78 protein-coding genes and 5 pseudogenes (1 of these 83 running past the window's edge) are annotated in these 103874 nt (G+C 72.5%); 46 read left to right on the top strand and 37 right to left on the bottom strand.

From position 1 onward, the window contains the following. The first annotated feature begins 667 nt into the window (after positions 1–667). The 3 genes from ACQP09_RS33590 to ACQP09_RS33580 all read left to right on the top strand — a co-directional run bounded on the left by ACQP09_RS33590 (position 668) and on the right by ACQP09_RS33580 (position 4190). On the top strand, positions 668–3190 hold the full coding sequence (locus tag ACQP09_RS33590; RefSeq protein ID WP_433394864.1) for a Helicase associated domain protein: 2523 nt from the start codon (positions 668–670) through the stop codon (positions 3188–3190). Beyond that, on the top strand, positions 3190–3480 hold the full coding sequence (locus ACQP09_RS33585; protein WP_433394865.1) for a hypothetical protein: 291 nt from the start codon (positions 3190–3192) through the stop codon (positions 3478–3480). Before ACQP09_RS33590 ends, ACQP09_RS33585 begins: the two co-directional genes overlap by 1 nt. A gap of 455 nt (positions 3481–3935) precedes the next feature. Beyond that, on the top strand, positions 3936–4190 hold the full coding sequence (locus tag ACQP09_RS33580; RefSeq protein ID WP_229900745.1) for a hypothetical protein: 255 nt from the start codon (positions 3936–3938) through the stop codon (positions 4188–4190). A gap of 47 nt (positions 4191–4237) precedes the next feature. Here ACQP09_RS33580 and ACQP09_RS33575 read toward each other — a convergent pair. After that, a pseudogene (locus ACQP09_RS33575) lies at positions 4238–4460 on the bottom strand (hypothetical protein). Positions 4461–4507: 47 nt separating this feature from the next. Continuing rightward, entirely contained in the window at positions 4508–6130 is a 1623-nt protein-coding gene (locus ACQP09_RS33570; protein WP_433394867.1) for a replication-relaxation family protein, read from the bottom strand. A gap of 678 nt (positions 6131–6808) precedes the next feature. Here ACQP09_RS33570 and ACQP09_RS33565 point away from each other — a divergent pair. Further along, the gene (locus ACQP09_RS33565) at positions 6809–7258 is read left to right on the top strand and encodes a hypothetical protein (protein ID WP_433394868.1); all 450 of its coding nucleotides are present in this window, start codon (positions 6809–6811) and stop codon (positions 7256–7258) included. 93 nt (positions 7259–7351) lie between these two features. After that, entirely contained in the window at positions 7352–7519 is a 168-nt protein-coding gene (locus ACQP09_RS33560) for a hypothetical protein (protein ID WP_433394869.1), read from the top strand. A gap of 205 nt (positions 7520–7724) precedes the next feature. Here ACQP09_RS33560 and mobF read toward each other — a convergent pair whose 3' ends face one another. Further along, positions 7725–9695, bottom strand: a complete 1971-nt coding sequence (mobF, locus tag ACQP09_RS33555) for a MobF family relaxase (protein WP_433394871.1) — start codon at positions 9693–9695, stop codon at positions 7725–7727. Positions 9696–9989: 294 nt separating this feature from the next. Here mobF and ACQP09_RS33550 point away from each other — a divergent pair, with 294 nt between their 5' ends. Then, positions 9990–10505 (top strand): hypothetical protein, encoded by a 516-nt coding sequence (locus ACQP09_RS33550; RefSeq protein WP_433394873.1) that lies wholly within the window; start codon positions 9990–9992, stop codon positions 10503–10505. A 133-nt stretch (positions 10506–10638) separates the two neighbouring features. Here the strand turns inward: ACQP09_RS33550 and ACQP09_RS33545 are convergent. The 5 genes and pseudogenes from ACQP09_RS33545 to ACQP09_RS33525 form a co-directional block, all read right to left on the bottom strand. Then, a pseudogene (locus ACQP09_RS33545) lies at positions 10639–10738 on the bottom strand (IS5/IS1182 family transposase); the annotation flags it as partial. Positions 10739–10953: 215 nt separating this feature from the next. Further along, positions 10954–11514, bottom strand: a complete 561-nt coding sequence (gene tpg, locus ACQP09_RS33540; protein WP_433394875.1) for a telomere-protecting terminal protein Tpg — start codon at positions 11512–11514, stop codon at positions 10954–10956. 10 nt (positions 11515–11524) lie between these two features. Next, complete coding sequence (gene tap, locus ACQP09_RS33535) at positions 11525–13783, bottom strand: telomere-associated protein Tap (RefSeq protein ID WP_433394877.1); 2259 nt, start codon at positions 13781–13783, stop codon at positions 11525–11527. A gap of 468 nt (positions 13784–14251) precedes the next feature. Beyond that, the gene (locus tag ACQP09_RS33530; protein ID WP_433394878.1) at positions 14252–15448 is read right to left on the bottom strand and encodes a glycoside hydrolase family 64 protein; all 1197 of its coding nucleotides are present in this window, start codon (positions 15446–15448) and stop codon (positions 14252–14254) included. Between the two features lie 375 nt (positions 15449–15823). After that, positions 15824–16717 (bottom strand): annotated as a pseudogene (locus tag ACQP09_RS33525) (family 16 glycoside hydrolase); the annotation flags it as partial. A 408-nt stretch (positions 16718–17125) separates the two neighbouring features. Between ACQP09_RS33525 and ACQP09_RS33520 the strand changes: the two are divergent. After that, entirely contained in the window at positions 17126–17956 is an 831-nt protein-coding gene (locus tag ACQP09_RS33520; protein WP_433406434.1) for an alpha/beta fold hydrolase, read from the top strand. 124 nt (positions 17957–18080) lie between these two features. Here the strand turns inward: ACQP09_RS33520 and ACQP09_RS33515 are convergent, their stop codons facing one another. Next, a complete protein-coding gene (locus ACQP09_RS33515) occupies positions 18081–19481 on the bottom strand; it encodes a DUF7507 domain-containing protein (protein WP_433406433.1) in 1401 nt (466 codons plus the stop codon). 363 nt (positions 19482–19844) lie between these two features. Between ACQP09_RS33515 and ACQP09_RS33510 the strand changes: the two genes are divergently transcribed. Next, entirely contained in the window at positions 19845–20474 is a 630-nt protein-coding gene (locus ACQP09_RS33510) for a TMEM175 family protein (RefSeq protein ID WP_433406432.1), read from the top strand. A 125-nt stretch (positions 20475–20599) separates the two neighbouring features. Here the strand turns inward: ACQP09_RS33510 and ACQP09_RS33505 are convergent, their stop codons facing one another. Then, positions 20600–21181, bottom strand: a complete 582-nt coding sequence (locus ACQP09_RS33505) for a snapalysin family zinc-dependent metalloprotease (RefSeq protein ID WP_433406430.1) — start codon at positions 21179–21181, stop codon at positions 20600–20602. 334 nt (positions 21182–21515) lie between these two features. On the opposite strand from ACQP09_RS33505, the gene ACQP09_RS33500 reads away from it, so the two are divergent. The 3 genes from ACQP09_RS33500 to ACQP09_RS33490 all read left to right on the top strand — a co-directional run bounded on the left by ACQP09_RS33500 (position 21516) and on the right by ACQP09_RS33490 (position 25027). Continuing rightward, positions 21516–22436 carry an NAD-dependent protein deacetylase gene (locus ACQP09_RS33500; RefSeq protein WP_433406429.1) on the top strand — a complete coding sequence of 307 codons (921 nt, stop codon included), beginning with the start codon at positions 21516–21518 and terminating at the stop codon, positions 22434–22436. Between the two features lie 160 nt (positions 22437–22596). Next, positions 22597–24012 (top strand): NAD-dependent succinate-semialdehyde dehydrogenase, encoded by a 1416-nt coding sequence (locus ACQP09_RS33495; RefSeq protein ID WP_433406428.1) that lies wholly within the window; start codon positions 22597–22599, stop codon positions 24010–24012. Positions 24013–24193: 181 nt separating this feature from the next. Beyond that, complete coding sequence (locus ACQP09_RS33490) at positions 24194–25027, top strand: aldo/keto reductase (protein ID WP_433406427.1); 834 nt, start codon at positions 24194–24196, stop codon at positions 25025–25027. Positions 25028–25104: 77 nt separating this feature from the next. Here the strand turns inward: ACQP09_RS33490 and ACQP09_RS33485 are convergent, their stop codons facing one another. The 3 genes from ACQP09_RS33485 to ACQP09_RS33475 are packed head-to-tail and all read right to left on the bottom strand — an operon-like array spanning position 25105 to position 28025. After that, entirely contained in the window at positions 25105–26127 is a 1023-nt protein-coding gene (locus ACQP09_RS33485) for an ABC transporter substrate-binding protein (protein ID WP_433406426.1), read from the bottom strand. Between the two features lie 15 nt (positions 26128–26142). Then, entirely contained in the window at positions 26143–26916 is a 774-nt protein-coding gene (locus ACQP09_RS33480) for an ABC transporter ATP-binding protein (RefSeq protein WP_433406425.1), read from the bottom strand. Next, entirely contained in the window at positions 26916–28025 is a 1110-nt protein-coding gene (locus ACQP09_RS33475; protein WP_433406423.1) for a FecCD family ABC transporter permease, read from the bottom strand. The genes ACQP09_RS33480 and ACQP09_RS33475 overlap by 1 nt, the downstream gene beginning before the upstream one ends. 300 nt (positions 28026–28325) lie before the next feature. Here ACQP09_RS33475 and ACQP09_RS33470 point away from each other — a divergent pair, with 300 nt between their 5' ends. The 9 genes from ACQP09_RS33470 (at position 28326) to ACQP09_RS33430 (ending at position 51689) form a co-directional block, all read left to right on the top strand. Further along, on the top strand, positions 28326–29876 hold the full coding sequence (locus tag ACQP09_RS33470; protein ID WP_433406422.1) for a S1 RNA-binding domain-containing protein: 1551 nt from the start codon (positions 28326–28328) through the stop codon (positions 29874–29876). A gap of 92 nt (positions 29877–29968) precedes the next feature. Further along, positions 29969–30304 carry an antibiotic biosynthesis monooxygenase family protein gene (locus ACQP09_RS33465; RefSeq protein ID WP_433406421.1) on the top strand — a complete coding sequence of 112 codons (336 nt, stop codon included), beginning with the start codon at positions 29969–29971 and terminating at the stop codon, positions 30302–30304. Between the two features lie 249 nt (positions 30305–30553). Next, entirely contained in the window at positions 30554–42784 is a 12231-nt protein-coding gene (locus tag ACQP09_RS33460) for an amino acid adenylation domain-containing protein (RefSeq protein ID WP_433406419.1), read from the top strand. A gap of 335 nt (positions 42785–43119) precedes the next feature. Continuing rightward, positions 43120–43311: a thiazolylpeptide-type bacteriocin gene (locus tag ACQP09_RS33455; RefSeq protein ID WP_432152354.1), complete on the top strand. Its 192-nt coding sequence runs from the start codon at positions 43120–43122 to the stop codon at positions 43309–43311. A gap of 168 nt (positions 43312–43479) precedes the next feature. Beyond that, on the top strand, positions 43480–46233 hold the full coding sequence (locus ACQP09_RS33450; RefSeq protein ID WP_433406418.1) for a lantibiotic dehydratase: 2754 nt from the start codon (positions 43480–43482) through the stop codon (positions 46231–46233). Further along, positions 46230–47180, top strand: coding sequence for a hypothetical protein (locus ACQP09_RS33445; RefSeq protein WP_433406417.1), 951 nt, complete (start codon positions 46230–46232; stop codon positions 47178–47180). The genes ACQP09_RS33450 and ACQP09_RS33445 overlap by 4 nt, the downstream gene beginning before the upstream one ends. 33 nt (positions 47181–47213) lie before the next feature. After that, on the top strand, positions 47214–48029 hold the full coding sequence (locus ACQP09_RS33440) for a hypothetical protein (protein WP_433406416.1): 816 nt from the start codon (positions 47214–47216) through the stop codon (positions 48027–48029). Then, complete coding sequence (locus tag ACQP09_RS33435; protein ID WP_433406415.1) at positions 48026–49936, top strand: TOMM precursor leader peptide-binding protein; 1911 nt, start codon at positions 48026–48028, stop codon at positions 49934–49936. The genes ACQP09_RS33440 and ACQP09_RS33435 overlap by 4 nt, the downstream gene beginning before the upstream one ends. A 61-nt stretch (positions 49937–49997) precedes the next feature. Then, on the top strand, positions 49998–51689 hold the full coding sequence (locus ACQP09_RS33430) for a thiopeptide-type bacteriocin biosynthesis protein (protein WP_433406414.1): 1692 nt from the start codon (positions 49998–50000) through the stop codon (positions 51687–51689). Positions 51690–51701: 12 nt separating this feature from the next. Here ACQP09_RS33430 and bla read toward each other — a convergent pair whose 3' ends face one another. Continuing rightward, a complete protein-coding gene (gene bla, locus ACQP09_RS33425; protein WP_433406413.1) occupies positions 51702–52658 on the bottom strand; it encodes a class A beta-lactamase in 957 nt (318 codons plus the stop codon). 179 nt (positions 52659–52837) lie between these two features. Here bla and ACQP09_RS33420 point away from each other — a divergent pair, with 179 nt between their 5' ends. The 3 genes from ACQP09_RS33420 to ACQP09_RS33410 all read left to right on the top strand — a co-directional run bounded on the left by ACQP09_RS33420 (position 52838) and on the right by ACQP09_RS33410 (position 55109). Next, positions 52838–53704 (top strand): LysR family transcriptional regulator, encoded by an 867-nt coding sequence (locus ACQP09_RS33420; protein ID WP_433406411.1) that lies wholly within the window; start codon positions 52838–52840, stop codon positions 53702–53704. Continuing rightward, positions 53701–54615: a serine hydrolase gene (locus tag ACQP09_RS33415; RefSeq protein WP_433406410.1), complete on the top strand. Its 915-nt coding sequence runs from the start codon at positions 53701–53703 to the stop codon at positions 54613–54615. Before ACQP09_RS33420 ends, ACQP09_RS33415 begins: the two co-directional genes overlap by 4 nt. 65 nt (positions 54616–54680) lie before the next feature. Then, positions 54681–55109, top strand: coding sequence for a pyridoxamine 5'-phosphate oxidase family protein (locus tag ACQP09_RS33410; RefSeq protein WP_433406408.1), 429 nt, complete (start codon positions 54681–54683; stop codon positions 55107–55109). Positions 55110–55186: 77 nt separating this feature from the next. On the opposite strand, the gene ACQP09_RS33405 is transcribed toward ACQP09_RS33410, so the two are convergent. Further along, positions 55187–55438: a hypothetical protein gene (locus ACQP09_RS33405; RefSeq protein WP_433406407.1), complete on the bottom strand. Its 252-nt coding sequence runs from the start codon at positions 55436–55438 to the stop codon at positions 55187–55189. Positions 55439–55745: 307 nt separating this feature from the next. Here ACQP09_RS33405 and ACQP09_RS33400 point away from each other — a divergent pair, with 307 nt between their 5' ends. The 4 genes from ACQP09_RS33400 (at position 55746) to ACQP09_RS33385 (ending at position 60998) form a co-directional block, all read left to right on the top strand. After that, positions 55746–57956 carry a HelD family protein gene (locus tag ACQP09_RS33400; RefSeq protein WP_433406847.1) on the top strand — a complete coding sequence of 737 codons (2211 nt, stop codon included), beginning with the start codon at positions 55746–55748 and terminating at the stop codon, positions 57954–57956. Positions 57957–58121: 165 nt separating this feature from the next. Beyond that, positions 58122–59006 carry an SIS domain-containing protein gene (locus ACQP09_RS33395; RefSeq protein WP_433406406.1) on the top strand — a complete coding sequence of 295 codons (885 nt, stop codon included), beginning with the start codon at positions 58122–58124 and terminating at the stop codon, positions 59004–59006. Positions 59007–59029: 23 nt separating this feature from the next. Further along, positions 59030–59899, top strand: coding sequence for a class II fructose-bisphosphate aldolase (locus ACQP09_RS33390; RefSeq protein ID WP_433406404.1), 870 nt, complete (start codon positions 59030–59032; stop codon positions 59897–59899). A 223-nt stretch (positions 59900–60122) separates the two neighbouring features. Continuing rightward, positions 60123–60998: a glycoside hydrolase family 19 protein gene (locus ACQP09_RS33385; RefSeq protein WP_433406403.1), complete on the top strand. Its 876-nt coding sequence runs from the start codon at positions 60123–60125 to the stop codon at positions 60996–60998. Positions 60999–61093: 95 nt separating this feature from the next. Here the strand turns inward: ACQP09_RS33385 and ACQP09_RS33380 are convergent, their stop codons facing one another. The 6 genes from ACQP09_RS33380 to ACQP09_RS33355 form a co-directional block, all read right to left on the bottom strand. Further along, the gene (locus tag ACQP09_RS33380) at positions 61094–62569 is read right to left on the bottom strand and encodes an HAD-IA family hydrolase (RefSeq protein WP_433406401.1); all 1476 of its coding nucleotides are present in this window, start codon (positions 62567–62569) and stop codon (positions 61094–61096) included. A 21-nt stretch (positions 62570–62590) separates the two neighbouring features. Then, on the bottom strand, positions 62591–63577 hold the full coding sequence (locus ACQP09_RS33375; protein ID WP_433406845.1) for a hydroxyacid dehydrogenase: 987 nt from the start codon (positions 63575–63577) through the stop codon (positions 62591–62593). Positions 63578–63633: 56 nt separating this feature from the next. Continuing rightward, entirely contained in the window at positions 63634–64557 is a 924-nt protein-coding gene (locus tag ACQP09_RS33370; protein ID WP_433406400.1) for a carbohydrate ABC transporter permease, read from the bottom strand. Beyond that, positions 64554–65546, bottom strand: coding sequence for a carbohydrate ABC transporter permease (locus ACQP09_RS33365; protein ID WP_433406399.1), 993 nt, complete (start codon positions 65544–65546; stop codon positions 64554–64556). The genes ACQP09_RS33370 and ACQP09_RS33365 overlap by 4 nt, the downstream gene beginning before the upstream one ends. Before the next feature lie 99 nt (positions 65547–65645). After that, entirely contained in the window at positions 65646–66953 is a 1308-nt protein-coding gene (locus tag ACQP09_RS33360) for an ABC transporter substrate-binding protein (protein WP_433406398.1), read from the bottom strand. Positions 66954–67194: 241 nt separating this feature from the next. Continuing rightward, positions 67195–68295 carry a substrate-binding domain-containing protein gene (locus ACQP09_RS33355; protein WP_433406397.1) on the bottom strand — a complete coding sequence of 367 codons (1101 nt, stop codon included), beginning with the start codon at positions 68293–68295 and terminating at the stop codon, positions 67195–67197. A gap of 333 nt (positions 68296–68628) precedes the next feature. On the opposite strand from ACQP09_RS33355, the gene ACQP09_RS33350 reads away from it, so the two are divergent. Together ACQP09_RS33350 and ACQP09_RS33345 are read left to right on the top strand one after the other, a co-directional pair. Next, positions 68629–71067 carry a polysaccharide lyase 8 family protein gene (locus ACQP09_RS33350; protein WP_433406396.1) on the top strand — a complete coding sequence of 813 codons (2439 nt, stop codon included), beginning with the start codon at positions 68629–68631 and terminating at the stop codon, positions 71065–71067. A 145-nt stretch (positions 71068–71212) separates the two neighbouring features. Beyond that, the gene (locus tag ACQP09_RS33345) at positions 71213–71968 is read left to right on the top strand and encodes a transporter substrate-binding domain-containing protein (RefSeq protein ID WP_433406394.1); all 756 of its coding nucleotides are present in this window, start codon (positions 71213–71215) and stop codon (positions 71966–71968) included. Between the two features lie 86 nt (positions 71969–72054). On the opposite strand, the gene ACQP09_RS33340 is transcribed toward ACQP09_RS33345, so the two are convergent. The 5 genes from ACQP09_RS33340 to ACQP09_RS33320 form a co-directional block, all read right to left on the bottom strand. Continuing rightward, positions 72055–72222: a DUF6381 family protein gene (locus tag ACQP09_RS33340; RefSeq protein ID WP_433406393.1), complete on the bottom strand. Its 168-nt coding sequence runs from the start codon at positions 72220–72222 to the stop codon at positions 72055–72057. Between the two features lie 101 nt (positions 72223–72323). Beyond that, positions 72324–73367, bottom strand: a complete 1044-nt coding sequence (locus ACQP09_RS33335; protein WP_433406391.1) for an iron-containing redox enzyme family protein — start codon at positions 73365–73367, stop codon at positions 72324–72326. Continuing rightward, entirely contained in the window at positions 73367–73651 is a 285-nt protein-coding gene (locus ACQP09_RS33330; protein ID WP_433406390.1) for a CDGSH iron-sulfur domain-containing protein, read from the bottom strand. Before ACQP09_RS33330 ends, ACQP09_RS33335 begins: the two co-directional genes overlap by 1 nt. Further along, on the bottom strand, positions 73635–74324 hold the full coding sequence (locus tag ACQP09_RS33325) for a HemK2/MTQ2 family protein methyltransferase (protein ID WP_433406389.1): 690 nt from the start codon (positions 74322–74324) through the stop codon (positions 73635–73637). Before ACQP09_RS33325 ends, ACQP09_RS33330 begins: the two co-directional genes overlap by 17 nt. Before the next feature lie 280 nt (positions 74325–74604). Then, positions 74605–74784, bottom strand: coding sequence for a hypothetical protein (locus tag ACQP09_RS33320; protein ID WP_404062727.1), 180 nt, complete (start codon positions 74782–74784; stop codon positions 74605–74607). A 233-nt stretch (positions 74785–75017) separates the two neighbouring features. Here ACQP09_RS33320 and ACQP09_RS33315 point away from each other — a divergent pair, with 233 nt between their 5' ends. Genes ACQP09_RS33315 through ACQP09_RS33300 form a run of 4 tightly spaced genes read left to right on the top strand, consistent with a single transcriptional unit; the run spans position 75018 to position 79197 of the window. Then, positions 75018–75770: a (5-formylfuran-3-yl)methyl phosphate synthase gene (locus ACQP09_RS33315; protein WP_433406388.1), complete on the top strand. Its 753-nt coding sequence runs from the start codon at positions 75018–75020 to the stop codon at positions 75768–75770. A gap of 8 nt (positions 75771–75778) precedes the next feature. After that, a complete protein-coding gene (locus ACQP09_RS33310) occupies positions 75779–77170 on the top strand; it encodes an aldehyde dehydrogenase family protein (RefSeq protein WP_433406387.1) in 1392 nt (463 codons plus the stop codon). After that, positions 77167–78255: an NAD(P)-dependent alcohol dehydrogenase gene (locus ACQP09_RS33305; RefSeq protein ID WP_433406386.1), complete on the top strand. Its 1089-nt coding sequence runs from the start codon at positions 77167–77169 to the stop codon at positions 78253–78255. The genes ACQP09_RS33310 and ACQP09_RS33305 overlap by 4 nt, the downstream gene beginning before the upstream one ends. Positions 78256–78288: 33 nt before the next feature. Continuing rightward, positions 78289–79197, top strand: coding sequence for a class I SAM-dependent methyltransferase (locus ACQP09_RS33300; RefSeq protein ID WP_433406384.1), 909 nt, complete (start codon positions 78289–78291; stop codon positions 79195–79197). 38 nt (positions 79198–79235) lie between these two features. Here the strand turns inward: ACQP09_RS33300 and ACQP09_RS33295 are convergent, their stop codons facing one another. Both ACQP09_RS33295 and ACQP09_RS33290 read right to left on the bottom strand, forming a co-directional pair. Beyond that, positions 79236–80240, bottom strand: a complete 1005-nt coding sequence (locus tag ACQP09_RS33295) for a MerR family transcriptional regulator (protein WP_433406383.1) — start codon at positions 80238–80240, stop codon at positions 79236–79238. Between the two features lie 3 nt (positions 80241–80243). Next, positions 80244–80915, bottom strand: coding sequence for a HEAT repeat domain-containing protein (locus ACQP09_RS33290; RefSeq protein WP_433406381.1), 672 nt, complete (start codon positions 80913–80915; stop codon positions 80244–80246). 232 nt (positions 80916–81147) lie between these two features. Here ACQP09_RS33290 and ACQP09_RS33285 point away from each other — a divergent pair, with 232 nt between their 5' ends. From ACQP09_RS33285 to ACQP09_RS33265, 5 genes are all read left to right on the top strand, one after another. Continuing rightward, positions 81148–83079: an HtaA domain-containing protein gene (locus tag ACQP09_RS33285; protein ID WP_433406380.1), complete on the top strand. Its 1932-nt coding sequence runs from the start codon at positions 81148–81150 to the stop codon at positions 83077–83079. A 329-nt stretch (positions 83080–83408) separates the two neighbouring features. Then, on the top strand, positions 83409–84653 hold the full coding sequence (locus tag ACQP09_RS33280; protein WP_433406379.1) for a polyprenyl synthetase family protein: 1245 nt from the start codon (positions 83409–83411) through the stop codon (positions 84651–84653). Beyond that, positions 84650–86155, top strand: a complete 1506-nt coding sequence (locus tag ACQP09_RS33275; RefSeq protein WP_433406378.1) for a phytoene desaturase — start codon at positions 84650–84652, stop codon at positions 86153–86155. Before ACQP09_RS33280 ends, ACQP09_RS33275 begins: the two co-directional genes overlap by 4 nt. Continuing rightward, positions 86152–87162, top strand: a complete 1011-nt coding sequence (locus ACQP09_RS33270) for a phytoene/squalene synthase family protein (RefSeq protein WP_433406376.1) — start codon at positions 86152–86154, stop codon at positions 87160–87162. The genes ACQP09_RS33275 and ACQP09_RS33270 overlap by 4 nt, the downstream gene beginning before the upstream one ends. Continuing rightward, on the top strand, positions 87159–88169 hold the full coding sequence (locus ACQP09_RS33265) for a DUF5914 domain-containing protein (protein WP_433406375.1): 1011 nt from the start codon (positions 87159–87161) through the stop codon (positions 88167–88169). Before ACQP09_RS33270 ends, ACQP09_RS33265 begins: the two co-directional genes overlap by 4 nt. An 11-nt stretch (positions 88170–88180) precedes the next feature. On the opposite strand, the gene ACQP09_RS33260 is transcribed toward ACQP09_RS33265, so the two are convergent. The 5 genes from ACQP09_RS33260 to ACQP09_RS33240 form a co-directional block, all read right to left on the bottom strand. Continuing rightward, positions 88181–89740: an FAD-dependent oxidoreductase gene (locus tag ACQP09_RS33260; protein ID WP_433406374.1), complete on the bottom strand. Its 1560-nt coding sequence runs from the start codon at positions 89738–89740 to the stop codon at positions 88181–88183. Next, a complete protein-coding gene (locus tag ACQP09_RS33255) occupies positions 89740–90456 on the bottom strand; it encodes a class I SAM-dependent methyltransferase (protein WP_433406372.1) in 717 nt (238 codons plus the stop codon). Before ACQP09_RS33255 ends, ACQP09_RS33260 begins: the two co-directional genes overlap by 1 nt. Further along, on the bottom strand, positions 90453–91661 hold the full coding sequence (locus tag ACQP09_RS33250; protein ID WP_433406371.1) for a lycopene cyclase family protein: 1209 nt from the start codon (positions 91659–91661) through the stop codon (positions 90453–90455). The genes ACQP09_RS33255 and ACQP09_RS33250 overlap by 4 nt, the downstream gene beginning before the upstream one ends. Before the next feature lie 134 nt (positions 91662–91795). Further along, complete coding sequence (locus tag ACQP09_RS33245; RefSeq protein WP_433406369.1) at positions 91796–92230, bottom strand: hypothetical protein; 435 nt, start codon at positions 92228–92230, stop codon at positions 91796–91798. 189 nt (positions 92231–92419) lie between these two features. Next, positions 92420–93403 (bottom strand): sporulation protein, encoded by a 984-nt coding sequence (locus ACQP09_RS33240; protein ID WP_433406368.1) that lies wholly within the window; start codon positions 93401–93403, stop codon positions 92420–92422. Between the two features lie 269 nt (positions 93404–93672). Between ACQP09_RS33240 and ACQP09_RS33235 the strand changes: the two genes are divergently transcribed. The 5 genes from ACQP09_RS33235 to ACQP09_RS33215 all read left to right on the top strand — a co-directional run bounded on the left by ACQP09_RS33235 (position 93673) and on the right by ACQP09_RS33215 (position 97694). Further along, positions 93673–95010, top strand: a complete 1338-nt coding sequence (locus tag ACQP09_RS33235; protein ID WP_432149616.1) for a hemolysin family protein — start codon at positions 93673–93675, stop codon at positions 95008–95010. After that, positions 95007–96023, top strand: a complete 1017-nt coding sequence (locus ACQP09_RS33230) for a hemolysin family protein (protein WP_432149615.1) — start codon at positions 95007–95009, stop codon at positions 96021–96023. The genes ACQP09_RS33235 and ACQP09_RS33230 overlap by 4 nt, the downstream gene beginning before the upstream one ends. Positions 96024–96119: 96 nt before the next feature. Continuing rightward, positions 96120–96740, top strand: coding sequence for an L-threonylcarbamoyladenylate synthase (locus ACQP09_RS33225; protein ID WP_433406367.1), 621 nt, complete (start codon positions 96120–96122; stop codon positions 96738–96740). A 6-nt stretch (positions 96741–96746) separates the two neighbouring features. Then, complete coding sequence (locus ACQP09_RS33220) at positions 96747–97379, top strand: hypothetical protein (protein WP_433406366.1); 633 nt, start codon at positions 96747–96749, stop codon at positions 97377–97379. 90 nt (positions 97380–97469) lie between these two features. Continuing rightward, positions 97470–97694 carry a hypothetical protein gene (locus tag ACQP09_RS33215; RefSeq protein WP_018512798.1) on the top strand — a complete coding sequence of 75 codons (225 nt, stop codon included), beginning with the start codon at positions 97470–97472 and terminating at the stop codon, positions 97692–97694. Between the two features lie 219 nt (positions 97695–97913). On the opposite strand, the pseudogene ACQP09_RS33210 reads toward ACQP09_RS33215, so the two are convergent. From ACQP09_RS33210 to ACQP09_RS33195, 4 genes and pseudogenes are all read right to left on the bottom strand, one after another. After that, a pseudogene (locus tag ACQP09_RS33210) lies at positions 97914–98655 on the bottom strand (ATP-binding cassette domain-containing protein); the annotation flags it as partial. A gap of 123 nt (positions 98656–98778) precedes the next feature. Then, positions 98779–99390, bottom strand: a pseudogene (locus ACQP09_RS33205) (ATP-binding cassette domain-containing protein); the annotation flags it as partial. A gap of 309 nt (positions 99391–99699) precedes the next feature. Next, positions 99700–101178 (bottom strand): polyprenol phosphomannose-dependent alpha 1,6 mannosyltransferase MptB, encoded by a 1479-nt coding sequence (mptB, locus tag ACQP09_RS33200; protein ID WP_433406365.1) that lies wholly within the window; start codon positions 101176–101178, stop codon positions 99700–99702. Positions 101179–101235: 57 nt separating this feature from the next. Further along, positions 101236–101505, bottom strand: a complete 270-nt coding sequence (locus ACQP09_RS33195) for a hypothetical protein (protein ID WP_433406364.1) — start codon at positions 101503–101505, stop codon at positions 101236–101238. Between the two features lie 141 nt (positions 101506–101646). Between ACQP09_RS33195 and ACQP09_RS33190 the strand changes: the two genes are divergently transcribed. The 3 genes from ACQP09_RS33190 to ACQP09_RS33180 all read left to right on the top strand — a co-directional run. Then, on the top strand, positions 101647–102474 hold the full coding sequence (locus ACQP09_RS33190) for a PP2C family protein-serine/threonine phosphatase (RefSeq protein WP_433406363.1): 828 nt from the start codon (positions 101647–101649) through the stop codon (positions 102472–102474). A gap of 64 nt (positions 102475–102538) precedes the next feature. Next, positions 102539–103534, top strand: coding sequence for an MASE1 domain-containing protein (locus tag ACQP09_RS33185; RefSeq protein WP_433406844.1), 996 nt, complete (start codon positions 102539–102541; stop codon positions 103532–103534). A gap of 338 nt (positions 103535–103872) precedes the next feature. Then, on the top strand, positions 103873–103874 hold a 2-nt sliver of the coding sequence (locus ACQP09_RS33180; RefSeq protein ID WP_404062797.1) for an antitoxin. 193 nt of this gene lie beyond the right edge of the window; just 2 of its 195 coding nucleotides fall inside the window; only part of the start codon is in view: it crosses the right edge, with 2 bases visible at positions 103873–103874; its stop codon lies off the right edge, out of view.

Genomic DNA, 103874 nt, shown 5'->3' with positions numbered 1-103874 from the left:
TCACAGCGAGCCGGGTCGCTGCGCTCCTCGGCCGCTCACGCTCCGCGTGAGCGGATGCGGCTCGCTCCGCTCACCGCCGGGCGGCACGCGCTCCGCGCCCGCCACCCAACCGCAGGGCATCCGGCCCGCGTTGCGGGCCGGGGCCGGCCTCCGGCCGACCCGTGGCCTCCGCTGCGCTCCAGCCACTCGGGGCGCGGGTCCCGCTCCCCTACCAGCCAGGCGTGCCAAGCTCCGCGCGGCCCACCCACGGGCCTTACGGCCCGAGCGGCAGCAAGAGGAGGGAGGGGTGACAGGTAGTCGGGCGAGTGACGGAGGTTCGGGGGCCGGCCACCCGCGAAAAGGGGTGAGGCTGAGGGGGCGTCAAGGTCCCGGATTGGCTGGCGATAAGGCAAGGCTAACAGCTTTCAGCCACGTTCGGAGGAATCTCGGCATTCTTTGTGCTTCATTTCTGCAAGCGAGATAGACTCTGGACTCAGAGCACACCACACCGGACCGCTCCGGAGGGTTATCGAGATCCACCCGGCCGCCTTACCGGTGTTCCGGTGGGGCGGATCAACCAGCCGATCGCGTCAGTCCAACCGTAGCCCTTGTGGCTCCTCTACGTGCAGGTTTCCCGTTTCCCGCCGCTCGCATCGACCGGACGGCACCCCAGGAGAAGGCAGGCGATATGTCGAGCACAGACCGCGCTGATCAGCGCGAGGCAGCCCAGCGAGAAGCCATTGACGCGGTCGTGCGCGCCCTCGAATTGCCTGCAAGATCACTTGTGCCCGAACGGGGGCTTCGAACGCAGGTGATCATGGCGACCGGGTCCGGGAAGACCCGGGTGGCGGTCCGCAGCGCGGAGGAGCTCCACGCGGGCCGTGTGCTGGTGCTCGTGCCCTCGCTGGATCTGCTCGCCCAGACCGAGGCCGCGTGGCGCGAGGGGGGCCGCCGGGGCCCGATGATCGGTGTGTCCTCGCTTCGGGGTGAGGAGGTGTCCTTCCCTAACACCACGGACGTGGACGAGCTGGTGGAGTGGGCGCGGGGCCTGGAGAAGGTGACCGTGTACGCCACGTACGCCAGCCTCGGTCTGGGCACGCTGGAGCGGGCGCACGCCGGGGGCCTCGCGGCCTGGGACCTGATCGTGGTGGACGAGGCCCACCGCGTTTCGGGCCGGATCGGGAAGCCGTGGGCGGTCGTCCACGACAACCAGAAGATCCCGTCCCTGCGCCGCCTGTACATGACGGCCACGCCCCGGCTGTGGCAGCTCGGGGACGAGGACGAGGCCGGCGCCCCGGGCGAGCTGGTGGCGAGCATGGAAGACGACCCCGAGGGCCCCTTTGGCAGCCGCTGCTTCACCCTGACCCTCTCGGAGGCGATCGACCGGGGAATCTGTGCCCCCTACCAGGTCGTATGCGTGGACGTCACCGACACCGCCCTTCAGGCCGCGCAGCTCCTGGGCGCCGAAGGCCGCTCGGCAGAGGTCCGCGGGGCCCGACTCGCCGCCCTGCAGACCGCCCTGGTGAAGGCTTCGGCCGAGGAGGGCTTCCGCCGCACGCTCGTGTTCCACCACCAGGTCCGCGAGGCCGAAGCGTTCGCGGCCGGCCTCCCCGACGTCGCCGCGCAGCTGCACGCCAGCGACCCGGAGCTGTATCCGAAGACGATCTGGGCGGACTGGCTGTGCGGCGACCACAAGCCGCTCCACCGCCGTCGGCTCCTCGGGGAGTTCGCGGCCGGGATCGCCACGGACGGCACCGTGGTGGAGAAGTGCTTCCTCTGCTCGGTGAAGGTCCTGGGCGAGGGCGTCGACACCAAGCACTGCGACTCCGTCTACTGGGCCGACGTACGCGGCTCGATGCCGGACCTGGTCCAGGCCGTCGGCCGGGCGCTGCGGATGCAGCCGGGCGAAGGCAAGGTGGCCTCGCTCGTGGTGCCGGTGCTGCTCGGGCCGGGCGAGACGGCGGACAACATGCTGACGAGCCGGGCGTTCGGCGGGCTGGCCAAGCTGCTGGAGGCGCTGCGGGCGCACGACGCGCGGATCGTGGAGACCCTCGCGGAGCAGCAGGCCCCGAGCCGCTACAAGCCCGTCAGCAAGGACGACAGCGGGAAGAGCACGGGCGGGAGCGGCGAGGGCTCCGGAGGCGTCAGCGCCCCCGCCAAGGCCCTGCTGAAGTTCTCTACGCCCCGCGACCCGGCCGCCCTCGCCGCGTTCATCAACCTGCGCGTCCTCAACCCCGAACACGAGCACTGGCGGCGTGGCGTTGAGGCCGCCGTCATCTACGTCCGCGAGCACGGCGACTTGAAGGTGCCGTTCACATTCCGCGTGCCCGCCGTCGACCACCAGGAGGCGGAAGGCGAGGGGTGGCCGGCCTCGCTCGCCGGGTTCCCGCTGGGGCAGTGGACCGCCGACACGCGCCGGTTCTACGCCCGCGACGACATGGACGAGGACCGCGTCACGCAGCTGGAGAAGCTCGGCATGATCTGGAGCCACTACGACGTCGCGTGGGAGGAGGGCCTGTCCGCTGCGCGCGGGTGGGCAGCCGAACACGGCCACCTCCTGGCCCCGCTCGACGCCACCTACCAGGGGTACCGGGTGGGCACCTTTCTGAAGAACGCGCGGGCCGCCGCCCGCAAGGCGCAGGAGAACGAGCTGCGGCGTGCCGAGGGGCTGCCCGTGGAGTCGTCGGCCGGTGCGCTGTCGGACGAGCGGCGCGAGCAGCTGGAGGAGATCGACGCGTCCTGGTGTCCGTCGTGGCCGGTGACGTGGCAGCGGTGCTTTCACCTGGTGCGGATGCACCTGGACGCCGGTGAGGCGCTGCCCACCGAGGCGGGCGACGTTGTGCGCCAGGGCGAGGATCTCGGGCGGTGGGTGCAGTCGGTCCGGCTCGGCTGGGACCAGCTCACCACCGTGCAGCAGTGGATGTGCGAGCAGGTCCTCGGCATCGAACCCGCGACCGAGGACGAGAAGCCGCCGCCGCGCCGTACGCAGGCCGACAAGTGGGCGATGAACTACGCGGCCGCCAAGCAGTTCTACGAGCGCGAGGGGCACCTCCAGGTCCCCAGGAAGTGGGTCGAGCGGATCGTCGGCGAGGACCAGGAGGAGCGGGAGCACAAGCTGGGTGCCTGGATCGGGAACCAGCGCTCCCGGGCGGCGACGCTGACGCCGGAGCGGATGGAGCTGCTGTCCGCGATCGGGATGCGGTGGTCCTGATGGTGGGCATCGTCGTCACCGCGGCCGCCACGCTCACGGCCGGCTACCTGCTCGGGCGGCTGCGCCCGTGGCAGCGGCTGGGCGACTGGGCGGCCGATCAGGTCCGCTTCACCGGAACGTGGGTCCGGGGCGGCGCTGCCCGCCAGGCCGTCGTCGTTCTGACCCACGCCGTCACCGCACCGCGCACCAGCTGGCGCATCATGCGCGCCCCAACCACCGAGACCCGAGCGCCGACGCCCGTACGCGATCCGGACTGGGTCGCCAACCGCCGCCAAGGAGAGCACGAGTAGACGCAAGGTCACTGACTGCCTTATGGGCAGTCGACCCCCTAGACCCCCATCGACAGCGCAAGGCCCGGACCAGGTGTCCGGGCCTTCGTCATGCCCTGGGATCTCTTCTCCCGGTCACTGCTGTCCGGGCCCCGGCTTCCGGCCCTACGGGGTGAAAGAGCCGTGCCCGCCAGGACGAGACGCAAGCACCTGCGCCCTGCCACTGTCCCGCCCGCCATGTCGAACTCACGCCGGAGGCAGTACCGATGACCACCCGCCAGACACCCGGGGCAACACCCGCGCCGATCGCCGCTACGCTGAACACGCCCACCCTGGGCCGGGCCGAAGCCCCACAGGGACGCTCTCCTGAGAGCCGCAGCAGGACCGCCGACCGCGAGGCGCGCGTCACCCCCACGCGGACGACACCACCACAGGTGTCCGCCGTCTCTGTTCCTCCGCCTCGTAGGAGACTCCCGATGCCTCGGGACCCGCACCCGCGCTCCCCCATACCCGCCCGCCCCGAACCGCCCGCCCCGGCCGGCGCAGGGACGCCGTCGGAGACACCGCTGCTGTCGGTGCACGCCGCCGTGGTGTTCCTGGCGGCCGTCATCATCGGCCTCGTCATGGGCGGCCTCATGTTCCTCCACGACAAGTCCGTGCCCACAGCCGTCGCCGCGGGCTTGGGTTCCTTCGGGCTCAGCGTCCCCGTGCTGCACAAGCTGATCGGCTGACCGGCGGCGGGCCGGGCGCAGCATGTGCGCCCGGCCCGCCGCCTCCGTCAAGCAGCGTGGAACTCGTGGGCCTGGCCGCCGCGCCACTCCACCCACTGCGGGTCGTCCCAGATGGCCTCGGTCGGTGACGCCGACGCCCTCGAGGAACACGACCAGGTCGTGGTCGCTGTAGGCGGTACCGAGGATCTCGTCCTGGCCGCCGCTGTGCACGGTGACCCTCCGGCCGCCCGAGCTGGAGGGCCGGTGCACGACGATCGGTGCGCTGCTCACGCCTCCCAGCGTGCCCCGGGCCGATCGGCTGGGCGAGTCGGCCCGGCTCAGCGGCGCAGGCGCGACAGCCAGCCGCTTGCCTTCTGCTCGGGCACGGCCGGCTCCTGCTCCTGGTCGTGCTCCTCCTGCCGGGGGCTCACGCCCCAGGTCCGGTCCAAGTCGGCCTCGTACTGCTGGTCGCAGTCCCCGCACAGCGACGGGTGCTTCGCTGGGGAAGCAGTCCAGCCGACGGGCTTGGTCGCCTTCCATCGTTCGTCGGTGAACGCGGCACCGCACTCGGTGCAGACGGGGCGCTCGGGGGCGGGCCAGAAGTCGCCCGACCCGGCCTCGCCGCGTGCCGGCTCCTGGCGCTCCTGCGTGCCAGCCGCTGGGCTGACGGCGGCGGTCTTCTGCTTGCAGTCGTCGCACAGGTTCGGGTGGGTCTCGCGCGGGGCGCCCCATCCGGAGGGCTCGACGGCTTTCCACCGTTCGTCGGTGAACCGGGTACCGCAGTCGGCGCACACGGGACGACGGGCCTCTTTCTCCGCCCTGTGCTGTGCGGCGATGCGGCGCAGCTCCTCCTTGTGCTCCCGCTGGCGAGCTGCGTACTCGGCCTGCTTGCGGGCGTCATGGGCTTCACGGCGCGGATTGCCGATCGCCTCCAGGAGGGTCTGGTTCTGCCGTCGGCCGAAGCGCCGGAAGACCGCCCCGGCCGGGCCGTGCTCCTGGAGCTGCTTCATGCCGGTGACCACGATGGGCAGCTTGCCGTCGTACATGTGGAAGCCGGCGTCGTACCAGGTGCCCTTCCAGTGCCGCTCGGTCAGCTCGGCCAACTGCGCGATGACGGTGTTGGGGTTGCGCGGGCCGATCCGGTTGAAGACGAGCAGCAGCGGCGGGTGCGGCTGGTCGCTGTGGCGGCCGTCGGGTACCCACCAGCGGGTGCGCCACATCGGCCGCTCCTTGCCGCCGGTGTCCTTCACCTTCCGCTGGCAGAACCGCATGTACTTGTCGATCTTCGCGGCGAGGACCTGCGCGGACTCGAAGCAGTTGTCGATCTCCACGAACAGCAGCGGCACCCCGTCCTCGGGCGCGGTGATGACGATGTCCGCCTGGGCGCCGCCCTTGCCCGGGTTGGCCCATGTGCCCGTCGCGGGCAGCGCCACCTCGGTCGCGTACGAGGCGATGGTGCCCAACCCGGCGGGCGCGTCGAAGGCGGCCTGCGCGGCGGCGAAGACGTCGGCCGGCTCGCTGGCGAGCTCGGACAGGTCCGGCTTCGGGCGCAGCAGAGCGAGCACAGCTTCGTTGACCGCCATCGGGTGGGAGGCGCCCGTGCGCCCGGCGCCCCGGGCCGGGTCGCCCATCTCCCCCACCGGCCGCCCCAGCTCGCGCGCGGCGGCCTTCAATCCCATCGGGGTGAGGTTGCGCAGCCTGTCCCCGCCCGGGAGCTGCCCGCCGTTCTCCGCCAGGCCGTGCTTGCGCAGATCGGACAGCGCGCCCGTGTGGGAGGCGGTGCGGGCCTGCTTCCGCTTCGACGGGGTCGGCTTGTCGGTGTGACGGTAGCTCAGGTGCGGGGCTGAGATCTGCTGGATCTGTTCGACCGTGGCGACCTTCAGCACTCCGAGCACGCGCAGCGCGTCGCCGCGCAGGTTGTTCGATGACCCCGCCGGGTTCTCCTCACGCTTGACCGCCATCAGCTGCGCTCCTTCCCCGTCGTCTGGCACGCGCGGCCACTTGCCGAGCGTCGGCCGCGCCCGGCCGCCAAGGGCCCCCGGCCCCGGAACCCGATGATCTCCTCCTCTACGGACATCACTTCAGAGTTCAGGAGTAGATAAGAGGGTTGTGACAACGCGGCGCGCGGCCGAATTTGCGCGCTGACCTGGGCTTTCTCCGTCCAGCTCGGTGCCGGGCACCAAAGTGGGTTCCACAGTGGCCTCCCAAGTGCGCACCGTAGGAGGCCGGGACGGCTTGCCCGCTGCTGGTCGGGCCCGTGGTCGGGGCGGGCGCGCCGGGCGCCTGCCGGGGGTCGGTGCGTGGTCATCGCAGTGGCTCCTTCGCTTCGGGCCGCCCTGGTGGGCGGGGATCGAGGGAGCAGCGTGCAGGGGACCCCCTTGTCCGCGGTCTAACCGTGGCCAGGTCAAGGAGAAACACGACGGTGGGCGGGGCGGTAGCAGAGGTGGACAAGGGGGTGCGGTCGGGTTCGTGGTCGGCCCGACCACTCTGGACAAGGGAGCCCGGTTTGGCCCTTGCAGACCCGATTCGCCGGGTTCGGCTCGGGGGGAGAAATCTCTGGTCTCTGTCCACAGGCTGGCGGGCCGACCCTGCTGGGACGACGCCGTGAGTCGCACGGCGGTCATCGTGAGGAGAGGTTCATGCCGTACCTGATCCCGACCCGTACGCCGCTGACGCCCGAGCAGGTGGAGCAGGGCTTCGACTACCTCCTGGCGCTGCAGACGGGCGGCGGTACCTACGCCGCTGGTCGGGTGGAGGCGACCCCGGAGCTGGCGTTCATCCTGCTGCGGCTCGCCGAGGACATCATCTGGCCCGTCACGGCCGTGGACGGGGAGGCCGTCGACCTGTGCGCGGACTCCTTCGTGCTGGACGAGGTCGGGTGCGTCCTGCTGTCCGCGCTGCGGGACTGGGCGCGGGACTCCCCCACCACGGCGGTGCTCGGCATCGCCCGCAGCATCATCCGCTTCGTCCAGAACGTGATCCCCGACCCCGACGACCACGGAGACACCTGCGCCACCCTGGAGGCGATGCGCGACGAGCACCTGACGCTGGCGCACGCGGTGCACTCCGCACCGGGTGCGCACCTCTAACCGCACCTCCGCACCTCAGCACCGGGTGGGAGCGCACCGGTGTGGTGGAGCGCACCCACCCGGTGCGCACTGGTGCGGTGGTACGCCCATCCGGTGCGCACCACGATGCGCACCACCGTCCATCCGGTGCGCTCCACTCTGTGGGCGGTGCGCGCACCGGTGCGGCCGGCGCGCGGGAGTGGTGCGTACCGAGTGGACGGTGGTGCGGTGGAGTGGGCCCGGGTGGAGACGGTGGAGGCGGTGCGTTTCTCCTTGACCTGAGCCGAGGTCAAGGAGAAACGCACCGGGTGGAGGCGCGGCCCTGCTCCCGTCGATGGCGTCCACTTCCACCCGGTGGGCTCCACTCGGTGAGGTGGCTGCCGAGCACGGTGGCGTCCACTCCCGGACGGTGGACTCCACTCGGTGGAGTGGGGGCGGGGCGTCGTCGGTGCGCACCACCGCACCGGGTGCGCGCCATCGGGTCCACTCAGTGGCCGGCCTCCCGGCCGCGGTGCGGTCCGGGTTGTTGTGGGCGGTGCGCCTGCTGGTCGTGCGGGCGCACCGCGTCGGCGTCGGCCTGTGCGGCGGTGCGGTCCGCGAGGACGCGGTCGGCGCGGGCGTCGTCGGCCATCGTGGTGGCCACCTCCTGGAGGCGGCGCAGTCGGTCGGCGGTGAGATCGAGGGCTTCCACGTCCGTGCGGGAGTCTCGCAGGGCCCGCAGCGCCGTCAGGTCGATCGCTTCCTCGCGACCGGCCTTCGGCTCCTGGTCGTCGTGCTCGGGGTCGGCCGGCTCGGGTGCGAGCAGCTGCTCGGGCATCGCCGCCTGCTGGTGGGCGACGACGTCGTACGCCCGGCCCCGCACGGCAGTGGCGGTGGTGGCGCGCATCTGCTCGCGGAGCACCGCGCCAGCGAGGACGGCGCGCTCGTACTGAAGCGGGACGCGGGGGATCTCCCACTCCCCCGCGTCCTGCCCCCTAGGCCGGGGTGCAGCCGGCTCACCGGGATCGGCCGGGGGTTGCCGGTCCGGGTGGGGCGCGGGGCCGGGTGGGTGGCGGCGGGCGGGGAGGTCGGACAGGGCCCACCGGGCGGTGTAGAGGCGGTAGCCGGCCTCCAGGCCGCGGATCGTCTTCGGCTCGCTGATGTCCAGGCAGTGGGTGGAGATGGCGGCGGCCACCACCTGGTCGTCCAGGCCGGGGTCGCGGCGGCGGCCGCGCAGGACAAGGGCGAGGTGGCGGCGGGCTTCGGCGAGCAGGTGCCGACGGTGGAAGCGCCCGCCCTCGTTCATCACGAACACCGTCGCGGCGACGTCGACGGCCGCCAGGGCGACGTCGACCACAGCGGCGACCCGGGCCCGAATCGCCGCAGCCCCGGCACGGGCGTACTCGAGGAGGGAGGTGATGACGTCGGCAGCGACACCCGAGGTGAGGATCGCGCTCGCCTTCCACCACGCGCGCAGTTGCGCGAGCGGCCGGGCCGACTGCTTGGGCGGGCGGGTCTTGCGGGCGGCGATGGTGTTCAGCTTGGCGCGGGCGCGTTCGGAGACCACGGGCAGGAACCGCGGCTCGCCGTCGTCGTCGACGGCGGTGACGTACTCGTGCTCCAGCTCGGTCAGGCAGGCGGCGATCTGGTCGCTACGCCGGGAGGTCCAGCGGATCAGTTCGTGCGGCACCCCGGCGATCTCCATCACCGGCCGACGCCCCGGGGTGACGATGCGCGGCTCGGTCGCCAGCCCCAACGCCTCGCAGACCTCCGCGGCCACCAGCTCGTTGTAGAGCGCGGAGGCGGCCACGGTGTTCTCGTGCAGGGCCGTGGTGTGGATCGAGCCCCACTTCCCGTCCAGACGCTGCCCCTTCACCGACAGCAGCAGATGGTCATGGAGCAGCGGCCGTCCGGAGCGCGCCTCGTAGTGGCGGAAGCGCGCGGCGACCAGACCGCCGGGCGGCCGGACCCGGTAGATGCCGTCCTTGCCGTACCGGATCACCGCGACCTCGTCCTCGATCCACTCCAGCACCCGCTCGATCGCGTACTCGTGCGCGGCCTCGATCACCCGCCGCGTCTCCTCGTCCCCGAAGGCCCACAGGAGGTAGATCGTCGGCTGCGGCCGGAACACGAAGTCCACGCCCGTGACCGTCACCCGGCGTCCGAGGGCGCCGGCCTTGAACGCCTGCTTCTCCGAGTCACCCGCGGCGAGCCGGTCGGCCTCGATCCGGTCCGCGTCCGGGTGGCGGCCGCGCTCGCCGAACAGGTTCCGCAGCTGCGCCTCGGTGACCTCCTCACCCGGCGCAAGTCCGAGGGCGGCAAGTCCCCGGCCCGTCCAGCGCCCGACCGGGACCCCGGCTTGCTCCTGGGCGGCGCGCAGCGGCGTGCGGGCCGGGCGGCGGCCGTCGCCGACGACGGTCTCGCGCAGGTAGTAGCGGTACATCTGACCGGCCCGGACGATCCTGATATCGACTGTCATGCAGACCACGCCACACGGCACTGACCTGCAAGAAAAGGCCGATCAGCCCGGCTTCCCGCCAGGCGGGAGCAGCGGCCTGACTTTCTTCTCAGGTGCCCGCCGGACGGGAAGCGGCTCCGGGCCGGACGTGAATGTCATCGCTCTCCGGCAGCACGCACAGAACGACCCGAACGACACCAGCAAGCACCGCTGAGCATCACCATGCGCCAAGGACGAGCACCGCCAAGGAAGCACCGCCTACCCAGCCCCCGGCAACCGACGGGGGCTTCGTCGTGCTGCCCGGAGGAGACCACCGTGCCCACCTTCGAGACCCTCCCCCGCTTCACCGCCGACCTCCAGCACCTCACCCCCGCCCAGCGCCGGCGCTTCCGCCGCGTCGTCCTGGACGCCTTCGTGCCCGACCTGCGCACCGGCCGCCAGTTCCGCCCCGGCTTACCAGCACGCCGCACCATGTCACCGCGTCGCTCCGCCGTCCGCACGGCGGCCGTGGCGGCCCTGTCCGCCGCCGCGCTCCTCGGCGGCGGTCTCACGGCCCAGGCCGCCGCGCCCGCCCGCGCGACGGGCGCGGTCGTGGAGCTCGCGCCGGCCGGTGCGCTCGCCACCCGGTGCTACTACAAGGTCAACGCCAACGGCGGTCTGCAGATCCGCAGCGGTCCCGGCACCGGTTACTCGGTCGTCTGGTCCTACGCCAACGGCGCCACGATCCTCGCGGAGGTGTCCACCACCAACGGCTTCCGCAAGGTGGGCACCAACCGCTGGGTCTCCGCGGCGTACACCGCCCGTATCGGCGGTCTTCCCTGCGAGTCCTGACAGGGACCTGCAGGGAAGGGTGCCGCCGTTGTCCAGCCCTTCGACGGGCCGTCGGCCGCCGGAAGGTCTTTCCGGCGGCCGGCGGCCTGTCCGCTGCCTGCGACCGGTCTGCGAACTTCGTCACTGAGGTTCTTCAGCGTTGCAGCTCCGGTGTGAGGACGGCCCTTGGCGAGTGACGTCATGCGGTTGGGACTGCACCGGGATCTGCGGAAGATCCGTCGGGACTTCAGGCGGACGGTCGGCGCGCTGGGCACGCCTTCCCGCGTGGTCCGGCTCCCGCCCGGGAAGCGGGTCGGGCCGAGTTCTTCGGGCGACGCGTGCCATGAGGGCGGTGGCGTTGTCCGCGTACGGGGCCGGCGCGGCGTGCGCCGACGGGACGCGGTGTGTGGCGTGGTGTCGGTGCTCGGCGGTGCGGCCGGGCCGCCTGCGTGCTCTGGTTGTGTGGCGGTCAGAGGCCGAACTCGATGTGCTGGAGGTCGAAGAGGCGTACTTCCTCCAGGGTTCCGGCTCGGGCGCCGTGGTTTTGGAAGTAGGTTTCCTTGAGTCCTTCGGCGGCGATCTGCTGGAGTTGGCACTCGGTGGCGCCCTGGTCCTGTGCGGTGAACAGGCGGTGGGCGTAGGGCGGTGGCAGTGCCACGGTGAGGTGGCGTTCGCGGGCTTCGTCCGTGGTGCCGATGGGTGCGCTGTAGCCGAGGCGGCCTTGGATGTCGATGACAAGGCCGGTGCTGGTGCCGGCGGTTTTTTTCGCCTGCGCTTTTACTCGGGGTTGCCATCGTTTTTTCACTTCGCCGGTCAGCCGGGCGGCGAGGTGGGGGCGCGGTTTTTTGAGCTGGTTCCTGACGTACCGCTCGACGGTGCGCTGGGAGATGCCGAGGGCCTGGGCGGTGGCCTTGGTTCCTTTGAGCTGTTTGACCAGGTAGCGCATCTGTGCGCCGGCGCTTTTGGGTGCTGGGCGTGTGATGGCCTGTTCCAGTGCGTTGTCGAGTCCCTCGCCGACCGAGTTGGTCATCTTCGGTGCCCTATTCCCTGGTGTCGGCGGTGGTGAGGTCGCCGGTCTTGATGTAGCGGGCCAGGTTGAGTTCCGGGGTGTGGGTTCGTTCGCGGAGCTCTTCGGCCCACAGGGTGGTCTGGGTGCCTTCGTGTTTGACCATGCCGGGAGACAGTCCGAGCCGGAACGAGCCGGGGACCGTCTTTCCTGCGTCGTCGTAGGGCAGGACGTCCAGGGGTGAGGGTCCGTCGGCGGCGTAGACGGCGCAGTCGGAGAGGACGGCGACCGGGTAGCGGCCGGTGGCGGCGGCCAGTGCCACCATCTTGCGGTGCATGCCTACCCGGGCGCGGGAGATCACGGTGGCGCGGATGTCCGGGCGCCAGGTCGGGCGGGTGAGGGCCGGCCAGGGCTGCCCGGGCCGCCAGCCCTGGCCGCGTGCCTTTTCCTGGAACTTCCCGATGCCGTTCTTCACCGTGGACTTGATCGCGTCCAGGACGATCGCCGCCTGCGGGTCGCGCTGCTTGTAGCCGTGCATCGCGGTGGGCAGTTGTTGTGGTGTCAGGTTGTCGGTGACGCCGAGGTCGGCCATCGTCGACACGTAGGCGTCGCGCAGTCGTTTGTACCAGCTGTCGAGGTAGCGGCCCGGTTCGGTGCGGATGAAGGCTTCGGTGGGGGCGACGTCGTAGCCGATTTCGGTGGCGTAGGCGAGGGTCGGGGTCGCGTACCAGGCGGGTCCCTCGGGGCGCTGTCCGGTCGGGGTGAAGGGGCTGGGCAGCAGGTCGCCGTCGAGAGTGTGCCACTGCTTGCCGACCTTCACACGGGACAGGTCGACGTGGGAGAGGTCGACCAGCCAGGAGCCCGGCGTCTTCGCGTCGAAGGTGGGGTGGGTGACGTGGACGGGCGGGGTGGCGAGGCCGACGACCGCGCCGTTGGCGGCGGCGGCGAAGGCCATGTTCACGTCGATGCCGACGAGATGGCGTCGCATGCATTCGTCATCGGTGAGCGGGCGCGCCCAGTCGTAGGCCTCCTCGAAGAGTTTCTCGGCCGGGGTCCGGATGTGGAAGCGGGGCAGGTGGGCGAGGACGGGGTGGCCGTCGGTCGCCTCGCACGGCGGTGGGTCCATCGGTTCCCTGCCCAGGGAGCCGGGGTTGTGTTCGCTGTGCCGTGTTCCTGTCCCGTCCGGGGCGGAGGCGCGGGTGGGCGGGTGGAGGGCGGTCATCAGCTCCAGGCCGGTCACCGCGGTCGATCCTCGTGGGGTGATGACCCGGGTGGCGTACGTGCCGAGGACGGTGGCGAGTTCGGCGGGAGGGAGGTGGGCGGCGTGGCCCCAGCTGCGGGCATCGAGCGCGTTCCAGGACGGGATGCAGAGTTGGACGCAGGAGCGGCGGCCGCCCTGGGCGGGGCGGTAGATCCGTGCCCAGGGGCCGAGACCGCGCCTGGTGAGCTGCCACCGGGCCCGGGTCAGTTGGGTGATCGTCTTGTGGGTGTTCGGCAGGCGCCCGGCCAGGCGTTCCTCGTCACTGAGCTCGGCGGGCAGGCCGAAGCGTTCGAGCGCGGGCCGGGTGAGGACGAGCAGCGGGTCGGCGTCCCTGCCCGGGCCGGTCAGGCGTGGTGCACCGAGTCTGGCCTCTGCCAGTGTCCATTCCACCAGTGAGGGCAGCGTCCTGGCGGGCACGTCCAGGATCAGACCGCCGACACCGTAAGCGAGGGCCTGGCCGTGGTCGTCGACGTCGATGACGGCCAGCGGCCCGTTCTCGAACCGGGGGTCAGTGGCGGCCGTGGGCGGGGGGGCCGTCCGGGTGGCGTTGTGTGGGTGGAGGCGCGGCGGTGCGGCGGCCGGGCGAGCCGTGGCCGGCGGGCCGGGTACGGACGTGCGTGGCGGGGGCTTCTCGGCCGGCTCGGCGCCGGCCGCCGGAGGCGGAACCGAGGCTGTGTCCGGGGGCGTGGCCGTGTCCGAGGCACGGGCCGGGGCAGTGTCCGGGGCCGTGTCCGGGGCCGGGGACGGGGCTGGGGACGGGGCTGGGGACGGGGACGGGGACGGGGCTGGGTACTTCTGTGCCCATCCCTCCAGCAGGCGCTGGTAGGCGGCGCGGCGCGGAGGCCGCGGTTCGCTACGGCCCGCCTCCCAGTTCTTCACCGTCTGCGTGCTCGTCTCCAAGACCTGCGCGAGGCGCGCCTGCGTGATCCCGGCCGCCTCACGCAACCGCGCCCGCTCCGACGGAGACGGCATCACCGGCTCCCCCGCCAGCAACGCATCCACCGCATCGAACAGCTCATCCTGCGTCGGCATACCTCAGAACCTAACAGACCCACCTACAGATTTATCCCCTGTTTTAACCCCCTGCGGTCTGCCGGATGTCCAGGAGCGGAGTTGGGCGGCGACGGCAGGTACGGAGACTCCGCCGAGCAGCGTGGAGGCCGCGGCGGCCGGTATGCGGGGTGTCGCGCAGCGGCAGGTGTGCGGAAGAGCCGAGCCGGGGCCAGGGCGGTGACCCGTGCAGCGAGTCCGGCAGGCTCAGGGGCACCGCTCCAGCAACAAGACCGAACCCGATCCGCCCCGCGCAACGCCGCCCCCACGCCTTCAGGGCGCGATCACGAAACGTCCGCCGACCGGTCACCAAGAAGGCCGAGCAGCACGGCGAGTGATGCGTCGGGGCCCTCCCCCGCCGTGTCGAGGACGATCTGGACGCCGTCTGCGTACCGGCCGAGGCGGCACGCAGACGGCATGGTGGTCCGGAGCCCGAGAGCCGGGAGCTGGTCAGCTGAAACGGTCCAGGGTGATCCGGGCCTCCTGCGGGTTGCCGTCGTGGACGAGCGACTCGTGGGCGCCCACGTCGTCGAAGGCGAAGCCGTACGCCCTGCCGTCCACCATCTGCGCGTGGATGAAGCGGGAGTAGTGGTTGGTCACGGCGTCCTTGTAGAAGTTCGCCGCGTTGTTGTCGGGGTGGTTCGTGCCGTTCAGCAGGGTGGAGCGGTTGAAGCCCGCGCACAGGGTGCGCGAGATCGGGCCCCGTACCAGATCGTTCGGGGCGTCCAGGTGCTTGTAGCAGCCGAAGACGCTGTCCGAGTCCGGCTTCTGGAACGACGTCACGACCGCGCCCGCACTGTTGGTGAAGTTCATGACGTTCCCCGAGACCCGGCCGTAATACCTGGTGCTCGGCTCGTGCGCGAACGGGGCCACCGTCAGCGTGGAGGTGCTGTAGCGGCTCCAGACCCGGTTGACGTAGTCGTTCAGGATGCCCGTCGGCAGCACACCCGCGCCGACGCCGTGGCCCGGAGACAGCGCGCGCAGGACCGTTCCGTCAGGCCTGGTCTGGATGAGGCCGGCCCAGCCGCCGGGCTGGTTCCTGAGCGAGGTGAAGACCGCGTTGTAGCCGCCCGGCTTGAGGCGGCCGGTGGACTTGACGGCGCCGCCGGGCGCCTTGACGCCGACGGAGTACGGAGCGGAGAACATGTCGACCTGCGTGCTGTTGATCCACAGGCCCGCGTCGTTGAGCGTGTACTCGGTCCAGTTGAACAGGATGTTCCTGTTCGGGTCGCTCGGGTTCTGGACCGCCGGCTGGACCAGACCACCGGTGGTGACCTTGAAGACCAGCTTCTGACCGTACGAGAAGTAGACCCGGCCGGAGAACTTCGGCATCCGGATCGTCATCGACTGCCCATTGCGCGGCCCGGCGATCGACGCGTCCGGCGCAGGGGTGGGCGGGTTGCCTCCGGCCGGCCACGGATGGAACCTGCCGCTCGCGTCGGCCCAGCCCTGACGGCCCGTCGACAGCTCCGTTCCCAGGTTGTAGACGTAGACCTGATCACCGCGGCCCGAATCGTTCGTGAGCGTCAGCGGGATGGTCGCGGGCACCGCCGCCTCCGCGGCCCTCTGGCCGACGGCGGTGGTCAGACCGGCGGCCAGCGCCAGCGCGGCGGTCAGTGAAGCGAGGCTTCTCCAGGGAACGGGCATGCTCGTCCTCCTCATCGGGTTGGATCCGCAAGTGGAACAGTGGGGGCCCCAGACCAATTCTGAGAGCGCTCTCAGAATCCTGCCGGGACGAGACACTGTCAACGAGCCCGGCTCAACTCCTTTCCCTCACAAGGCAGATGGAGGCCTGCACGAGATGGGCCCCGGTTCACCCCGATGACCCGATGACCCGATGCCCCGGCGCGGCTTGCAGGCCGAAGCCCCGCCGGACCGGACAGCCCGACCCGCACCCCCCGGCACGCGAAGGACGGCGGCGGGCGCGTTCGGCGCTGCGCCCCGCCGCCGCCACCGGCCCCGCGAGGCGGCCGGTCCCGGAGCCACCGCCTCCCGCAGTGACCCCGGAGCCAAAAGGACCACTCAGCCCGGCAGCACCCACCTCTGATTGGCACCGCCATGGCAGGACCACAAGTGCAGCCTCGTACCGTCCGCCGACGAAACCCCCGAAGCGTCCAGGCACTTGCCGGAGGACGGGTTCTTCAACGTGCCGTCCGGCTGCGGCACCCACCTCTGCGCGCCCGTGCCGTTGCACCCGTACAGCTGGATCCTCGTACCGTCCGCCGTACCCGCACCGCTCACGTCCAGGCACTTGCCCAGCGCCCGCAGCGTGTCATCCGCACCGGCCGTCCACCTCTGCGCAGCCGACCCGTTGCACGTCCACAGCCGGACCTGCGTACCGTCCGCACCCGACCCGTCCGCCACATCGACACACTTGCCGCCGATGCCGGTGACAGCCCCCTCTTTGGGCCCGGTCGTACCGCCGAGCTCCTTGACGCGGATGTTACGGAAGGACACCTCGTCGCCCTCACCGTGGTTCTGCAGGCCGACGTGACCCTGCCGGAGGCTGCGGGCAGGGTCGGTATTGGTGAAGTCGTTGATCTTACGGCCGTTGAGGAAAAGCTGCAGACGCTCACCCTCGACCCTGACCTCATACGTGTTCCACTCCCCCGGCGGGTTCAGAGCCGCGTCCCGTACGGCCAGGTCAGCGGACTTGAAACCGTAAACCGCACCCGTCGTACGGTCAGGAGCATCGGTAGCGTCGATCTGGATCTCATAACCATTGCTCACCGCAGACCACGGGTCCTCAGAGGCCGGAAACCCCACAAAAACACCGGAATTGCCGTCACCCGCCAGACGCCAATCGAGCTTGAGGGAATAAGACCCGTACTCCCTCGCCTGATACCACAACAACCCCAGACCACCCCGCGAAGTCAGCGTGTGATCACTGTCGGCGAAGAACCCCGGACCCGCCTGCATTCGGTCGCGCGGGAGCAGCGCCCTATGGCGGCCGGGCTCGCGCTGACCGGCGGGTCGCGGGAGGGGGGGCCAAACCCGGACCAGCCCCGGTCGCCGCCGCCTCAGGATACCGTCGATGACCTTCAGCGGCAGGGGTGGACGAGGCAGGCGGAGCCCACCGTCACCCCTTGGTCCGGCATGGCTGCGCAGACGGACTGAGTGCCGACACGCAGGGCGCCGGATGCCACCCGCCGCGGGCCCCGGAGCCCATATGACCGATGCCCGCGTTAGGTGTAATGTCGCATTTGACCGCACGGCCGTGCTGCGCCTTCCGGACGACGAGGAAGCTTCCGTCCCCCGCCCCTCGCGGCCGGTCCAAGGATCTCCCAACCCACCACGCACATCTGCAAGGCGGAAGGGTCTGCCATGAGCAAGGTCACCACCAGCGACGGCACGCGCATCTTCTACAAGGACTGGGGCCCGCGCGACGCCCAGCCGATCGTGTTCCACCACGGCTGGCCGCTCAGCGGCGACGACTGGGACAACCAGATGCTGTTCTTCCTCGCGGAGGGCTACCGCGTCATCGCCCATGACCGTCGAGGCCATGGGCGGTCCTCCCAGAGTGCGAGCGGTCATGAGATGGATACGTACGCTGCCGATGTGGCCGCGGTGACCGACGCTCTCGACCTGAGCGGAGCTGTCCATATCGGCCACTCGACCGGTGGTGGCGAAGTCGCCCGGTACGTGGCGCACGCCAAGCCGGGGCGGGTCGCCAAGGCGGTCCTGGTCGGAGCGGTGCCGCCGATCATGGTGCGTACGCCGTCCAACCCCGGCGGTCTGCCCATCGAGGTGTTCGACGGGTTCCGCGCGTCCCTCGTCGCCAACCGCGCTCAGTTCTACTTCGACGTCCCCTCGGGGCCGTTCTACGGGTACAACCGGCCCGGCGCCGAGGTGTCCCAGGGAGTGATCGACAACTGGTGGCGCCAGGGGATGCGAGGAGCCGCCAACGCACACTACGAGTGCATCAAGGCGTTCTCCGAGACGGACTTCACCGAGGACCTCAAGGCGATCGACGTCCCGGTCCTGGTCGCGCACGGCACCGACGACCAGATCGTGCCGTACGACGACTCGGCGCCGCTGTCGGCCGAGCTGCTCAAGAACGGCCGCCTCAAGAGCTACGACGGTCTCCCCCACGGGATGCTGACGACGAACCCCGACGTGCTCAACCCCGACCTGCTGGCGTTCGTCAAGGAGTGAAGGAGCCGAGGCGTAGAGGCGTGGAGGAGCTCAGGAACGGCCCGATCGCCTTCGCACCTCGCCTCGCGTGGATGGCGGCGTACCGGAACCCCGGTGCGCCGCCATCCACGCGTGAGACGCGTCCCTACGTTCCCGTGGAGCATGGGTCGCAGCAGGAAGGAGCTGGGTCCACGCAGATGGTGACCGCGTCGGTGTTGTCGGTGGCGTCGGGGTCCTTCTCGTTCCCTTCAGCCGTCGCGGTGTTCGTGAGCGCGCCGGGCTTCGTGGCCTTGGCTCGGAGCACGAGCGTCGCCGTGGCACCGTCGGCCAGGTCGCCCACAGGCCAGCGCCCTGTCGTCGGGTCGTAGTCACCCGGGGTTCCGTCGGCGGAGAGGAAAACCAGGCCGTCGGGGAGCCGGTCGGTGACCAAGACACCGGTGGCCGGGTTCGGGCCGGTGTTGTGGACCGTGATGCGGTAGGTGACTGTCTGGCCGACGGTGACCGTGGTCGCGTCGGCCGCCTTCGTCACGGACAGGTCGGCGGCCGGTTTGACCTGGGTGATCTGCTCGTCGGATGTGGCCGTCAGAGGCTGCGGGGTGTCGCCGAGCCGGTTCTCGTAGGAGGCCGTCGCCGTATTGGTGATCTGCCGGCCGCCGCTCTCCCGGTCGATGACGACGCGGTACTCCACCGTGGTCCCGGCCGGCAGGGTCTCGGTGCTGGGCAGGCTGCCACCCGAGGCGCCCGAAGCGCCGTTGCCCAGGTGGAAGACGACCTGGTCGGTCTCGGCGTCGTAGTACGCCTGGTCGTCGCCCTGCGCGTCGCTCTTCGTCCCGGTGTTCGGGCCGTCCACGATGCGCAGGGAGCCGGGCAGGTACGTCGTCCCCTGCGGGATGACGTCGGTCAGGACGAGGTTCTCGGCCGCTCCCCCGCCTTCGTTCCTGGCGGTGACCCGGTAGGTGACGGTGTCGCCCACCTCCAGGGGCCCCGCCGGAACGGCGATCTTGGTGAGTTCCACGTACGGGGCGGTGCCGAAGAAGATGCCGTCCAGGAAGTTGCCGATGCCCTGATTACCGCCGGCGGCCGAGATGGAGCGGAACGCGAACCGCGTCAGCACCTGGCCCGCCGGAACGGTGTAGGTGCCCGTGTAGTAGCCCCAGGCGGTCGTCCCGTCGGTGAACCGCCGTTGCTCCACCGTGGAGCCGGGCGCGCCGATGTCCAGCGCCATGGTGTCGTCGCCCTGGCGGCCGCGGTGGTACAGCCGCCAGTACAGCGTCGTACCAGGCGTGCTCGGCAGGTCCTGGTAGAGCGTGGACACCTGATTCGCGTTGAGTTCGGCGAACTGGGCGCCGTGGGCCGCCGGCACCCCGTTGAAGCCCGACCGCCACAGCTCGATCCTGTGATCGTTCGCTGTGGTCAGCCAGCCCGGCACATACTTGGCCGCCTGCGTCTGTGAGGCGTCCGGCAGGATCTCCACCCCGGACACCACAGGTTCCTCGAAACTGCCGTTGGCCAGCGCGACGCGAAGTGGAGCGGAAGGTGTGGTCATGGTCTTCCCCCTCAGGTCGATGTCCGGACCCTCCGCAGCGGGACCGGACAGTCAGTAGCTCAAGGCATGCGGTCCGTTACGTAAAGCGACCACTGGCGGCCGCCGGCCAACCCCGTGCGCCGCGTTTCACGCTGCGAGCACCGGCTGTTGCCATGGGCCGATCACCGGTGTCGGAACGCTCCTGTCCCACTCGCCTCACGCCGCTCTTCCTCCACCCACGTCCTGGCCGGAAGCCCACCTTTTCCCTCCTGCACGGAGTGAAACAGCCGCCGGGCGGTTGACGCCGACGGCCGCTGCCGGAACGGGAGAGCGGCGTGCCCGCAGTCGGAGCAATTCGCGTCGGATGCGGGGCGAGGGACCAGGGTGAGCCGGGTGAGCAACGCCAGCGCTTCAGCACGCCCCGACCGTCTGATCACGTTGTCCGACGGCATCTTCGCGATCGCCATGACGCTTCTCGCCCTCGACGTCAGGATCGCGCCCGGCCTGGACTCCGAGCAGTTCCACGACGCGTTGCGCGAGAGCACGCCCCAGCTCGCCGCCTACGCGCTGAGCTTCCTCATCCTCGCCATCTTCTGGCGCGACCAGCGGCAGATCCTGCTGGTGTCCGCGAAGACGGGCGGCCTTCCCCAGCATCTGACGCTCGCGGTGCTCGGCGTGATCGCCATCGTCCCGTTTCCCACGTCCCTGCTGGCCGAGTACGGAGCGCGCGAGACGTGGGCGGTGGTGATGTACGCGGCGACCATCTGCGCCATCGACCTGCTGCAGCTGGCCATGTTCGCGACGCTGAGGGGCCGGCACGGTGTCCGCGCCGTGGGTGAGTGGCGGGACACTGCGGCGGACCTGATCGCGACGGTCGTCGTCTTCGGCGCCTCCGTACCCATCGCCTTCGTCGACCCGCAGGTGGCGATGTGGTGCTGGCTCGCCCTCTTCCCGCTGAAGGCCGTCCTCGGCCGGCGGGAACGGCGGCTGCGGAGCACCAGGGAGGAGGGCTGAGACCCATGCCGTTTCCGTACGTACGAGAGCACGCCTCCAGGACGGGTGGCCGGCACTCCGGTTCCTGGAGTGTGCGAGGAGCGGCGCCGGTCGGGCCGGGCGCCGCTCACTCGCCGCGCGTTCCGTTACGGCGCGTCCACCAGGACTCGTCCGTCGGCCGGCGTGCGTGAGGCCGCGCCGTTGGCGTAGAAGGATTCGACGCGGGACCGCTCGGTGGCGTTCGGGACGGCGTTCCGGCAGCTGGTACCGGCGCTCGAACCCGACATCAGCTGGGAGCACGGGCCGGGCTTGGTGTCCGGCAGGCCCAGGCTGTGGCCGAGCTCGTGCGCGGTGATACGGGTCTTGTCATGGCCTTCGGTGACGGCCTGGCTGCCCAGCTCCACCCGTACCTGGCCGCCCGGCCGTACCGGCCCGAGCGTGGCCTGGGGCCAGCCGTTGGTGGCGACGATCTGGATCTCGGCGCGCGTCCCGGGCGCGGCCTTGACCAGTTTGACGTTGCCCACGTTCGTGTTCCATGAGGCGACCCCGGCTGTGATCGCCGCCTGCCAGCTGCCGGCCCGGCTGTCGTCGTAGCGGAGGGTCACCACGGCTGCCGCGCTCTCCGTGACGCGCGGGGTCGGCGCCTGCGTGGCGTTCGCCGCCGTGACGGTGGTCAGGGTGATCAACGCGGCGATGCCGGCCGCCTTCAGGCCTCTCGAGTTCAGCATTGCTGTCCCTTCACTCATGGGGGGCTCGGCTCCGGGGCGGAGTCGAGAGTGCGGGGCGGATGGTTGCGCCAACTAGCCAATAGGGAAGGCCAGTTGCCGAACCTCCAGGACCGCAGAACCTATGCCCATCGCGAGGCGTTCGCCATGCTCCTGCCATTCCAGATAGGCCGGAAAGCACCGGTGTCGATTGCGGCTCGGCAGCACCTTCGCGTACTGGCCGAACCACACTCACGCAGCTGTGGCCGGATAGAGCCTGTCGCCATGAGCGCGGGACGGCACGGGAAGGGTGCGGTGGCGACGGCAGGGAACCGAGGCCGTTCCGTACCCTGAAGGCATGCGCATGCGCCCCACCCTGAGCTGGACCCCCACCGAGGAGGCGTCGCCGGGCACCACCGATCTGGAGCCGGTCGCCGGCGCCCTGGACAGGGGCGGTGTGCTGGTGCTGAGCGGGGCCGGCATCTCCACCGAGTCGGGCATCCCCGACTACCGGGGCGAGGGCGGGAGCCTGAGCCGGCATACGCCGATGACGTACCAGGACTTCACCGCCGAGGCCCAGGCCCGTCGCAGGTACTGGGCGCGCAGCCATCTCGGCTGGCGCACCTTCGGCAGCGCCCGCCCCAATGCCGGGCACCGGGCCGTGGCCGCGTTCGAACGCCACGGCATGCTGTCCGGCGTGATCACCCAGAACGTCGACGGCCTGCACCAGGCCGCCGGCAGCGAAGAGGTCGTGGAGCTCCACGGGAGCCTGGACCGCGTGGTCTGCCTCTCCTGCGGCACCTTCAGCCCCCGCCGCGAGCTCGCACGGCGGCTGGAGGAGGCCAACGAGGGCTTCGCGCCGGTCGCCGCCACGATCAACCCGGACGGCGACGCCGACCTCACCGACGAGCAGGTCGGGGACTTCCGCGTGGTGCCGTGCGCCCTCTGCGGCGGCATCCTCAAACCCGATGTGGTCTTCTTCGGGGAAACCGTGCCCCCGCAGCGGGTGGAGCGCTGCCGGGCACTGGTCCGCGAGGCGGACACGCTGCTGGTCCTGGGCTCCTCGCTGACGGTGATGTCCGGGCTCCGGTTCGTCCGCCAGGCCGCCCAGGCCGGACAGCCCGTGCTGATCGTCAACCGGGACCCGACCCGGGGCGACCGCCACGCCCTCACCCGCGTCGCGCTCCCGCTGGGAACGGCCCTCACCACCGTGGCCGACCGACTGGGTATTCCTGTCGACGACGGGTCGACCGCTATCGGGGAGTCAGGCCCGCACTAAGCCTCAGCGCCACTCTCCGTAACAGGCCGCCACGTTCCGTGAGGAATTTTCACCCATGTGGATGCTTTTGGCTAGTTTCCGGTCCACCAAGTCGGGTACCCCGCACTGAGGCGGAGCGCAGCGTTCCGCCTCGTGCACCACCCGTCGTTCTGGAGATTTCATGTCAGAGCAGCGCAAGAGTTCGTTCGCCACCGTCAATCCGTACACCGGGGAGACCCTCGCGGAGTTCCCGGCCATCGAGGGCGCGGAGGTGGATGCCGTCCTGGAGACCGCGGGCGACGCCTTCGACGCGTGGCGGAAGCGGAGCATCGAGGAGCGTGCCGCGCTGGTCGGGCGGGTCGCCGAGCTGATGAAGGAGCGCAAGGAGACCCTGGCGCGCCTGATCACCCTGGAGATGGGCAAGCTGATCTCCGAAGCGCGCGGCGAGGTGGACCTCGCCGCGTCGATCCTCACGTACTACGCGGAGCACGGGCCCGGCTTCGCCGCCGACGAGCCGCTCGACGTCGAGGAGGGCGAGGCGCATCTCGTCAACGAGCCGCTCGGGGTCCTGCTGGGCGTCATGCCGTGGAACTTCCCGCTCTACCAGGTGGTGCGTTTCGCGGGCCCCAACCTGGTGCTCGGCAACACCGTCCTGGTCAAGCACGCCGGGATCTGCCCGCAGTCCGCGCTCGCCCTGGAGGTGCTGTTCCGCGACGCGGGTGCGCCGGAGGGCGTCTACACGAACCTGTTCGTGAGCCACGACGAGATCTCGCGCATCATCGACAGCCCGGTGGTGAAGGGCGCTTCGCTGACCGGCAGTGAGCGGGCCGGGGCGCAGGTCGCCGAACGCGCCGGCCGCAACATGAAGCCGAGCCTGCTGGAGCTGGGCGGCAGCGATGTCTTCATCGTGCTCGACGGTGAGGGGCTGGAGCGTACGGTCGGTGCCGCGGTGGCCGGCCGGATGGCCAACACCGGGCAGAGCTGCGTGGCGTCGAAACGGTTCATCGTCCTCGCGGAGGTCTACGACGACTTCGTCGCGGGGATGCGCCGTGCGTTCGCGGCACTCACGCCCGGCGATCCGTCCGACGAGGCGACGACGCTGGGGCCGCTCTCCTCCGAGCAGGCCGCCTCCGACCTGGCCGATCAGCTCCGCGAGACCGTGGAGCAGGGGGCTGAGCTGGTGATCGGCGGCGGACGGATCGACCGCCCCGGGGCCTTCGTCGAACCGACGATCCTCACCGGCGTCAAGCCCGGCATGCGGGCGTACGCGGAGGAGCTCTTCGGCCCCGCCGCCGTGATCTACCGGGTCCAGGACGAGGACGAGGCCATCGCGCTCGCCAACGACAGCCAGTACGGCCTCGGCGGGTCCGTGTTCTGCTCGGACGTGGACCGGGGCCGCCGGGTGGCCGAACGGGTGGAGACCGGCATGGTCTGGGTCAACCACCCGACCTCGACCCAGCCCGACCTGCCGTTCGGCGGGATCAAGCGGTCCGGCTACGGGCGGGAGCTCTCGAAGCTCGGCATGCAGGAGTTCGTCAACCGCAAGCTCGTACGTGTGCTGCCGCCCGACGCCGAACTGCAGGGCATCGCGGGCTGAGCCCCAGCCCCGCCGCCGTACCCCGTCCGTCGCTCCAGGCCCACATGGCCGGACCGCAGGGTCCGCCCGGAGCGCCCTACGTACGCAACACGTGTCCGGCCCGCAAGGAGGACCGGCACGACCGCCCCTCCCGTACCCATCCCCCACCGCCTTCCGAGGCGTCGACAGCAAGGAGTTCATCGTGCCCGCAGTACCCGACATCACCCTCAACAACGGTGTGACGATCCCCCAGCTCGGCTTCGGGACCTTCCAGATCCCGCCGGAGGAGACCCGCGAGACCACGCTGGCCGCTCTGGAGACCGGCTACCGGCACATCGACACGGCGGAGATGTACGGCAACGAGAAGGAGGTCGGCCAGGCGGTCCGGGACTCCGGGATCGACCGTGCCGACGTCTTCGTCACCAGCAAGCTGAACAACGACGCGCACCGGCACGAAGACGCCCTGCGGGCGTTCGACCGCACCATGGACGAGCTCGGTCTCGAGTACCTGGACCTCTTCCTCATCCACTGGCCGCTGCCCGGTTCCACCTCGGGCGACTTCGTGGAGACCTGGAAGGCCCTCGAGGAGGTCTACCGGTCCGGCCGGGCCAAGGCGATCGGGGTCTCCAACTTCCAGCCCAACCACCTGCGCCGGCTCCTGGAGAGCAGCACGGTGGTACCCGCCGTCAATCAGATCGAGGTGCACCCCTACCTCACCCAGGACGCCGTACGGGCTTTCGGCGCCGAGCACGACATCGCCACGGAGGCCTGGTCGCCCATCGCCCAGGGCAAGGTGCTCACGGACCCGGCGATCACCCGCATCGCCGAGCGGCTGGGCCGGTCGGCCGCGCAGGTGGTGCTGCGCTGGCATCTGCAGCGCGGGGACATCGTCTTCCCGAAGTCGGTGACGCTGAAGCGGATCCAGGAGAACTTCGCGCTCTTCGACTTCGAGCTCACCGAAGGCGACATCGGTGAGATCTCCGCCCTCAACCGTGACGAGCGCACCGGCCCCGACCCGGACACGTTCAACGGCTGACCGGACGTCAAGGTGGTGTGCGAGGGCCCGGCCCCGGGGACAACCCCGTGGCCGGGCCCTCGCGCATCACGGACGGGCTACGAGGCGAACTTCCGCAGGTCGTCCGCCAGCGAGCTGATGGCCGCCGGGTTGCGCGGGCTCTCCACCAGGTCCACGTAGTCCAGGACGACGATCCGGTCGTTCTTGATCGCGGACACGTCGGCGAGCGGCTTGTAGGACTTCAGGAACGCGCGCTTCTGCGCGGCGGTGGTGTCACCGTAGTTGTTGATGACGATGACCTCGGGGTCGCGGTCGACCACGGTCTCCCAGCCCACCGTCGTCCAGCTGTCCTTGAGGTCCTTCATGATGTGGTCGCCGCCGGCCTTGGTGATGATGTCGTGCGGTCCGGCGTACGCGCCCGAGGTCAGCGGCTTGTCCTTGCCATCGTCGTACAGGAAGACACGCGGGCGGTCGCCGCCCTTCGGCGCCTTCGCCCGGGCCTCGTCGACCTGCTTCTGGAAGGACGCGATCAGGGTGTCCGCGCGGTCCTCCACGTCGAAGATCATGCCCAGGTTCCGCAGGTCGGTGTGGAGCGCTTCGAGAGGCGGCATGACTCCACGCGCCTTGCCCTGGCCGTTGCGGCACGATTCGCTGAGCAGGTACGAGTCGACGCCGACGCGCTTCAGCTCGGCGGGCGTGAAGCCTTCGCCCTCGTTGAAGCCGTAGTTCCAGCCGGCGAAGACCAGGTCGGCGCGGGCGTCGAGGACCAGTTCCTTGTTGATGCGCTCCTTGGAGAGCCACTTCGTCTTCCGGTAGCCGTCCTTCCACGGGACGGACGTCATGTCGCCCTTGTCGTCGGGCATCACGTAGCCGGCCATGTGGTCCTCAAGGCCGAGGGCGAACATGATCTCGGTGATGCCGACGTCGTTCGTCACGACGCGCTGCGGTGCCGTGTCGAAGCGCTTCCTCTCGCCGCAGTTCTCGACGGTCACCGGGTAGTGCCGGTCGGCCTTGTCACTGCCGTCCTTTCCGTCGGCCTGGGAGGTGACGTCCGCTCCGCAGCCGGTGAGGGCCAGGGCGGCGGCGAGCACGAGCGCTGCGGGGCGTATGCGGTTCTGCATGGCGGGTGAGGCTCCTCAAGGAGTGGTGGGAAGGTCGAAGAGCAGCTGGAGCGCGCCGGTCTCGGGGTGGGCGACGCGGTGGGCGCGTACGCCGAAGACCTCGGCCAGCAGCTCGGTGGTCAGGACGTCGTACGGGGCTCCGGAGGCGACGATCCGGCCGCCGTCGATGACGTGGACGAGGTCGCAGTGGAGAGCGGCGAGGTTGAGGTCGTGCAGGGCGGTGAGGACGGTCAGGCCGCTGGCGCGTACGAGCGCCAGGATCTCCAGCTGGTGGGCGATGTCCAGGTGGTTGGTCGGCTCGTCCAGGACCAGGACCCGGGGCTCCTGGGCGAGCGCGCGGGCGATCAGGACGCGCTGCTTCTCGCCGCCGGAGAGCGTGAGGAAGCCGCGTTCGGCCAGGTGGGCCGCGCCGACCCCCGCCAGCGCGTCGACACAGCGGCTGCGGTCCTCGTCGGTCGTCCGGGCCATCGGCCCCTGGTGGGGCATCCGCCCCATCGCCACGACCTCGGCCACCGTGAAGTCGAACTCCGCGCCGGCCTCCTGCGGGAGTGCGGCCAGCCGGCGGGCGCCCTCCCGTGCGCTCACGGCGTGCAGGTCCTCACCGCCGACGCGGACCGCGCCGGCGGAGGGGCGCAGGGCCCGGTAGACGCAGCGCAGCAGGGTGGACTTGCCGCTGCCGTTGGGACCGACCAGGCCGACGAACTGGCCCTCGGCCGCGCCCAGGGTCACCTCGTCCACCAGCCGTGCGCCGGCGATCTCGACGGTCAGCGCGTCGATGTCGATCCGCATCAGATGCCTCCGAAGGAGTAGGACCGGCGGCGCATCAGCAGGATGAAGCAGGGGACGCCGATGACGGCGGTGAGGACGCCCACCGGAAGTTCCACCGGCGCCAGCACGACGCGCGAGAGGATGTCCACCCAGATCAGCAGGACGGCTCCGGCGAGCGGTGCGACGGCCAGCAGCCGGCGGTGGTCCGCGCCCACCAGCATCCGTACGGCGTGCGGGACCATCAGGCCGACGAAGCCGATCGCTCCGCTCACCGCGACGACCGCTCCGGTGACGGCCGCGGAGACCAGGAAGAGCTCCTTGCGCAGTCTGTTGGGGTCCACGCCCAGCGCCGCCGCGGTCTCGTCCCCCATGGCGAGGGCGTTCAAACGCCGTGCCGACCAGGCGAGATGGGCGAGGCCGGCGAGTACCACGGCCGCGGCGATCGGTACGGAGGCCCAGTTGGCCCCGCTGAGGCTGCCGAGCAGCCACATCATCGCGGAGCGGGCCGCCTCGCCGCGCTCGGCCGCGAAGACCATGAACGTGGTGACGGCCGAGAAGCCGTAGTACATCGCGGTCCCCGTCAGGACCAGCCGCAGCGGGGTCAGTCCGCGTTCGGTGCGGGCGACCGCGTACACGAGCGTCATGGCGAGCAGCGCCGAGACGAACGCCGCCGTGGACAGGGCCCAGATGCCCAGCGCCCCCAGCGCACCGAAGATCAGGACGGCGTTGGCGCCGACCGCCGCTCCCGAGGAGATGCCGAGCACGAACGGGTCCGCGAGCGCGTTGCGGACCATGGCCTGGACGGCGACACCGATGGCCGACAGCCCGGCTCCGACGATGGCGGCCAGCACGGCCCGCGACAGGCGCAGTTCCCAGACGATGGTGTACGCCGACACCTCGTCGGGCCTGATGGCCCCGCCGGTCAGCCCGGCCCACAGATAGCGGAGCACCTCGCCCCAGGAGAGCCCGGACGCGCCGAGTCCGGCCCCGCAGACGAGCGAGAGCGGAAGGGCGAGGGACAGGGCGGCCAGGAGGACCGGCACGGGTACGCGGCGGGGTGGTGCCGGTCCGGTGCCGACGCGCGAGGGGCGCGACGGCTTGGCGGGTATGCGGTCGAGAGACGTGGCCACAGGGCGGTCGCTTTCGCCTCGGGCCGTACGAGCGCGCAAGGAGGAGCAGCCCGGACGGCGGCCGTCCCGCGCAGCGCCCTTCGCAGTCCACGGCGAATGGTCAGGAGCCTGTTCCGCCACGGGTGATCGGGCTTACGGAACCGGGGGTTCCGCCTACCGTTGCGGGTCAGCGCCGGACTTCGACCGGACTTCCCCCGTGGGGAGGACGCAGCATATCGGGTGCGTCTGCGCCGTTCTCGGGGCAGGGCTCCCGGGTGCCCTTGGATGCCTGTGTCATCGGGTGGCCGACGGTGCTGGAGGATGGGGCGGGTGCCGTCCTTCTTCCACCGCGTGACCAAGTACGACCCCGCCCACCGCGACCGACACGGCCGCTACACCGGCCCGCAGGACACCCTCAGCGACCACGGTGAGGTCGAGGCGGCCTACCTCCGGGCGGTCGCGGCCTTCGCCGAGGACTCGGGCATCGATGAACTGGCCGTACGCGAGCCGCAGATCCCTTCGCTCGCCCACTTCGGCGCCGAACCGCCGGTGGACGGCTTCGGACTGGCCGGTCTGTTCCCGCCGGCGCGGGAATGCCACGCCGGAAGCCCCACCGGAGACTCACCGGGCGGACCTCCGGAGGGCTTTCACGACGGGGCCGTCGTCCCGCTCGACGTCGGTCTCGAGCTGGTACGGGCCATGCTGCGCGACAACGGTGCCTGGTGCCGGCTGGAGTGGGAGGACAGGTTCACGGTCCACGTGGGCTGGGACCAGTACCTCTACATCGGCACCGACCGGCCCTGCGAGCGGGCACGGGCCCGGACCCGGCAACTCGGCCTGTTCCCGGAGCGCCTGGACTCCTCCCCGTACGCCATGGAGACGGGCGAGGACGTCCAGCGTCCGGCCGACGACGCGTTCTGGGGCGGGCTGAGCCGGATGGTCTCGGCGCGCCGGGCCGGAGTGCTGGAGGAGATGTACGTCGAGGGCGCCTCGCGGTGGCACCGCCTCTCCCGGGGCGGTGTCGAGGAGGTACGGCCCCGGATCGCCCCGCGCGCCCGGCTCGCCGTGTGGCCCGGTCTGTCGTCCGACGTGGACACCGTCCTGAGCACCTTCCCGGCCGACGGCACGGCGGAGTGCGTGTGGCAGGACGAGGAGGACGGTCCTGTCCGGAGCGCGCTCGTCGACGGGGACACGTTCACCGCGCTCGCCGGCCGGATATCCGGTGCCGCCGCCGTGTCGCTCCTCCCCGTGACCGCCGATGAGCGCGTGCCGTTGTTCACCGCCGTCATGCCCGACGCCGACGGGGTCGTACGGGCCCGATGGCGGACCGACCCGGCGCCGGCGGACCGGCACTGGGCCCTCCTCCGTACGCTGCGTCCCGGCCGGATCGTCGGCGGCACGGTGACCCGCATCGCCGACTTCGGCGTCACCTTCGTGGACATCGGCGGTTTCGAGGCGATGATCAACATCCCCGAGCTGTCGTGGCGCTCCTTCGACCACCCGTCCGACGTCGTCTCCGTCGGCGAGAAGGTCGACGCCGAGATCCTCGGCGTCGAGCTCCTGCCCGAACGCGTGTCGCTGTCGCTGAAGGCCCTGCACGAGGATCCGATGCGGCTGTTGACCGGACGGATCGGCCGTACGGTCGTCGGACCCGTCACCAAGGTCCTGCCCTTCGGTGTGCTAGTCCGCGTGGAGGAGGCGGCGGACGGGTTCGAGGGGCTGGTGCACATCTCCGAGCTGCGGGACGAGCAGCTGGACGGCACGGATATCGCTGTCCGGGTCGGTGACCTGCTGGCGGTCAGGATCCTGGACGTCGACCCGATCCGGCGCCGGATCGTCCTCTCGCACCGGCGGGCCGTCGCGGGGGCCTGATGGCCACGAGCCGGCTCGGGCGGCCCGGCCCGTTCGCGTACACGGCGGGGCCGCCGATCTTCCGGGCGGGGGTCGTACGGCAGGATGAAGCCATGAGCGTAGTCAAGATCAATGTGCTGACCGTCCCCCAGGAACAGCGCGAGGTGCTGGAGAAGCGCTTCGCGTCCCGGGCCCACGCCGTCGAGAACTCCGACGGGTTCGAGTGGTTCGAGCTTCTCCGGCCCGTCGAGGGCACGGACAACTACCTCGTCTACACGCGCTGGCGTGACGAGGCGTCCTTCCAGGCCTGGATGGAGGGCCCGATGAAGGCCGCGCACCAGGGCGGTGGCGGCGCCGAAGGTGGCGAGCGTCCCAAGCCGGCGGCGAGCGGGTCCACCGTCTGGTCCTTCGAGGTGGTGCAGCAGGCCGGGCCGGCTACCGGTGAGTAGATAGCCGCGGGGCACGGGCGGGGCCTTCCGGTGTGAGGGTGCGCCCGTGCCCCCGATACTGTCGTACCCCCTTCGCGGCGCCCGGGTCAGACTCTGGACCCACGCCGTCTCCTCCCGGCGGTTGATCCCCTGCGGCCAGGGCTTTCTTAAGATCGATAGCGGGGGCCGGCGAGCGGGGCGAGGTCCCTCCGTAAGGATTTCAGCGCGCGCCTTGCCGCGCGTGTGGAGAACGTACCGGGGGACGACGACATGACACTGCTGGATGTACTGCTGGGCGCGGTCCGTGAGGCTCCTGGGCAGGTGGTCGTTCATGTCCGCGGTGACGGCAGCGAGTTGACCGTCGCTCTGCCTGAGCTGCTCGACGATGCGCTGTGCGTGGCCGGCGGTTTCCGGGAGGCCGGTGTCGTGCCGGGGACCCGTGTGCCGTTGCTCGCCGATCGCAGCGAGGACTTCCAGCCCATGTTCTGGGGCGCGCTCGCCGCCGGGCTCGTCCCCGTGCCGCTGGCTCCCGACGCCCGGCGCGTCCTGCCGGTCTGGGAGCACCTGGGCCGGCCGCCCGTCGTCGTGGACGCGGCGACCAGGCCGGTGGCCGGTGAACTGCCCGATGACGTACGCACTCTCACGCTCGATGTGCTGCGGGAAGGGCCGGTGCTGCGGGAGCCCTTCCGGGCCGGGCCGGACGAGGTGGCCTTCGTGCAGTTCTCCTCCGGGAGCACCGGTGCGCCCAAGGGGGTGGAGGTGACCCATCGTGCGGTGCTGGCCAATCTGGGGCAGATACGGGAGGCCTCGGCGCTCGCGGCGGACGACGTCGTGGTCAGCTGGATGCCGTACTTCCACGACATGGGGCTCATCGGGACCCACCTCGCCCCGCTGGCCGCCCGCGCCAAGCAGGTGAAGATCGGGCCGCTGTCGTTCGCCAAGCGGCCCCAGATATGGTTCGAGGTGGCGGAGCGGCACCGGGCCACCGTGCTGTCCGCGGCCAACTTCGCGCTGGCACTGGCCGTACGGCGGGTTCCCGGCGCGGTCGTCGAGCGGCTGGATCTGTCGAGCGTACGGCTGATGCTGGTGGGTGCGGAACCGATCGCGCCCGCGGTGTGGCGGGAGTTCGCCCGCAGGATGCGTCCGGCCGGGCTGGATCCGGCGGCGGCCCAGCCGGTCTACGGGCTGGCGGAGGCGACGCTGGCCGTGACGTTCCCGCCGCCGGGAGAGGTGGCCGAGCCGCTGGTCCTGGACCGGGAGGCGCTGAGCCGGGGTGCGGCCGTCGATGGCGTGGCGGGCGCGGGGGCGGTCGAGCTGATGGACGTCGGGGTTCCGGTGGCGGGCTGTGCCGTACGGATCGTGGACGACGGCGGTGCGGAGCTCGGCGACCGGCGGGTCGGGCACATCATGGTGCGCGGCCCTCAGCTGGCCCGTGGCTACCACGGCCTTCCCGGTGTGAGCGCCGATGTGTTCTCCGGCGGGTGGCTGCGTACCGGCGATCTCGGGTTCCTGCGGGACGGGCGGTTGTGCGTCACCGGGCGCCACAAGGACGTGCTCTTCCTCAACGGCCGCACCTTCCACGCCCCGGACATGGAGGCGGTCGCGGCGGCGACGCCCGGGCTGCCGCCCGGTGCTCCTGCGGTGATCGGCTCGACCGATCCCGTGACGGGTGGCGAGCGCGTGGTCGTCTTCGTCCCTTGGGCCCGGCCGCCGCGCGAGGCGGCGGAGGTGCTCGAACGGGTCGCGGCCCGGGTTCGCGAGGCGCTGCTCCACGACGACGTACGGGTGCTGGCCCTGCCTCCGGGCGCCTTTCCCCGGACGACGAGCAGGAAACTGCAACGGCAGCGGCTGCGGGAGCGGTTCGAGGCGGATGCCCACGGGGTGAGTGGTGCGGCTGCGGTCGGTGGTGCGGCTTCGGCTGGTCGTGTGGCTCCGACCGGTGATGCGGCCTCGGCCGGTGGTGAGGCCTCGTCGGCCGGTGATGGGACCTCCGATCCCGTACGGGCCGGGGCTCCGCGCTCGCGCGGCGAAGCCGAAGAGCTCGTACGGGAGGTGTGGGCGCGGGTGCTGGGGCGGGTCGTCGAGTCGATCGGGCTGCATGAGCCGTTCGGGAGCCTCGGTGGGACGTCGCTCAAGGCCATGGAGGTGCTCGTCGCCCTGGAGGACGCGTTCGGGCTGACCCTGCCGCCTGCGGTGATCCGTGACCACGGGACGGTCGCCGCGCTGGCCGGGCATCTGCTGACGGCTTTGCCCGTTCCGGAACCCGGGCCGGTGCGTCCCGCGTCCGCGCCTCATGACCGGCAGGACCGGGCAGCCGCCGCAGCCGTCATCGGGATGGCCTGCCGGTTTCCCGGCGCCGATACGCCCGACGCGTTCTGGGAGCTGCTCGTCGACGGGCACGACGCCGTCGCCCCCGTACCGGACGGGCGATGGGACGATCCGAGGGCCCGGTCGGCCGCTCCGCCGAAGCGCTGGGGTGCTCTGCTCGACGATCCCGCCGCTTTCGACGCCGGCTACTTCGGCATCGGCGAGGACGAGGCCCGCGCGCTCGACCCGCAGGCGCGGCTCTTCCTCGAACTCGCCCATGAGGCGCTCGAACGTGCCGGATACGCGGGGCCCCGCCGGCGCGGCCGCAGGATCGGCGTCTTCGCGGCCGTCGGGGAGAGCGGCTACCGGGAGGTGCTGGACCGGGCATCCGCCGACGGGTTTCCGCTGCCCGGCACGCTCACCGGCAACCTGCCGAACCTGATCGCCGCCCGCGTCTCCCAGTGCCTCGACCTCGACGGTCCCGCGCTCGCCGTGGACACGGCCTGTTCGTCGGGGCTGGTGGCCCTGCACCTGGCGCGGCGCAGCCTCCTGGACGGCGAGTGCGACCTCGCGGTGGTCGGCGGGGTCAACCTGCACCTGACGTCGACCGGTCACCGTCTGCTGGAGGAGGCCCGGGCCCTCTCCCCCACCGGCCGCAGCCGCGCCTTCAGTACCGACGCCGACGGCTTCGTCCCCGGTGAGGGGGGCGCCGCCGTCGTCCTGACGCGTCTGGACGCCGCCCGTGCCGCCGACGACTCCGTCCTCGCGGTGGTCCGGGGCACGGCCGTCAACAACGACGGCCGCTCGATGAGCCTCATGGCACCCAATCCGCTGCGGCAGCGCGAGGTCATCACCCGGGCGTACGAGGCGGCCGGGGTCGATCCCGCCTCGGTGACCTATGTGGAGGCCCATGGGACGGGGACAGCCGTGGGTGATCCGATCGAGCTGCGTTCGCTCGCCCACGCGTTTCCGGTACGGGCCGACGGCGAGCCGCGGCTGCTCGGTTCGGTGAAGACGAACCTCGGCCATCTGCTCAACGCGGCCGCCCTGCCCGCGCTGGTGAAGGTCGTGCTGGCGCTGAGCCACCGCACGCTTCCTCCGTCGCTGCACCACGCGTCCCCTTCACCGGGCCTCACGCCCGCCGGATTCCGTGTGCTGACCGAGGCCCGGGAGTGGACGTCTACCGGACCGCTCGTGGCGGGCATCAACGCCTTCGGCTTCGGCGGCACCAACGCCCATGCCGTACTGGAGGAGGCGCCGACCCCCGCCCCGTACGAGAGTGTGGACAGCGGGCCGCGTCTGCTGACCCTGTCGGCCCGCAGTGCGGACGGGCTGCGGGAGGCGGCGGAGCGGCTCGCCTCCCGTCTGGGCAGCCACCCGGAGCTGGACGAGGGAGATGTCTGCTTCACCGCGAGCACGTCCCGGGACGACGGTCCCTACCGGCTCGCCGTCGTCGCGGACGGGGACCTGCACGACCGGCTCACAGCGTCCGTGGGGCGCGCGGAGGTGGATCAGCGTGACCGGTACACGACGTCCGTGCCGCGTACGTCGGGCATCGCCCGTTCGCGGCCGCGGCTCGTCTTCCTGTTTCCCGGGCAGGGTGCGCAGTTCCCCGGGCGGGACCGGGCGCTGTACCGTACGGCGCCGGTGTTCCGGGAGACCCTCGACGAGGCGTCCGCGCTCCTCGGTCCGGTGGGCGGGCGGTCGCTGGTGGAGTGGGCGGTGGACCCTGATGTGGACCGCGACGCGCAGGCTCTGACGGAGGTGGCGCAGCCGCTGCTCGTCGCCTCCGGGATCGCTCTCGCCCGGCAGTTGCGGGAGTGGGGCGTGGAGCCCGACGCGGTCGCCGGACACAGCGTCGGGGAGGTCGCGGCCGCTTGTGTGGGCGGAGTGCTGACCTTGCGGGACGCCGTACGGTTCGCGGCCGAACGCGGCCGTCTCATGGGCGCGTTCACCGAGCCGGGCGCCATGATCGCCGTCCGCGGAGGTGAGGAGGCCGTCGCCGCGCTGGTGGCGGAGGCTGGCGGTGACCTCGCCGTGGCCGCGTACAACGGTCCAGGGCTTCAGGTTCTCTCGGGTTCCGTCTCCGCGGTGGAGCGGGCCGCGCGCGACCTCGATGGCCTGGACATTCCCGTACGTCGTCTGCGGGTATCCCGGGCCTTCCACTCGCCGCTGATGCACCCGGTCGCCGACCGGCTCGCCGACGCGGCCCGTACGCTCACGCTCCGCGACCCGTCCGTCCCGCTGATGAGCACGGTCACCGGCGAGTGGCAGCCGGTCCTCGGCCCGGAGTACCTGAGCGACCACGCCCTGCGGCCGGTGCTGTTCGGGGCCGCGGTGGAGCGGATGGCGGGGGAGGGGTACGACACGTTCGTGGAGGTCGGGCACGGGGCGACCTTGTCGGGTGCGGCGCGTGTGGCGGCCGCTGCGGGGGTGTGTCGGGGGGGCGACGTGGACGGTACGGCTGCCGACGAGCCGCGCGGGGCGGCGCAAGCCGGCCGGGATCGTGGTGTGCTGGTCGTTCCCGCTCTGCCTGGCGGTACGGACACCCGCGCGCCTGGCGGTGACGGGCTGCGGGCGCTCCTGGAGACCGTCGGGCGGCTGTGGTCGCATGGTGTGCCGCTCGACCGGTCCGCTCTCGATGCCGGTCGCCGCCGGGTTCCGCTGCCCACCTATCCCTTCCGGCGCGACCGTTACTGGGCCGATCCGCCGGTGAGCCCCCTGCTGCACCAGGTGCGGTGGGAGGATTCCGCGCTGCCCGAGGCCGCCACCATGGCGGTGGTGCGTTCCGTACTGCTGACCGGCTCTGATGCCGCGTCCGTCGAGCGGCTCGGCGAGCAGCTGACCGCCGAGGGCATCCGGCTGCACACCGGAGGCGGGGAGCAGGAGCCGCCGGATGCCGTCGTGTTGGTGGCCGGTTCCGCTCCGGACGTGGACGAGGGTGCCGATGCGCTCGGCCGGGCGCAGGAGATCGCGCTGGCCGCCTTCGACGTGGCGCTCGCCGGGCTCGACGCGACGCGGGCGCCCCGGATGGTGGTGCTGACGGAGGACGTCCACATCACCGGAGTCGTGCCCGAGCGGCCTCGGCCCGCCCACGCGGTGCTGGGCGGGGCGCTGCTGGCCCTGCCCGCGGAGGCGCCCGGCTGCTCGGCCACCGGTGTCGACCTCTGCTCGTTGGACACCCCGGCCCAGCGGCTGGCCGCCGTGCTCGCCGAACTTCGTGCGGACAGCGGTGCCCCGGGCGAGACCATCACCGTCGCCTGGCGTGCGGGCCGCAGGCTCAGCCGCACGATCGTGCCTCTGGCGGTGAAGGAGGCGGCCGGGTCCCCGTTGCCGCCCGACGGCACCTTCCTCATCACCGGAGGTGGCGGCGGGGTCGGCGGCGCGCTCGCCCGGGACCTGGCCGGGAGAGGCCGTCCCACCCTCGTACTCGCCGGACGTTCACCGCAGCCTCCCGCAGAACTCGTCGCGGAACTCCGGGCGCTCGGCGCCACCGTCCACTACCGCGTGGCCGATGTCTCGGTGGAGCAGGACGTCGACGCGCTCATCGCCCAACTGCCCTGTCTGGACGGCCTCTTCCATGCGGCCGGGGTCGTCCGCCCCGGCAGTCTGCGGAACCGACGTGCGGAGGAGACCGCCGCCGTCCTGGCCGCGAAGACGCGGGGCATCGTGCTGCTCGCCGCGGCCCTGCGCCGGTACGGACTCGACCCGGCGGTCCGTATCGCGTTCTCGTCCGTCTCCGCGCTGCTGCCGGGGCTGGCGGGCGGCCTGGGCGAGTACGCCGGTGCCAACGCCTTCCTCGACGCGTTCGCCGCATCGGAGCGGCGGGCCGGCCGGCCCTGGCAGTCCGTGAACCTCGCCGCGTTCGCCGAGACGGGCATGGCCGCGGGCCTCGGCACCGGATCGGTGCCGGACTCCCCCGCCGTGCAGCGGGCCGGCGGCCGGCCGGTGGCCACGGCTCCCGCGCTGGCGGCGCTCCGTACGGCGTGCGGGGTCGATGCGGCGCAGTTGCTGCTGGCCGATCCGACGGTGCCGTCTCCGCCCGCGGAGGGTGCGGCGATCGTCGCCGGGGCCTCGCTGCCCGTGGAGGGGGCGGCGGCCGAGTCCGTACCGGATGCACGACCGTCCCGCTCGCTGGTCGTCGCGGGCGCCGATACGGATACCACCGCCGGTACCGCCGCCTTGCTGCGCCGCCTCCTTGGCGCGGCGTTGCGGCTGCCCCCTGCCGAGATCCCCGACGACGCGCCGTTCCTCACCCTCGGCCTGGACTCGCTCGCCGCCGTCGATCTCGTACGGCAGCTGGAGCGGGAGCTGGGCGCTTCCCTGCCCGCCACGCTGTTCTTCGAGTACCGGACCGTCCGCGAGCTGGCCGCCCACCTCGACGCTCCCGCCGACCCTGCACCGGCCCCGCCCATGGCCGCCTCCCCCGTCGCGGACGGCGTGCCGTTCCCGCTCACCCCGGTCCAGCTGGCCCTGCACACCAGCGGCCGGCTCCATCCGGACATCCCAGCCCATGGGTACGTCCGCCAGATCGTCGAAGGGCCCCTGGACAGCGGGCTTCTCGGCCGCGCGCTCACCGCGCTCGCCGATCGGCACGCCATGCTGCGGATCCGCATCGAGAACGGCCCTGACAAGTCCGGTGGAGCGCCTCGGCAGTACGTCGCGCCTGCCTCCGCCCTGGCCGACTGGTACGAGGTGCGCGAGCGGCCCGGTCCCATCGAGGAACTCGAAAGCGCCCTGCGCAACCGGCCGTTCGACCTCTCCGCCGAGCCGCCCGTCCGCGCGGTCCTCGCCCGCGAGACCCCGGACCTGGCCCATCTGGTGCTGGTGATCCACCATGCGGCCGGTGACGGCTACAGCCTCAACATCCTGGCCGGGGAACTCTGGTGGCTCTACACCGCCCTCGCCCGAGGAGAGGACCCCGCACCCCAACTGCCTTCCCTGCCGACCGACTTCGCACGGTACTCCGCCGCTGCCGCCGAGGAGCGGTCGTCCGCGGCCGGTGCCGAGGCTCTCGCCGCCGACCTGCGCCACTGGTCGGAACGGCTGGCCGGCCGGGGCGAGGCGCTTCGGCTGCCGTACGACGGCGATCCCGCCGCCCTTCCGGCCGCGCCTCTGGCGACCCGTCTCAGCGCACTCGACGCGCAGGTGACCGCCGCGCTGGAACAGCGGGCCGCCGCGCTCGGTGTAAGCCTGTTCCATCTGCTGCTCGCCGTCCATGTGCGGTGCCTGGGCCGGTGGAGCGGGCAGCGCGAGGTCGCGGTGAACGTCGCCCGTGCCCGGCGGGACGCCCGGCTGCCGGGTCTGGGCCGGCTCGTGGGGCCGCTCGCCGACACCCTCCCGCTGCTGTGCGCGAGCGACCCGGACGAGCCGGTCGAGGTCCTGGCCGAGCGGCTCGGGCGGATCTGGCTGGAGAGCGAGCGGCATGCGGCGCCCACCAGCCTCGACCTGGCCCGGCTGGTGCCGGACGACCCGGCCTGGGCGGGGCCGCGGACGGTGAGCCCGGCCGGGTTCAGCTTCGCCCGCTTCCCGGCAGCACTCGACGCGCGGTGCCCGGTGACCGTCCGGCCGACGGCGGCCGGGACCGGCACCCCGGCCACCCGCCTCAGCCTGCTGTGCTGGCAGGACGGCCCGGTCCTGCGCTTCTCGTGGAACTTCCCCGTCCAGCTCTTCGACGCGGCGACCGTGGCGCGGCTGGACCGCGACTTCCACGCCGAGCTGACCGCCTTGGCCGAGGCCACCGGCACCGCGACAGGACCCGCCACGATCGTGGAGCGGCTGCTCGCCCGGTTCCGGGCCGCTCCGGACGCGGTCGCCGTCGATACGGGCACCGGCCGTCTGACGTACGCCGAACTCGACCGTGCCTCCCAGGCCCTCGCGTCCCGGCTCGTGGCCCATGGTGTCACTCCGGGAAGCCTGGTCGGGCTGCTCACCGAGCCGGGGGCCGACGCCGTCGTCTCGGTCGTCGCCGTCCTGCGCGCCGGCGCCGGCTGGGTGCCGCTGGACCCGGGCCACCCGGCCGCGCGCCTCGCGGACCAGCTCGACCGCTCGGGAGCCCGTGCGGTGCTCTGCCATGCCGCGACCCATGCGGTGGGCGAAGCCCTCGGTGACGTCAGCTTGATCTCCGTCGATGGGGCGGAGGTCGACGCGCAGGGGCACGGCGAGGTCCCCGGCCGTCCCGTCGACCCTCCCGTCGGCCATCCCGTCGACGCGGACTCCATCGCCTACGTGATCTTCACCTCCGGGTCCACCGGGCGTCCCAAGGCCGTGCCCATCACCTACCGTTCGATGGAGAACTACCTCTCCTGGGCCATCGGCACCTTCGGCTACGACGAGCACGACCGCCTCGCCCAGACGGCCTCGCTCTGCTTCGACGCCTCCGTCCGCCAGCTCCTCGCGCCTCTGCTCGTCGGCGCGACCGTGGTGACGGTGGACCGCGACCTCCTGCGCGACCCCGACCTCCTGCTGACCCATGTCGAACGCGCCCGGATCACCGTGTGGAGCTCGGTGCCCACCCTCTGGGAACAGCTCCTCACCGCTTCCGAGGAGCGGGTACGGCGCGGTGCGCCACGGCCCGGTCTCTCCGCCCTCCGGTGGGTGCACGTCGGCGGCGAGGCCCTGTCGCCCGCCCATGTGCGCCGCTGGTTCGATCTCTTCGGCGACGGGCAGCGGATCGCCAACCTGTACGGGCCGACCGAGGCCACCATCAACACGACCTGCCACATCATCGGCGCCCGGCCCGCCGACCATGTACGCCAGCTGCCCATCGGCCGCCCGGTGGCCTGGACGGAGGTGGAGGTCGTCGGGCCCGACGGAGAGCTGCGGCAGCCCGGCGAAGCCGGTGAGCTGCTCATCGCCGGGGCCGGTCTGACGCCGGGATACCTCGGTGAACCTGCCCTGACCGAGGCTGCGTTCACCTATCGGCGCGGGCGGCGCTGGTACCGCAGCGGCGACCGGGCGCGGGTTGCCGAGGACGGCACCCTGGAGTTCCTCGGGCGGCTGGACGACCAGGTGAAGGTGCGCGGCAACCGGGTCGAGCTCGGTGAGATCGAGGCCGTGCTCCGGGACCATCCGGACATCGCGCAGGCCGTGGTGCTCCTCCAGGAGGGCCGCCTCATCGCGTTCGTGACCCCGAGGCCGGGAGCGTCCGGCGTGGACGCCGTGGGCCTGCGGCTCCATCTCTCGCGGACCCTGCCGTCGTACATGGCGCCGTCCCGCATCACTCCGGTGGAGGCGATGCCGCTCACCGGGACGGGCAAGATCGACCGGCGGCAGGTGCTCGACCTCTTCTCGGGGCTGTCTTCGGGTGGAGGGGTGAACGGCGGAAGCGGCGCGTCGACGTCCGGCGATGTTCTGGGTACGCCGCCCGCGACGGCGACCGAGGTCCGGCTGGCGCGGATCTGGTCGGCGCTGCTCCAGGCCGACGACGTGTGCCGTGAGGACGACTTCTTCGCGCTCGGCGGCGACTCCCTGCTCGTGCTGGAGGTGTTCGCCCGGCTGGCGGAGGAGGGTGGTCCGCTCCCCCGGCCGACCGTGATCTACCGTCACCGCACCCTGTCCGCACTGGCCGCCGCGGTGGATGCGGCCGCCTCGGAGTCAGACTCCGTGGACGCCACAGGTCCCGTCACGGCCGTGACGGACGGCGCCGGGCCCACGCCCTTCCCGCTCACACCCACCCAACGGGGCTTCCTGCTGGCAGAAGCCATCGCACCCGGTGAGGCATCGTCCTGGCTCACCCGACTGCGCCTGCGCGGCCAGCTCGACACGGCACGGTTCCAGCAAGCGGTGGACGCCCTCGTCGTACGGCATCCCATGCTGCGCACCGTCTTTCCCGCCGGCGCACGCCCGGCCGTCCAGCAGGAGCTGCCGCCGTCCCTGCGCCTGCCGGTCGACTTCGAGACCCTCTCCGACCCGCGCGCCGTCGACGACAGAGCCGCCGCCGAACGGGCGCGCCGCTTCGAACCCTGGGCCTGGCCCCTGCTGCGCCTGCGGGTGCTCACCCTCGCCCCCGACGACCACGTACTCCTGGTGCACGCGCACCACATCATCGGCGACGGCTACAGCGCGGCGCTCCTGATCCGGGAGGTGACGGCCGTGTACGACGCGCTGTCCCTGGGTGAGGAGCCGGCCCTGGCCCCGCTGCGCAGCACGTTCCGCGACCACGCCGCCCGTCTCGCCGTCCGGACGGAGGCGGCGACGGCGGCGGACGGGAGCCGGTGGGAGCTGCTCAGCGCCCCTTACCGGCCGCCGGTCCTCACCGCCGAAACCACTGGGAGCGACGAGAGCAGCGGAAGCGGCGGGAGCAGCGGGAGCGGCGGGAGCGGCGGGAGCAGCGGGAGCAGCGGGAGCGGATATGAGGCGAGCCGTCATATGCCGTTCCACGCGCACGAGTTCACCATCGAGGCGGACCAGGTGGAGCAGCTGCGTGGCCTCGCCTCCCGTACCGGTGCCGCCCTCTACGCTCCCGTGCTGACCGCCTACTACCGGGCCCTCGTGGCGGCGACCGACCGGGAGGATCTGGTGCTCGGGCTCGCCGTCAGCGGCAGGGACCTCGCTCTGCCGGACGCGCACCGGGTGTTCGGCCCCTATGCCACGGCCGTGCCGCTGCGGCCGGCCGGTCCGGGCTCCGGGCGGACCTCCGACGCGGACTTCGCGGACGATCTGCGGCGGGTCGTCGCCGAGGCGACGGCGACGCAGGTCCACGAAGGTCCCGTACCGTCCCTGCCCAACGGGCTGCCGCTGTCCTCGCAGTTCTTCTTCACCTACCTGGACTTCTCCGCGCTGGGGCCGGAGAGCGGGCGGACCCTCACGGTCGGCCGTCCGGACGGTGGCGGCGAGTACACCCCGCCTCCGGTCGGTACGGATGTGTTCCTGGCGGCCGGCCTGGACTCCGGGCGGCTGCGGCTCACGGTCCGCGCATCGGCTGCGGCGTTCACACCGCAGGCCCTGACCGCGTTCGCGGAGGCGGTACGGGATGCGTTGACACGCGCGGCGGCCGCGCCGGTTCCGGAGCAGCGACGGGTCGAGAACCGCTCTGCAGTGGACAAGCGGGCGCAGGGCATGGATGCCGCGCTCATCGGCTATCTGCCGTCCCCGGCCCACCTCGCCCGGCTGGCACGGCTGCCGGAGGCGGCGCTGCCCCGTGAGGAGCTGCGCGCCCTCCTCTTCCCGGACGGGCGCCCGCGCCTTCTGGAGACCCTGAGCACCCCGCTGGGGCGTTCGGGCTTCGTGTGCGTCCCGCTGTTCGCGGACGAGCTGGCACCGGACTCCGCTCTCCTCCGCCACACCGCGCACGGCGTGGAGCTCGCCTCGTCCCTCGGTGCCCGGTCCGTCTCCCTCGCCGGCATGATCCCCTCGCTCACCGGCTACGGGTTCGACGTCCTGCGCGCCATCGGCACCACCGGAGCGGCCACGGCCGTGACCACCGGGCATGCGGCGACCGTCGTCTCCGTCGTCAGGACCGTCCACGCCGCGCTCGACGCCACCGGACAGGAACTGGGTTCCCTCACCGTCGCGTTCGTGGGGCTGGGCTCCATCGGCTCCTCGTCCCTGGAGCTGCTGCTCGGCCAGGCGGCGGGTCCGCCCGCGCGACTGTTGCTCTGCGACGTGCCGGGCAGCGGACCGCGCCTCAAGGAGCTCGCCGAGCACCTGCGGGAACGCGGTCTGGCCGATGAGGTCGACGTACTCGAATCGGTCGGCGGACTTCCCGACGCGGTCTACGGAGCGCGTCTGATCGTCGCGGCGGTCAGCGGCGGCGGCACGCTCCTCGACGTGGACCGTCTTGAACCCGGTACGACGGTGGTGGACGACTCGTTCCCGCACTGCTTCGACACCGGGCGGGCCCTCGGCCGGATGGAGCGGGCGAAGGACGTCCTGGTGGTGGGCGGCGGGCTGTTGAGCGTCGGGACCGTGGAGCGGCAGGTGGCCGACGGGCTGCCGGCCGCCGCGGTGGCCGGATACCTCGCGCAGCCCGCGCTGCCCGGCACCATCGCGTCCTGCCGGCTGGAGTCCCTGCTGCACGCCTCCGGAACCGACGTGCCGCTCGTTCGCGGGCCGGTCGACGCGGCCACCGGCCTGGCCTACTGGGCTGCGGCGGAAGCCGGCGGAACGGGTGCGGCGCCGCTCCATCTGCTCACCCACGCCATCGGCCCGGATGTGGTCCGGCAGATGGCGGAAAGGGCCCGGGCCGAATAAACGTAAGGATTGTCTCTCCGCGCCCCTCCGGACGGCAGAAGAATCCGGACGGAGGGGCTCCGGAACAGCGGATTCACCTTTCGATACCGTCGCACCGGGAGAAAGGCCGACAGAGTCGCGCATCTCCACGCGTGCCGCTTTCCGGAAGCGAACATATGCCGTCGCGTGTCGGCGGTCACCGGGTGGCAATCGGCCGGTAATCGCACTTTTAAGACATTTCTCCGCCGTCCCGTTGGCTGAATACGGTGCTGCTCCGGGTGCCGGGCTCCGACCTACGCTGCCGAACCGGTGCACACAGGAGCACCGTTCCTGCTCTCTCGACTCCCGGAGAACACATGTCCCTTCCCGAAATGGCCACCTCCTTCGATCTCGACGGACTGGATCTCGGAGAGATCACCGTCACCGCGATGCGCGACACGGCCGGAATAGGCGAGTCCACCTACTCGCTGTCGTCCTCCTCCTCGACGTCCTGTCAGGGCTGCAGCGGTTGCAGTGTCCAGCCGCCGGTGCAGTTCGACACCGCGTGACACAGGAGCCGTGAGGGCTTCCGCGGCACCGCTTCGGCGCGTCTCCGCGCCACGGTGCCGCGGAGGCCCGCTCGCGTACGAACCCGTCGCCTCCCGAAATGTGCCGGGGGCTCTGTCCAACGCCCAGCCGACTGGATCGATGTGAACCCGCCCGTACCGGAACTCCAGATGCCCCCAGCCCCTGTTCGTGACGAGCGCGGGGTTCCGCTTCCCCGGATCGCCCCCGGCGCGCTGGTGCGTACGACCTTGCTGAGTCTGCCGGCCGAGCCCGGACCGGCCGCCGCGTTCCGAGCCGCGCTGGCCGGGCTGGTGGAGCTGGAGGACCGGCTCACCGCCTTGGCCCCCGCGCTCGGTGACGCGCTGTACGCGAGCCGGGCGGGCCATGCGGAGGACTTCCACCGCGAGGTGGTGCTGCCGCTCCGCCGGGCCGTGCACAACGGGCGCGAGCCGCGGCCCGCCCTCCTCCGCAGCCTGGGTGGCCTGCCTGACCGGGTACCCGAACTGCGCGCCTGGCTCGACGCGCATGGACGCAAGGAGGAGCTGCTGACGGCTCTCCGCTCCGGGACCGCTCCCGCGCTGGCCGCCGGCCGGTCGGCGCTCGCCGGGCTGTGCCGGGAGCCCTCGTTCCTGCGCGCCGCGTCGTTCACCAGCGCCGACCTGCTGCGGGCGGTGGAGCGGGCCGGGCAAGGGCCGACGGACCGCAGGACGCGGAAGGAGGAGGCGGGCGTGCTGCGCCATGCGACGCGGGCGGTCGCCCGTACGACCCCACTGTCGGCCTTCGCGGGGGTGGGGTGGGGGGTGCTGCCGACGGCACCGGACAACGGGGAAGCCGGTTCCTGGAACGGCGCCGATCTGCCGGTCGGTTCGGCGCAGGCCGTGGTCCGCGCCAACCGGACGCTGGTGGACACCCTGTTCGCGGCGCTGGCGGCGGACCCGCGCCGTCGCTCGACCCTGCCGCACCGCCTGTGCAGCAGCCCGCGTGTCTCCGACGGCCGCGCCGCCTTCGCCCGCTCCCGTACGGCCTTCACCGCCGCCCGCTTCCTCGCGGTGGAGGACGACGAGGTCACCCTCGGCGCGGCGGAACCGCTGCGGCGGCTCGCCGCGCTGTGCGACCCTCCGGCGACGCTCGACGCACTGGCCGGGATGCTCGCAGCAAAACAGTCAAGGGGTCCGGATGCGGACCCGGCGCCGGACTCGGCCCCCGACCCGGCGCAGATCGCCGCAGCAGCCGCCTTCCTCCGGCAGGTCTGTGACGCGGGGCTGCTCGTCCCGGTGGAGCCGTTCGACCCCCAGGACCCCGATCCCCTCCCCCGGCTGGCCCACTGGTTGCGGGAGACCGGCTCCCCCCAGGACCGCGAGCTGGCCATCCGTATCGAGGAACTCTCTTCGGCCACCGGCGAGTTCGGCGCCGCCGACCCCGGCCAACGCGCCGCCCTCCTCGCCACCCTCAGGGACCGCTGGATGACGCTCCTGGCCGAGGCGGGCCGCCCGGTGGGCCCCTCGTCCGCCCGCCTCACCGTCCTCAGCGAGGACATCGTCATGCGGCAGCCGGTCCGCCTGGACGGCTTCCTCGGCGCTGCCGACCACCGGGTGCTGGCTGAACTGGGCTTCCTGGCCGAGGTGTTCGACGTCGGTCCGGTGGTACGGCGGCATGTGCGGGACGCCTTCGTCGCGCGGTACGGGCCCGGCGGCACCTGCCCGCACGTGTGGGACTTCGGCGCCGACGCCAATGCGGCATGGCAGCAGGCCGCGCGCGCCACCGGCGGAGGCGACCCCGGCGTGGACGGCGACGGCTCCACCGCCGCAGGTGGTGTCCGCCGGCTCGCCGCGCTCCGGGCCGAGTTGGTGGCGGCCGTGCACGCGGACCACGGCGGCGGGCCCGATGACGACGCCGTCCTGCCGGCCGGCCTGGTGGCCGCCCTCGGCTCCCGGCTGCCGTCGTGGGCGGCGCGGCGCCCGGTCTCGTACACCGGGTTCGTCCAGCGGGCGCCCGGCGGGCTGCTCTGCGTGAACCATGTGTACGGAGGGTGGGGACGGTTCAGCAGCCGGTTCCTGGACGCCCTGGACCCCGAGGCCGTACGCGAGACGGCCGCCGCCGTGTCCGGCACGCTCGGCCCCGGCGCCCCTGTGGCGCAGGTGCGGCCGGTCAGCGGCTTCAACGCCAACCTGCATCCCCGGTTCGTACCGGAGGAGATCGGACCGGACCGCTCGTCCACCTCCCTCGCCATGGGCGACGTGGAACTGGTCCATGACCTGGACGGCGATGAGGTACGCGTCCGGATCAAGGCCACCGGCGAGTGGGCCGATGTGCTCTACGCGGGAGTCTTCGCGCCGCTCCTGCTCCAGCCGAGGCTCGCGCCCCTGCTGATGGACCACCCGCACGGCATGGCCGATTTCGGCGCCCTGGTACCCCGTCACCTCACCGCCGTACCGGGCGGCGACCTGGTGCGCACCCCGCGCCTGCGCCACCGCCATCTCGTGCTGCGCCGGCGCCGCTGGCAGCTGGCGGGCCCGACGGTGGCGGTGCTGCTCGCGGAGCTCGCGGCGGAGGGTGAGGTGCCGGTCGGGACGGTGGCGCGCTGGCGGGCCCTGCTCGGCGTACCCGATGAGCTCTATCTGCACGCCGCGCCACCGGTCCGGGGCGGACGGGTGGACGAGGACCTGCTGAGCGCACTCGACCGCCCCAAGCCGCAGTACGTGGACCTCGGCGACGCGCTGCATCTGCGCTGCCTGGGCAAGTGGCTGGCCCGCCACCCGGACGGGGCGGTCCTGGAGGAGGCGCTGCCGGCGCCGGCCCGGGGCGCGAGGTACGCGGCGGTGGAGCTGGTGGTGGAGACCTACCGTGCCGGCGCTTCCGGCGCTTCCGGCGCTTCCGGTGACCGTGCGCTTGCCCGGCAGGCGAACCGAAGGGACGACCGATGACCGTCGATCAGGCGGCGCAGACCGCGACCACCTCCCCGGAAGGCCCGCGGGCGGAGCCGGACGCGCTGGATTCGCTGGGGCGGTGGATGTTGCGGCCGGGGGTCTCGGTGACCGTGCTCCACAACGGCGTACATCTGCGGGGCTGGATCCCCAGCGTCACGCTGGAGGGCGGCGCCGGGCTGCCGGTGCTGTGGAACCGCCTGGCCGAGGCGCTCGCGACGGACGGGAGCGCGGAGCCGGCGCTGACGGCCCCGGCGGGTTCGCCGCTGCGGGCCGCCCTGGTGACGGTGATCGGCCAACTGCACGACCACGGCCTCCTGGTCGAGCGCCCCGGCGGGGATGGGTGGCTGGGTGCGGTCGCCGAACGGCCCACGGACGCCGCAGCCGCGCTCTCCCGCACCCGGGTGCGGGTTCTCGGCGCGCGTCCGGACGGTCCGCTCGCACGCGCCGCCGTACGGGCGCTGGACCGAGCCGGTGTCCGGACGGAGACCGTGGAGACGGCGGAGCTGCCGGACGGGCAGATCCTGCTGGTCGGCTCCGAAGTCGGCGTGCCGCCGGCCCTCGCCGGCGAAGAGGACCGGGCGGTGGCCGCCGGCCTGCGCTCGGGCGTCGGATTCGTTACGCCGGTGGGCAGCCCGCTCCAGGCACGTGCCGACGCCGACGGGCTGGCGGACCGGTTGCGCCAGCGGGAGGTGCACGGCGCGGCCGAGCACCCGGGCCTGGCCGCGCTTCTCGCCTCCTCGGCGGCGCAGCGGCTGGTGTGTGCGGTGGCCGGGCTCCGCGACCCGTCGGCCGAGGCGGGCGATGCCCGGCTGCTGCCCGGGCTGCCGGCGGCACTGGTGGCGGAGCGGGAGCCGTTGCGGGGTGAGTACCGCACCTGGGCGGGTTCCGTGCTCGTGGACCCCGACCGGGTCCGGTCGCGTCCTGCCGTACGTACCTTGGCCTAGGCGCTGGCCCGTATCCCGGTACTCACCGACCACATGGCCGGAGTGCTGGACGAGCCGGACCCCGGGCCGCTCCCCCAGCTGCCCGCCGCGCTGGTCCGCTGCTCGGTGGCGGGCGAGGTCCTGGTCTCCGGCGCGGCCCGGGCGGACCTGGCCCGGCTGGAGGCGGTCTGCCGAGCGGCCGAACTCCGGCTGGGGACGGGGGAAGGGGACCTGGTGGTCGGGGCGGGCCCGGAGCACGCACGCGGGCGCGCCCTGCGGCGGACGCTGGCACGGCAGCACACCGCGACAGCCACACACGTGCCCTGGAGCCCCGATCCCGAACGCCACCCGCAAGCCCACCACTGGTGGTCCGTCCTGGTCCGGCGGCTCGGGGTCGACGCGGAGGTGGCGGTGTCACGCCTGGATACGGACGGCGGCGGAGCTGTGTTCCGGGCGCGGTTCCGGGAGCGCGCATCCGGCCTGCTCTCCACGGCCGTCGAGGCGTCGGCGGACGATGCCGTCGCCTTCGCCGCGCTCTCCGCCGTGGTCAGGGTCCAGTCGGCCACCGACGCCCCACACGCCCGGCACCTGGTCACACCCACCGGCGCGTCGGCCCCGCTCGCCCGCCCCGAAGCGACGGCCCCCTGGGAGGACACCGGGTGGACGACGGCCTGGCTGGCGGAGGCGGCCCGCCGGGAACCGGAGCTCCAGGAAGCCCTGACCGTACTGACCGGCTGGTCCCCGCACCCCTGGGAGCCGTCGGCCGACGCGCACGCCGACGTACACGCGCTCCGATCGGCGCTGCGGCAGTGCGGCTTCTCCGTCCTGTCCGCACGCCCCGAAGCCCTCTCCGCGGAAGGATCACCGTGACCACCGCCACCGACCCGCTCCGCCAAGCCCTCGCCGCGGAGACATCCGGCCCCGTCCTCGATGCCGCGGACGCCCTGCGTCTCACCGAGGGCAGCGCCGTCGTGGTCCTGGACTCCTGGACGCCGGGGACGGCGGAGGAGCTGTCCCGGCACGCGCTGCGCCATCCGGTGACGCTCGTGCCCGTGCGGGGCGACGGGGCGCTGACGGTGGTCGGGCCCGTGCTGCGGCCCGGTGCGCGGGGGTGTCTGTCGTGCACCGAGTACCGGCGGTTGGCGACGATCGGCGGCCGGGTGCCGTGGCACAGCCCCGCGCTGCGGCTGGCGGGCCGGCCCTCCCCGGCGTTCGTCGACGCCGTCGCTGTACTGGCCGCGTCGCTCATGACCGGAGGCGAACCGGCCATCCATGTCGTCCACAGCGGCCGGGCCACCTGGTCGACCCACCGCTTCGAGCCCGTGGGCGGGTGCGTGGTCTGCCTGCCGCTGCCGCCCGACGGCCCGGAGGTCGCCGAGGCCGCCTTCGGCCCCGCCGCGCGCCGCGTACCGAGGCCGCCCGGCGACCCGGTGTCGCTGCGCGAGCCCAACGCACGTACGGGCCTGGCGGGTCTGCGGGAGGTGCTGTTCGACGAGCGGTTCGGGCCGGTCCACCAGATCCTGCGTACCGAGGAGTCCGTGCACAGCCTGACCAGCGCGTATGTGACGTACGGCCGTCATACGCGCGACGGCGGGTACGGGCGGAGCATCGACTTCGAGAGCAGCGAGCGCGTCGCCCTGTTCGAGGGGGCGGAGCGCCTGGCGTCGATGAGCCCCACCGGTCACCGGACGGTCCTGCGCGCCCCGTACACCGAGCTCGGCCCGGAACGGGCGGTGGACCCGGTGCGGCTCGGGCTGCCCGACCCCGTCCACCACGGCCATCCCGCGTCCGCGACCGTGCCGTACACACCGGAGCTGGAGCTGGACTGGGTGCACGGCTGGTCCCTGACCCGGGAGCGTACGACGGCGGTGCCCGAGCACGTGGCGTACTGGGACCCGAGCCCGGGCCGGCCCCGGGTGGTGTACGAGTGCTCCAACGGCTGCGGGCTGGGCAACAGCCCGGCGGAGGCGGCGTTGTACGGGCTGTTCGAGGTCGCCGAGCGGGACGCGTTCCTGATGGCCTGGTACGCGCGCACCCCGCTGCGCCGGATCGCCGTACCGGCCGACGACCTGGAGGCGGCGCACCTCGTGGACCGTGCGGCGCTCGCCGGATACCGGGTGGCGCTGTTCGACGCGACGAACGACTTCCAGGTGCCCGCCGTCATCGTGGTCGCGCTGCACCGGGGTGAACCGGCGACGGCTCCGGCCGCGTTCGTCGCCGCCGGGAGCCATCACCATCCGCGTACCGCGATCCGCTCCGCGCTCGCCGAGGTGGTGACCAATGTGGTCAACGCCGTCCACCGGCACCGGGCCGAACCGGAGATGTTCGACCGGCGGCGGCTGCTCCCGATGCTGGAACAGCCCGAGCTGGTGCGGACGTTGGCCGACCATGTGGCCGTCAACACCCTTCCCGAGGCCCGCTCCCGGTTGGACTTCCTCGACCCGGACGGCCCGGAGACGGACTGGCGCGATCTCTGGCCCGGGGCAGCAGGGCCCGTACCGGATGTCGCCGCCCTGCTGGAGCGGACCGTGGCCCGGCTGGCCGGTCTCGGCCTGGAGGTCGTCGCCGTACCGCTGAGCGAGTCCGTCGTCCGCGACCGGCTCGGGCTGCACACGGTGAAGGTCGTGGTGCCGGGCTCACTGCCGATGACGTTCGGACATGTCAACCGGCGCACGCTCGGGCTCGACCGGCTGCTGGACGTGCCGTTCCGGCTGGGACGCGTGGCGCACAGGCCCCGTCATGACGAACTCGCTCTGCATCCGCACCCGTTCCCGTGAGCCGTCCCCTGCGCTTGTCCATGCGTCCACCGACCAGAACACCGGAACAGGAAGCCATCCCGTGACGAATGGATCCCCTGACACCTGGCTCAGCCTCCACTGTTTCCTGCGCTCCGCCCCCGAGGACGTCGACGCGTTCCTCACCGAGGACGTGGCGCCGCTCCTCGACGGGCTCGGCTCCGGCGGCTGGTTCTTCATCCGGTACGACGAGGGCGGCCACCATCTGCGCCTGCGGGTGCGCGGCGCGTCCGAGGCGCGGGCCGCGTCCCTGCCGAAGGCTCTCGCGCGTCTGGCCGAGCGGGTGCCCGTCGCCGACTCCGGACACGGGCAGGACGTACACGGACAGGACGTACACGCGCAGGCGGAACACGCCGAGGTCCGCAGGGAGCCGTACGTTCCCGAGACCGCGCGCTACGGAGGGCCCGCGGCCCTGCCGGTGGCTGAGGAGGTGTTCCAGCGTTCCAGTCGGGTGGCGGTGCGGGCCGTACGGGACGCTCCGCGTGGCAGTGCGCGGCTCGCTCTGGCCGTCGATCTCGCGCACGCCACCGCCCTCGCCTGCGGCATGGACCGGTTGGCGGCGGCGCGGTGGCTGCGGCTGCACGCCGCGAGCTGGCGGTGGGCCGAGGATGTGCCGCTGCTCGGCCCTCAGCACGTCCACGCGCGGGTCAACAGCGTCTACGCGCTCCAGCGCGACGCGCTCGCGAGCCGGGCGCGGGACCTGCGGCAGGCGCTGGAGGACGGTACGGCCACCGGTGCGGCGGCCGACTGGCACGACAGCGTCCGCGCCGCCGACCGGGCGCTGCGCGCCGTCTCCCCGGCGGTGGGCCGCCCGTACGTCTGGGCGTCCCAGCTGCACATGCTGTTCAACCGGATGGGCCTGGCGCCGGACGAGGAGCGGGCGGTCTGCCGGCTGGCCGCGCGCACGCTCCTGGACCGGGGCGGGCCGGCCTCGTACTTCCCGGACGGCCACACCGCGCCCGACCGGCAGTACCTGGAGCGGAGCAAGTTCCACCTCGGCCGGGAGCAGGACTCGGCGCCACGTGACGTACCGGTCCGGGAACCCGGCCTCCGAAGCGGCACCGAACTCCCGCTCCCCGCAGGCCCGTTCCCGGAGGTGTCGCTGCACGCGGTGATGAACAGCCGGGTCTCCCGGCGGGGTTCGCTCACCGGACCGCTGGACGCGGCCTCGCTCGGCACGCTGCTGTGGGGCGCGCACGCGTCCGGGCACGAGTCGGTCCTCCGGTTCGCCGACGGCGGTGAACGGGTCCTGCGCCACCGGCCGTATCCGAGCGCCGGCGCTCTCTACACCGCCGGTCTCCGGCTGATCGCACTGGACGTCGAAGGGCTGGCGCCGGGCACCTACCAGTGCGTGCCGGAACGCCGCTCGCTGCGGTACGTCGGCCCGGCACCGGCCATGGACGACATCAGGTCGCTGTCCTCGTACCTCTCGCGCGCCGCCGACGATCCCGACGCCATCGTCCCGGACGCGCTGCCGGTGGTGCTCGGCCTCTACGTCGACCTGGGCCGGCTCCGGGAGCGTTACGGTCTCCGTGCTCTGCGCCTGGGCCTCCTGGAGGCGGGCCACCTGGCGCAGTCGCTCCTGCTCACCGCCACCGCGCTGGGCCTGGGCACCACACCGCTCGGCGGGTTCCGGGACGACCTGGCGCACGAGGTCTTCGGGCTCGACGACCTGGACCAGCCGCTCCAGTACGTCCTGCCGGTCGGCCGCCACCCGGCGGTGTCCGCGCCATAGAGCCCGGGCCGCTCAGGCGAACGCGCCGAGGGCCACCTTCGCGGCTCCGGCGATCAGGGTGTCGTCGCGTTCGGCGTCCTTGGTGTCGCGGCGGGAGAGGACGGCGATCGCGATCGGGGCGGCGCGCGGGGGCCAGACGATGGCGATGTCGTTACGGGTCCCGTAGCCGCCGGTGCCGGTCTTGTCGCCGACCACCCAGCCGCGCGGCGTGCCCGCGCGGATGGTGTGGTCGCCTGTGGTGTTGCGCTTGAGCCAGTCGGCGAGCACGGCCCGCTTCTCGGCCGGGAGCGCGGAGCCGAGGACGTACGCACGCAGGTCCGTGGCCAGGGCACGGGGTGTGCTGGTGTCACGGAGGTCGCCGGGGGTGGCGTCGCTGAGGGCGATCTCGTAGCGGTCGCAGCGGGTGACGCGGTCGCCGATTCCGCGCAGGGCGTCCTGGAGGCCCCGGGGACCGCCCAGTTCGCGGAAGAGGAGGTTGGCGGCGGCGTTGTCGCTGTAACGGATGGTGGCGTCGCACAGTTCCCGCAGGGTCATGCCGGTGGCGACATGCTTCTCGGTGATCGGCGAGTTGGGGATGATCTCCTCCTGGCCGTAGCGCACCAGGCGTTCCATCTGCGGCAGGCTCTTCCTGGCCAGGACCGCACCGGCGATCAGGGCCTTGCAGGTGGAGGCGTAGGCGAACCGCTCGTCGGGGCGGTGGGTGACGGTCCGGCCGTCTCCGGTGTCGATCGCGTACACGCCCAGCCGGGCGTCGAACTTCCGCTCCAGTTCGGTGAAGGCGCGGTCGGTACGAGGAGTGGCCGAGGCCGACGGGGAGGGTCCGGGGCCGGAACGGCTCGGCCCGCTCCTTCCGTCGGTGGTGGTGTCCGGTCCGGCTGTCGAACAGCCGGTGAGCGGGAGCAGGGCGGCGCCGGTCAGTGCGGCGAGCGCGGAGCGGCGGGAGACATGGGCGGACCTACGGGAGGGCACGGCGGTGAACCTCTCTCTCGGCGGTGTTCGTTCGTGGGGCGCGGGCTTGTTCGCCCGGTCGCGGCCGGGCCGCGTCGTCGGCCTCTGCGGAGTCAAACCCGCCGCCGGTCCGCATGTCGAATACGATCTCGGCATCGGAGTGATTCATCTGCCATATCGCCGCATGCCAGGGAGGCGGAGTGCTGACGGAACGGCATCTGGAAATCTTCGTCGCCTTGGCGGAGGAGGAGCATTTCGGTGCCGCCGCCCAGCGGGTCGGGATCACCCAGCCGCCGCTCTCCCAGGGGCTGCGCCGACTGGAGGCCCTGCTCGGTGTCCGGCTGTTCGAGCGGGAGCGCGGGGTGTTCCTCACCGAGGAGGGCGCGCTGTTGCTGCCGCACGCCCGGCGGGCCCTGGCCGCGCTGGCGGAGCTTCGTGAGACCGGCGCCCGTGAGCACGCGGACGGCCGCCGACTGCGGCTGGGGCTGGCACCCGAGGTGCCGGCGCCGCTCGCCGCCGATGTGGCGGCCGCGCCGGTCCGGGCCGGTGACCGGGCCCGTATCAGCACGGTGACGGCTCCCACCGCGACCCTGCTCTCCGATGTCGCTTCCGGCCGCCTCGACCTCGCCGTGGTCCGTCATCCCGCCGTGCTGCACGGCCTGGCCGCCGGACAGGTGATCCTGCTGCCGACCTGGATCCTCGCCCCGGCCCACCCGTCGGCCACGGCACCCCGGCGGCTGCCGGTCGCGGTACGCCCCCGGGGCGAGGCACCCGCCGCCCATGACCTGTTCGTCGACACACTGGCGAGCCGGGGCCGCCGGGTGGAGACGGTGGTGGTCACCGACGAGCGGGCCGGGCTGGCGCTGGTGGCGGCGGGCCAGGCCGTCCTGGTCACGGCGGACGAGGCGCTGACGGCCTCCCGGGTCGAACGGCGGCCCGCGACCGACCCTCCGCTCCCTCTGCGGCTGCGGGTCGTCTGGAACCCCCGGCGTTCCGGCTCCGGGGATCCGGCCGCGACGGCCCGGCTGCTGGAGGACGTCCTCGCCGCCCGTAAGGCGGCCCGGTGAACGGGCCTCGGCGCGGCGGCGGGGTGGAGCGGACCATCCGCTCCCTGTTCGACGACGCCGGTGTCCGGGGCTGGCTGCACGTGGCGCAGCTGGACCGCCCGTCGGCCCGCGTGGTCGTCGACCCGGACGAGCAGGTGCCGATGGGCTCCGTCTACAAGGTGCCGCTGATGACCGCCTTCTGCCGGCTGGCCGACGCCGGGCGGGTCGACCCGCGCCACCGGCTCACCCTGGAGGCCGCCGACCGGGTGCCCGGCCCGACGGGCCTGTCCATCCTGCGCGACCCGGTCACGATGTCGCTGCGCGACCTGGTGGTGCAGATGATGAGCGTCTCCGACAACACGGCGGCCCACGCCGTGCTGCGTACGGTCGGTGCCGAGACCGTCGACCGGGTGTGCGCGGATCTCGGTCTGCCGCACACCCGGATCCACGGCGGGGTCGTCGGTACGTTCGACCGGCTGCTCGCCGACACGGGGGCCGGGTCGCTGGACGCCGCCATGGCGCGGGTCGCGGACAACGACACCGTCGTACCGCCGGACGTCTACGACCCCGCGTACAAGGCGTCCTCCACACCGGCCGAGATCGCCCGGCTGCTCCGGGCGATCTGGACGGACGAGGCCGCGTCCCCGGAGAGCTGCTCCTTCATGCGCGCGGCGATGCGCACGCAGCCGTGGACCCACCGGCTCGGCTCAGGGTTCCCGTACGACGACGTGACCGTCTACGGCAAGACCGGCACGTTCGGCTCGATGCGCCACGAGGCGGGGGTGGTGGAGCTCGGGGACGGCAGCGTCTACACGGCCGTGGTCTTCACCCAGGCCGCCCGCGCCGACAAGAAGCTGCCACGCGCGGACGCCGTGATCGGCGCGGTGGCCAGGGTCGCGGTGGAGGAACTCCGTACGAACCAGGATGTCTGAGCTGCCTCCGGGCGCGCGGTGCGGCAGCCTGGGCTCAGGACATCCCGTTCTATGGAGGAGAAGTCGTGGCTCTGACCCGTGACGAGCGTGAACAGTTCCTGGCCGAACCGCATATCGCCGCGCTGGCCGTGGAGTCGGCCGAGGAGGGGCGCGCGCCGCTCACCGTGCCGATCTGGTACCAGTACGAACCCGGCGGCGACGTCTGGATCATGACGGGGCGTGACTCCCGCAAGGCCCGGCTCATCGCTGAGGCGGGCCGGTTCTCCCTGATGGTCGACCGGGTGGAGCCGACCATCCGCTACGTGTCCGTCGAGGGCCCCGTCGTCGCGACGCTCCCCGCCACTCGTGAGCAGCTGGTGGAGATCTCGTCGCGCTATCTGCCGGCGGAGAAGGTCGAGGCTTACGTCGACTTCTCCTGGAAGGAGCACGGTGAGCAGGTGGTGATCCGCCTGCGGCCGCAGCGGTGGCTGAGTTCGGACCTCGGCGCGTCCTGAGCCACGGGCCGCCGGCCCCGGAACGGAGAGCAGGGCCCACCCCCGAGGGGGTGGGCCCTGCTCTCACCTCTGGAGGATCAACGGCCCTGGAGGTACTGGGCGTAGAAGTAGCCGTGCTCCGCCGCGACGTGCTCCCGGCTCTCCGTGGCGTGGGTGATGCCGTACGGGCCGCCGAGGTTGGTGTACTCGGCGTGACCGCGGTGCGCCTCGACGGCCCCGTAGCCGGCACCGGTCTTTCCGCCCTCCCAGCCATCGGCCACGGCGGGCGTGGCCGCCACGAGGCCGGCCACGGCGACGGTCGCAAGAGTGACGGCGATACGACGAAGCATGGGTGCTCCTTCTCAGCAACTGCGTAACGGATGGTGCGGAGCCCTAACCATTACGCGGGAGGTGCGGGTCGAGCGGGCGGACACGCACATGCCGGAGGCAATACACCTGGACGGCCGCACTCCCCCTCCCGGCACCGCGCGGGCCTCCTCGCCACACAAAGAATCCCCGGTCCGCAATTGCGTGCCAGGGATTTTTTCGCGTATATTTGATTCTTCTGTGTTCATGCAGAAAGGCCTCAGGCGGAGGCCTTATAAGAAGAACCATATCCGGCAGGGAGCCGTTTTGTCAAACCGGGAAGCCGTCGAATTGCGGGAAGAGCAGGAATTCGTCGACCGTGTCCACGCGCGCGTCGACGAGCTGCGCGGGGTCACGGCCCGGCACGTCGAGGAGGCGCTGACGCCGGTGGGAACCGGGCTGCAGGCGCGGCTGGAGCGGGATGTGCTCGTCGCGGAGCGGTCGGGTCTGCTCGCCGCGCTGAACGCGGTGGACGGTTCGCTCTGTTTCGGGCGCATCGATCTTTCCGACGGTGGGGCGCACCATATCGGGCGCATCGGGATCCGTGAGGACGACGCCGAGCACACGCCTCTTCTGATCGACTGGCGGGCACCGGTCGCGCGGCCTTTCTATCTCGCCACCGGACATGTTCCGATGGGGCTGCGGCGGCGCCGGCACATCACCTCCGAGGGGCGTACGGTCACCGAGCTCCACGACGAGATCCTGGACCTCGGGGACGAGGACCGGACGGGTTTCGAGGACCGCAACGGCGACGCCGTCCTGCTGTCCGCGCTGAATTCCGCCCGTACCGGCCGTATGGGTGACATCGTCCGGACCATCCAGGCGGAGCAGGACCGCATCATCCGCGCCCCGCACCGCGGTGTCCTCGTCGTCGAGGGCGGGCCCGGCACCGGAAAGACGGCGGTCGCGCTGCACCGGGCCGCCTTCCTGCTGTACGAGCACCGCGAGGTGCTGGCCAAGCGCGCGGTGCTCATCGTGGGCCCCAACCCGGCCTTCCTGCGGTACATCGCGGAGGTGCTGCCCGCGCTCGGCGAGACCGGCGTCCTGCTCGCCACGCAGGCCGAGCTCTTCCCGGGCGTCCACGCCACCGGCACCGACACACCTCGGGCGGCTGCCGTCAAGGGCGGTGCGCCGATGGCGGAGGCGCTCGCCCTCGCCGTACGCGACCGGCAGCAACTGCCGGAGCCCGGTGCGCCGTTGGTCATCCCGCACGACGACGGTGACCTCGTCCTGGACTGGGAGATCGCGTACGAGGCCCGGCAGGCGGCCCGGGACACGCTGCTGCCGCACAATCTGGCGCGCCCGCACTTCGCGTTCCGGATCATCGACGCGCTCACCGAGCAGCTCACCGAGCGGATCGGCGCCGATCCGTACGGCGGGCCGAACTTCCTCGGGCCGGACGACATCGCGCAGCTCGGCAAGGCCGTCGCGATGAGCCCGGAGGTGCACGAGGCCATCGAGTCGCTGTGGCCCGTGCTCACTCCGGAGGAGTTCCTCGCCGGATATCTGGCCGAGCCCGTGTACGTACCGGAGGCGGACGCCGATGTGCTGCGGCGGGCGGCCGGTGGCGGCGAGTGGACCCCGGCCGATGTCCCGCTGCTCGACGAGGCGGCCGAGCTGCTCGGGGCCGACGACAGTGGGGCGCGGGCCGCCGCCGAGGCCGAGCGCCAGGAGAGGATCGCCTACGCGCAGGGGCTGTTGGAGCTGTCGCGCGGTTCGGAGACGTACGAGTTCGAGGACGAGGAGTCCGAGGTCCTCGCCGCCCACGACATCATCGACGCCGAGCGCATGGCGGAGCGGCACGAGGAGATCGACCACCGCAGCGCGGCCGAGCGGGCCGCCGCCGACCGGACCTGGGCGTTCGGGCACATCATCGTGGACGAGGCGCAGGAGCTGTCGCCGATGGCGTGGCGGCTGCTGATGCGGCGCTCCCCGACGCGTTCGCTGACCCTGGTCGGCGATCCGGCGCAGACGTCCGAGGAGGCGGGTGTCGGCTCATGGGAGAAGATCCTCCAGCCGTACGTCGGTGACCGCTTCGAGCATGTGACGCTCGGGGTCAACTACCGTACGCCCGCCGAGATCATGGAGCTGGCGGCCCGCGTCGTACGGGAGCGGAACCCGTCCTTCGTGGCGCCCGGTTCGGTGCGGTCCACCGGTGAGGAGCCGTGGGTGCGGGAGTCCGGTGCGGATCTGGCGGGCACGGTGGCGAAGGCGGTCGACGAGCTGACGCCCGAGGAGGGCCGCCTCGCGGTGATCGCTCCGCGCGCGCTGCACGAGGAGATCGCCGCCCCGCTGGAGGAGGTCACCGCAGGCGCCGAACCCGACCTCACCCGGCCGGTGGTGCTGCTCGATCCACGGCAGGCAAAGGGGCTGGAGTTCGACCATGTGCTGGTCGTGGAGCCCGGCCGGTACGGGACGAGCGACCTGTACGTGGCGCTGACCCGGGCCACCCAGCGGCTCGGCATCATCCACCGGGAGGCGCTGCCCCCGGCGCTGCGCTGATCCCGGCCGTCACCTTCCCCCCGCCCGTCACGCCCCTCGGTCCGCACCGAGGGGCGTTTTCGTTGCCCCGGCGCATACCACCCCACCACCTGACTGCTTGATAATGCTCGAAACACGGGCCTAATATGCAGCTTCGAGCATCACGCGTGGGATGGGGAGATTCAGATGACGCATGTGGCACGGGAACTGGCCAGTCAGCCCGAGTGCTGGCAGCGGGCGGCGGGGGTGGCCGAAGGGCTCGCGGGACAGCTCCCGGCGGCCGGTGAGCGCATCGCCGTCGTCGGCTGCGGCACCTCGTACTTCATGGCCCAGGCGTACGCGGCGCTCCGCGAAGGCAGTGGCCAGGGCGAGACCGACGCCTTCGCCGCGTCGGAGTTCCCCGCCGGCCGCCGCTACGACCGGATCGTGGCGCTGAGCCGCTCCGGCACCACGACCGAGGTGCTCGGCCTCCTCACGCGGGCCCGGGGCACCACGCGACGGACCGTGATCATCGGTGATGCCGACTCACCGATGCCGGCGTCGGCCGACGACACGGTGGTGCTCGGCTTCGCCGACGAGAAGTCCGTCGTCCAGACCCGGTTCGCGACCTCCGCGCTGACCTTGCTCCGCACCCATCTCGGCCTGCACACCGACGCGGTGGTGGAGGACGCGCAGGTCGCGCTCTCCGAGCCGCTGCCGGCCGGTCTGGTGGAGTGCTCCCAGTTCACCTTCCTCGGGCGGGGCTGGAGCGTGGGGCTCGCCAACGAGGGCGCGCTGAAGATGCGGGAGGCGGCGCTGGCTTGGAGCGAGGCGTATCCGGCGATGGAGTACCGGCACGGCCCGATCAGCATCTCCACCCGTTCCACCGCGACCTGGATGCTCGGTGACGCACCGGCCGGGCTGTCCGACGAGGTCCACGCGACCGGGGCCCGGTGGGTGGCGGGCGGGCTCGACCCCCTGGCGGAGCTGGTCCGGGTGCAGCGGCTCGCGCTGGCGATCGCTCAGGCCCGCGGCCTCGATCCGGACCGGCCGCGCCACCTGACGCGCTCGGTCATCCTCAGCACGGCCTGACGGCCCCTCACCCCGGAGTTGCCATGCCCATCGCCGCCACCGGCGAGCTGATCGCCGACGCCGCAGCCCGGCACGGTGCGGTCGCCGCGTTCAACGTCATCACCCTGGAGCACGCGGAAGCGATCGTGGAGGGAGCGGAGGCCGTACGGGCGCCGGTGATCCTCCAGATCAGCGAGAACGCGGTCAAGTACCACGGCGGCCGCCTCCGTCCGCTGGCCCGCGCCGCGCACGAGTGCGCCCGGGCGGCCTCCGTACCGGTCGCACTCCATCTCGACCACGTCCACTCCCCCGAGCTGCTGCACCAGGCGGCGGAGTGCGGGTTCGGCTCGGCGATGTTCGACGCCGCCCGGCTGCCGTACGCGGAGAACGTGACGGCCACCCGCGCCGCCGTCGTCTGGGCGCACACGAACGGTCTCTGGCTGGAGGCCGAGCTCGGTCAGGTCGGCGGCAAGAACGGCGCGGCGCCGCTGGACGCCCATGCGCCCGGTGCCCGTACGGACCCGGAGGAGGCGCTCGCCTTCGTCGCCGCCACCGGGGTCGACGCCCTGGCCGTGGCGGTCGGCACCTCCCACGCCATGACCTCGCGCGACGCCCGCATCGACCACGACCTGCTGGCGCGGCTCCGTGAAGCCGTGCCGGTGCCGCTGGTGCTGCACGGTTCGTCCGGCGCCTCCGACGACGAGCTGGCGCGGGCCGTCGCCGGAGGGATCGCCAAGGTCAACATCGGGACCGCGCTGAACATCGCGATGACCGGCGCGATACGGGAACGCCTCGCGCAGGACGAACGGGGCGTCGACCCCCGCGCCTACCTCGCGCTGGGCCGGGACGCGATGGCGCGGACGGTGAGCCGGCTGATCGCCGTGCTGCCCGCGCCTGCCGTGGATGCCGTCTAGCGGTACCGCCTCCGGGCGGGGCCCCTGCCGATGGGCCTTCGCCCGACGCGCGTTCCCCTGGCAGAGTTATTGGTCTATACCTTGACTGGATCATGCCAATTCGCTTGAGTGTGTTCACACCCCCATCACGGACACGCCCGGACTCTGCACATCCCCGGTCCGGGCGGCCCGTTGCGCGTATTGGAGTGATCGAGTGCTCAGACATCGCCTCGCGAGAACGCTCATGGCTCTGCTCCTCGCCACAGGTCTTGCCGTGGCCTTCGCCCCGGCCACCTCCGCCGCCCCCGCCAAGGCCGCCGCCGGCCCGTGCGACACGGCGCCCAACTGGCAGGCGGGCGCCTGGTACACGGCAGGAACCGTCGTCCGCTTCAACGGCAGCTACTACATCGCCGAGCACGACAACCCGGGCTACGACCCGACGATCAGCACCTGGTACTGGGACCCCTACAACTGCGGCGGCGGTGGCAACCCGCCCACCACCGGCTTCCCGGTCAGCCAGGCCCAGTTCAACCAGATGTTCCCGAACCGCAATTCCTTCTACACCTACAGCGGCCTGGTGTCCGCGCTGAGCTCCTACCCGGCGTTCGCCAACACGGGCAGCACCGAGGTCAAGCGCCGTGAGGCGGCGGCCTTCCTGGCCAACGTCAGCCACGAGACCGGCGGCCTCGTCCACATCGTGGAGCAGAACACCGCCAACTACCCCCACTACTGCGACTGGAGCCGCCCCTACGGCTGCCCGGCCGGCCAGGCCGCCTACTACGGCAAGGGCCCCATCCAGCTCAGCTGGAACTTCAACTACAAGGCCGCCGGTGACGCGCTCGGCATCGACCTGCTGAACAACCCCTGGCTTGTCCAGAACAACGCCTCCGTCTCCTGGAAGACCGCCCTCTGGTACTGGAACACCCAGAACGGGCCGGGGTGGATGACCGCGCACAACGCGATCGTCAACAACCAGGGCTTCGGCCACACGATCCGCGCCATCAACGGCAGCATCGAGTGCAACGGCGGGAACCCCGCCCAGGTGCAGAGCCGTATCGCGAAGTTCCAGCAGTTCACCCAGATCCTGGGCACCACACCAGGTTCCAACCTGAGCTGCTGATCCCCCTCCGAGCGGCGGGGCGGAGCGAGGACGCCCCGCCCCGCCCCGCCGTTCCCGTCCGCCACCGTGGCGGACGAAGGGACAGGACCTGGGGCCTACGGTCCCCAGGTGTGCAACAGCGCCGTGAGGTCGCCGATCACCCTGCGGCCCGGGGCCGCGCTGATCGGGGTCGCGGAGGGGACGGCCACCACCCGGCAGCCGGCCGCCTCGGCCGCCGCGATGCCGGTGGGGCTGTCCTCGATCACCAGGCAGGCGGCGGGCGGGAGGTGGAGGCGGGCCGCCGCTTCCCGGTACGGGTCCGGGTGGGGCTTGGAGCGGTCCGTCTCGCCGTCCGCCAGCGTCGTACGGAACACTTCGCCGCCCAGCGTCTTGAGCACCGCGTCCACGACCCGGCGCGGCGAGGCCGACACCAGGGCGGCGGGGATGTTCCCGTCGGCGAGGCGCTCCAGCAGGGCGCGGGCGCCGGGACGCAGTTCGACGCCCGCTTCGACCGCTGCGAGGAACGTGTCCTCCAGAGCGCTCTCCAGGGCCCGGCTGCTGACCGGCTGTGGGCACAGCGTCGCGAGGTAGGCCGCCGTGTCGGCGCAGGTGCGGCCGAGGACCCCGGCGCCCTCCTCGTCGGTCAGCGTGTGGCCGTGAGCGGCGGAGACCTGGCGGGTCGCGTCGAGCCACAGGGGTTCGGTGTCCACCAACGTGCCGTCCATGTCGAGGAGTACGGCCTGCGGCAGGGTCGGTACGGCGGTGCCGTCGAGGGTCCAGTGCGAGTCGGGGGTCCGGTCGAGCGCGGCGTACACCTGGGCGGCCACGTCCTCGTGCCGGACCGGGCGTACGGGAGTGGCGCCCGCCGTGATGTCCGGGCCCGCGCAGGCCAGCCAGGCGGTGCGTTCGGCCTCGCTCGTCCCGCCGTGGCCGCCCTCGTCCCGGTGCCCGTGGTCGGTGACGACGAGGACGGTCCAGGCCTCGTCCTCGTACGTACGGCGCTCGCGCAGCGCGGTGAGGAGGCGGCCGAGGCGGCGGTCGGCCGAGGCGATGGACTTCTCGTAGGCCGTTCCGCAGCCGAGGTGGTGGGCGGTCTCGTCCGGGGCTCCGAGGTAGACGAAGGAGGCCTCGGGGTCCTCGTGGGTCAGGACGGCGACGGCGTCCCGCACGGTGGCCTCGTCCGCGTCCTCCCAGGCCTGCGGGGTGTCGGCGGCCGGGGCGTGGTGGGTGAGGCGGGTGGGGCGGCGGAACATCGGGCCGCCGTCGGCCACGGTGACCAGCGGTTCCCATGCTGCCGCGACATAGGTGCGGCGGCCGTCCTGGCGGGCCAGGCGGGTGGCGAAGTCCGGGAAGACGCCGAGGCGGTGGCCGCTGAAGTCGTTGGACCACACGGCGTGTTTGGTGACGCGGACGCCGGTGACGATGGTCGCCCAGCACGGGCCGGACATGGTGGGCGTGGAGTCCGCGACCGTCACGGGGGCCAGGAATCCGAAGTCCGCGACCGTATCGAGGTGAGGGGTGGGGACGCGGGCGAGGGTGTCGAGGCGTACGCCGTCGATGCCGACGACGAGCACGCGGCGGGCGCGGGGCATGGGTGCCTTCCTGAAAAGGGGTCAGGCCTGCTGGTGAAGGGTGCGGGGGTCCACCGCGTGGGCGAACGGCAGCCCGTGCGCGTACCGTTCGAGCTCGTCGACCGCCGCGTCCGCCAGCCGGTGGAGCTCGCCGCCCTGGGAGCCGGCGATGTGCGGGGTGAGCAGCACGTTCGGCAGGTCGTACAACGGCGATTCGGCGGGCAGCACTTCGGGCTCGGTGTGGTCGAGTACGGCGTTCAGGCGGCCGGTGGTCAGCTCCTTGACCAGCGCGTCGGTGTCGACCAGGGAACCGCGTGCGGTGTTGACGAGCGTCGCGCCGTCCCGCATGAGCGCGAGGCGTCCGGCGTCGAACAGGTGCCGGGTCTGCGGGAGTTCGGGGGCGTGGAGGGTGACCACGTCGCTCTGCGCGACGAGCGCGTCCAGATAGGTCAGCTCCACGCCGAGAGCCCGCGCGCTCTCCTCGTCCAGATACGGATCGTGCACGAGGACCCGCAGATCGAAGGGGCGCAGCAGTTCGGCGACGCGACGGCCGATGCGGGAGGCGCCGACGATGCCCACCGTACGGCGGTAGTTGCCGATGGACGGGAACGCGCTGAGCAGGTTGACGCGGCTCCGGGACGCGCGGTAGACGCGGGCGCTCTCCAGGACGTTCTTGTTGGCGAAGAGGATGGCCGCGACCGTGTACTCCGCGACCGGAAGGGCGTTGGCGGTGGCGGCCGTGGAGACGGTGATACCCCGGTCCCAGACCTCCTGGGTGATGTGGTGCTTCACCGAGCCCGCCGCGTGCACGACGGTCCGCAGGCGGGGCATGGCGCTCAGGGCGTCGGCGGTCAGGCGCGGGCAGCCCCAGCCGGTGAAGAGCGCCTCGGTGTCCCGGAGTGCCGCGCGCTGTGCCGGGTCGTCGGCGCCGAAGTCGGTGACGAGCAGGGCGGGTTGGACGTCGGCGACCTGGGCTAGGCGCTCCAGTGCCTCCGGGCGGAGGATCGCGTCGCGGGTCTCGCCGCTCATCGCGAGGACGGTACGGGGCCGGGTGCGCGGCCGGCTGGTGGAGGTGGCGGGGCGGCTCACTTGACGGCTCCTGCGGTGAGGCCCGAGCGCCAGAAGCGCTGCAGGCAGAGGAAGGCGACGATCAGCGGGACGACGGCCACCAGGGAGCCGACGATGACCAGGGGGTACAGCTCGGGCTGCTGGTAGACGTTCTGGTTCCACATGAACAGGCCCAGGTTGACGGGGTAGAGCCGCTCGTCGTTGAGCATCATCAGCGCGCCGTAGAAGTTGTTCCAGTTGGCGGTGAACGAGAACAGGAAGATGGTCACGAAGCCGGGCGCGAGCATGGGAAGGGCGACCTTGGTGAAGATGCGCAACTCCCCCGCCCCGTCGACCCGCGCAGCTTCCAGGACCTCGCCCGGTACGTACCCCTCGGAGAAGACGCGCGCCAGGTAGACGCCGAACGGGTTGACCAGGCTCGGGATCAGCACGGCCCAGTAGGTGTCGACGAGGCCGAGCTCCGAGGCCATCAGGTACAGCGGGAGCTGGACGACGGTGGACGGGATGAGGACGCCGACGAGGACGACGCCGAACAGCTTCTCCTTTCCCCGGAAGACGTACTTGTCGAAGGCGTAGCCGCAGGCGACGGAGACCAGGGTGGAGAGGACGGCCGCGACGAGCGTGTAGAGGAGGCTGTTGAGCAGCCAGCGGCCGTACAGCCCGTCGTTGTACGCGAAGAGGGCGTCCAGGTTGGACAGGAGGTGGAAGTCGCCGAGGCTGAAGGGGTTGGTGGCGAAGAGGTCGCGGTAGTTCTTGGTGGCGGCGATGAGCAGCCAGGTGAGCGGCATCAGGGTGTAGACGGCGACGACGGCCAGGACAGCGTTGACCGCGACCTTCGAGGTGAGCCCTTGGGTACGCCGACGGGGGCGCCGGGGCGGGGACGGCCGGCGGGCGGGCGCGGAGGCGGGTGGTGCGTCGGGGGTGGCTGTCTGGGTGCTCATGAGGCCTTCCACCGGTTGCCGAGCTTGGTGACGACGAAGGACAGCAGGCCGGCGACGAGGGCGAGGATCAGGGAGCTCGCGGCGGCCAGGCCGTAGTCGTGGCCCTTGAAGGCCGCGGTGTAGATGAACATGGTCGGTGACCAGTCCTCGCCCATGGTGTTGGCCCGGAGCTGGACGAGTTTGGGGGCGTCGAAGAGCTGGATGGCGCCGACGCAGGTGAAGAGCAGGGTCAGCACGACGGTGGGCCGGATCATGGGGACCTTGACCTGGAGGGCGGTGCGCAGGGCGCCGGAGCCGTCGACGGTCGCGGCCTCCAGGACCTCGCGCGGGACGGCCTGGAGCCCGGCGTAGAAGATGATCATGTTGTAGCCGGTCCACTGCCAGGCGGAGATGTTGACGACGGAGTAGATCGCCTCGTCCTGGCCGAAGAAGTTCCAGTTCGCGCCGAGCGCGTCGAGTACGTCGGTGACCGGGCTGAGGCCCGGTGTGTACAGGTAGAGCCAGATGAGCGAGGCGATCAGGCCCGGCACCGCGTGCGGCAGGAAGTAGGCGATCTGGAAGAAGCGGCGGGCGCGGGCCATGGCCGAGTCGACGAGCAGGGCGAGGATGAGCGCGCCGCCGACCATGGCCGGGATGTAGAGGACGCAGTAGAAGGCGATGTGGCCGAAGGAGCGGAGGAAGGCCTCGTTGCCGAGGGCCTCGGTGAAGTTGCCGAATCCGGCGAAGACGCGTTCGGTGCCGCCGAATCCGAGGCCGGAGGACTCCTCGCGGAAGAGGCTCATCCAGGCCGCGTAGAGCATCGGCAGGACGGTGACGGCGGTGAAGAGGGCGAAGAACGGCACCATGAACAGGGCGACGGCCCGGCGCTGTCCACGCCGTGCGCCGGGGCCGCCGGGGGCTCGGTGCTCCGCCGGTCCGGCGGGGCCGTCGGACGGCGGTGCGGCCTCGGGTTGTGGGGTCTTGGCCGGCCGGGTGAGTGGGGCTGCCACCTGGTGCTCCTTCGGCGGGTCGGGCGGGAGGGGAGGTGCCGGGGCGGGGCGGGGCGGTACGGAGGGGGATCGCCTTCCGTACCGCGCCCGGGCGCCGGACTACTTGTCGAGCTTCAGGCCGCGGTCCGTGACCGCGCTCTCGCCCTTCGCCTGTCCGGCGCTGAGCATCTTGGTGTGGTCCCCGCCCGCGGCCATCTGCGCCGAGGTGACCTGCTGCTGCACCGGGCCCCAGCTCCAGCCCGGCACGATGGTGTCGGCGGCCTCGCCGGCGAGCTGGTAGACGTCCTGGTCGCCGAAGTAGGAGTTGTCGAACTCCTTGGCCGCGGCGGCCCGCATGCCCTCGTTGGCGGGCAGGGCACTGCTCGGGGTCTTGAGGGAGCTGAGACGGGCGGTCATGGCCTTCGGGTCGGTGGTGACCCACGTGATGAACTCGGCGGCCGCTTCGGTGTGCTTGCTGCCCTTGGGGACGATGTAGGAGGTGCCGCCGTACATGCCGGTGCTCGGTGTGCCGTCCCAGGTCGGGAGCGGGGCTATGCCCCACTTGCCTTTGCTGTCCGGGTAGCTGACGGGGAAGTTGCCCGCGCTCCAGGCGGCGCCGATGATGGTGGCGACCTTGCCGGTGGCGCGCTCCTTGGTCTCGCCCTCGCCCCAGAGCGGGGTCTTGGAGGCGAGGCGGTCCTTGAGGAGGCCGTCCCAGTAGGCGGCGACCTTCCGCGAGGCGGGTTCGTCGATGTTCACCTTCCAGGCGTCGTCCTTGGTGCCGTACCACTGGGCGCCGGCCTGCCAGGCGAGGCCGGAGAGCAGGGCCGGGTCGCCGCCGCCGAAGTTGGTGATGGTGAGGTTCGGGTCGCCCTGGTGGATCTTCTCCGCGGCCTTCCGGTAATCCGCCCAGGTGGTGGGCGTCTCGACGCCGTACTTCTTGAAGAGGTCCTTGCGGTAGTAGAGCTGGATGGGCGTCACGTCGAAGGGGACGGCCCAGGTGGAGCCGCCGAGGTTGACCAGGGACTGGACGGCCTCGGGGAACTCCTTCTTCACCAGGTCGCCGGAGGTGGGGGTGAGGTCTTCGAGGTTGCCTTCGCTGGCGTACTCGGGGAGCGCGGAGTAGTCCATGGTGGCGATGTCGGGGGCGTTGCCGCCCTTGACCGCGTTGGAGAGCTTGGTGACGCCTTCGGGGCCGGCCGGGACGAGCGAGAAGTTCACCTTGATGCCGGGGTGCGTCTTGTTGAACGCGTCCGCCGTCTCCTTGGCGCCCGCGGTGGCCGACCAGAAGGTGAGCGTGACGGGCTTGCCGTCGCCGGGACCCGACGCGTCGGCGTCCGAGCCGCCACCGCAGGCGGTGGTGAGCAGGGCCAGTGCGGCGGCGGACGCCACGAGGGCGAGGCGGGTGGTGCGGTGCGTACAGGGCATGGGCCGGCTCCTACGGGACCTCGAACTGCGGGAGATGAGGCGAACGGCACACATCATTTTGCGCAGAACCGATCACCGTCAAGAGCAAATGACCGATTCAATCGAATCGATCATTGACCGAGAGGTGTACGGACCGGTCGTGTGGCGCGTCGGAGCACGCGAAAAGCCGTACCCGCAGGGCCTGTTGGCCCGGGGCACGGCCGGTGACGAAGTCCGTTACGCCGGCGGAGGACGCGTCACGTCAGGCGCGGGCCGCAGCCGCTCCGCACGAGACCCGGACGCGCAGCGTGGGCAGGAGGTCGAGGTGACGGCGGGCGGCGGGGGCCTCGCCGGGCACGCCGAGCCGGGAGAGCAGCAGCCCGGCCGCCGCCGCACCGACCCCGTGCTTGTCCGGCGCCACGGCGGTGAGCGGCAGGTCGGCCAGGCTCGCCACCTCGTCGTCGTACGCGATCACCGCGAGGTCCTCCGGCACCCGCACACCACGGGCCTGAAGGCGCGGGATGAGCACGATGGCGTCCGCGTCGCTGTGCACGATCGCGGCGGTGACATCGCCGCCGGCCACGCCCTCGCAGAGGTACTCCAGGGTCCGCTCGAAACGGTCGGCCTCCGAGCGCGACGGCGTGCCCTGAAGGGGTGAGGCGGCGACCGGGCTCAGCCCGAGCGCGGTGACGGCGGCCGCGTAACCTTCCCTGAGCCGGGGGGCGGTGGGGCTCTCCTGCACGGCGAGCGCGATGGACCGGTGGCCGAGCCCGGCCAGGTGCGCGACCGCCTCTGCGGCGCCGTGGGCGTGGTCGGAGCGCACCCGGTCCAGCCGCGCCGCCGGGTGGCCGATCGGGGCCCAGCGCTCCACCAGGACGACCGGAGTGTCCTGCTCGGCGGCCCACAGCCCCTCGCCCGGTTCCGGGTGGCCGCGCTCCCAGCTCGGTGTCAGGAGGAGGCCGTCGGCGCCGGTGGAGAGCAGGCGGCGGGCCTGGGCCGCGTCCTCGTCCGGGAGGTAGCGGGAGAGCCCGATGGTCAGGCGCGCACCGGCGGCCTCCACCGCTTCCCGGGCGCCGCGCACGACGTCCGCGTAGTAGTACTCGGTGGTCGGCACGACCATGCCCACCACGAGCCCTTCGGCGGACGGTACGGCGGCGGGGGCCGGCCTCGCCTCGCCGGAGGGCCAGACCACCGCGCCGTGCAGCCGCTCCACCAGCCCCTGTGCCGCGAGCGTCTCGACGTCCCGGCGCAGGGTGACCGCGGACATGCCGAGTTCCTCGGCGAGTTCGGCGACCCGGAGGCTGCCGCGTTCGCGGACGAGCTGGAGCACCCGCTCGTGGCGCTGGTCGACGTGGAGTCGCATGGATCCCCTTGGTCTCGTGGGACGGCTGTGGCGGTGATGGCTGCGCTGGCTCAGCCCCTCAACCATATCGATCGCATCCGCTCGAAACGATCCCACCGGCAGCTTTACCTCCGCCGTGCGGCGGAAGCGCTGATGCGCCCGGACAGGGCCATACACCGCCACTGAAGCGATCAACACGATCAATTCGGCCAAAGTTATTGAGCGGGTTGCCGGACGGCTGTTAGAAAGTGCCCTGCCCGCTCTGAACCGCTCAGAACAGTCGGATCCAGGGATCTGGTCAGCGCTCGGCGCGCCGGTTCCGCCGGAAACGAGACACCCGACCCGGAGCTCACCATGACATCTGCCTGGTCCCGCCGGACGTTCCTCGCCACCTCGGCCGTGCTCACCGCCGCGGGCGGCAGCACCCTCGCGACGGCAGCACCCCGCACCGCTGCCGCCGCCTCCATCGCCGCCTCTCCTTCCGCCTCCGCCGACGATCCGTACGCCGCGCTCCGCGCCACCTGGAGCGCGCTGATCCTCGGCGAAGGGTTCAGCCCGACCGCCGAACCCTTCAGGAGCCGGCTGGCCGCGCTCGGCGCACAGGCCCGCGGCCGGCTGGACACCATGGCCCCGGCGAACGGATCGCTCTGGCCGGACGCCGTGTACGCCGACCCCGACCCGGACACCGACCCCGAGTCGTACGGCTTCTCCGCGAAGATGGCCGAGAGCTTCATCCGGCTGAACACGATGGCGCAGGCCTACCGCCAGCCGGGCACCGGCCTCACCGGAAACACCGGTCTGCGCGACGCGATCGTCACCGGCCTGGAACACCTCAACAGCCAGGTCTACAAGGCCGGGCAGGTGCGGTACGGGAACTGGTACAGCTGGCAGATCGGCGCACCGCAGGCCCTGCTGGACGTGTGCGTGCTGATGTACGACGCCCTGACCCCGGCGCAGCTCGGGCGCTACTGCGCCGCCGTCGACCACTTCGTACCGGACTCCGCCGTCGCCTCGTACACCGGCACGAGCACCGGGGCGAACCGGGTCGACCTGTGCCGGGTCCTGGCCCTGCGCGGGGTCGTCGGCGGGAGCGCCGCCAAGATCGCGCTCGCCCGGGACGCCCTCTCCCCCGTCTTCCCGCTGGTGAGCAAGGGGGACGGGCTCTACGCCGACGGTTCGTTCATCCAGCACACCACCGTGCCGTACACCGGCAGTTACGGGTCGGTGATGCTCGGCGGGCTCGGGCTGCTGTTCGCGCTGCTCAAGGGGACCACGTGGGAGGTGACCGACCCGAAGCGGCAGGTGGTGTTCGACGCGGTGGAGAACGCCTGGGCGCCCTTCCTCTACAACGGGCTCGTGATGGACTCCGTCGCGGGCCGCGCGATCAGCCGCGGTGAGGTCGACGACCACCGGCGCGGCCATCCGATCCTCGCCTCGATCGTGCTGCTCGGCCGGGGCGCGTCGGCCGCCGAGAACGCGCGGTGGCGGGCGCTGGTGAAGGGCTGGGCGCAGCGCGACTACTACAGCCCGCCGCTGGACAATCCGTCCCTCAACCTCACGGCGCTGTCCCGCCTCAAGTCCATCCTGGACGACACCTCGCTCACCCCGCTCCCCGAACCGGAGGGCCACCGCCTCTTCCCCGACATGGCCCGCGCCACCCACCGCCGCCCCGGCTGGGCCGCCGCCCTCTCCATGGCCGACCGGCGGATCACGTACTACGAGACCGGCAACGGCGAGAACCTGCGCGGCTGGCACACCGGGTCCGGGATGCTCTACTGGTGGGGCGACACCTTCGCCAACGGCCAGTACAGCGACGCCTTCTGGCCCACCGTCGACCCGTACCGGCTCCCCGGCACCACGGCCTCGCGCAAGGTGCTGGCCGACGGGGCGGGCGGCGACTGGGGCGTGGCGCTCCCGGATGTGAACTGGGTCGGCGGGGTCACGGACAGGAAGCGGGCGGCGGTCGGACAGTACCTCAAGGGGCTGTCCAGCACGCTGCTGGCGAAGAAGTCGTGGTTCTTCCTGGACGACACCGTGGTCTGCCTGGGTGCCGGGATCCGCTGCCAGGACGGTACGGCGGTGGAGACCACGGTGGACAACCGCAACCTGGGGCCGACGGGGAACGCGCCCTTCGCCGTCGACGGCTCGGCGAAACCCGTCACCCGTCCATGGTCGGCGACGCTGACAGGCGCCTCCTGGGCTCATCTCGGCGGGCACGGCGGCTATGTCTTCCCGGGCGGTGCGACCGTCAAGGCGCTGCGCGAGAACCGGTCCGGCCGGTGGCGGGACATCAACACCGGCGGCTCCACGGAGACGCTCACCCGCACCTACCTCACGCTCTGGTTCGACCACGGCCGGAACCCGGCGAACGCCTCGTACGCCTACCAGCTCCTCCCCGGCGCCTCCGAACAGCGCACCGCCGCCCGGGCCGCCGACACCGGCTGGCTGCGGGTGCTCACCAACACCGACGACCAGCAAGGGGTTTCGGTCCCCTCGCTCGGGCTGACCGCCGTCAACTTCTGGTTCGGCGGCAGCGTCGGTCCGCTCACCGCGGACGCCCCTTGTTCCGTCATGGTCACCGAGCACGCTGACGGCACGGCCACTCTCTGCGTCAGCGACCCCATGCGCGCGCGGACGAGCCTGACGCTGACCTGGAGCCGGGCCGTCTCCGCGGTCGTCTCGAAGCCGTCGACCGTGACGTCGGCGACCACCGGATCGTCACTGCGCCTGGTGTTCGGCGACCTCTCCGGTACGCGCGGGGCGACGCAGACGGTGAAGGTGCGGCTGGCCTGACACGGCCGGAGCCGGGGGGGGGGGGCCGTGGGCGCGTGAGGCGGTGGGATGGGTCGCGGGCCTGGTCGGCGGGGCGGAGCGGGCAGGCCCGACCAGCCCCTCAGGACCCGTCGTCGCCGCGCACCGGACTCGTAGACTCGCCCGCATGACCCAGCAGCGGATAGCTCCGGCCCTCGTTCCCGCGTTCGCGCCCGACGGCGTACTGCGCGCCTCCATCAACCTCGGCAATCCGATCCTGGCCGGCCGGAGCCCGGCGGGCGGCGACCCTGCCGGTGTCTCGGTCGACCTCGCGTACGAGTTCGGGCGACGGCTCGGGGTGGACGTCGAGCTCGTGGTCTTCGAGAAGGCGGCGGCTTCCGTGGACGCGGTGAGGGCGGAGAAGGCGGACATCGGGTTCTTCGCCGTGGACCCGGCGCGGAGCGAAGGGCTGCTGTTCACCGCGCCGTACGTCCTGATCGAGGGCAGCTACCTCGTACCCGAGGCGTCCGCGCTCACCGAGAACGGGCAGGTGGACCGCGAGGGGACCCGGATCTCGGTCGGGTCGGGCAGCGCCTACGACCTCTTCCTGACCCGAGCGATCGAGCGCGCGGAGATCGTACGGCTGCAGGGCGCGCCTGCCGCGCTCGCCGCACTGCGGGAGGGAGAGGCCGAAGTGGCCGCCGGGATCCGCCAGTTGCTGGAGGGCGAGGCCCGGCGTGCGCCGGGGGTACGGATGCTGCCGGGGCGCTTCATGGTGATCCGGCAGGCGATGGGCATCCCGGCCGCCCGGGGTACGGCGGCGCAGGACGTGCTGGCGTCGTTCGTGGAGGAGATGAAGGCGAGCGGGTTCGTCGCCGAGGCGCTGGAGCGGCACGGGGTCGAGGGGGCGCTCGTGGCACCGGCGGCTCAGCTGCCGTCCTGAGCGGTGCCGCTCACCGGATCAACTGCCGTCCTGAGCTGTGCCGGTGAACGGCTCAGCTGCCGTTCTGTGCCGTGTCTCGCCCCGGCTCAGCTTCTCTCCCCGCCGTCCAGCCCCTCGCCGAGCAGGCGCCGGGCCTTCTCGCGCAGGCGTTGCCGGTGTTCGGGGTCGGTCGCCCGGTCGGCGGCGCGGCCCAGTTCCTCGGCGCGTTCGCGGGTGCGGCGGGCTCTCTCCAGCGGGGTGTCGGGCAGGTTCATGGGGTGTCCTCCGTCGTGGTTCCTCCGTCGGCAACCTGGTGTTGCGTGCGCGGTCGGAGCCCCAGCGTCACCGGAGTCGGTCCGGATCGCATCTCGTGCGGTCACGTACGGTGACGCCTGCCGTGTGACGGGCGCGGTCGGTCCAGCGGCGCGCGCAGCGCTGTGGAGTCGCTGCGCCAGGCGGCGAGGAGGCGGGCGGCGAGGCGGTCCTCCAACAGTCCGGTGGCCTCGATACCGAAGGCGATGTCGGGTTCCAGCTGCGGCTCGTCGGCGAGCAGTCCGCCGATGACATCGCGGCGTACCACCTGTTCGTGCACCGCGTCGGCCTCGACGTGTTCGTCGTAGAACCGCTGCGCCGCCGGTCCGGCCCCGACCCGCTTCAGCGCGGCGGCCAGCCGGCGCGAGCCGGGTGAGGAGGTGACCTCGACGGCGGCGAAGTGGCCGACCAGGGCGCCCCGGAGCGAGCGGTGGAGCCCGAAGAGGGACATCAGGTTGACGGTGGCGAGCACATCGGCGGGTGCGGCGTCGAGGTAGTGGCCGTACGCCGTCTCCAGGGACAGGTCGCTCATCAGGTCGGCGTACAGGCGGGCGTGGACGTCCGCCTCCCGTCCGGCGCCGAACTCGTCGAACTCGACCGCCACCATCGCCGCCTTGGCCCGTCCGTACAGCCGTGGGATCACCCAGGCGTGCGGATCGGCCTCCTTGAGGTGGTACAGCGAGCGCAGGGCGGCGTACTCGCGCAGCTGCCACAGTTCGCCGTCGTCCCGCAGGAAGTGGCTGACGCTGTGGCCGTCGTCGCCGATGGGCTCGACCAGCAGTCCGGCCAGTGCCGTGTCCACGTCCGCGTCGGCCCGCGTTCCCGCGCGGAGCGCGGCGAGGAAGGGCCGCTCCAGGGAGCGGCGCAGTCCGAGCAGGGCCGGGTCCCATTCGTGGTCCTCGTCCACGTCTTCGAAGCCCTGGTAGTGCAGCTCGTACAGGACGTAGAGGGCGAGTTGGAGGTCGTCGCCGAAGGGGTCCGCGTCGGTGGCCCGGCGGTCCCGCGGTGGATCGCCGGTGCGCAGGGCGGTGATGACCTCGCCGGACAGCGGTCCGCGCGGGGCGGGCAGCGGAGGGCTCCGTCGCCTCGGTTCACGGTAGGCGGTCATCAGGCGGCTCCATCGGTACGGTCGGTGGCGTCGGTACGGTCGGCGGCGTCGGTCTTCTCGCGGTCCTCGGGCTTCACCCGGCGGCGGTGGCTGGTGTCGCACCACGGGTACGTGCGGGTCTTGCGGCAGGTGCAGATCGCGGCGGTGAAGCGGCGGGAGGTGTACACGGTGCCGTCGTCGCCGACCACCTCGACCGGCCCCTCCACCAGCAGGGGCCCTTCCGCGCCCAAGGTGACGCGGGCGGGCCGGGCGGGACGGTCAGGACGTTCAGGGCTGCTCGGCACGGATGACCACCAGCTTCTCCTCGTCGGTGTGCTCGTCCAGGAGGCCCCGGCCGCGCAGCCAGGAGAGCCGGGAGAGCAGGACGGGCCCGAACGGCACGCTCGCCGTGTCGCTCACCGCGGCCTTCAGCCCGCCGCTCGACAGGCGCCGCAGGGTCTCCTCCGTACCGGTCAGGTCGGAGTGGACCATGAGCAGGACCCCTCCCCTGCGCAGCAGGTACGGGGCCGCGTCGCAGATGCGGTCCACCACCGCGCGCCCGTCGTGCCCGGCGTCCCAGGCGCGCGCGTTGCCCCGCCGCGGCGGCAGGCCGAGCGGCGAGGGGACGTAGGGCGGGTTGCTGAGCACCAGGTCGTACGTCCGGCCGGGGACCGGGTCCGCCAGGTCGCCCCGGTGGACGGTGACGCGCTGCCGGGCGAGCCGGGCGTTGAGACGGGCGGTGAGGACGGCCCGGCGGCCGACGTCGACGGCGGTGACGTGCGCGCCCCGGCGTGCGGCGGCCACCGCGAGGAGGCCGCTGCCGGTGCCGAGGTCGATCACGTCGGTGCCGGGGCCCACGGTCTCGCGGGCCAGGGCCCTCAGCAGCAGATGCGTGTCGTGCTGGGGCGCGTAGACGCCGGGCAGGGTGCGGACACCCCGCCTCCGGGAAGTGGTCAGCGTGGGCACGGCAGCGGTCACGGATACCTCCTGCACGCGTCGGACGCGTGAATCGTGGGTCGTACCACCCGTCAAGGCTCCGCTCCTTCCGTCCGGCGCGCCAATCGTGGGTTCGCGCAGCGTGACCGGGTTCGGCCGACCTCGGCCGACGAACCGAGTTCCCCTGCCCAACCTGTTCACACCTGCGAAACCCGGTCGACGGCAGGCTGGCCGCACAGGGCCCGGACAGCACGGAACGCCTGGCAGGGCGAGTCCCGTAAACAGACGTACGGGGCTCGCCTTGCCAGGCGTTCCATGGTGGTCAGCGGCGGCGCGACGACCCGGTGCGCAGACCGGAACCGATGCCTGCCACATGCAGGGCGAGCAGCGCCAGACCGATGAGCATGACGTTCGTCGATGCGAACACCTCGTTCGTCGAGATGTCCGCCGCGTTGATCAGGAAGGCGATGAAGAACAGAACGGCCGCGGCTATACCCAGCATGATTGATTCCCTTCCGAGTGTGGTGAGAGCCATGTGCCCATGAATCGCGGGGTTAGACAGCCGAGGGCGCACCAGGGGGGCGTGAACACGTCACGGCAGTGACCCGTTCGCCATCCCTCGCGCCCTGCCGGGGATCACGGGCCGCGGCCAGGATGAGCCGACCGCACAAGATCCCGGCGAATCCGCGCACCCGTCCCGTGGGGCGGGTGGTCACGCGGTGGAAGGAATCCACGTTGCTGCTTCTCATCTCCCCCGACGGTGTCGAAGAGGCTCTCGAGTGCGCGAAGGCGGCGGAACACCTCGACATCGTCGACGTCAAGAAGCCTGACGAGGGCTCGCTCGGCGCGAACTTCCCGTGGGTCATCAGGGAGATCCGTGCGGCGGTCCCGGCGGACAAGCCGGTCTCCGCCACCGTGGGCGACGTGCCGTACAAGCCCGGCACGGTGGCCCAGGCGGCGCTCGGCGCGGCCGTCTCCGGAGCGACGTACATCAAGGTCGGCCTCTACGGGTGCACGACGCCCGACCAGGCCGTGGAGGTGATGCGCGGGGTCGTGCGGGCCGTGAAGGACTACCGGCCGGACGCGTTCGTCGTCGCCTCCGGGTACGCCGACGCGCATCGGATCGGCTGCGTCAACCCGCTCGCGCTGCCCGACATCGCCCGCCGCTCGGGCGCCGACGCGGCGATGCTCGACACCGCGATCAAGGACGGGACGCGGCTGTTCGACCACGTGCCGCCCGCCGCGTGCGGGGAGTTCGTCCGGCTGGCGCACGAAGCCGGTCTGCTGGCGGCCCTGGCGGGCAGTGTGAAGGCGGAGGACCTCGCCACGCTGACCCGGATCGGGACGGACATCGTGGGCGTACGCGGGGCGGTCTGCGAGGGAGGCGACCGCAACGCCGGCAGGATCCAGCCGCGGCTGGTGGCCGCCTTCCGGGCGGAGATGGACCGGCACGCCCAGGAGCACGCGACCTCCGTGGCCGCACGCTGACCGCCGGCATGGAGCCCCGTGAACCCGGCGGCGAGCGCTTCGCCGTCATCGACCCGGCGACCGGCGAAGCCTTCGACGAAGCGCCTGACCAGCGGCCGGAGGAGTTGGACGAGGCCGTCGCCCGGGCCCACGAGGCCTGGCCGGGCTGGCGGTCTAACCCCGCCGCCCGCGCCACCGCCCTCGTCGCGTCGGCCGACGCCGTGGAGGCGGCCGGGGCGGACCTCGCTCACCTGCTCACCCGCGAACAGGGCAAGCCGCTGGCCGAGTCGCACGCGGAGGTCGCCCGTACGGCGGCCCGCCTGCGCCACTTCGCCGGCATGGCCCCCGAGGTGCGGACGATCGACGACGGGCGGCCGGTGCACAGCGAGATCCGCTGGCGGTCGCTCGGGCCGGTCGCCGCCATCGTCCCGTGGAACTTTCCCCTCCAGCTCGCCTCGGCGAAGTTCGCGCCCGCGCTCGCCGCCGGCAACACGGTCGTGCTCAAGCCCTCTCCCTTCACTCCGCTCGCCACCCGGCTGCTGGGATCCGTCCTCTCCGAAGCCCTTCCCGACGGTGTGCTGACGGTCGTCACCGGCCGCGAACCGCTCGGTTCGCTCCTGGCGTCGCATCCGGGGATCCGCCATGTGACGTTCACCGGTTCGGTGGAGACCGGCCGGGCCGTCGCGGCGGCCGCGGCGCCCGGACTCGCCCGGGTCACGCTGGAGCTGGGCGGCAACGACGCCGCCGTCCTGCTGGACGACGTCGATGTGGAGCGGATCGCGGACCGGCTGTTCCGGGCGGCGTTCCGCAACTGCGGGCAGGTGTGCATGGCCGTCAAGCGCGTGTACGCCCCGGCCCGGCTCCACTCCCAGGTGATGGAGGCGCTGGCGGAGCGGGCGAAGACGGTCGTGGTCGGGGCCGGTCTCGACCCCCGTACGGAGCTGGGTCCGCTCAACAACGCGGCGCAGCTGGCCCGGGTGGAGCGGTGCACGGCCCGGGCCCTGGAGGAGGGGGCGCGGGCGGTGGCCGGTGGGCACCGGCTGGACCGGCCGGGGTATTTCTACGCTCCGACCGTCCTGGCCGATGTCCCGCCGGACAGCCAGGTGGTGACGGAGGAGCAGTTCGGTCCGGTGCTGCCGGTGCTGCCGTACGGGGATCTCGACGAGGCCGTCGAGGCGGCCAACGCCACCCGCTACGGCCTCGGCGGCTCGGTGTGGGGGACGGACCTGGACCGGGCGGAGGAGGTGGCCGGCCGGCTGGAGTGCGGGACGGCGTGGATCAACCACCACGCCGAACTGTCGCTCGCCCAGCCCTTCGCGGGCATCAAGGAGAGCGGCGTCGGCGTGGCGGGCGGGCCGTGGGGCCTGTACGGGAACCTCCGGCCGTTCGTCGTACACCGGCCACGGGAGGCGGGCCGATGAGGTTCGCCGCGGCGGTACTGCGCTCGTACGAGGACCCGTTCGCCGTCGAGGAGGTGGTGCTGAACACGGGGCCGGCCGAGGGCGAGGTCCTGGTGCGGATCGCGGGGTGCGGGATGTGCCGTACCGATCTGGCCGTCCGGCGCTCGGCCGGCCGGTCGCCGCTGCCCGCGGTGCTCGGCCATGAGGGGTCCGGGGTGGTGGTGGAGACGGGCGGGCCGGACACCGGTCTCCTCGCCGGCGACCATGTCGTGCTGAGCTTCGACTCCTGCGGGCACTGCCACAGCTGTCTGGGCGGGGCGCCCGCGTACTGCGACCGGTTCGCCGCGCTCAACCTCTTCGGCGGGCGCCCGGAGCACGCGGCACGGTTCACCGACGCGACCGGGCGCGCGCTGGCCCCGCGCTGGTTCGGCCAGTCCTCGTTCGCCGCGTACGCGATGGTCCCGGCCCGTAACGCCGTACGGGTCGATCCCTCACTCCCCCTGGCCATGCTCGGGCCGCTCGGCTGCGGCTTCCTCACCGGCGCCGGGGCCGTTCTCAACTCCTTCGGTGCCGGTCCCGGCGACACGGTCGTGGTCCTCGGGGCGGGAGCGGTGGGCCTGGCGGCCGTCATGGCGGCGACCGCTGCCGGAGCGGTGGCCGTGGCGGTCGACCGGCATCCCGAACGGCTGTCCCTGGCCGAGAAGTTGGCCGCCGTCCCGGTGCACTCCGACTCCGCCGACCTGCCGGGCCGCATCCGGCGGCTGACGGACGGCGGCGCGCCGTACGCGCTGGACACCACCGGGTCGGCGCGGTTGATCAACGACGCGTTACGGGCCCTGCGTCCGACCGGTCACCTCGGCCTGGTGGCCCGGCTGCACACCGCGCTCCCGCTCGAACCAGGGACGCTGGACCGGGGCCGGAGGCTCTCGCACATCTGCGAGGGCGACGCGGTGCCGGGGCTGCTGATCCCCCGGCTGACCGGGCTGTGGCAGGCCGGCCGGTTCCCGTTCGACCAGTTGATCCGTACGTATCCGCTCGCCGAGATCAACGAGGCCGAACGCGACTGCGAGGCGGGCCTGGTGGTCAAACCGGTGCTGATTCCGTAGGACCCGCGAATTCCACATACCAAGGGAGTCCACATGGTCGAAACAGCGCACCGGAACACCGGTGTGGAAGGCGTGGCGGGCGGGGTCGGCGTGACAGCTCTGCTGGTCGCAGCGGCGCGGGCGATCGAGACCCACCGCCCCGACAGCCTGGCGCAGGACGTCTACGCGGAGCACTTCGTGCTGGCCGCTCCGGCGTCCCAGGGCTGGCCGGTCCGTCCGAGGGAGGTCCCGGACGGGGACGGGGACCCGTTGTGGGGACGGTTCGCCCGGTACTTCGGGCTGCGGACGCGGGTCCTCGACGACTTCCTGCTCCGGTCGGTCCACGCGGAGGACGTCCGCCAGGTGGTCCTGCTCGGCGCGGGGCTGGACGCGCGGGCCTACCGGCTCGACTGGCCTGCCGGCTGTGTGATCTTCGAGATCGACCGCCAGGAGGTGCTGGCGTTCAAGCACCAGGTGCTCGACGGTCTTTCGGCTCTCCCGAAGGCGGCTCGCGTGCCGGTCCCGATGGATCTGCGCGACGACTGGGCGGGCGCGCTGCCCGGCGCGGGCTTCGACCCGTCCGCGCCGAGCGTCTGGCTGGTCGAGGGGCTGCTGTTCTATCTGCCTCCGGCCGCCGAGACGTATCTCGTCGACACGGTCGACCGGCTCAGCGCCGGCGGCAGTGCGCTGGCCTTCGAGGTCAAGTTGGAGAAGGACCTGCTGGCATACCGCGACAGCCCGCTCTACACGTCCACGAGGGAACGGATCGGCATCGACCTGCTCAGCCTCTTCGACCTGGCTCCCCGCCCCGACTCCGCGGGCCGCCTGGCGGAGAAGGGCTGGTCCACTGCCGTCCACACGCCTTTCGACTTCACCCACCGGCACGGCCGCGGCCCGCTGCCGGAGGAGAACGACGCGCTGGCGGGCAACCGCTGGGTGTTCGCGGACAAGCCACGGCTGTAGACGCTGACCTCGTAGGCGGTATCCCCCGGGGTGGTCCGTCAGCCTGCGTCGCGCAGTTGACGGAGGTACGTGGCGGTCACCGCGACGGCCCGGTCCGCGTCGTGCGACAGCTCCGCGAGGGCCCGTGACGCCCGCGTCCCCGGGATGCCTGCCAGCGCCTGGGTCAGCCGTCCGCGTGCGGGCGCTGCGGTGGCGGTGTGGGCGAGGCGCTCGACGAGCCGGTGCGCGATCCGGTCCGCCGTCGCCGTGTCGCTCGCCAGCACGCTCAGCGTGTCGGCCGCGTCGGTGTCGTTCCGGCCCTCGACCACCATGTCGAGAAGGGCCGGGACGGCGTCGGCCTCGCCCCGGGCCCCGATCGCCACAGCAGCGTGGCCCCGGACCACCGGGTCGGTGTGCGCGAGGGCGTCGCGGAGATGGCCGACGGCCGCACCGCCGTCCAGCTCGGCGAGGGACCGGACGGCGCGTTCGCGGACGGCGGCCACCGGTGAGCCGAGCCCCTGAGCCAGCAGGGCCGGTGCGCCGTCGCCCGAGCGTGCCAGCGCCCAGCGAAGGGCGCCCGCGACGTGCGGATCGCTCTCGTCGAGCGCCGCCTCGACCAGCGCCTCCACCGGCACCGGAACCGTGTCGGCGGAGGAGAGGGCCGCGCGCTGGCGTGCGTCGGCGCTCGTGGATCCCAGCGCCTGGAGCAGCGTGACGACCTGGAGCGCGTCCTCCCAGTCGGCGGGGTCCGCCGCGTGGAGCCGGTCCAGCCGTCCGAGCAGCTCGGTCTCCGCCGCGATGCGGGTCCGGGTCCGCCGGATGAGGTCCTCGACGAGCGACGAGGGCGTGAAGTCAGCGTCGTCGAGGGCGCGTCTGACCTCACGCAGCGACAGCCCGAGCGCCCGCAGGCTCTCGATGTGGAAGATCCGCCGGATGTCCTCCGTACCGTACTCCCGGTAGCCGGAGCCGGTACGGCCCGAAGGGGACACCAGGCCGAGCGACTCGTAGTGCCGGAGCATGCGGGCACTGACCCCGGACCGCCGCGCCACCTCACCGATCAACACGCCTCATCGTCCCTCCTGGCCCGTCCCGCCGAGGGCCACGACGCGCTTCGCCTCCTCGATGGCGAAGGTGAACCCGGCGTCCGGGTCGCGCAGCAGCCGTTGCGTGGCGAGGGCGTGGGCGCGGACGCGCGGGTCGGGTGCCGTCGTCGCGGCGAGCAGGGCCGGCCCGATCGCCTCGCCCAGGGCGACCAGGGCTCGGCTGAGGCTCAGCTGTGTCTCCAGCTCACCGCGCCCGAGCTGCGTCGCCAGCACCTCGGCCAGAGCGGGCTCCTCGCCTTCCGGCACGAGCACGGCCGCCGCCCGCCAGGCGCTCCGCGCCACCTCGTCGTCGGCGTCGGTCAGGAACGCCCGGGTGATGGCGGGCCAGGCCCGCCGGTCACCGATCTTGGACAGCGTGTGCAGCGCCTGGCTGCGTGCCTGCGTACGCTCCGAGCGGAGTTCGACGAGCAGCACGGGCAGCGTCAGGGTGACCGGGTGCCGGGTCAGCGCCCAGGTGAGCATGTCGCGGACGAAGAACTCGGGCTCGACCGCGCACCGTTCGACGAGCGGGTCGACGTAGTGCGGGTCGGGTGCCGTGCCGGTCGCCAGAGCCGCCCGCAGCCGTACGGACGCGTCGTCGTCCGCCAGCCCCCGGAGCGCTCGTCCTTCATGCGTGTCCTGTCCCGTGACCGTCATCGAGACCACCTCCTCGGCCTGCAGTGAAGACCCTGTCACCGTGTCAAGGTCAAGCGGGAGCGGGCATCGCCGACCCGACGGTGACATTTAGGTAAGCCTCACCTAATATGACGACTGTCGTCTTCGGGTCCCCACGCGAGAAGCCGGTACCCCCTCTTCTTTTCCTATTCACCCCGGGCACAGCTGCGCCCCACAGCTGTCCGTGCCTCTCCCCGAAGGAGACATGCAGCGCATGTCCATGCCCCGCCGCGGCCACCTGGCCGCTCTCGCCGCCCTGACCGTCGTCTCCCTGGGCACCGGCGTCCTCGCCGTCCCGGCCGTTGCGGCCCCGGTCTCCGCCACCGCGGACCAGGCCCCGGCCCAGCAGCCCGGCTCCACCTCGGCGGCCGCCCCGATCCTGGTCTCCGGCGGCTCCTCCTGGGGCTTCAAGAAGTCCTGGGTCGGCTATGTCACGGGCAACGGCGGCACGGTGACGGTGGCCGGCGGCGCCACCAAGGACGCCGCCGGGCTGATCGGCTACCCGGTCAAGCACGGTTCGGTGGACCCCGCCAAGCGCAACGCCGATGTACGTTTCGCCGGCTCGGTCACCTATGCGGTGCCCGTCCACGACATCACCGCCATCACCATCGCCAACCCGCGGGTCGTCCTCAAGAACGGCAAGGGCACGCTCCACGCCGACGTCACGACCGACCTGACCGCCGGTCAGGCCCCTGTCTTCACGGCCGGCGTGCCGCTCGCCACCCTGGAGGCCGCCGCCGGCACGCTGAGCGGCTCCACCCTCGACTGGACCGGCATCGCCACCTCCCTCACCGAGGAAGGCGCGCGGATATTCGCCTACCAGGGCCGGCCGATGTACCCGGCCGGCACGGCGCTGGACCCGATCGGCATCGCCGGCACCACCAGCGTCCCCACCCTGACCGTCAGCCAGGTCACCGGGCTCGGCGAGGAGACCCAGGTCACCGTCGTCGGCACCGGCTACCAGCCCGGCCGCGGTGTGTACCTGGCGCAGTCGGTCGCGCTGTCCGGCACCACGTACCCCAGCCTCTACGGCAACGCGGCCTGGGTCCGCCAGGTCGGCACCGACGGCTCCTTCACCCTGACGGCGAAGCTCACCGAGACGTTCACCTCCGGCACCACCACCGTCGACTGCCGCACCACCGCCTGCTTTCTCACCACCTTCAACTCGCACGACGGCGGCGACTCCACCTGGATGCCCTCGCGCGCCCAGGACGTCGCCCAGCCGCTCTTCTTCGGCACCGCCGTCCCGGCCGCGGTCGTGACCCAGCACCCCACTTCGCGTACCGCCCGCTCGGGCGCCGACGCCGTCTTCACCGCCGCCGCGACCGGCTACGACTCGGTCCGCTGGGAGCGCAGCACCGACGCCGGCAAGACCTGGAGCACCGTCTCCGGCGCCACGTCCGTCACGCTGTCGGTGAAGGCGTCCGCCGCCGTCAACGCCCACCGCTACCGCGCGGTGTTCGTCAACGCGTCCGCCGAGACGGCCACCTCGGCCGCCGCGCTCACCGTCTCCACCGTGCCCGCCCGGATCATCTCCTTCAACGCCGCCCCCGAGCCGATCAGCAAGGGCAGCAAGCTGAAGATCGCCGCCACCCTCCAGACCGCCGGCGCCACCAGCAACACCTGGAGCCCGCTGGCCAAGGCGCCCGTCGTCGTCGAGTTCCAGGCGAAGGGCGCCAAGACCTGGAGCAGGGCCGCCACCGTCACCACCAGCGCCAAGGGCGCCGTCGCGACCTCGGTCACCGCCAAGGCGGACGGCACCTGGCGTGCCCGCTACGCCGGGACCGCCGACCGCGCCGCGGCCGTCAGCGGCACCGACTTCGTGGACGTCAAGCTGCGGACCCTCATCGCCGGCTTCAACGCCTCCCCGGAGCCGGTCCGCAAGGGCCGCACCATCACGGCGAAGGGCACCCTGCGCAGCCTGGACGGCAGCTGGAGGAACACCTCCGGCCAGTCCGTGAACATCCTGTTCCAGGCCAAGGGCTCCAAGACGTGGAGCAGGCTGGCCACCGTGCGGACGAACAGCAAGGGCGTCTTCACCAAGGGCTTCACCGCCAAGAAGGACGGCACCTGGAAGGCCGAGTTCAAGGCCACCGCCGCCCGTCTGGGCTCCACGAGCACCGGCGACTACGTCGACGTCCGCTGATCCGCGTCGGCCCGTACACCTCCACCGGACGGCCGGTCACCGCAGGCAACGCGCCCGCAGGTGACCGGCTGTCCGGCCGTTCACCGCGCCGCGCCCACGCCGCCGGGCCACGTCCCGTAGGCCGAACGGGCGGGCCGACGCTTCCCGGCACGCCTCTGTGGGTGTTTCTCCGCCGGGAGCGTGCCGCTGTCGTGATCGTCTCTGACCACCGCCTCCTTCCTCGCGCGGCACACGCGCCCGATCAGTCCTGCCTCACCGCATCCGAACGGGGTACGTGTGCGGAAGGAGTGGCGAATGGTTCGCCGCATGCCTGACCGGAAGGACGTGAGATGGCCCGCATCCCGGCCGTGGAACACTCCTTCGCCGCCCACCCGCTCGCGTCGGGCCCCGGGCCGGCGGCCACGGAGGCCGGGGCCGTCGACGCGGACGTGGTCGGCGCCGTTCTGCGTACCGCGCGGGCGGTCCTCGCGGAACGGGTCGCCGAGGCGTCCGAGACCGACGCCTCGTTCTGCGGTGACCTGGCCGGACGGGTCGCGGACTTCACCCTGGACGGCGGCAAGCGGATGCGCCCGCGGCTCCTGTGGTGGGCGATGCGGGCCTGCGGCGCGGCGGACGCCGGGACCACCGCGGCCGCGCTGCGGCTCGGGGTCGCGCTGGAGCTCATCCAGAGCTGTGCGCTGATCCACGACGACGTGATGGACCGCTCGCGGCTGCGCCGGGGCAGACCCGCCGTGCACATCGACCTCGCCGACCGGGCGGGACTGGCCCCGGACTCCGAGGTGGGCTCCGCGTTCGGCGCCTCCGCCGCCGTGCTGGCCGGGGACCTCGCGCTGGTCTGGGCCGACGACACCGTCGCGGAGACACCGCTGCCCACCCCCGTACGACGGCGGGTCCGGGCCATCTGGCGCTCCATGCGGACCGAGATGGTGGCGGGCCAGTATCTGGACCTGCACGGCCAGGCGACCGGAGGCTCCTCGGCGGCGCGGGCGATACGGACCGCCTGTCTCAAGAGCGCGCTGTACTCCGTCGAGCGACCCCTGGCGATCGGGGCCGCACTGGCCGACGCCGATGAGCGCACCACGGCCGCGCTGCGTTCGGCGGGCCGTGGCGCGGGGATCGCCTTCCAGCTCCGGGACGACCTGCTCGGCGTCTTCGGGGATCCGGCGCGGACCGGGAAGCCGTCCGGCGACGACATCCGCGAAGGCAAGCCGACCTACCTCCTCGCCGTCGCCCGCGAGCGGGCCGAGGCCGAGGACGACCAGGGGGCGCTGGCCGTCCTCGGCCGTGCCGTGGGCAACGCCGACGTCACCGAGGCCGAGCTCGCGGACGTGCGCGAGGTGTTCGAGGCGACCGGAGCGCGCGCCCATGTGGAGCGGAAGGCGGAGCGCCTTCGCGACCATGCCGTACGCCGTCTGGGTGAGGGCGTCGACCTGGACGCGCACGGCGGCCGGCAGCTGCTCGGCCTGCTGCACACGGTCTCCGGAGGCCGCTCCGGACACGACGAACTACGCGGACACGACAGCCCGGCGGCGGACCGGGTCCTGACCACGGCCGAAGGAGGACATGTCCGGTGATCACGGTCAAGGGGCCCACCGACCATGTGGTGGTGGTCGGTGCCGGTCTGGCGGGGCTGGCCGCGACGCTCCATCTGCTCGGCGCGGGCCGCCGGGTCACGCTGGTCGAGCGGGATGCCGGGCCCGGCGGCCGGGCCGGGCTGCTGGAGTCGGGCGGCTACCGCATCGACACCGGTCCGACCGTGCTGACCATGCCGGACCTGGTGGAGGAGGCCTTCGCCGCGGTCGGCGACCGGCTGGCCGACCGGCTGGAGCTGATCCGGCTGGACCCCGCCTACCGGGCCCGGTTCGCCGACGGGTCGCAGCTCGACGTGCACACCGACGGGGCCGCGATGGAGGAGGCGGTCGAGCGGTTCGCCGGGGCGCGGCAGGCGGTCGGCTACCGGCGGCTACGGAGGTGGCTGGAGCGGCTCTACCAGGTCCAGATGCGCCGGTTCATCGACGCCAACTTCGACTCGCCGCTCCAGCTCGCCCACCCCGACCTGGCCCGCCTCGCCGCCCTCGGCGGGTTCGGCCGGCTCGACACCCGGATCGGGAGCTTCGTCTCGGACGAGCGGCTGCGCAGGGTCTTCTCGTTCCAGGCGCTGTACGCGGGCGTCCCGCCGGCCCGCGCGCTCGCCGCGTACGCCGTCATCGCCTACATGGACACGATCGCCGGCGTGTACTTCCCGAAGGGCGGCATGCACGCGCTGCCGCGGGCGATGGCGGACTCGGCCGCCGAGGCGGGCGCCGCCCTCCGCTACGGGCGGGCCGTGACCCGGCTGGAGCGTTCCGGCGACCGGGTCACCGCCGTCGTCACCGACCAGGAGCGCATCCCCTGCGACGCCGTGGTCCTCACCCCCGACCTCCCGATCGCCTACAAGCTCCTCGGCCGCTCCCCCCGCCGGCCGCTGCGCCTGCGCCACTCGCCGTCCGCCGTGATCCTGCACGCGGGCACCGACCGGACCTGGCCGGATCTCGCGCACCACACCATCTCGTTCGGCGCCGCCTGGAAGAGCACGTTCCACGAACTCACCCGCACCGGCGACCTGATGTCGGACCCCTCACTCCTCATCACCCGGCCCACCGCGACCGACCCCTCCCTCGCCCCGCCCGGCAAGCACCTCCACTACGTGCTGGCGCCCTGCCCGAACACCGAGGTCGGACCGGGCGTACGGGAGTGGAAGGAGCTGGGGCCCCGCTACCGGGACGCGTTGCTCACCGAGCTGGAGCGGCGTGAGATGCCCGGGCTCGGCACGGCGATCGAGGAGGAGGGGCTGGTCACTCCGGTCGACTGGACCGCTCAGGGCCATGCGGCGGGCACTCCGTTCGCCGTGGCCCACACCTTCCCGCAGACCGGCCCGTTCCGCCCGCGCAACCTGGTCCGTGGCACGGCCAACGCCGTCCTGGCGGGATGCGGGACCACGCCCGGCGTCGGCGTGCCGACCGTCCTGATCTCCGGGAAGCTGGCCGCTCAGAGGATCACCGGCCCCCGTACCGACTGGAGAGGCACCTCCGCATGACCGTCCGTGAACTCGACGCCGCAGCCATCCACGATCCCGCCCTCCGCGCCGCGTACGCCCGATGCCGGGACCTCAACGCCCGTCACGGCAAGACGTACTTCCTCGCGACCCGGCTGCTCCCCGTCGACCGCCGCCCGGCCGTGCACGCCCTGTACGGCTTCGCCCGCTGGGCCGACGACATCGTGGACGACCTCGACTCACCGGCCACGCCCGGCGAGCGGGCCCGGGCCCTGGTGGCGCTGGAGGCCCAGCTGGAGACGGGTCTGCGGCAGGGCCGGGCCACCGAGCCGGTGATCCGCGCGCTCGCCGACACGGCACGGCGGTACGGCATCGAGCATCGGCACTTCACCGACTTCCTGGCCTCCATGCGCAGCGATCTGACGGTCGGCGGCTACGCCTCGTACGAGGAGCTCGGCCGGTACATGCACGGTTCGGCGGCGGTGATCGGCCTCCAGATGCTGCCGGTGCTCGGGACGGTGGTGCCGCGCGAGGAGGCCGCACCGCACGCGGCCGCGCTCGGGGTCGCCTTCCAGCTGACCAACTTCCTGCGGGACGTGGGCGAGGACCTGGACCGGGGCCGGGTCTATCTGCCGGCCGAGCTGCTGGCCGCGCACGGGGTGGACCGGGAACGCTTCGAGTGGAGCCGGCGGACGGGGGCGCGGGACGCGCGGATCACCGATGTCCTGCGGGCCGCCGCCGCGCACAACCGGGCCGTCTACCGGGACGCCCTGCCCGGGATCGCGATGCTCGACCCGGTGTCGCGGCCTTGCATCCGTACGGCGTTCGTGCTGTACAGCGGCATCCTCGACGCGATCGCGGCCGACGGCTACGCGGTGCTGCACCGCCGCGCGGTCGTCCCGCGCCGACGACGGGCGGTGGTGGCGCTGGACGGGCTGGTACGGGCGGTCGCCGCGCGCAGGACGCACCGGCGCGCTCCGGGCCCGGTCGCGCAGACCCGTCCTTCCCGGACCCGGGCGACCGCCCCCGTACAGAAGGAGCCGGTATGAGCCCCGCAGCCGGGCGCCGTGGCCGCATCCCGCTGCGGCTGCGGCGTGCACCCGTCCCGTGGGAGCGGCAGGAACCGACGTGGCGGGCGGCGAAACCGGCGCTGATCGCACAGGCCCTCAAACGGGCGCAGAGCCGGCCGTCCGGCAACTGGTACGTGATCGGCGCCTCGCGCGACCTGCCTCCCGGCCGCACGCTCGGCGTCACGGTCACCTCCACCGAGGTGGTCGCGTGGCGCGACGCCGAGGGGAGGCTCCGCGCTGGTCCGGGAGCGTGCCCGCACCTCGGGGCGCCGCTGCGCGACAGCCCGGTCCGCTGCGGCACGCTGGTCTGCCACTGGCACGGACTGGCCCTGGACGGTGGGCCGTTCGCCGGGTGGGAGCCCTTCCCGGCCTTCGACGACGGGGTGCTGCTCTGGGTGCGGCTGGACCGGGTGGGCGGTGAGACGCCTTCGGAGCGGCCGTACGTCCCTCCCCGGCCGAGGGTCCGGGACGCGGTGGAGGCGGTCTACGCGGGCGTCGGCCGCTGCGAGCCGGAGGACGTGGTGGCCAACCGGCTCGACCCGTGGCACGGGGCGTGGTTCCACCCGTACTCGTTCGTGGATCTGACGGTCACCGGAACGCCCGCCGACGGCGAGGCGGACGACGACGGGTTCCTGGTCGACGTGTCGTTCAAGGTGGCCGGACGGCTGGTGGTGCCGGTCCGGGCCCGGTTCACGGCACCCGAACCCCGTACGGTCGTCATGCACATCGTCGAGGGCGAGGGCGCGGGGTCCGTGGTGGAGACCCATGCCACTCCCCTGGCCCCGGACGAGCGGGGGCAGCCCCGCACCGCCGTGACGGAGGCGGTGGTCGCCGCGTCGGGCCGGCGCGGCTTCGCGGTGGCCCGGGCGGCAGCGCCGCTGCTGCGGCCACTGATGCGCGCCTCGGCCGGCCGGTTGTGGCGGGACGACCTGGCGTACGCGGAGCGGCGCTGGGAGCTGCGCGACAGCGGGCGGTTCCCGGGCTGACGCCCGGCCGCTCACTCCGACCCGAGCGCCGCCAGCCGGCGCAGCACGGCCGAGCGGCCGGTGCGCGGGACGGTCCAGAGTGTCTGCCCGCGTACGCCCCAGCGCTCCAACAGGGCGTTCGCGGCGAGGAATCCGCTGGTGGCGGCGCGTTCCATCAGCGCCACCGGCAGGTCGGTACGGACCATGTCGCCGGCCACCATGACGGCCGGGTCGGGGCCGCGCACGCCGGGCCGGTCCCGGTAGCCGCCGACCGGGAACATCGGGCAGTCCGCGCGCCATTCGTGCCGCTCGTCGACGATACGGGCGCTGGCCGTCTCGGGGTAGATCCGGTGGAGTTGGCGCACCGCCTCGGCCTGGACGGCGCCCCGGTCGGCGTCCGGTGCGACGGCGTACGCGTGCAGCTCGACGACCGACCCCTTGGTGCGGCGCGCCCAGCGGGCGGCCTCGCCCTCCCAGCGGTCCAGGACGCTCACGTTGTCCAGCGGCCCGTAGCCGCTGGTGCCGAGGAAGCCCGGCCGGTCGTACGCCACCGGCCGGTCGAGCCAGAGCCGGGAGACCAGGAACGGCGGGGCGGTGCGCAGCCGGTCGATCCTGGCCCGCCAGTCGGCGTCGCCCAGCTCCGGGGAGTCGGCGACGACGCGCCGGAGGCCGCCGCTGTCCAGGGCGAGGACGAGGGCGTCGTACCGCGTGGTGGCGTCGTCGGTGGTGAGGTCCAGTCCGCCGTCGGGCAGCGGCCGCACCTGCCGGACCGGTGTCCGCGTCCGTACGTCGGCGCCGTGGCCGGTCAGATAGCGGTGGAGCGGGTCCCAGAGGGCGGTGGGGAACGGTTCGCTGGGGACGTCGAAGAGGAGGCCCTCGCTGGAGCCGAGGAAGTAGATGTGGAACATCAGCACCAGCTCCGCCGCCGACAGTTCGCGCGGGTCGGCGAAGAAGCTGCGGGAGAACACCTCGAAGGCCAGGTGGTGGGCGGCTTCGGGGAAGCGGATGCGGGTGAGGAAGTCGTGGGCGCTGAGGGAGTCGAGGCGCTCGTAGACCTCGGGCACACGGACGTCGAGCAGCGGCAGAGCGGCTCTCGGGTTCATCCGGGCCAGGTCGCGTACGCCGAAGGTGGGGCTGAGGGCGACGAAGCCGAGGGCGCTGAGCGGAGGCGTACGCGGTACGCGGGCGAAGCTGTCGTGGAGGCCGGAGCTGTGGCGCAGCGGGTAGTCGGGCAGCCGGGTCAGCGAGTCGAGGCCCGGGTCGACCCGGCGGAGCAGGCCGCGCAGGTTGTAGTACTGCCGGAAGAAGGCGTGGAAGCCGCGGCTCATGGTGACGGTGGTGCCGTCGGCCAGTTCGGTGGGCCCGCCCGACAACCGTCCGCCCAGGCCGGGTTCGCGCTCGTGGAGGGTGACGCGTACGCCGCGCTCCGCGAGCAGCGTGGCCGCCGCGAGGCCGGCGATGCCGCCGCCGACGACCGCGACGGCGGGAGCCTCCTGTCCGGTGAAGCGGGCGCGGCCGTCCGGGGCCGGGAGGACGGCTGCCCGGCGGTCGCGGCCGCGCCGGTGACCCGTACCGCTGTCGCGCAGGAACATCACGCCTCCTCCCCCGCGCGGCCGACGAAGGTGTGCGTGATCCCGGTCTGCCAGCCGGGCAGCGGAAGGACGCGTACGCCGGAGAAGCCGGCCCGGCGCAGCCGCGCCGCGAAGGCGGGTGCCGTGTCGAACTCGACGACGGAGCGCCGGAGATGGCGGTAGAGCTCGGCGTCTCCGGCGAGCCGTCCGGCGGGCTGGATGATCGCGGTGCAGACGGTGTTCCACACGGCGCGGTGGAGCGGTGATCCGCCGAGCGTGTACTCGTGCACGGCGAGGCGGCCGCCCGGGGCGAGCAGGCCGCGTACCAGGTCGAGGGTCTTGTCGGGGTCGGTGAGGTTGCGGAAGAGGTAGCCGGCGAACACCGCGTCGAAGGAGCCGGGTTGCCACCGGTCCGCCAGCTCCTCGACCGGCGCGTGCACGAAGTCGACGCCCGCCGGCCAGCTCTTCGCCGCCGCCCGGTCCAGCATGCCGGCGGAGCCGTCGACGCCGGTGATCCGGGCGTGCGGGGCGGCGGCGAGGAGCGCGGCGGTCGAGGCGCCCGTACCGCATCCCAGGTCGAGCACGCGCAGCCCGCGTCCGCCGTCCGGCAGCCTCAACCGGCGGGCGGAGCGGCGCAGATGGGCGTGGTAGCCGGGGCTGGCCGCGACGAGGCGGTCGTAGGCGGCGGAGCCGTGGTCGAAGGCCGCGGACAGTGCGTCGTCGCGCAACAGGGTCATGGGGTGCTCTTCTCGTGGGTGGTCGGTGGGGGCGGTTCGCGTCGGGTGCGGAAGGGGAGTTCGGCGACGGTCCGCAGCATCGGGACGACCGGTGTGCGCAGGCCGATCAGCAGGTCCTCGTGGAGGTGTGAGCTGCCGTCCAGGAAGCGGAGCAGCCGGGCGGCCGGGACTCCGCGGAAGAGGCGGGTGAAGAAGTCGGCGCCGTCCACCCGGCCGCTGTCCAGGGCCCGCAGCATGACGGCGTCCATCGCGCGGGGCCATGCCCCGTACGGTGCCGGCATCCGCAGCTCACGTCCCGCCCGGAGTTGGTCGGCGACGGCCCGGCTCTGCCGCTGCACGGCCGCGAAGGTGTATCCGGTGGAGGGCCGGGTCGCGCCGCCTGCGGTGCCGATGCGGTACACCGAGCGCCCGGCGCTCCGCGGGAAGTGACCGTCGGTCATGGGGATGACGCCGCGTTCCTGTGCCGTCACCCGGAACTCGCCGAGTTTCAGGACCTCTCGGGTGTAGTGGTCCAGGGCGCGCCGGTACTCCTCGGTGGCGAGCGGGGCGGGTGAGAACTCGGTGTACTCGACCAGGGCGGTCTGCCGGTCGAGCGGCAGGACGTAGCCGAAGGAGAGTCCGCGCGTGGGTTGCGGTGTGCGGAAGTCCATCAGGTCCGCGGTCGTCGGGTCGAACGCGGGGCGCTCGGTGCGGACGAACCAGCCCGTGAAGTGCTGGAGGAGCGTGGTGCGGGCGGGTGGGAGACGGCGTGGCGGGCGCGAGTCGAAGACCTGGCGGCCGCGGACGATGACCTGTCCGTGCGGGCCGAGGACTTCGGCTCCGCCGCCCGGTGTGTCGCGTACGGCGGTCACCGTCGCCTCGGTCCGGCGGAAGGCCGGAGCGCCGGAGAGCCGCCGGCCGGCCAGGGCCTCGAAGGCGTCCGAGCGCAGCATCTTGTAGCGGTAGGGCGACGGGTCGGTCACCGTGGGCGTCCCGTCGGCCGCCCGCACCCGCAGCCGCGGCCAGGAGGCGGCGAGCGCCGCGTCGTAGGCGCCGCCCGGCGGTTCCCAGTAGCACCAGGTGCGCGGCATCGGCCGCAACGGTCCCGGCGGGGCGTCGACGAGGACGACCGACAGCGGTACGGCGCCGCCCGGCGCGCACAGGTGGTACGCCAGGCTCAGCCCGGCCGCTCCGGCGCCCACGATGACGACGTCGGGGTCTGGCACGGCTTCCCTCTCGGTTGGACGGGTGCGGAATCCTTCCGGCCGGACAGGCACGGAACTTCCGCACCGAGGAATCCTTCCGCACCGAAGGGCCGGACGGATGCGTGCGACGCGCCCGTGTGCCGCCGGAAACAGGATCAGTTCGCGGTGTGGTCCGGGTGGCCCCGGGTGCGCCGGGCTTCCTTCATCTCGGCCTCGTACAGGTGGTCGCGGCCCTCGGCGAGTTCGCCCCGGATCTCCTGCTCGATCGCGCGGAACACGTCGTAGTAGGTGGCGTTGTACTCCTCGACGATCTGGAAGGTCCAGCGGCCGGGGATGACGTTGCGGCCGAGGACCTCCCGCTCGACCCGGTCGGCCTGCGCGCCGTGCCCCGCCTCGCGGAGCAGCCGTACCGCGTCGTCGAGGCTGAGGTCGGCGCTGCCGGTGAGCTGGTGGAACGTGTAGAGGGCGCCGCGGGCCCGTTCGGTGGTCTCCAGCGCCTTCGAGAGGGCGCCGAGCGCCGCGACGGTCGTGTCGGTGACCCCGTCGGGGCGCTGGTGGGGCGGGTCGGGAGGCCGGGGCGCGGCGTTCATGGATCTCCTCGTCGGCATCGACGTCCGAGCGGCGTTCCCTCCCCACCTTCCTCGCCTGGGGCTCATCACACCTGCCGTGGCCTCCACCCGGACCAAGCGGCCCTCGGTCGGCGGAGCCGCTGCGCCCGGTCGACGGCTGCCTGCGGCCCCGCGCCCGGCCGGTTCGGCCGCGCGGGGCCGCACGCCGGGTCACCCCTCCTCGTCGCCCTCCCCGCCGTCGTCGCCCTCGAAGGCGTCGCCGATCTCGTCGACCACCTCGGCGGCGACCATTCCGCCGACCACGCCGACGGCGACCCCTGCCGCGACTCCCGCCACCACCGCGCCGGTCCCGGGGCCGGAGCGGTGGTGGTCGTCGTGGTGATGACCGCCCTGCGCGTACGCGTACGGCGCGGCGTGGGCCGCGTGGGCGCCGATCACCTGGTGCAGCCAGGCGTCGACCTCGGCGTTGCGGTCGGCCTGCGGCAGAGCCTGGTGCGAGGTGGTGAAGCGGTGCACGGTGTCGTGGCTCTCCGAGAAGAGCCCGGCCCGCTTGTCCGCCTCGATCACCACCTCCAGGCCGCCGGGCGAGGCGAGGAACGTGACTTCGATCTCGTTGACCGCGTGCGCGTGCTCGGCGGGCGGCACGATCTCGATCTCCTGGTAGCACGGCAGCTGCTGCCCGGTCCCCCGGATGCGGCCGAGCTCCAGATCGGCCGACTTGAAGCCGTATCCGAGCTGCCCGAACGCCTCCAGGATCGCCTCCTGGGCAGGCAGCGGTGCCACCGCGAGCGCGTCGAGGTCGCCCTTGTCCCGTGCTCCGGCGACCTCAAGCTCCGTACGGATCCCGAGGACGGGGCCGAGCGGCTGGCCGTGGAGCTCCGTGACCGGGGTCTCCCAGGGCAGGGTGACGGTGAACGGCACCGTGTGCTCGGCCTCCTCGGCGAGCCGGAACCCGCCGCCGACGGTGAACCGTTCGAGGACGACCGTGGACTCGTGCTCCTCGTCCTGGCCCTCCGCCTCGGCCCGGGCGACCAGGAGGAGGGTGATCTGTTCGACCGTCACCTCGCTGCCGCCGCCGCGCAGGCGGACCTCGCCGGAGAGCGGGCCGCCCGGGAGGGCGGGGGCGGGCTGCAGAACGGTGTCGACCGACGGGCCGCCGACGCCGAGAGCTCCGAGCAACTTCTTGAACACCATGTCCGGCGTCCACTCCTTTTTCGTGGGGCACTTCGTGGGGTAGGTCGTGTGCTGAGAACACTCTCTACCCAGTCCGACCCGCTTGTGATGCGCACCACTCCCGATTGCTTTGCGGTCCCTTTACTATCTACAGGGCGGGTTTCCACCCGCCGCCAACGTCGAACCCGACGACCCGAACAGAGAAGGAGCTGCGGTACCGCAATGGGTGAGCCTCCCAGTACGAACCGTGTCATCCCCACCCCTGCTCACCAGGGGACGGAGGTGACACGGTGAGCGAAGTACTCCTGCTCCTTCTCGCCCTTGGTCTGACTCTGGCGTGCGCGGTGTTCGTCGCGGCCGAGTTCTCGTTGACCACCATCGAGCGCGGCGAGCTCGAACGGGCCGCGCAGGCCGGTGAGCGCGGAGCCGAGAGCGCGCTCAAGGCCGCCAAGCGGCTCACGTTCCAGCTGTCCGGCGCCCAGCTCGGCATCACCGTGACCTCCCTGGTCATCGGCATGCTGGCCGAGCCGGCCCTCGCCGGGCTCCTGCGCTCCCCGCTGGAGTCCGTGGGTGTCCCGGCCGGTGCCGTCTCCACGGTGGCCACCCTGCTCGGTGTGGCGCTCTCCACCGTCGTCCTGATGGTCATCGGTGAGCTCGTCCCGAAGAACTGGGCGATCTCCAGCCCGCTCGCCGTCGCCAAGGTGGTCTCCGGCCCGCAGCGCGCGTTCACCGCCTGTTTCGCCCCGCTGATCCGCCACCTCAACAACACCGCGAACCGTGCCCTGCGCCGGTTCGGCCTGGAGCCGGCCGAGGAGCTGGCCTCGGCCCGTACCCCGCAGGAGCTCATCGCCCTCGCGCAGCACTCGGCCCGCCAGGGCGCCATCGAGCAGGACTCGGCGGAGCTGTTCGTCCGCACCCTGCACCTGGCGGAGCTGTCCGCCGAGAACGTGATGACGCCCCGCGTGGACGTCCGGGCGCTGGAGGCCCACGCCACCGCGGCCGACGCCGCCAACCTCACGCTCGCCACCGGCCTGTCCCGCTTCCCGGTCTACCGCGACAGCCTGGACCACGTCATCGGGACGATCCACATCCGTGACGTACTGGCCTTGGACGAGTCCGAGCGCACCCGGACCCCGGTCACCGCTCTGGCCACCGAGCCCCTTCTCGTACCGGACTCCCTGCCGGTGGACCGGCTGCTGGCGCAGCTGCGGCGGCACCGGACGATGGCGGTCGTCATCGACGAGTACGGCGGTACCGCGGGCGTCGCCACGGTGGAGGACATCGTGGAGGAGGTCGTCGGTGAGGTCCGCGACGAGCACGACCCGCACGAGCGCCCCGACCTGGCACCGGCCGAGCCGCTCGGCGACGGCCGCCAGGTCTGGGAGGCCGAGGGCAGCATCCGGCTGGACCAGCTCGACCGGATCGGCTTCGCCGCGCCGGAAGGCCCGTACGAGACGCTCGCCGGTCTCCTCGCCAACCAGCTGGCCCGCATCCCCGTCCGCACGGACCGGGTGGAGGTCGACGGCTGGCAGTTCGACGTGCTCGACATCGAGCACCACCGCGCCGACCGGGTGCGGATCACCGCGCCGCTCCCGGCCCTGACCCTCGTGGAGGAGGACGTCCGATGACCACCGTTCAGCTTCTCATCGGCGCGTTCACGCTCCTCACGAACGCGTTCTTCGTCGGCGCGGAGTTCGCACTGATCTCCGTGCGCCGCAGCCAGATCGAGCCGCAGGCCCGGAGCGGCAGCCGGCGGGCCAAGAGCACTCTGTGGGGCATCGAGCACCTGTCGGCCGCCATGGCCACGGCCCAGCTCGGCATCACGATCTCCTCGCTGGTGCTGGGCGCCGTCGCCGAACCGGCGATCGCGCATCTGCTGGAGCCGCCGTTCGACGCGATCGGCGTGCCGGACGCGCTGGTCCACCCGATCGCCTTCGTCATCGCGCTGACCCTGGCGACCTACCTCCACATGCTCATCGGCGAGATGATCCCGAAGAACATCGCGCTCGCCGCGCCCGTCGCCACGGCCTTGGCGCTCGGCCCGTCCCTGGTGGCGCTGACCCGGGCGCTGCGCCCGGTCATCTTCGGTATCAACGCGTTCGCCAACATGCTGCTGCGGCTGCTGAAGGTGGAGCCCAAGGACGAGGTCGCCTCGGTCTTCACCGACGACGAGCTGGTCCGGCTGGTGAAGGACTCCAGCGACGCCGGTCTCCTCGCGCCGGCCGACGGGGAGCGGCTGCGGGACGCCCTGGAGCTGGGCACCCGACCGGTCGGCGAGGTGATGGTCCCGCTGAACCGGACCGTCACCGTCGACCTCGGCATCACCCCGCAGCAGCTGGAGCGGGCCGCGGTCGCCTCGGGCTTCTCCCGGCTGCCGGTGACCGGGCCGGACGACGGGGTGCTGGGCTATCTGCACATCAAGGACGCCCTCGGGGTCGCGGAGCGCACCAAGCCGCTGCCCACGAGCGCGATCCACCCGGTCATCCGGGTCGAGATCGACACCCCGCTCGACGACACCCTGACGGCGATGCGTGCCGCCGGTACGCATCTCGCCGCCGTCGCCGGTGGCAAGGGCACGGTCATCGGCTTCGTGACGATGGAGGACGTCCTGGAGGAGCTGGTCGGTCCGGCCACGGTCTGACCGTACGGAAGTATGAGCACGGGAGGCGGTCCGCTGCGGCGGACCGCCTCCTTCGCTGTCCGGACGGGCCGCCCGGTGAACACGTAAGCTCGGCGGATGGCCAAGTACTTCGACGTGCACCCCGAGAATCCCCAGCCGCGCACCATCAGCACGGTGGTCGACAGCATCCGCTCCGGTGCGCTCGTCGCGTATCCGACCGACTCCTGTTACGCGCTGGGCTGTCAGCTGGGCAACCGCGACGGCATCGCCCGGATCAGGTCCATCCGCAACCTCGACGACCGCCACCACTTCACCCTGGTGTGCCACGACTTCGCGCAGCTCGCGCAGTTCGTCCGGGTCGACAACGACGTGTTCCGCGCGGTCAAGGCGGCCACGCCCGGCAGCTACACCTTCATCCTCCCGGCGACGAAGGAGGTGCCGCGCCAGCTGCTGCACCCGAAGAAGAAGACGGTCGGCGTCCGCATCCCCGACCATGTGGTGACCCAGGCGCTGGTGGCCGAGCTGGGCGAGCCGCTGCTCTCCAGCACGCTCCTGCTGCCGGACGAAAAGGAGCCGCTGACGCAGGGCTGGGAGATCAAGGAGCGGCTCGACCATGAGGTGGACGCCGTCATCGACTCGGGCGACTGCGGCACCGAGCCGACCACGGTGATCGACTTCTCCGGTGACGAGCCGGAGATCGTCCGCCGGGGCGCCGGCGACGTCTCGCGCTTCGAGTAGGCGACGGTGGCGGGCGAGCGGCTGCGGTTCGACGGCTGGATCGCGGGTGTGGGTACGGTTTCGGGGACCCGGCTGGTGGTCGGCCACTGGCCGCGTTCGCCGTTCGGGCCGTTCAGCGACGTGATGGTCGAGCATCCCGACGGCGAGCGGGTGCTGCTGGCGCCGTCCCGGCAGGTCGCGGACTTCGTGGCCGCCACCTACCGCTTCGACCGGGTCGAGGTGGTCCCGGTGTCCGTCACCGGTTCCGTCTCCCGTAGCGGGCACGTCTGGATCGTGGCGGCGGGGCCGCTGCGCCTGCGGCTGCGGGCGGGACGCCGGACCGCCCTCGGCCGGCTGCTGTCCGCCGTGCCGGCCGCGCTCGTCCGCAGCCCGCTCTGGGCCGCGCTGTGCGACGTGCCGGCCCGGCTGCTGATGCCCGGCGTCCGCACCCTGGGCCGGGCGGGTCCGGGACGGCGGGAGTGGTACGGGGCGCGGGACCTGCGGCCGGTCCTGGCCGCCGAGGCCGTGCTGGACGGGGCGGACCTGGGGCCGCTCGCGCCGCTCGCGCCGCCCGTCGCCTTCGGATTCGGCTCCGCGCCGCGCACCCCGTCGCTGGTGCGCGTCACCACAACGGTGGAAATCGGTGCCGCCGGGCGGTGAGGGCCTTCACGGCGCCGGTGAAGGCCCGGTCCCCGGCGGAGCGGACCGCTCGGGGATGCGCGGGTGCGGAGCGCGTCGCAGGGTGGACCCATGGCTAATCCCCCGATCGTCATCCACCGGCCGACCCCTTCGGGCGGCCGCCGGGTGACCGTGCACTACGAAGGCCGGGACGAGATACTCGGGCTGGCCCACAGCGACCACGATGTGATCGTGTTCCTGAGCGAGGCCGGCCTCGAAGAAGCGGACCGGATCCTCGACAACCCGGTCTGGGTGGAGTGGCGGGGCGGGCGGGCCCACCGCTACGAAGCGGCCTGAGCGAGGGCTCCCGCCCGCCTCATGACGTGCCCGCCGCAGTGGACTCCGTGGCGCCGAAGAGTTCACGGACCTCCTCGGCATCGGTCTCCCGCAGCTCGTCGTCCAGCAGGATCCAACGGGTGATGCCCACGGATTCCAGGAACGCCAGGTCGTGGCAGGCGATGACGAGCGCGCCTTCGTAGGCCTCCAGAGCGCTGGTGAGCTGCCGCACGCTGGCCACGTCCAGGTTGTTCGTCGGCTCGTCCAGCAGGAGCAGCTGCGGTGCGGGAGCGGCGAGCATCGTCGCCGCGAGCGCGGCCCGGAAGCGTTCGCCGCCCGAGAGGGTGCCGGCCGGCTGTTCGGCTCGGGTTCCCTTGAAGAGGAACCGGGCGAGCTGGGAGCGGATCTGGTTGTCGGTCGTGCCCGGAGCCGTACGGGCGACGTTGTCGGCCACGCTCAGCGCGTCGTCGAGGACGTCCAGCCGCTGCGGGAGGAACTTCAGCGGCACGGAGGCGGTGGCCTCGCCCTCGCTCGGTGCGAGTTCCCCGGTGATGGTGCGCAGCAGGGTCGTCTTGCCCGCCCCGTTGCGGCCGACCAGAGCGATGCGTTCGGGGCCCTTCACCTGGAGGCCGGCCTCGCGCAGCCGTCCGTAGGGCAGGGTCAGATTCCGTACGGTCAGGACGGTGCGGCCGGCCGGTACGGCGGTGTGCGGCAGGCTCACCTTGATCTCGGCGTCCCGGCGGACGGCTTCGGCGGCCTCCTCCCGGCGCTCGCGGGCCTCGTCGAGCCGGTCCTCGTGCAGCCCGCGCAGCCGGTCGCCGGACTCCTGGGCCGAGCGCTTGCGCTCTCCCGCGACGATGCGCGGCGCCTTCCGCTGACCGTCGAGCTTCTTGTCGTGGCGGCGTCGGCGGGCCACCTTGGTCCGGGTCTCCTCCAGCTCGCGCTGCTGGCGCCGTACGTCGGCCTCGGCGGAGCGGAGCATCCGGCCCGCCGCCTCCTGCTGGGTGGCCAGAGCTTCCTGGTAGGCGGACCAGCCGCCTCCGTACCAGCTCACGGAGCCCGACCGCAGCTCGGCGATGCGGTCGACGCGCTCCAGCAGCTCCCGGTCGTGGCTGACGACGATCAGGATGCCGGTGCGCCAGGAGTCGACGGCGTCGTAGAGTCTGCGGCGGGCGAACAGGTCCAGGTTGTTGGTCGGCTCGTCGAGGAGCAGGACGTCGGGGCGCTCCAGGAGGAGCGCGGCCAGCCGCAGCAGGACGGTCTCGCCGCCGGAGAGCTGCCCGACGGTGCGGTCGAGTTCGACGGCGCCGAGTCCGAGGGAGCCGAGCGTGGCCAGGGCGCGTTCCTCCACGTCCCAGTCGTCGCCGACCGTCTCGAAGTGCTCCTCCCGTACGTCTCCGGATTCGATGGCGCGCAGGGCGGCCCGCCGCTCGGCGATGCCGAGGGCCGCGTCGACGCGCAGGCCGGTGTCGAGGGTGATGTCCTGCGGCAGGTGGGCGAGGTTTCCGCCCACGGTGACGGATCCCTCCGTGGGGCGCAGGTGTCCGGCGAGCAGGCGCAGCAGGGTCGATTTGCCGGTGCCGTTGGTGCCGACGAGGCCGGTCCGGCCGCGCGGGACGGTGAGGGAGAGGCCGTCGAAGGGGCCGGTGCCGTCGGGCCACCGGAAGGTGACGTCGGAGAGGGCCACGGAGGCGCTGGGCGCGGTGGGATGGCTCATGGTGTGTTCTCGCAGTCGGAAGCATGAGGGTCGGGGAGCTTCGTAGGCGAACAGCACGCGGCGACCCGGCTCAGGGACCGGAGAGTGGTGGGAGAACTGTCCTGCGCAGGTGGGGGACGGCTCGGCACCGAGGTCGCATCCACGCGGAGGTCACGGGCGGCAGACATGCCGACAGCGTCGTGACCGGTGTACGGGCCAGGCCGTACCGCGTGATGATCGCGGACCTCAGATGCGCAACGTCCACCTCTATCGGCGACAACAGGACGTGACGAGCGTACCGGAGGCCCGCGTGGGGCGTCGAGGGATTATCTACGCGGTGCCCTGCGGGGCCTCGGCGGTGAGCGGGGGCTCCAGCGGACCGCTGCGGGGTGCGGGCACGGGTGCGGTCCCCGGGAGGAACGGGGACCGGCGTACGGCGACGGTGGCGAGGAGGGCGGCGAGCGCGGCGAGGGCGAATCCGAAGGGCGGAGTGGCGCCCGTGGGGTGGGTCTCGTAGACGAGCGCCGCCGAGAGCACGATCAGGACCGTGGGGACCCGACCGTACTGCTGGGTGGCGGCCACGACCACCAGTCCCCACAGCAGGTACCAGGGCTGCACCATCGGCGAGAGCGCGACCAGGACCAGCAGCCCCAGGCCCAGGGCGTGGACCGGTGGCAGGTGGCCCTTCATCGACCTCCGTGCCAGGACGAAGATCAGGACGACCGCCGCCGCCAGGCCGAGGTTCTGCACGAAGGACTTCACCGGTTCCGGATCGGTGCCCAGGACCAGGCGGCCCAGCTCGCCCAGACCGAGGCCGAGGTCGCTGACGACGGAGAGCGCCGTGTGGATGTTGCCCGCGACGCCCTGGGTCCTGAGCCAGCCGAAGCCGGTGCCGCTGAGGACCGTCGCCGATCCGGCGACGGCACAGGCGACGAGGCCGGGCGCGAGGAGCCCCTTGGCCCACCGCCGGATCTGCGGCCCGGTCGCGGACGCGTGCACCATCACGCCGATGAACAGCAGCGACACGGCGGCCGGGGACTTGACCATCATCGCAAGCCCGACCAGCGCGCTGCCGGCCACCCAGCGGCCGCGCAGCGCGAGCGCGAGGCCGGCCAGCATGAGGCCGATCATCAGGCCGTCGTTGTGCATGCCCGCGACGACGTGCATCAGCAGCAGCGGATTGAGCGCACCCAGCCACAGGGCGCGGCTCTCGCTGGTGCCGTGCTCCCGGGCCAGTCGCCGCAGCGCCCAGACGATGAGGACGAGGGAGGCGAGCGCGATGAGCCGCAGCGCCAGGACGGCGGGGACGATCGTGCCGCCGGTCGTCTTCGCCACGGCGGCGGAGAGCAGGAGGAAGAGCGGGCCGTAGGGGGCCGGGGTGTCGCGCCAGTGGTTGCCGACGCTCGCCGCCGCGTCGCCGCCGATTCCGGCGGGATCCAGGCTGGAGGGGCCGACGGTGTAGACGTCGAGACCCTCGACGACCATGGCGCCCTGGGCGATGTAGCTGTAGACATCGGCGCTGTAGAGCGGTGGCGTGAGCAGGAACGGGGCCGTCCACCAGGCGAGGGTGGTGAGCGTCTCGCGGACGGAGGAGGCGGTTCTGCCGTACTGCCACCAGGCGACGACGAGCACGGTGAGTCCGGCGTAGGCGAGGACAGCCGCGGCCGTGGTCACGGCGGAGCCGTGGCCGACCCAGAGACCCCAGGGGTCGTGGGCCGGCAGCTTTCCGGAGATCCAGCCGCCCACGGCGGTCGCCAGGGCGGCGGCCGCACCCAGCCGACGGTATCCGACAGCACTCAAAGCCCACATGACCGCAGAACCTATCGGACGGTGAGCAGCTCCCTCTCCCCCGGTCCGCCGCTGTTCCTAACGCACGTCGCCCCGCCAGTCCCAGTGGTGGCCGTCGGGTGAACGGGGCGCGTACTCCGCGCGGCCGCCCGGTCCGTAGGCACCTATCTCGGTGACCAGCCCGACGCCCTCGCGGAGGGCGCTCTCGCTCCAGCCGGTGACGTCCAGGAGCAGCCCGTCGAGCGGGCCGCCGACCAGCTCCCGGTAGTCGTGGCCCGGCCTCGGGCCGGGGTGCGGATCGTCGTGGTCGGTGCCGTACACCCGTCGCTGCCTCATCAGCTCGTCCATGCAGGCAGCATCCCACCGGCCACTGACAACGGCCCGGCGTGCGGGGCCATCCGGCCACGGGCGCAAGCCGGTCTTCGGCGAAGTCGCCGCCGCGGGGAGGGCACCATATGATTCAGGGACTCACGCACCGCGGAGCAGCCCATGAACCGGCGTCGGACTCCCCGCTCGGTAAGCGCCGAGGATCTGCTCACCACGTTGCAGAGCCTCACTGCCCGCGCTCGGCGGGAGGTGGAATTCCACCAGGCCAGAGTGGAACTCGCGCAGGCCCTTCAGCGCGACATGCTTCCGGCGACCCTTCCCGAGCTCCCCGGCCTCCGGTCCGCCGCACGGTACGCGCCCGCCCGTGACGGGCTGGACATCGGCGGTGACTGGTACGACGGGTTCGCGCTGGCGGACGGCGCTCTGGGGTTCGCGATCGGCGACGTCCAGGGGCACGACGTGGAGGCGGCCGCCTTCATGGGCCAGGTGCGGATCGCGATGCGGGCGATCGCCGGGACGGTCTCCGACCCGGGTGAGGTCATGGGCCGCACCAACGACCTGCTGCTGTCGGTGGACTCCGGCCTCTTCGCGACCTGTACGTTCCTGCGGCTGGACCCGCACACCTGGGAGCTGCACAGCGCGCGGGCCGGGCACGTGGCGAGCGTGTGGGCGACCGTGGACGGGCGGTCGGGCGTCACGGAGGACCCTGGGGGCCTGCCGCTGGGCATCCAGACGGGTGAAAGGTACCCCGTCACCCGGCGGACCCTGGACGCGGACGGGGCGATCGTGCTGCTGACCGACGGGGTCGTCGAGGGTCCGTCACTGGTGATCGAGGAGGGCCTCGACCGGGTACGGCGGCTGGTCGCCGCGCATGCCGGGGCGAGTGCGGACGCGCTGGCCGACGGGGTCCTCGGGGCGGCGGAGCTGACGGGCCACGAGGACGACGCGGCGGTGCTCGTCCTGCGGCACGCTCCGGCCCGGGCGCGCTGACGCGAGGCGGCGGGGCGCGTGTCACCGGCCGCCTCCTCCGCGCGGTCGGTGTCTGATGAGTGCTGTGATCCGCAGCAAGGAAGCCAGACGTCGGGCCGTGTACGTGGCGCAGATCCTGGGCGTGGCCGGTGCCTACTACCTGTCCGGCCGGCTCGGGCTGACGCGCCAGGTGGTGGTGGACGGCGCCGTGGTCACGCCGCTGTGGCCGCCCACCGGGATCTCGCTCGCCGCGCTGCTGTACCTCGGCGCCCGGATCTGGCCGGGCATCGCCCTGGGCGCGCTCTTCACGGTCTCCGCCATCGGTGACGCGTTCACCGTGTCCCGTCTCGGCATCGTCCTCGGCAACACGCTCGCGCCGCTGGCCGCGTACGCGCTGCTGCGGAGGGTCGGGTTCCGCAGCGAGCTGGCCCGGCTGCGGGACGGGGTCTGTCTGGTCTTCCTCGGCGCGTTCGCCGGGATGCTGATCAGCGCCACCGCCGGAAGTGTGACGCTGCTGCTGGACGACAAGGTTCCGCCGGGGCGGTTCTGGCTGGTCTGGTCGTCCTGGTGGGCCGGGGACGCCATGGGGGTCCTCGTGGTCACCCCCGTACTGCTGGTGCTGAGCCGGGCGAGGTGGCCCCGGCTGTCCGACCGGTGGCCGGAGGCGTGCCTGCTCGCGGTCGTGGTGGTCGTGGCGGGGCTCGTCTCCACACGGAGCTCGCTCTCCATGATCTACCTGGTGTTCCCGGTGATCATCTGGGCGGCTCTCCGCTTCCAGCTGCCCGGCAGCGCGCCGTGCGCCCTGGTGGTGTCGGTGCTGGCGATCACCGCCGGTACGGACGCCCTGGGTCCGTTCGCGGGCCATTCGCTCATGGAGATCATGGCCAACCTCACCGTGCTCAACGGGTGCGTGGCGCTCACGGCACTGCTGCTCGGGGCGATCGTGGCCGAGCACCAGAACATCCGCCATGAGACGGAGAACGCGGTCGTGGAGCTGGAAGCGCTGGTGGAACAGCTCGCACCGCTGCCGGGACCGCCATCGGCGCGGTACGACGACGGGCCGCCGCACTCCGGTCGGTGACGGGCCGGCGCGATGGCGGGCGGTGGCCTCACGAAACCGGCACGCGAACCCGTCAGCGCAAAACCGTCAGCGCGAAACCGTCAGTAGGGCAGCGGGCGCCCTGACGGGGTTCGCAGATCGAGCGGGGGCGGCCCGGACGGGGGCGGGGGTCGACGGACAACGATGCGGATGCGGCCCATGGCCACCACCTCCTCCAGGTGACCGGTATCTGCCCAGTCGGCTCGGGTTCACACCTCGCGTCCACCGTGCGGACTCCTCGGCGCCGGCGCGGGGATGCGAGCCGGGCCGGGTGCGGTGACCCTTGATGGGTGGGGGGTGCCGAGCGAGGAGGATCAGGCAT

It is taken from the genome of Streptomyces sp. CA-146814 (genome assembly GCF_050942385.1).
Lineage (GTDB): Bacteria > Actinomycetota > Actinomycetes > Streptomycetales > Streptomycetaceae > Streptomyces.
The sequence above is the reverse complement of the archived record's forward strand: the minus strand, read 5'-3'. Positions and strand labels throughout refer to the sequence as shown.

What these genes read in the sequence shown, in the direction of transcription:
- ACQP09_RS33590 (WP_433394864.1), top strand. Translation starts at nt 668, where the DNA reads ATGTCGAGCACAGACCGCGCTGATCAGCGCGAGGCAGCCCAGCGAGAA.
- ACQP09_RS33585 (WP_433394865.1), top strand. Translation starts at nt 3,190, where the DNA reads ATGGTGGGCATCGTCGTCACCGCGGCCGCCACGCTCACGGCCGGCTAC.
- ACQP09_RS33580 (WP_229900745.1), top strand. Translation starts at nt 3,936, where the DNA reads ATGCCTCGGGACCCGCACCCGCGCTCCCCCATACCCGCCCGCCCCGAA.
- ACQP09_RS33570 (WP_433394867.1), bottom strand. Translation starts at nt 6,130, where the DNA reads ATGGCGGTCAAGCGTGAGGAGAACCCGGCGGGGTCATCGAACAACCTG.
- ACQP09_RS33565 (WP_433394868.1), top strand. Translation starts at nt 6,809, where the DNA reads ATGCCGTACCTGATCCCGACCCGTACGCCGCTGACGCCCGAGCAGGTG.
- mobF (WP_433394871.1), bottom strand. Translation starts at nt 9,695, where the DNA reads ATGACAGTCGATATCAGGATCGTCCGGGCCGGTCAGATGTACCGCTAC.
- tpg (WP_433394875.1), bottom strand. Translation starts at nt 11,514, where the DNA reads ATGACCAACTCGGTCGGCGAGGGACTCGACAACGCACTGGAACAGGCC.
- tap (WP_433394877.1), bottom strand. Translation starts at nt 13,783, where the DNA reads ATGCCGACGCAGGATGAGCTGTTCGATGCGGTGGATGCGTTGCTGGCG.
- ACQP09_RS33530 (WP_433394878.1), bottom strand. Translation starts at nt 15,448, where the DNA reads ATGCCCGTTCCCTGGAGAAGCCTCGCTTCACTGACCGCCGCGCTGGCG.
- ACQP09_RS33520 (WP_433406434.1), top strand. Translation starts at nt 17,126, where the DNA reads ATGAGCAAGGTCACCACCAGCGACGGCACGCGCATCTTCTACAAGGAC.
- ACQP09_RS33515 (WP_433406433.1), bottom strand. Translation starts at nt 19,481, where the DNA reads ATGACCACACCTTCCGCTCCACTTCGCGTCGCGCTGGCCAACGGCAGT.
- ACQP09_RS33505 (WP_433406430.1), bottom strand. Translation starts at nt 21,181, where the DNA reads ATGCTGAACTCGAGAGGCCTGAAGGCGGCCGGCATCGCCGCGTTGATC.
- ACQP09_RS33500 (WP_433406429.1), top strand. Translation starts at nt 21,516, where the DNA reads ATGCGCATGCGCCCCACCCTGAGCTGGACCCCCACCGAGGAGGCGTCG.
- ACQP09_RS33495 (WP_433406428.1), top strand. Translation starts at nt 22,597, where the DNA reads ATGTCAGAGCAGCGCAAGAGTTCGTTCGCCACCGTCAATCCGTACACC.
- ACQP09_RS33485 (WP_433406426.1), bottom strand. Translation starts at nt 26,127, where the DNA reads ATGCAGAACCGCATACGCCCCGCAGCGCTCGTGCTCGCCGCCGCCCTG.
- ACQP09_RS33480 (WP_433406425.1), bottom strand. Translation starts at nt 26,916, where the DNA reads ATGCGGATCGACATCGACGCGCTGACCGTCGAGATCGCCGGCGCACGG.
- ACQP09_RS33470 (WP_433406422.1), top strand. Translation starts at nt 28,326, where the DNA reads ATGGGGCGGGTGCCGTCCTTCTTCCACCGCGTGACCAAGTACGACCCC.
- ACQP09_RS33465 (WP_433406421.1), top strand. Translation starts at nt 29,969, where the DNA reads ATGAGCGTAGTCAAGATCAATGTGCTGACCGTCCCCCAGGAACAGCGC.
- ACQP09_RS33460 (WP_433406419.1), top strand. Translation starts at nt 30,554, where the DNA reads ATGACACTGCTGGATGTACTGCTGGGCGCGGTCCGTGAGGCTCCTGGG.
- ACQP09_RS33455 (WP_432152354.1), top strand. Translation starts at nt 43,120, where the DNA reads ATGTCCCTTCCCGAAATGGCCACCTCCTTCGATCTCGACGGACTGGAT.
- ACQP09_RS33450 (WP_433406418.1), top strand. Translation starts at nt 43,480, where the DNA reads ATGCCCCCAGCCCCTGTTCGTGACGAGCGCGGGGTTCCGCTTCCCCGG.
- ACQP09_RS33445 (WP_433406417.1), top strand. Translation starts at nt 46,230, where the DNA reads ATGACCGTCGATCAGGCGGCGCAGACCGCGACCACCTCCCCGGAAGGC.
- ACQP09_RS33440 (WP_433406416.1), top strand. Translation starts at nt 47,214, where the DNA reads ATGGCCGGAGTGCTGGACGAGCCGGACCCCGGGCCGCTCCCCCAGCTG.
- ACQP09_RS33405 (WP_433406407.1), bottom strand. Translation starts at nt 55,438, where the DNA reads ATGCTTCGTCGTATCGCCGTCACTCTTGCGACCGTCGCCGTGGCCGGC.
- ACQP09_RS33395 (WP_433406406.1), top strand. Translation starts at nt 58,122, where the DNA reads ATGACGCATGTGGCACGGGAACTGGCCAGTCAGCCCGAGTGCTGGCAG.
- ACQP09_RS33390 (WP_433406404.1), top strand. Translation starts at nt 59,030, where the DNA reads ATGCCCATCGCCGCCACCGGCGAGCTGATCGCCGACGCCGCAGCCCGG.
- ACQP09_RS33385 (WP_433406403.1), top strand. Translation starts at nt 60,123, where the DNA reads ATGGCTCTGCTCCTCGCCACAGGTCTTGCCGTGGCCTTCGCCCCGGCC.
- ACQP09_RS33380 (WP_433406401.1), bottom strand. Translation starts at nt 62,569, where the DNA reads ATGCCCCGCGCCCGCCGCGTGCTCGTCGTCGGCATCGACGGCGTACGC.
- ACQP09_RS33375 (WP_433406845.1), bottom strand. Translation starts at nt 63,577, where the DNA reads ATGAGCGGCGAGACCCGCGACGCGATCCTCCGCCCGGAGGCACTGGAG.
- ACQP09_RS33370 (WP_433406400.1), bottom strand. Translation starts at nt 64,557, where the DNA reads ATGAGCACCCAGACAGCCACCCCCGACGCACCACCCGCCTCCGCGCCC.
- ACQP09_RS33360 (WP_433406398.1), bottom strand. Translation starts at nt 66,953, where the DNA reads ATGCCCTGTACGCACCGCACCACCCGCCTCGCCCTCGTGGCGTCCGCC.
- ACQP09_RS33355 (WP_433406397.1), bottom strand. Translation starts at nt 68,295, where the DNA reads ATGCGACTCCACGTCGACCAGCGCCACGAGCGGGTGCTCCAGCTCGTC.
- ACQP09_RS33350 (WP_433406396.1), top strand. Translation starts at nt 68,629, where the DNA reads ATGACATCTGCCTGGTCCCGCCGGACGTTCCTCGCCACCTCGGCCGTG.
- ACQP09_RS33345 (WP_433406394.1), top strand. Translation starts at nt 71,213, where the DNA reads ATGACCCAGCAGCGGATAGCTCCGGCCCTCGTTCCCGCGTTCGCGCCC.
- ACQP09_RS33340 (WP_433406393.1), bottom strand. Translation starts at nt 72,222, where the DNA reads ATGAACCTGCCCGACACCCCGCTGGAGAGAGCCCGCCGCACCCGCGAA.
- ACQP09_RS33335 (WP_433406391.1), bottom strand. Translation starts at nt 73,367, where the DNA reads ATGACCGCCTACCGTGAACCGAGGCGACGGAGCCCTCCGCTGCCCGCC.
- ACQP09_RS33320 (WP_404062727.1), bottom strand. Translation starts at nt 74,784, where the DNA reads ATGCTGGGTATAGCCGCGGCCGTTCTGTTCTTCATCGCCTTCCTGATC.
- ACQP09_RS33310 (WP_433406387.1), top strand. Translation starts at nt 75,779, where the DNA reads ATGGAGCCCCGTGAACCCGGCGGCGAGCGCTTCGCCGTCATCGACCCG.
- ACQP09_RS33305 (WP_433406386.1), top strand. Translation starts at nt 77,167, where the DNA reads ATGAGGTTCGCCGCGGCGGTACTGCGCTCGTACGAGGACCCGTTCGCC.
- ACQP09_RS33300 (WP_433406384.1), top strand. Translation starts at nt 78,289, where the DNA reads ATGGTCGAAACAGCGCACCGGAACACCGGTGTGGAAGGCGTGGCGGGC.
- ACQP09_RS33290 (WP_433406381.1), bottom strand. Translation starts at nt 80,915, where the DNA reads ATGACGGTCACGGGACAGGACACGCATGAAGGACGAGCGCTCCGGGGG.
- ACQP09_RS33285 (WP_433406380.1), top strand. Translation starts at nt 81,148, where the DNA reads ATGTCCATGCCCCGCCGCGGCCACCTGGCCGCTCTCGCCGCCCTGACC.
- ACQP09_RS33280 (WP_433406379.1), top strand. Translation starts at nt 83,409, where the DNA reads ATGGCCCGCATCCCGGCCGTGGAACACTCCTTCGCCGCCCACCCGCTC.
- ACQP09_RS33270 (WP_433406376.1), top strand. Translation starts at nt 86,152, where the DNA reads ATGACCGTCCGTGAACTCGACGCCGCAGCCATCCACGATCCCGCCCTC.
- ACQP09_RS33265 (WP_433406375.1), top strand. Translation starts at nt 87,159, where the DNA reads ATGAGCCCCGCAGCCGGGCGCCGTGGCCGCATCCCGCTGCGGCTGCGG.
- ACQP09_RS33260 (WP_433406374.1), bottom strand. Translation starts at nt 89,740, where the DNA reads ATGTTCCTGCGCGACAGCGGTACGGGTCACCGGCGCGGCCGCGACCGC.
- ACQP09_RS33255 (WP_433406372.1), bottom strand. Translation starts at nt 90,456, where the DNA reads ATGACCCTGTTGCGCGACGACGCACTGTCCGCGGCCTTCGACCACGGC.
- ACQP09_RS33245 (WP_433406369.1), bottom strand. Translation starts at nt 92,230, where the DNA reads ATGAACGCCGCGCCCCGGCCTCCCGACCCGCCCCACCAGCGCCCCGAC.
- ACQP09_RS33240 (WP_433406368.1), bottom strand. Translation starts at nt 93,403, where the DNA reads ATGGTGTTCAAGAAGTTGCTCGGAGCTCTCGGCGTCGGCGGCCCGTCG.
- ACQP09_RS33230 (WP_432149615.1), top strand. Translation starts at nt 95,007, where the DNA reads ATGACCACCGTTCAGCTTCTCATCGGCGCGTTCACGCTCCTCACGAAC.
- ACQP09_RS33225 (WP_433406367.1), top strand. Translation starts at nt 96,120, where the DNA reads ATGGCCAAGTACTTCGACGTGCACCCCGAGAATCCCCAGCCGCGCACC.
- ACQP09_RS33215 (WP_018512798.1), top strand. Translation starts at nt 97,470, where the DNA reads ATGGCTAATCCCCCGATCGTCATCCACCGGCCGACCCCTTCGGGCGGC.
- mptB (WP_433406365.1), bottom strand. Translation starts at nt 101,178, where the DNA reads ATGTGGGCTTTGAGTGCTGTCGGATACCGTCGGCTGGGTGCGGCCGCC.
- ACQP09_RS33195 (WP_433406364.1), bottom strand. Translation starts at nt 101,505, where the DNA reads ATGGACGAGCTGATGAGGCAGCGACGGGTGTACGGCACCGACCACGAC.
- ACQP09_RS33190 (WP_433406363.1), top strand. Translation starts at nt 101,647, where the DNA reads ATGAACCGGCGTCGGACTCCCCGCTCGGTAAGCGCCGAGGATCTGCTC.